109 protein-coding genes, 1 tRNA gene and 1 riboswitch (2 of these 111 only partly in view) are annotated in these 113,720 nt (G+C 60.5%); of the genes, 72 read left to right on the top strand and 38 right to left on the bottom strand.

Translation table 11 applies throughout. The features are described from left to right. From FHU41_RS05400 to FHU41_RS05365, 8 genes are all read right to left on the bottom strand, one after another. Positions 1-553, bottom strand: partial view of an iron dependent repressor, metal binding and dimerization domain protein gene (locus FHU41_RS05400; RefSeq protein WP_179388573.1) — the 5' portion only. The gene continues 161 nt to the left of window position 1, outside the view; the window shows 553 of its 714 coding nt (coding positions 1-553); its start codon is at positions 551-553; its stop codon lies off the left edge, out of view. Positions 554-592: 39 nt separating this feature from the next. After that, positions 593-1,855: an Nramp family divalent metal transporter gene (locus FHU41_RS05395; protein ID WP_179388572.1), complete on the bottom strand. Its 1,263-nt coding sequence runs from the start codon at positions 1,853-1,855 to the stop codon at positions 593-595. A gap of 111 nt (positions 1,856-1,966) precedes the next feature. Further along, positions 1,967-2,743, bottom strand: a complete 777-nt coding sequence (locus FHU41_RS05390; RefSeq protein ID WP_179388571.1) for a class I SAM-dependent methyltransferase — start codon at positions 2,741-2,743, stop codon at positions 1,967-1,969. Positions 2,744-2,788: 45 nt separating this feature from the next. Beyond that, positions 2,789-4,162, bottom strand: coding sequence for an aminotransferase class V-fold PLP-dependent enzyme (locus FHU41_RS05385; protein WP_179388570.1), 1,374 nt, complete (start codon positions 4,160-4,162; stop codon positions 2,789-2,791). 39 nt (positions 4,163-4,201) lie between these two features. Beyond that, a riboswitch (SAM riboswitch) is annotated at positions 4,202-4,313 on the bottom strand. Between the two features lie 100 nt (positions 4,314-4,413). Continuing rightward, entirely contained in the window at positions 4,414-5,226 is an 813-nt protein-coding gene (hisN, locus tag FHU41_RS05380) for a histidinol-phosphatase (RefSeq protein WP_179388569.1), read from the bottom strand. A gap of 63 nt (positions 5,227-5,289) precedes the next feature. Further along, entirely contained in the window at positions 5,290-6,342 is a 1,053-nt protein-coding gene (gene rsgA / locus FHU41_RS05375) for a ribosome small subunit-dependent GTPase A (protein WP_179388568.1), read from the bottom strand. Beyond that, the gene (gene aroA / locus FHU41_RS05370; RefSeq protein WP_179388567.1) at positions 6,342-7,649 is read right to left on the bottom strand and encodes a 3-phosphoshikimate 1-carboxyvinyltransferase; all 1,308 of its coding nucleotides are present in this window, start codon (positions 7,647-7,649) and stop codon (positions 6,342-6,344) included. The genes rsgA and aroA overlap by 1 nt, the downstream gene beginning before the upstream one ends. Continuing rightward, positions 7,646-8,182, bottom strand: a complete 537-nt coding sequence (locus FHU41_RS05365; RefSeq protein WP_179388566.1) for a DoxX family protein — start codon at positions 8,180-8,182, stop codon at positions 7,646-7,648. Before FHU41_RS05365 ends, aroA begins: the two co-directional genes overlap by 4 nt. Positions 8,183-8,323: 141 nt before the next feature. On the opposite strand from FHU41_RS05365, the gene FHU41_RS05360 reads away from it, so the two are divergent. Then, entirely contained in the window at positions 8,324-9,103 is a 780-nt protein-coding gene (locus tag FHU41_RS05360; protein ID WP_179388565.1) for a sigma-70 family RNA polymerase sigma factor, read from the top strand. Beyond that, positions 9,100-9,360 carry a mycothiol system anti-sigma-R factor gene (rsrA, locus tag FHU41_RS05355; protein WP_179388564.1) on the top strand — a complete coding sequence of 87 codons (261 nt, stop codon included), beginning with the start codon at positions 9,100-9,102 and terminating at the stop codon, positions 9,358-9,360. Before FHU41_RS05360 ends, rsrA begins: the two co-directional genes overlap by 4 nt. Positions 9,361-9,427: 67 nt before the next feature. Here the strand turns inward: rsrA and FHU41_RS15480 are convergent, their stop codons facing one another. The 6 genes from FHU41_RS15480 to FHU41_RS05330 all read right to left on the bottom strand — a co-directional run bounded on the left by FHU41_RS15480 (position 9,428) and on the right by FHU41_RS05330 (position 16,583). Then, positions 9,428-9,502 carry a 50S ribosomal protein bL37 gene (locus tag FHU41_RS15480; protein ID WP_369299106.1) on the bottom strand — a complete coding sequence of 25 codons (75 nt, stop codon included), beginning with the start codon at positions 9,500-9,502 and terminating at the stop codon, positions 9,428-9,430. A gap of 95 nt (positions 9,503-9,597) precedes the next feature. Next, on the bottom strand, positions 9,598-10,218 hold the full coding sequence (locus tag FHU41_RS05350) for a PadR family transcriptional regulator (RefSeq protein WP_179388563.1): 621 nt from the start codon (positions 10,216-10,218) through the stop codon (positions 9,598-9,600). Beyond that, a complete protein-coding gene (locus FHU41_RS05345; RefSeq protein ID WP_179388562.1) occupies positions 10,218-11,027 on the bottom strand; it encodes a DUF4097 family beta strand repeat-containing protein in 810 nt (269 codons plus the stop codon). The genes FHU41_RS05350 and FHU41_RS05345 overlap by 1 nt, the downstream gene beginning before the upstream one ends. A gap of 10 nt (positions 11,028-11,037) precedes the next feature. Further along, positions 11,038-11,847: a DUF4097 family beta strand repeat-containing protein gene (locus FHU41_RS05340; RefSeq protein WP_179388561.1), complete on the bottom strand. Its 810-nt coding sequence runs from the start codon at positions 11,845-11,847 to the stop codon at positions 11,038-11,040. A 225-nt stretch (positions 11,848-12,072) separates the two neighbouring features. Next, positions 12,073-12,672 carry a GDSL-type esterase/lipase family protein gene (locus tag FHU41_RS05335; protein WP_179388560.1) on the bottom strand — a complete coding sequence of 200 codons (600 nt, stop codon included), beginning with the start codon at positions 12,670-12,672 and terminating at the stop codon, positions 12,073-12,075. A 110-nt stretch (positions 12,673-12,782) separates the two neighbouring features. Beyond that, positions 12,783-16,583: a multifunctional oxoglutarate decarboxylase/oxoglutarate dehydrogenase thiamine pyrophosphate-binding subunit/dihydrolipoyllysine-residue succinyltransferase subunit gene (locus FHU41_RS05330; RefSeq protein WP_179388559.1), complete on the bottom strand. Its 3,801-nt coding sequence runs from the start codon at positions 16,581-16,583 to the stop codon at positions 12,783-12,785. 284 nt (positions 16,584-16,867) lie between these two features. Between FHU41_RS05330 and guaB1 the strand changes: the two genes are divergently transcribed. The 6 genes from guaB1 to FHU41_RS05300 all read left to right on the top strand — a co-directional run bounded on the left by guaB1 (position 16,868) and on the right by FHU41_RS05300 (position 23,748). Continuing rightward, on the top strand, positions 16,868-18,349 hold the full coding sequence (guaB1, locus tag FHU41_RS05325; RefSeq protein ID WP_179388558.1) for a GMP reductase: 1,482 nt from the start codon (positions 16,868-16,870) through the stop codon (positions 18,347-18,349). 220 nt (positions 18,350-18,569) lie between these two features. Further along, complete coding sequence (locus tag FHU41_RS05320) at positions 18,570-19,895, top strand: hemolysin family protein (protein WP_179388557.1); 1,326 nt, start codon at positions 18,570-18,572, stop codon at positions 19,893-19,895. Then, entirely contained in the window at positions 19,892-20,935 is a 1,044-nt protein-coding gene (locus FHU41_RS05315) for a hemolysin family protein (protein WP_179388556.1), read from the top strand. Before FHU41_RS05320 ends, FHU41_RS05315 begins: the two co-directional genes overlap by 4 nt. Positions 20,936-21,062: 127 nt before the next feature. After that, positions 21,063-22,001 carry a metal ABC transporter solute-binding protein, Zn/Mn family gene (locus tag FHU41_RS05310; protein ID WP_179388555.1) on the top strand — a complete coding sequence of 313 codons (939 nt, stop codon included), beginning with the start codon at positions 21,063-21,065 and terminating at the stop codon, positions 21,999-22,001. Between the two features lie 64 nt (positions 22,002-22,065). Next, positions 22,066-22,866: a metal ABC transporter ATP-binding protein gene (locus FHU41_RS05305; RefSeq protein ID WP_343046247.1), complete on the top strand. Its 801-nt coding sequence runs from the start codon at positions 22,066-22,068 to the stop codon at positions 22,864-22,866. A gap of 6 nt (positions 22,867-22,872) precedes the next feature. Beyond that, positions 22,873-23,748, top strand: coding sequence for a metal ABC transporter permease (locus tag FHU41_RS05300; protein ID WP_179388553.1), 876 nt, complete (start codon positions 22,873-22,875; stop codon positions 23,746-23,748). Here FHU41_RS05300 and FHU41_RS05295 read toward each other — a convergent pair. Beyond that, entirely contained in the window at positions 23,745-24,197 is a 453-nt protein-coding gene (locus FHU41_RS05295; protein ID WP_179388552.1) for a Fur family transcriptional regulator, read from the bottom strand. The two genes, FHU41_RS05300 and FHU41_RS05295, sit on opposite strands and share 4 nt — an antisense overlap. Before the next feature lie 136 nt (positions 24,198-24,333). On the opposite strand from FHU41_RS05295, the gene FHU41_RS05290 reads away from it, so the two are divergent. After that, on the top strand, positions 24,334-24,990 hold the full coding sequence (locus FHU41_RS05290; protein ID WP_179388551.1) for an MBL fold metallo-hydrolase: 657 nt from the start codon (positions 24,334-24,336) through the stop codon (positions 24,988-24,990). A gap of 3 nt (positions 24,991-24,993) precedes the next feature. Here the strand turns inward: FHU41_RS05290 and cds1 are convergent, their stop codons facing one another. Continuing rightward, entirely contained in the window at positions 24,994-26,076 is a 1,083-nt protein-coding gene (cds1, locus tag FHU41_RS05285; RefSeq protein WP_179388550.1) for an L-cysteine desulfhydrase Cds1, read from the bottom strand. A gap of 38 nt (positions 26,077-26,114) precedes the next feature. Between cds1 and FHU41_RS05280 the strand changes: the two genes are divergently transcribed. The 3 genes from FHU41_RS05280 (at position 26,115) to FHU41_RS05270 (ending at position 28,571) form a co-directional block, all read left to right on the top strand. Further along, a complete protein-coding gene (locus FHU41_RS05280) occupies positions 26,115-26,945 on the top strand; it encodes a sulfurtransferase (protein WP_179388549.1) in 831 nt (276 codons plus the stop codon). A 132-nt stretch (positions 26,946-27,077) separates the two neighbouring features. Further along, positions 27,078-28,127 (top strand): NAD(P)-dependent alcohol dehydrogenase, encoded by a 1,050-nt coding sequence (locus FHU41_RS05275; protein ID WP_179388548.1) that lies wholly within the window; start codon positions 27,078-27,080, stop codon positions 28,125-28,127. 15 nt (positions 28,128-28,142) lie between these two features. Further along, positions 28,143-28,571: an HIT family protein gene (locus FHU41_RS05270; RefSeq protein ID WP_179388547.1), complete on the top strand. Its 429-nt coding sequence runs from the start codon at positions 28,143-28,145 to the stop codon at positions 28,569-28,571. A 111-nt stretch (positions 28,572-28,682) separates the two neighbouring features. On the opposite strand, the gene FHU41_RS05265 is transcribed toward FHU41_RS05270, so the two are convergent. Beyond that, positions 28,683-30,305 carry a glucoamylase family protein gene (locus FHU41_RS05265; protein WP_179388546.1) on the bottom strand — a complete coding sequence of 541 codons (1,623 nt, stop codon included), beginning with the start codon at positions 30,303-30,305 and terminating at the stop codon, positions 28,683-28,685. A 110-nt stretch (positions 30,306-30,415) separates the two neighbouring features. Here FHU41_RS05265 and FHU41_RS15375 point away from each other — a divergent pair, with 110 nt between their 5' ends. Continuing rightward, the gene (locus FHU41_RS15375) at positions 30,416-31,015 is read left to right on the top strand and encodes a TetR family transcriptional regulator (RefSeq protein WP_179388545.1); all 600 of its coding nucleotides are present in this window, start codon (positions 30,416-30,418) and stop codon (positions 31,013-31,015) included. A 42-nt stretch (positions 31,016-31,057) separates the two neighbouring features. Here the strand turns inward: FHU41_RS15375 and hrpA are convergent, their stop codons facing one another. Together hrpA and FHU41_RS05250 are read right to left on the bottom strand one after the other, a co-directional pair. Beyond that, entirely contained in the window at positions 31,058-35,014 is a 3,957-nt protein-coding gene (gene hrpA / locus FHU41_RS05255; protein WP_179388544.1) for an ATP-dependent RNA helicase HrpA, read from the bottom strand. A gap of 192 nt (positions 35,015-35,206) precedes the next feature. After that, positions 35,207-36,169 (bottom strand): helix-turn-helix transcriptional regulator, encoded by a 963-nt coding sequence (locus FHU41_RS05250; RefSeq protein ID WP_179388543.1) that lies wholly within the window; start codon positions 36,167-36,169, stop codon positions 35,207-35,209. A 103-nt stretch (positions 36,170-36,272) separates the two neighbouring features. Here FHU41_RS05250 and FHU41_RS05245 point away from each other — a divergent pair, with 103 nt between their 5' ends. Genes FHU41_RS05245 through FHU41_RS05235 form a run of 3 tightly spaced genes read left to right on the top strand, consistent with a single transcriptional unit; the run spans position 36,273 to position 37,699 of the window. Continuing rightward, the gene (locus FHU41_RS05245; RefSeq protein ID WP_179388542.1) at positions 36,273-36,914 is read left to right on the top strand and encodes a DJ-1/PfpI family protein; all 642 of its coding nucleotides are present in this window, start codon (positions 36,273-36,275) and stop codon (positions 36,912-36,914) included. Then, positions 36,911-37,477, top strand: a complete 567-nt coding sequence (locus tag FHU41_RS05240) for a DinB family protein (RefSeq protein WP_179388541.1) — start codon at positions 36,911-36,913, stop codon at positions 37,475-37,477. Before FHU41_RS05245 ends, FHU41_RS05240 begins: the two co-directional genes overlap by 4 nt. Positions 37,478-37,486: 9 nt before the next feature. Next, positions 37,487-37,699 (top strand): helix-hairpin-helix domain-containing protein, encoded by a 213-nt coding sequence (locus FHU41_RS05235; RefSeq protein WP_179388540.1) that lies wholly within the window; start codon positions 37,487-37,489, stop codon positions 37,697-37,699. Here FHU41_RS05235 and FHU41_RS05230 read toward each other — a convergent pair. The 5 genes from FHU41_RS05230 to FHU41_RS05210 form a co-directional block, all read right to left on the bottom strand. Next, a complete protein-coding gene (locus FHU41_RS05230; RefSeq protein ID WP_179388539.1) occupies positions 37,689-38,684 on the bottom strand; it encodes a MerR family transcriptional regulator in 996 nt (331 codons plus the stop codon). The two genes, FHU41_RS05235 and FHU41_RS05230, sit on opposite strands and share 11 nt — an antisense overlap. 96 nt (positions 38,685-38,780) lie before the next feature. After that, positions 38,781-38,853, bottom strand: a tRNA-Arg gene (locus FHU41_RS05225). Positions 38,854-38,909: 56 nt separating this feature from the next. Beyond that, the gene (locus FHU41_RS05220; protein ID WP_179388538.1) at positions 38,910-40,424 is read right to left on the bottom strand and encodes an FAD-dependent oxidoreductase; all 1,515 of its coding nucleotides are present in this window, start codon (positions 40,422-40,424) and stop codon (positions 38,910-38,912) included. A gap of 14 nt (positions 40,425-40,438) precedes the next feature. Beyond that, positions 40,439-41,272, bottom strand: coding sequence for an FAD:protein FMN transferase (locus tag FHU41_RS05215; protein WP_343046286.1), 834 nt, complete (start codon positions 41,270-41,272; stop codon positions 40,439-40,441). A 44-nt stretch (positions 41,273-41,316) separates the two neighbouring features. Then, entirely contained in the window at positions 41,317-41,817 is a 501-nt protein-coding gene (locus FHU41_RS05210) for an FMN-binding protein (protein WP_179388537.1), read from the bottom strand. 183 nt (positions 41,818-42,000) lie between these two features. Between FHU41_RS05210 and FHU41_RS05205 the strand changes: the two genes are divergently transcribed. The 24 genes from FHU41_RS05205 to FHU41_RS05090 all read left to right on the top strand — a co-directional run bounded on the left by FHU41_RS05205 (position 42,001) and on the right by FHU41_RS05090 (position 68,071). Continuing rightward, positions 42,001-43,203, top strand: a complete 1,203-nt coding sequence (locus FHU41_RS05205; RefSeq protein ID WP_179388536.1) for an MFS transporter — start codon at positions 42,001-42,003, stop codon at positions 43,201-43,203. Positions 43,204-43,312: 109 nt separating this feature from the next. After that, on the top strand, positions 43,313-44,605 hold the full coding sequence (locus tag FHU41_RS05200) for an HNH endonuclease family protein (RefSeq protein ID WP_179388535.1): 1,293 nt from the start codon (positions 43,313-43,315) through the stop codon (positions 44,603-44,605). Positions 44,606-44,673: 68 nt separating this feature from the next. Beyond that, positions 44,674-46,335, top strand: a complete 1,662-nt coding sequence (gene argS, locus FHU41_RS05195) for an arginine--tRNA ligase (protein ID WP_179388534.1) — start codon at positions 44,674-44,676, stop codon at positions 46,333-46,335. Positions 46,336-46,337: 2 nt separating this feature from the next. Next, entirely contained in the window at positions 46,338-47,792 is a 1,455-nt protein-coding gene (lysA, locus tag FHU41_RS05190) for a diaminopimelate decarboxylase (RefSeq protein ID WP_179388533.1), read from the top strand. After that, a complete protein-coding gene (locus FHU41_RS05185) occupies positions 47,792-49,132 on the top strand; it encodes a homoserine dehydrogenase (protein ID WP_179388532.1) in 1,341 nt (446 codons plus the stop codon). The genes lysA and FHU41_RS05185 overlap by 1 nt, the downstream gene beginning before the upstream one ends. A gap of 5 nt (positions 49,133-49,137) precedes the next feature. Further along, on the top strand, positions 49,138-50,253 hold the full coding sequence (thrC, locus tag FHU41_RS05180; RefSeq protein ID WP_179388531.1) for a threonine synthase: 1,116 nt from the start codon (positions 49,138-49,140) through the stop codon (positions 50,251-50,253). Beyond that, the gene (gene thrB, locus FHU41_RS05175) at positions 50,254-51,261 is read left to right on the top strand and encodes a homoserine kinase (protein WP_179388530.1); all 1,008 of its coding nucleotides are present in this window, start codon (positions 50,254-50,256) and stop codon (positions 51,259-51,261) included. Between the two features lie 256 nt (positions 51,262-51,517). Next, positions 51,518-53,572: a transcription termination factor Rho gene (gene rho / locus FHU41_RS05170; RefSeq protein WP_179388529.1), complete on the top strand. Its 2,055-nt coding sequence runs from the start codon at positions 51,518-51,520 to the stop codon at positions 53,570-53,572. Between the two features lie 140 nt (positions 53,573-53,712). Next, a complete protein-coding gene (gene prfA, locus FHU41_RS05165) occupies positions 53,713-54,786 on the top strand; it encodes a peptide chain release factor 1 (RefSeq protein ID WP_179388528.1) in 1,074 nt (357 codons plus the stop codon). Further along, positions 54,770-55,690 carry a peptide chain release factor N(5)-glutamine methyltransferase gene (prmC, locus tag FHU41_RS05160; RefSeq protein WP_246279433.1) on the top strand — a complete coding sequence of 307 codons (921 nt, stop codon included), beginning with the start codon at positions 54,770-54,772 and terminating at the stop codon, positions 55,688-55,690. Before prfA ends, prmC begins: the two co-directional genes overlap by 17 nt. A 4-nt stretch (positions 55,691-55,694) precedes the next feature. Next, positions 55,695-56,474, top strand: a complete 780-nt coding sequence (locus FHU41_RS05155) for an L-threonylcarbamoyladenylate synthase (RefSeq protein ID WP_179388527.1) — start codon at positions 55,695-55,697, stop codon at positions 56,472-56,474. After that, entirely contained in the window at positions 56,471-58,288 is a 1,818-nt protein-coding gene (locus FHU41_RS05150) for a glycosyltransferase (RefSeq protein ID WP_179388526.1), read from the top strand. The genes FHU41_RS05155 and FHU41_RS05150 overlap by 4 nt, the downstream gene beginning before the upstream one ends. A 123-nt stretch (positions 58,289-58,411) precedes the next feature. Next, positions 58,412-59,572, top strand: coding sequence for an MraY family glycosyltransferase (locus FHU41_RS05145; protein WP_179388525.1), 1,161 nt, complete (start codon positions 58,412-58,414; stop codon positions 59,570-59,572). 120 nt (positions 59,573-59,692) lie between these two features. Next, complete coding sequence (locus tag FHU41_RS05140; RefSeq protein WP_179388524.1) at positions 59,693-60,178, top strand: Cg1360 family ATP-synthase-associated protein; 486 nt, start codon at positions 59,693-59,695, stop codon at positions 60,176-60,178. After that, complete coding sequence (locus tag FHU41_RS05135) at positions 60,171-60,470, top strand: AtpZ/AtpI family protein (RefSeq protein WP_179388523.1); 300 nt, start codon at positions 60,171-60,173, stop codon at positions 60,468-60,470. Before FHU41_RS05140 ends, FHU41_RS05135 begins: the two co-directional genes overlap by 8 nt. A 103-nt stretch (positions 60,471-60,573) precedes the next feature. Beyond that, positions 60,574-61,374: a F0F1 ATP synthase subunit A gene (gene atpB, locus FHU41_RS05130; RefSeq protein ID WP_179388522.1), complete on the top strand. Its 801-nt coding sequence runs from the start codon at positions 60,574-60,576 to the stop codon at positions 61,372-61,374. Between the two features lie 81 nt (positions 61,375-61,455). Beyond that, positions 61,456-61,662 (top strand): ATP synthase subunit c family protein, encoded by a 207-nt coding sequence (locus FHU41_RS05125; RefSeq protein WP_179388521.1) that lies wholly within the window; start codon positions 61,456-61,458, stop codon positions 61,660-61,662. Positions 61,663-61,716: 54 nt separating this feature from the next. Continuing rightward, entirely contained in the window at positions 61,717-62,280 is a 564-nt protein-coding gene (locus tag FHU41_RS05120; RefSeq protein ID WP_179388520.1) for a F0F1 ATP synthase subunit B, read from the top strand. Next, complete coding sequence (locus FHU41_RS05115; RefSeq protein ID WP_179388519.1) at positions 62,280-63,092, top strand: F0F1 ATP synthase subunit delta; 813 nt, start codon at positions 62,280-62,282, stop codon at positions 63,090-63,092. The genes FHU41_RS05120 and FHU41_RS05115 overlap by 1 nt, the downstream gene beginning before the upstream one ends. 72 nt (positions 63,093-63,164) lie before the next feature. Further along, positions 63,165-64,802: a F0F1 ATP synthase subunit alpha gene (gene atpA / locus FHU41_RS05110; RefSeq protein ID WP_179388518.1), complete on the top strand. Its 1,638-nt coding sequence runs from the start codon at positions 63,165-63,167 to the stop codon at positions 64,800-64,802. Positions 64,803-64,889: 87 nt separating this feature from the next. After that, on the top strand, positions 64,890-65,783 hold the full coding sequence (locus FHU41_RS05105) for a F0F1 ATP synthase subunit gamma (protein WP_179388517.1): 894 nt from the start codon (positions 64,890-64,892) through the stop codon (positions 65,781-65,783). 59 nt (positions 65,784-65,842) lie between these two features. Next, on the top strand, positions 65,843-67,309 hold the full coding sequence (atpD, locus tag FHU41_RS05100) for a F0F1 ATP synthase subunit beta (RefSeq protein WP_179388516.1): 1,467 nt from the start codon (positions 65,843-65,845) through the stop codon (positions 67,307-67,309). A gap of 1 nt (position 67,310) precedes the next feature. Continuing rightward, the gene (locus FHU41_RS05095) at positions 67,311-67,613 is read left to right on the top strand and encodes a F0F1 ATP synthase subunit epsilon (RefSeq protein WP_179388515.1); all 303 of its coding nucleotides are present in this window, start codon (positions 67,311-67,313) and stop codon (positions 67,611-67,613) included. 26 nt (positions 67,614-67,639) lie between these two features. Further along, positions 67,640-68,071: a DUF2550 domain-containing protein gene (locus FHU41_RS05090; protein WP_179388514.1), complete on the top strand. Its 432-nt coding sequence runs from the start codon at positions 67,640-67,642 to the stop codon at positions 68,069-68,071. Between the two features lie 348 nt (positions 68,072-68,419). Here the strand turns inward: FHU41_RS05090 and FHU41_RS05085 are convergent, their stop codons facing one another. From FHU41_RS05085 to nucS, 3 genes are all read right to left on the bottom strand, one after another. Beyond that, entirely contained in the window at positions 68,420-68,623 is a 204-nt protein-coding gene (locus FHU41_RS05085; RefSeq protein WP_045074651.1) for a cold-shock protein, read from the bottom strand. A gap of 303 nt (positions 68,624-68,926) precedes the next feature. Then, positions 68,927-70,147 (bottom strand): N-acetylglucosamine-6-phosphate deacetylase, encoded by a 1,221-nt coding sequence (locus tag FHU41_RS05080; RefSeq protein WP_179388513.1) that lies wholly within the window; start codon positions 70,145-70,147, stop codon positions 68,927-68,929. A 4-nt stretch (positions 70,148-70,151) separates the two neighbouring features. After that, on the bottom strand, positions 70,152-70,838 hold the full coding sequence (gene nucS / locus FHU41_RS05075) for an endonuclease NucS (RefSeq protein ID WP_179388512.1): 687 nt from the start codon (positions 70,836-70,838) through the stop codon (positions 70,152-70,154). A 32-nt stretch (positions 70,839-70,870) separates the two neighbouring features. Here nucS and FHU41_RS05070 point away from each other — a divergent pair, with 32 nt between their 5' ends. After that, positions 70,871-71,206 carry an ATP/GTP-binding protein gene (locus FHU41_RS05070; protein ID WP_179388511.1) on the top strand — a complete coding sequence of 112 codons (336 nt, stop codon included), beginning with the start codon at positions 70,871-70,873 and terminating at the stop codon, positions 71,204-71,206. A 159-nt stretch (positions 71,207-71,365) separates the two neighbouring features. Then, positions 71,366-72,151 carry an alpha/beta hydrolase gene (locus FHU41_RS05065; RefSeq protein WP_179388510.1) on the top strand — a complete coding sequence of 262 codons (786 nt, stop codon included), beginning with the start codon at positions 71,366-71,368 and terminating at the stop codon, positions 72,149-72,151. A 3-nt stretch (positions 72,152-72,154) separates the two neighbouring features. Here FHU41_RS05065 and FHU41_RS05060 read toward each other — a convergent pair whose 3' ends face one another. Next, on the bottom strand, positions 72,155-73,243 hold the full coding sequence (locus FHU41_RS05060) for an AI-2E family transporter (protein ID WP_246279533.1): 1,089 nt from the start codon (positions 73,241-73,243) through the stop codon (positions 72,155-72,157). Between the two features lie 366 nt (positions 73,244-73,609). On the opposite strand from FHU41_RS05060, the gene FHU41_RS05055 reads away from it, so the two are divergent. From FHU41_RS05055 to FHU41_RS05020, 8 genes are all read left to right on the top strand, one after another. Next, the gene (locus FHU41_RS05055; RefSeq protein WP_179388509.1) at positions 73,610-75,346 is read left to right on the top strand and encodes a DUF8094 domain-containing protein; all 1,737 of its coding nucleotides are present in this window, start codon (positions 73,610-73,612) and stop codon (positions 75,344-75,346) included. 32 nt (positions 75,347-75,378) lie between these two features. Then, positions 75,379-76,335, top strand: coding sequence for a tetratricopeptide repeat protein (locus tag FHU41_RS05050; RefSeq protein WP_179388508.1), 957 nt, complete (start codon positions 75,379-75,381; stop codon positions 76,333-76,335). 61 nt (positions 76,336-76,396) lie between these two features. Next, positions 76,397-77,515 carry an oxidoreductase gene (locus tag FHU41_RS05045; protein WP_179388507.1) on the top strand — a complete coding sequence of 373 codons (1,119 nt, stop codon included), beginning with the start codon at positions 76,397-76,399 and terminating at the stop codon, positions 77,513-77,515. Between the two features lie 80 nt (positions 77,516-77,595). Then, complete coding sequence (locus FHU41_RS05040) at positions 77,596-78,369, top strand: ABC transporter ATP-binding protein (RefSeq protein WP_179388506.1); 774 nt, start codon at positions 77,596-77,598, stop codon at positions 78,367-78,369. Then, on the top strand, positions 78,354-79,928 hold the full coding sequence (locus FHU41_RS05035; protein WP_179388505.1) for a transporter: 1,575 nt from the start codon (positions 78,354-78,356) through the stop codon (positions 79,926-79,928). The genes FHU41_RS05040 and FHU41_RS05035 overlap by 16 nt, the downstream gene beginning before the upstream one ends. A gap of 94 nt (positions 79,929-80,022) precedes the next feature. After that, positions 80,023-80,805, top strand: a complete 783-nt coding sequence (nagB, locus tag FHU41_RS05030) for a glucosamine-6-phosphate deaminase (protein ID WP_179388504.1) — start codon at positions 80,023-80,025, stop codon at positions 80,803-80,805. A gap of 93 nt (positions 80,806-80,898) precedes the next feature. After that, complete coding sequence (locus FHU41_RS05025; protein ID WP_425503246.1) at positions 80,899-81,213, top strand: DUF3039 domain-containing protein; 315 nt, start codon at positions 80,899-80,901, stop codon at positions 81,211-81,213. A 45-nt stretch (positions 81,214-81,258) separates the two neighbouring features. Then, positions 81,259-83,055, top strand: coding sequence for a DEAD/DEAH box helicase (locus tag FHU41_RS05020; protein WP_179388502.1), 1,797 nt, complete (start codon positions 81,259-81,261; stop codon positions 83,053-83,055). Between the two features lie 57 nt (positions 83,056-83,112). On the opposite strand, the gene thrS is transcribed toward FHU41_RS05020, so the two are convergent. From thrS to FHU41_RS05005, 3 genes are all read right to left on the bottom strand, one after another. Next, positions 83,113-84,348, bottom strand: coding sequence for a threonine--tRNA ligase (gene thrS / locus FHU41_RS05015; protein WP_179388501.1), 1,236 nt, complete (start codon positions 84,346-84,348; stop codon positions 83,113-83,115). A 171-nt stretch (positions 84,349-84,519) separates the two neighbouring features. After that, positions 84,520-85,146, bottom strand: coding sequence for a nicotinamidase (locus FHU41_RS05010; RefSeq protein ID WP_179388500.1), 627 nt, complete (start codon positions 85,144-85,146; stop codon positions 84,520-84,522). A gap of 8 nt (positions 85,147-85,154) precedes the next feature. Beyond that, positions 85,155-86,477: a nicotinate phosphoribosyltransferase gene (locus FHU41_RS05005; protein ID WP_343046246.1), complete on the bottom strand. Its 1,323-nt coding sequence runs from the start codon at positions 86,475-86,477 to the stop codon at positions 85,155-85,157. 36 nt (positions 86,478-86,513) lie between these two features. On the opposite strand from FHU41_RS05005, the gene clpS reads away from it, so the two are divergent. The 6 genes from clpS to rdgB all read left to right on the top strand — a co-directional run bounded on the left by clpS (position 86,514) and on the right by rdgB (position 90,688). Continuing rightward, positions 86,514-86,816, top strand: a complete 303-nt coding sequence (gene clpS / locus FHU41_RS05000) for an ATP-dependent Clp protease adapter ClpS (protein ID WP_179388499.1) — start codon at positions 86,514-86,516, stop codon at positions 86,814-86,816. Then, positions 86,809-87,408 (top strand): DUF2017 domain-containing protein, encoded by a 600-nt coding sequence (locus FHU41_RS04995; protein WP_179388498.1) that lies wholly within the window; start codon positions 86,809-86,811, stop codon positions 87,406-87,408. Before clpS ends, FHU41_RS04995 begins: the two co-directional genes overlap by 8 nt. Next, complete coding sequence (murI, locus tag FHU41_RS04990) at positions 87,405-88,328, top strand: glutamate racemase (RefSeq protein ID WP_179388497.1); 924 nt, start codon at positions 87,405-87,407, stop codon at positions 88,326-88,328. Before FHU41_RS04995 ends, murI begins: the two co-directional genes overlap by 4 nt. Then, positions 88,325-89,122 (top strand): MBL fold metallo-hydrolase, encoded by a 798-nt coding sequence (locus tag FHU41_RS04985; RefSeq protein ID WP_179388496.1) that lies wholly within the window; start codon positions 88,325-88,327, stop codon positions 89,120-89,122. Before murI ends, FHU41_RS04985 begins: the two co-directional genes overlap by 4 nt. 181 nt (positions 89,123-89,303) lie before the next feature. Then, positions 89,304-90,056 carry a ribonuclease PH gene (rph, locus tag FHU41_RS04980; protein ID WP_179388495.1) on the top strand — a complete coding sequence of 251 codons (753 nt, stop codon included), beginning with the start codon at positions 89,304-89,306 and terminating at the stop codon, positions 90,054-90,056. Between the two features lie 2 nt (positions 90,057-90,058). Then, positions 90,059-90,688 carry an RdgB/HAM1 family non-canonical purine NTP pyrophosphatase gene (gene rdgB, locus FHU41_RS04975; protein ID WP_179388494.1) on the top strand — a complete coding sequence of 210 codons (630 nt, stop codon included), beginning with the start codon at positions 90,059-90,061 and terminating at the stop codon, positions 90,686-90,688. Between the two features lie 105 nt (positions 90,689-90,793). Here rdgB and FHU41_RS04970 read toward each other — a convergent pair whose 3' ends face one another. Further along, the gene (locus FHU41_RS04970) at positions 90,794-91,525 is read right to left on the bottom strand and encodes a VTT domain-containing protein (RefSeq protein WP_179388493.1); all 732 of its coding nucleotides are present in this window, start codon (positions 91,523-91,525) and stop codon (positions 90,794-90,796) included. A 60-nt stretch (positions 91,526-91,585) separates the two neighbouring features. Beyond that, positions 91,586-93,463, bottom strand: a complete 1,878-nt coding sequence (locus tag FHU41_RS04965) for a Na+/H+ antiporter (RefSeq protein ID WP_179388492.1) — start codon at positions 93,461-93,463, stop codon at positions 91,586-91,588. A 107-nt stretch (positions 93,464-93,570) separates the two neighbouring features. Between FHU41_RS04965 and FHU41_RS04960 the strand changes: the two genes are divergently transcribed. Beyond that, positions 93,571-94,380 carry a hypothetical protein gene (locus tag FHU41_RS04960; protein ID WP_179388491.1) on the top strand — a complete coding sequence of 270 codons (810 nt, stop codon included), beginning with the start codon at positions 93,571-93,573 and terminating at the stop codon, positions 94,378-94,380. Here FHU41_RS04960 and FHU41_RS04955 read toward each other — a convergent pair. Next, positions 94,322-94,738 (bottom strand): NUDIX domain-containing protein, encoded by a 417-nt coding sequence (locus tag FHU41_RS04955; RefSeq protein WP_179388490.1) that lies wholly within the window; start codon positions 94,736-94,738, stop codon positions 94,322-94,324. The genes FHU41_RS04960 and FHU41_RS04955 overlap by 59 nt on opposite strands. A gap of 149 nt (positions 94,739-94,887) precedes the next feature. On the opposite strand from FHU41_RS04955, the gene FHU41_RS04950 reads away from it, so the two are divergent. Genes FHU41_RS04950 through FHU41_RS04940 form a run of 3 tightly spaced genes read left to right on the top strand, consistent with a single transcriptional unit; the run spans position 94,888 to position 96,925 of the window. Beyond that, positions 94,888-95,286 carry a GntR family transcriptional regulator gene (locus FHU41_RS04950; protein WP_179388489.1) on the top strand — a complete coding sequence of 133 codons (399 nt, stop codon included), beginning with the start codon at positions 94,888-94,890 and terminating at the stop codon, positions 95,284-95,286. Beyond that, positions 95,286-96,239 (top strand): ABC transporter ATP-binding protein, encoded by a 954-nt coding sequence (locus FHU41_RS04945; RefSeq protein ID WP_179388488.1) that lies wholly within the window; start codon positions 95,286-95,288, stop codon positions 96,237-96,239. The genes FHU41_RS04950 and FHU41_RS04945 overlap by 1 nt, the downstream gene beginning before the upstream one ends. Further along, positions 96,236-96,925: a hypothetical protein gene (locus tag FHU41_RS04940; RefSeq protein WP_179388487.1), complete on the top strand. Its 690-nt coding sequence runs from the start codon at positions 96,236-96,238 to the stop codon at positions 96,923-96,925. The genes FHU41_RS04945 and FHU41_RS04940 overlap by 4 nt, the downstream gene beginning before the upstream one ends. Positions 96,926-96,971: 46 nt before the next feature. Here the strand turns inward: FHU41_RS04940 and FHU41_RS04935 are convergent, their stop codons facing one another. Beyond that, positions 96,972-97,553, bottom strand: a complete 582-nt coding sequence (locus tag FHU41_RS04935) for an HAD family hydrolase (RefSeq protein ID WP_343046245.1) — start codon at positions 97,551-97,553, stop codon at positions 96,972-96,974. A 63-nt stretch (positions 97,554-97,616) separates the two neighbouring features. On the opposite strand from FHU41_RS04935, the gene FHU41_RS04930 reads away from it, so the two are divergent. The 3 genes from FHU41_RS04930 to FHU41_RS04920 all read left to right on the top strand — a co-directional run bounded on the left by FHU41_RS04930 (position 97,617) and on the right by FHU41_RS04920 (position 99,711). Beyond that, entirely contained in the window at positions 97,617-98,618 is a 1,002-nt protein-coding gene (locus tag FHU41_RS04930) for an exonuclease domain-containing protein (protein ID WP_179388486.1), read from the top strand. Between the two features lie 2 nt (positions 98,619-98,620). Then, a complete protein-coding gene (locus FHU41_RS04925; protein WP_218846943.1) occupies positions 98,621-99,034 on the top strand; it encodes an MmcQ/YjbR family DNA-binding protein in 414 nt (137 codons plus the stop codon). 170 nt (positions 99,035-99,204) lie between these two features. Continuing rightward, a complete protein-coding gene (locus tag FHU41_RS04920; RefSeq protein ID WP_343046283.1) occupies positions 99,205-99,711 on the top strand; it encodes a DUF4395 domain-containing protein in 507 nt (168 codons plus the stop codon). Here FHU41_RS04920 and FHU41_RS04915 read toward each other — a convergent pair. Continuing rightward, complete coding sequence (locus FHU41_RS04915) at positions 99,686-100,747, bottom strand: ADP-ribosylglycohydrolase family protein (RefSeq protein ID WP_179388484.1); 1,062 nt, start codon at positions 100,745-100,747, stop codon at positions 99,686-99,688. The genes FHU41_RS04920 and FHU41_RS04915 overlap by 26 nt on opposite strands. 109 nt (positions 100,748-100,856) lie before the next feature. Between FHU41_RS04915 and FHU41_RS04910 the strand changes: the two genes are divergently transcribed. From FHU41_RS04910 to FHU41_RS04895, 4 genes are all read left to right on the top strand, one after another. Then, the gene (locus FHU41_RS04910) at positions 100,857-101,882 is read left to right on the top strand and encodes an aquaporin (RefSeq protein WP_179388483.1); all 1,026 of its coding nucleotides are present in this window, start codon (positions 100,857-100,859) and stop codon (positions 101,880-101,882) included. Between the two features lie 80 nt (positions 101,883-101,962). Beyond that, on the top strand, positions 101,963-103,135 hold the full coding sequence (locus FHU41_RS04905; RefSeq protein ID WP_179388482.1) for an exonuclease SbcCD subunit D: 1,173 nt from the start codon (positions 101,963-101,965) through the stop codon (positions 103,133-103,135). Then, positions 103,132-106,158, top strand: a complete 3,027-nt coding sequence (locus FHU41_RS04900) for an AAA family ATPase (protein ID WP_179388481.1) — start codon at positions 103,132-103,134, stop codon at positions 106,156-106,158. The genes FHU41_RS04905 and FHU41_RS04900 overlap by 4 nt, the downstream gene beginning before the upstream one ends. A 71-nt stretch (positions 106,159-106,229) precedes the next feature. Next, on the top strand, positions 106,230-107,678 hold the full coding sequence (locus FHU41_RS04895; RefSeq protein ID WP_218846941.1) for an MFS transporter: 1,449 nt from the start codon (positions 106,230-106,232) through the stop codon (positions 107,676-107,678). Between the two features lie 18 nt (positions 107,679-107,696). Here the strand turns inward: FHU41_RS04895 and FHU41_RS04890 are convergent, their stop codons facing one another. Next, complete coding sequence (locus tag FHU41_RS04890) at positions 107,697-108,410, bottom strand: IclR family transcriptional regulator (RefSeq protein WP_179388480.1); 714 nt, start codon at positions 108,408-108,410, stop codon at positions 107,697-107,699. Positions 108,411-108,531: 121 nt separating this feature from the next. Between FHU41_RS04890 and FHU41_RS04885 the strand changes: the two genes are divergently transcribed. From FHU41_RS04885 to FHU41_RS04865, 5 genes are all read left to right on the top strand, one after another. Then, entirely contained in the window at positions 108,532-109,053 is a 522-nt protein-coding gene (locus FHU41_RS04885; protein ID WP_179388479.1) for a flavin reductase family protein, read from the top strand. Between the two features lie 85 nt (positions 109,054-109,138). Continuing rightward, positions 109,139-110,593, top strand: a complete 1,455-nt coding sequence (gene hpaB, locus FHU41_RS04880) for a 4-hydroxyphenylacetate 3-monooxygenase, oxygenase component (RefSeq protein WP_179388478.1) — start codon at positions 109,139-109,141, stop codon at positions 110,591-110,593. Between the two features lie 195 nt (positions 110,594-110,788). Continuing rightward, the gene (locus FHU41_RS04875; RefSeq protein ID WP_179388477.1) at positions 110,789-111,343 is read left to right on the top strand and encodes a GNAT family N-acetyltransferase; all 555 of its coding nucleotides are present in this window, start codon (positions 110,789-110,791) and stop codon (positions 111,341-111,343) included. Positions 111,344-111,569: 226 nt separating this feature from the next. Further along, positions 111,570-112,685 carry a Gfo/Idh/MocA family protein gene (locus tag FHU41_RS04870; protein WP_179388476.1) on the top strand — a complete coding sequence of 372 codons (1,116 nt, stop codon included), beginning with the start codon at positions 111,570-111,572 and terminating at the stop codon, positions 112,683-112,685. Further along, positions 112,682-113,419: a ThuA domain-containing protein gene (locus tag FHU41_RS04865; protein ID WP_179388475.1), complete on the top strand. Its 738-nt coding sequence runs from the start codon at positions 112,682-112,684 to the stop codon at positions 113,417-113,419. Before FHU41_RS04870 ends, FHU41_RS04865 begins: the two co-directional genes overlap by 4 nt. A gap of 28 nt (positions 113,420-113,447) precedes the next feature. Here FHU41_RS04865 and FHU41_RS04860 read toward each other — a convergent pair whose 3' ends face one another. Beyond that, on the bottom strand, positions 113,448-113,720 hold the end of the coding sequence (locus FHU41_RS04860; protein WP_179388474.1) for a primary-amine oxidase. The gene runs 1,716 nt beyond the window's last position; 273 of the gene's 1,989 nt are visible here — the last part of the coding sequence; its start codon lies beyond the right edge, outside the window; its stop codon occupies positions 113,448-113,450.

Raw genomic sequence — 113,720 nt, 5'->3', positions numbered from 1 at the left:
CCGCATCCAGCTCAATTCGTTCCTCATCGAGGTAACGCAAGAGCTCGGGGTTTTCATCGCTGATCCTGGTGATTTCACCGCGGTGCCCCGGATCGAGCTCCACCAGGCGGTGGGCCACGGGTAAATCGATCTGACCGTCAGGGCCCGGAATCGGGTCGCCGTGTGGATCGCGAGAAGGATTGCCTAGCTTGGCCGAGAGTCGCTCGATAAAAGTATCGGAGACAGCATGTTCAAGCAGCTCAGCCTCATCGTGCACCTCGTCCCAGCGATAACCGAGCTCCTGAGCCAGGTAGGTTTCGAGTAACCGATGCCTGCGGACCATGGACAGCGCCAAGGTCAAGCCCTGCTCGGTTAATTCGATGCTGCTATAGGGCTGGTGGTTCACCAGGCCCAGGTCCTTTAGTTTGCGGACCATCTCGGAAACCGAGGAGTTGGCCACCCCGAGCCGAGTAGCCAATTGCGAGGAGTTGATCGGTTTATCCTGCCACTCCGTATAGGCGTAGATGACCTTGACGTAGTCTTCGACGCTTGAGGAAGTGGGGATGGCCTTCACCCTTCAACAATACCTGTCGAGCTGCCGCCATTGATCTGATCAACCAGCAATGGTCAGCCAGACTAATGCCAGATTGAGGACGATGATGAGGATGGCGCTACAGATTGAAGCGAGGCGCAGCGCCAAGCCGTCACGGTATTCGCCCATCAGCTTCCTATTTGAGGTCAGCCGAAGCAGCGGGAAAAGCGCGAAGGGGATGCCGAAGCTCAGCGCCATCTGGCTGATGACCAGTGCCCAGGTGGGATCTACCCCCGCAATAAGCAATAACAGGGCCGGAATCAAGCTGATCACTCGGCGCAACAGGAGGGGGACCCTGAAGGTCAGTAGCCCCGACATGACGGTAGCCCCGGCGTAACAGCCGACCGAGGTAGATGCGAGCCCAGAAGCCAGCAAGCCGATGCCAAAAACCACGCCTACCGCCGGGCCCAGCGAGAATGAAATGGCTTGATGTGCGCCTTCTATGGTGTCGGTACCGTCCACGCCGCGTAGCGTCGAGGCGGCAAGAAGCAACATGCCGATATTGACCGTTCCCGCCAATAGGAGCGCAATCACCACATCAAACCGAGTTGCCTTCACTAACTGGCGAAGCCCGCTCGCAGTCGGTTCCTCGGTGCCTGCAGGGCGATGCCGATCCCGAGCCAGCGCAGAGTGCAGATAGATGGCGTGCGGCATTACGGTGGCTCCGAGCATACTGGCTGCCAGCAATACAGACTCAGATCCATCGAAGCGGGGCAGCAAGCCGGCGCTGGCTTCCCCCGCATCGGGCGGATTGACCACGAGCCCGAAAAGGAATCCGATGGTGATCACCAGGAGTAGGAAGACGATAACGGATTCGAAGCGGCGCTGACCGTAGCGATTCTGCACCGCCAGCATAGCCATTGAAATCAATCCAACAATCAGACCACCGAGCGGAAGAGGGAGCTGGAAAAGCAGGTTGAGCGCAATGGCGCCGCCGATTACTTCTGCTAAATCCGTGGCCATTGCGGTCAACTCGGCTTGCAGCCAGAATGCCCTTCGGGCGGCCGGGCGCAGACGTTCGCCAAGTAATTCAGGAAGCGATTTACCGGTGACCAGGCCCAGTTTGGCAGATTGGTATTGGATCATCATGGCCATCAGGTTGGCGGTGACCAGCACCCAAACCAAGAGATAACCGAATTTGGCTCCGCTGGTCAGATTGGCGGCTACATTGCCAGGGTCAACATAAGCGATAGCGGCGACGAAGGCAGGACCAAGCAAGAACAGCAAGCGGGCGGAGCCAAGCTTCGGCGCTTGGGGCGGCGCCTGCGGCAATGCCTTCGTCATATCGGCGTCCCTACTTTTAAAGTTTCGGTACGCCTAATAATAGAAGTCAATCGTTCATCTCGCAATGCCGCGAAAGCTAAGCCGGGTGGACGTCCGCTAGCAATAGCGCGGTCACGACGGCGAGGATGCGGTGAGTTTAGCGGCTCGCCAAGCCAAAGTGAGGTAAGGCAATTCCAAGCGTTCTCCCGGCGAAAAGCCGAGATGTTCAAAGAGGTACCAATCAAGGTTCCCTAGCAGCCGGCTTCGGTTCTGTTCAGACGCACGTAGGTAGTAGCTCCGGGACTTGACGAGCTCGATCAGCTCGGAGGTGTCCAGGGACTGGGACCAATGCGATAAATGCGACTCGGGCGGACTGAATTGCGGCCCCAGAGCGGGAACCACCTCGGGACGATGCACATCTCCAGCGTGCATAATTCGAGACAGCCGGTGAACCCAGGGGACCCGGACATCGAGTTGGTTCCAGATCAGTCCCAGCCAACCACCCGGACGAAGCACCCGAGCGATTTCGGCGCTCGCGGAAACCGGTTCAAACCAATGCCAGGCCTGGGCCACCAGAACAGCGTCGACACTGGCATCGGGAACCGCGAAGTCTTCAGCGCTGCCCAGCATGGTGTGCACTTGGGGAAAGCGTTCGCTCAACTGGCTGAGCATATCCGCGGAAGGATCGACCGCGATTACCTCCAGACCGCGCTCCACTAGACGTTCGGTGAACTTTCCCGTGCCAGCGCCCAGATCGATGACCCGACGGGCCTCCGGCGGCACGAGCCACCGCGAGGCAGCCTCGGGGTAACCAGGACGGACTCGCTGATAGAGCTCACCTCCGCTGAGAAAGGCAGCGCCCAGTTCCTCACGCCTGCTCTGCTTCGGATCATCGCTTGTTTTGTTCATGCATACCTCCGGGATCTTCCCCCAGAATATCCTTCGGGTACGCAGTTACTCGGACACGCTGCAGGGCGCCGCTCCGGCGGTTCCCGGGGTATTTGGGGCCCACTGTGGGAAGGCCCGAAAATCGTTCACCGGAACCCAACGCCCGGACTCCACCACATAGTCTCCGGTGGGCCCCTCAGCGATCAATTTATTCACTCCGGCGATCAGCCGTTCCACATCGGCAAACCGGGATCCAAGGCCGAAACTGGCTCGTAGCGAACCGGTGGGAAGGCCTAGCCGACGCAGCAGGGGATGAGCGCAAAAACGTCCGTCCCGTACTCCCACCGCGAATTCTGCGGACAGATACGCCGCCACCAACCCGGAATCGTAGCCAGAAACCGAGAAGTTGACCACCCCGATGCTGCCGCTGTCCGAGTAACTCTCCGAGTCGTTGAAGAGTCGATGCACCGTGACCCCGGGAATGCCTTGCAGACCTTCGATCAGTGCGTCACGCAACTGTTGCTCATGCTGCTGCCATTCGTCCTGGTCAAGGGAGGCAATCACCTCCGTGGCCTTGGCCAAGGTAGCGGCGCCCAACACATTGGGGCTGCCGCCCTCATGCCGCGCGGGACCCTCCGCCCAACTCACCGAGTCCAAACGGACTTCCTTCACCGCGCCACCACCAAAAAGCAGGGGCACCCCGGCGTCGAGCCAATCCGGTCGGCCAACCAGCACCCCGGAACCGAAAGGTGCATAGAGTTTATGGCCGGAGAAAGCCAAGTAGTCGATGTCAGCGGCAGCAATATCGACTCTGCGATGCGGCACCAGCTGGGCGGCATCGACCACGATTCGAGCTCCGTAACGGTGTGCCAAGGCAGCCAGCTCTGCGACCGGCAGCACCTCACCGGTGACATTGGAGGCTCCTGTGACCGCAAGCAAGGATACAGATCCGAGTTGCAGCTCCTTTTCCAGGATTTCAAGGGTGCTGGCAATCGACTCTCCCGCCAGCACGCTGCGGTGCGGTAGTTGCTGCCAGGGCAGTAGATTCGCATGATGCTCAATGTCTAGGTAGAGCACATCGCCCTGGGCGGGCAGGCAACGGGCGAGCAAGTTGAGTGCGTCCGTGGTGTTTCGGGTGAAGATCACCGTGTCATCGGGGCGCCCGCCGACAAAACTGCGTACAACGTTGCGGGAATTCTCATAAACCGAAGTGCTGATTTGGGAGGCATATCCCGCACCGCGGTGCACGCTCGCGTAGAAGGGCAGGATTTCGTTCAGATAGTCGGCCACCGAGGCGAGAGCCGGGCTGGAGGCAGCGTAGTCCAGATTCACATAGCGAAGCTCACCGCCCTGCACCAGAGGGGCTTGAAGTTCGGCACCCAGCACCGGCAATAGAGCCTGTGGTTGGGTAGGGGTCTTTTCGACGGCGATGGTAGTCATTGATTCCTCCACTCAGAGGACCCCGGCGAGACGACCAGGAATCCGCGCTTGCCACACCTTTTGATGTGGCCAGGTCGTCACCCGGGGCACCCCACCGCGAAAGGAGGGTTGCCGGCCAGCAAACCGGGGTTTAGCGCTGGCACTCGTGACCTGTTATCAGCCTAGGGGAGTTGGTAGTAGCTGCGCACTCTGTTACGTCATATCCCGACCCAAGCCGCAATACGCCGGTCGAACGGTTTGACCCGATGCGCTCAGAGCAGGTCGTCAAGATCTGGATTGAGCAACTTCAGGGCCTCTGAATGCAAAATGCCATTGCTGGCCAGCGCATTCCCACCGAAGGGGCCGTCCACACCTTCTAGGGAGGTGAAACGCCCACCTGCCTCGGTAATGATTGGCACCAGGGCCGCCATATCGTAGAGATTGAGCGAAGGCTCGCAAGCAATGTCCACGGCTCCTTCGGCGACCAGGCAGTAGGACCAGAAATCACCGTAAGCCCGGCTCCGCCAGGTGGTGTCCAGCAATTCCATGAACTGATCAAGATTGCCACGCTCCCGCCAACCGGAAAGCGAGGAGTAGGAGACCGAGGCATCGGAGAGCTGCGAAACATTGGAAACCTTGAGCCTGCTGGCCGCAGCGAGGGACTTCCCGGTGAAAGCGCCGGTGCCCTTGGAAGCCCACCAGCGTTTGCCCAGGGCAGGCGCACTTACTACTCCAAGCACCGGAACGCCCTCATCCACCAGGGAGATCAGGGTTGCCCAGACCGGAACACCCCGGACGAAGTTCTTGGTGCCGTCGATCGGGTCAATAATCCAGCGCCGGGCACCATGTCCGGAACTACCGAACTCCTCGCCCAACACCGCGTCTCGCGGACGCACTCGAGCCAGTTGGCTACGAATGGCTTCCTCGGCTCCTTTATCGGCATCCGTCACCGGGGTGAGGTCCGGCTTGGTTTCAACGGTCAGATCAAGGGCTTTGAACCGATCCATGGTCTGTGCGTCAACGGAGTCGGCCAGCACATGGGCCAAACGCAGATCGTCGTTATAACCCTGAAGGTGCATAGTCATGGCAACACGCTATCCCGATCTGGCCGGTATTTGGCGCAAGCAAGGGCTCTTCGCGCGCTTGGCTCACCAGGCGGAGGCTCGAATCGCGTTCAAAAGGCGACGATAGGAGGCCAATCGCTCCGCACCGCCGTCGCCCGCTTGACCGCTTTCCACCCAACTGTCCAAGCCACATTCGGGAGCCTCATCGTCATGCTTACAGCCGCGAGGGCAGTCCTCGATGCCGGGCTCTAGGTCGTCGAAGGCGCGGAGGATTCGATTCGGGTCAACATGGGCCAAGCCGAAGGAACGAATGCCCGGGGTGTCGATGATCCAGCTTCCCGGCTGGGCATCTTCTAAGCGGAGCGCGAGCGCCGAGGAGGAGGTGTGTCGACCTCGACCAGTCACCGCATTGACTCCTCCGGTGGCGCGTTGGGAGCCGGTCAGCGCGTTGACCATGGTGGATTTTCCGACGCCGGAGTGCCCCACTAGCACGGAAACCTTACCGTCTAGCCGATCACGAAGTTGCTCGACGGCGTCACCGAGCAGATCTGCCGAGCCAGCTGAACTCTGTGTGCCGGTGGTCTTGCTCAGTAGCACCGCCAAGTCGAGCTGCGCATAATGAGCGAGCAGCTCGGTGGGTTCCTTCACATCGGTTTTGGTGATCAGCAGCAGGGGCTCCAGCCCGGCGTCATAAGCGGCAACCAGTGCCCGGTCAATGAAGCCGGTTCGGGGTTCGGGATTGGCCGAAGCCACCACGATCACCAGTTGGTCCGCATTGGCCACCAAAACCCGCTCCACCGGATCGGAATCATCCGCAGAACGGCGCAGCAGGGTACGGCGCTCTTCGATCCGGACTAGCCGGGCTAAGGTATCGGGTTCGCCGGAGGTATCTCCGACTAGGGCGACGAAATCGCCGACCACCACGGGGGAGCGGCGCAGTTCCCGGGCCCGGGCAGCAATCAGGACCCGCTCCTGAGCGGTTGCTTCATCCACTACCGCGGTATAGCGCCCACGATCCACCGTGATAATCCGGCCGATCACCGCATCCTGATGGGCGGGACGGTCCTTGGTGCGTGGTCGACTGCCTTTTTTGTTCGGCCTGATCCGCACATCGGACTCGTCCCATTCGCGGCCCATTAGCTGGCTGGTCCTGAGCTTTGTTCCAGCATTCGTTGCCAGAGCTGGGGGAATTCGGGCATGGTCTTCGAGGTGCTGCCAATGTCATCCACTTGAACACCGGTGACTGCGAGGCCAATAATCGCGCCCGCCGTAGCCATCCGATGGTCGGCGTAGCTGCGGAACAGTCCTTGATGGAGCTGCCTGGGCCGGATGAGTAAGCCATCGGCGGTTTCCTCGGCATCCCCACCCAGGGATTTGATCTCGGCCACCAGGGCAGCCAGCCGGTCCGTTTCATGGCCACGTAGGTGAGCGATCCCGCTCAAGCGGCTGGGAGTCTCAGCCAGGGCACAGAGCGCGGCCACCGTGGGCGCCAGCTCTGAGGTGTCGGCTAGCTCAACACCAAGGATCTGCTCGCCGCCGGTGACCACGAGAGTGTCGCCTTCGAGGTGCACTTTCGCGCCGAAATCAGTCAGAATTTTTCGCCAGGAATCGCCGACCTGAGTGGTCTGAGCCGGCCAGTGCGGCACCCGCACGGTGCCCCGGGTCACCAGGGCTGCGGCGAGGAACGGTCCGGCATTGGAGAGGTCCTGTTCAATCTGGACGTCGAAACCGGGGATGGGGCCCGGCGAGACAATCCAATGGTTCGGCACCGAGTCATCAACCTGCACACCAGCTTCGCGCAGCAGCTTGACCGTCATCGCGATATGTTCCAGGCTCGGCACCGGTTTGCCAATGTGTTCAAGGTGCAAACCGTTGGTGAAGCGCGGGGCAGCCAGCAGCAGCGCGGAAACGAACTGGGAGGATCCGGAGGCATCGATGGCGAGATAGCCTCCCTCAACCGAACCCTCGGCGCTTACCGTGAAAGGCAGCGCACCGGACTCGCCTTCTTCTTGGATCTGCACACCCAGCACTCGCAGGGATTTCAGCACCGGGCCCATAGGTCGGATCCGGGCTTGAGGGTCGCCGTCGAACCGCACCGTGCCCCGCACTAGCGCGGCCAGCGGGGGGACAAAGCGCATCACGGTACCAGCCAGGCCGCAATCGATCCGGGCCTCCGCTGGTAGTTCGTAGTCTTTCGGGATGGGGGTGACGCGCAAATCAGGCCCATAATCGCCGTCGCCCGGTAGTTCTTCTATTACGGCACCCAGCTCACGGAGCGCGGCGACCATCAGAGCCGAATCCCTGGAATGTAGCGGAGCCCGCAAAAGACTGGGCGATTCGGCCAGTGCGGCCAAGATCAAGTAGCGATTGGTCAACGATTTAGAGCCGGGAACCGTGATGGTCGCATCAATAGGTCCGGAAGCGGTGGGGGCGAGCCAGCTCACTGAGCGTGCACCGCACCTGCGATTTCATGGGCGGTCCGCTTGACGGTCTTCCCGGCGGCTTTAAGTTGTTTCTTGCTAGCCTTCTTGCCCGCCTTGAGGGCCGAGTCGGTGAGGTGTTCGGCACGCCAGGCCAGGCCGGGCTTTCCCGCGGTATCCACGGAGGCGAGTAGCACTCCACCCAGCAGCGAGACATTTTTCAGTAACTGCGCCCGCTGCCAGCGGCGTCCTTCGCCACTTGTGGTATCCGCCGCGCTGAATTCGGCCACCGTGTTGAGGGTGGAGGTTACGGTGAGTAACAGGCCGGCGAAGCGCGGGAGCTTGCCGATAGCCAGGAGTACACCGGCACCCACCTGAACACCACCGACAGCTCTGGCGAGCAGCTTTTCATCCGCATTGGGTAATGCGTTTGCCAGCGGTCGTAGTACCGGTCCAAGGCTCTGCGCCGTTTCATCCGCATTCCGGATCCGCTCAACACCGGCAACGATAAAGGTTGATGCCAGCAGAGGGCGAGCGATGGTGCGGATGAATGACATGGTTGACTCCTCAAATGGGCTGCTACCGGACTGCCTGGTTCTAAACCGGTTGCTCCTAGTCTGGCACTTTTGCGGAATAATTTCCCTTTTCGCGCGGTTTCGATGGTGTTAGCAAAGACAGAACGAGACGGTAAGGACCTTATGGCTGCGCTGTTACTTGAAGCTGGGCAGGAGATAGCGAAGCCCGCCCAAGCTGATCTGCGACTGAGACTAGACTTGAAGACAATGAGTAACGCAGACAGCACCAAGGTGGCCGCCGAGAATTCTGCTCTTGCGGAAGAGCCGGTTGACCCGCAGACAGAGACGATCGAGCAGCGGAGAGTTCGCTTCGAGCGGGACGCTATGCAGTACGTCGATCAGTTGTACTCTGCCGCGATGCGGATGGCCCGAAATCCCTCCGATGCTGAGGACCTGGTTCAAGAGGCCTACACGAAGGCGTTTTCTGCCTTCCACCAGTACCGGCCGGGGACCAACCTGAAGGCTTGGCTATACCGGATTCTGACCAATACCTACATCAATCTGTACCGCAAACGGCAACGCGAGCCCTTGCAGTCCGGATCGGATCAGATCGAGGATTGGCAATTGGCTCGGGCCGAGTCGCATACCTCATCCGGATTGCGCAGTGCCGAGTCGGAAGCCTTGGATCATCTACCCGATTCCGATGTGAAGAGTGCTCTGCAGTCGATTCCCGAGGAGTTCCGGCTCGCGGTCTACTTTGCCGACGTCGAAGGCTATGCCTACAAGGAAATTTCAGACATTATGAACACCCCCATCGGGACGGTGATGTCTCGCTTACACCGTGGGCGGAAGATGCTGCGGGATCTGTTGGCCGAATATGCCGCGGACCGGGGATTTAGCGCCGCCAGCAGTGAATTGCCGGCCGAGGAAGACACTAAGGAAGATACGAGGAATTTCAAATGAGCGACTGCCAGAGCTTGGGCGATTGCGACGATACTCGGGTCCAAAAGATCTATGAATACTTAGATCAGGCCCTTTCGACCCAGGATCTTGACGAGATCAAGCAGCACCTGGATAGCTGCCCGGATTGCGCCGGTGAGTATGACCTGGAGTGCGTAATCCGTTCTGCCGTGAAGCGTTCCTGCACGGAGTTGGCTCCGGAGAACCTCAAGACCTCGATCTTGGAACGGATTCACGCGATGAAGGCAGCCGACGCCTAAGCGGTTTTGCTGAACAGCTCAGAACTGAAAAGACCCCCTCAGCCATTGGCCGAGGGGGTCTTTCGTCTCAGGTGTTGGGACGCTTACCGTGGTTCGCGCCGCCACGCTTCCGGTCACGACGCTTGCGTGCACGCTTGGACATAGCAGCCTCCATTCTTCAAAAAGATTCCGGTTAAGTCTGTCATACCTTAGGCCCCTGGCCTAACCGGGTGGAACCGACTTCCAGTGGATCGCGGCTCAATTCCCCTGGCCGGGCTCACGTAGCGTGCTTCGGATCGCAATCATCGCCTGATCAAGCACGGTGCGAACCGTTTCCAGGGTCATCTCGCTGAGCACATCCTGCCGCGCGTACTGACGCAACTCCACTCGCATTTCATCCCGAAAGGACTGGACTAGCATCTCGGCTTCTTTGAGCAGACGCTGATTGCTGGCCGAGTACCGTCCGGCATCAGGCATTTTCCTGGCGGCAGTGCGCGCGGCCGCGGCGGTGGCTGCCAGATCTGCCCGCAAACCTTTCATATTGCTCCGGATGTCCTGACGCAGTTCGTCGGCGAGCCTGCGGACCGAGGCAGAGATGTCCTGTTCTACCTCGTTGAGCTCTTCACGGCGATTCTCAACCTCGGCACGGCCGTCCTCGGTGATGGTGTACACGGTTCGTCGGCCATCGCTCGCGGTGGCCACCATGCCCTCCTCTTCCAGCTTGGCTAGCCGAGGGTAGACGGTTCCGGCGCTAGGGGAGTAGGTGCCGCCGAAACGGTCGCTGAGGGCACGGATCACTTCGTAACCGTGTTTCGGCCCTTCTTCGAGCAGCGCCAGTAGGTAGAGCCGGAGCGCGCCGTGGGCGAAGACGGGGGGCATTAGTTTTTCTCCTCGATAATCATCCGGTTGACTACCGTAACGGAACCCGAAACCGAAGTGCAATTGACGTGGACCACCCCGTTATCCCGATTACCGAAGCTGCGCTTGGTGTTCCCCAGGACTCTAACGGTCTCGTCGTTGACATCGATCTGGCCAGCAACGGAGGAGGCCGAGAGATCTACCGCTAACTCCTCAGGCAAGCGAATCAGGATGGATCCGGAGACCGTGTTGGTGGAGATCTTCTTTACCGCGCTCCAGCAGTCGAAGCTCAGATCGCCGGTGGCGGAATTGGCCTTGATGCTCTCAAGATCGCCAGAGGCCGTGGCCTCGCCCGAGGCGGAGTTGAGCGATAGTTCCCCGCTGTGGCTGCGGACGATTGCTTCTCCCGAGATTGTTTTGACACTTAGTGAGCCCCTGGTCGAGTCACTCATGAGCGAGCCGGAAACCGAGGATACCTTGATCTGTGAGTCGATTCCGGAGACTAAGCCGTCTCCGCTAATGGTGCCAACGTCGACGGCGGTGGTCGCCGGTGCAGAGATTGTCACCACAAGCCGGTTCGGCAGTTCGACCGGATTTTTGGAGCCAAGCCAGCGGCTGACGTCGTGATTGCCGTGCCGGAGCTCCAGAAGGCCTTCGCTGAAGTGAATCTCCAGGGAATCACCCTCGAGTTCGCTGATAGTCACTCGAGTAACCGGTTCGTCATGAGCCACGACGTCGAAACGTCCACCGATGGCACCGAGTTTGAGACTGAGTACCCCATCAACTTCGAGGGTTTGGGGAGCTGCCACACTCCAATGCTGGTCATTCATCGGGGTTCCTTTAGCGAGCCGGGACTTGGTGGATGATGGAGATATTGCCGGAGACGGAGTTTCCGTTGAGTCGGAGCTGGCGGTCTTCCGCTCCCGTGATGGTCTCCACCCGCTGGTTGGTGCCGGAGTATTTTTGATCATCAACGATGATTCGGCCGGAAACGCTTTTCACGTTGAGGGCAACGCCCACCTCGGCTGGCAGCCGAACGGTCACATCACCGGACACACTGCTCATCGCCAGATCGTTGGGGCTGCCCTGGAAATCGAAGCTAAGATCACCGCTGATGGTCTTGGCGCGCACATTCAAAAGTTCTCCGGAGGCAGTGATCTCACCGCCCACACTCTTGGCCACAAACGGTCCCCGATGATCACGGACAATGATCTCGCCGCTGACCGTATCGGTGGTCAGCAACCCGGAGGTGCCGTCTGCCATTACCGAGCCGGAGACGGTCTTCAGCTCGCTATTGCCGCTGGTTCCGCTGATCAGGCCCTCACCGCTGACTGTTGAGGCACGAACGGGGGTTCCGGCGGGTACCGCGATGCTTAGCACGATGTGCTGATGGCCAAAGGAGCCAATCCGCTTAAGCCAGCTCATCGGGTTCTGATCGTGATGTTCCACGGTGAGAGTGCCGCCGTGGAAGGAGACATTCAGAGGGGTGCCGGTGATATCGGCAACCTCGATTCGGGTGGTGGGCTCTTCGTGAGTGATCACGTCGAGGCGGCCACCGACAATGGACACCCGCAGGGCTCGGACATCGTCGATGTCAATAATCTGGGGTGAATCAATGGTCCAGTAGCTGGGTGCTTGTTCTTCGGTCACAATGACTCCTAAGTCAAGATATATCGTGTTGTTGAGAACACGTTATATCGCGTTTCCGGGTAAGTCAAGATATATCGCGTTTTGTTTGCGTCTGAGGTCGCCGGCCAGCAGGGCCCACCGAGTCGCAGGAGTCGCTGGGAAGAAACAGCAGAGCCCACCGAGTTTGGGAACTCGGTGGGCCCTGAATAAGTCAAGCGGGAGATCGGGGGGGGGGTAAGTTCCGGGCTAGATAACCTCGGGCATGCCCATCCATTGATACCAGCCGCGGTGCAGTACCAGCCACGCCATTAAGCCATAGCCTGCCTGTCCGGGCTTGCCACCATTTGCAGCCAAATCGGTGCGCCACTGTTCGTGGTTCAGCAGCGGCGAAAACGTATCGACATAGACATGACGACGGCGGGTAGTCACATCGGCGAAGGCCGTGTTCAGCTCGCTGAGCTTCTGATTCGCACCGGCATCCAGACCGGGTGGGGGACCCACCACGAAGACCGGCACGCTCAACTGAGCCGCCCCGTCAAGGATATTGGCCAGATTAAGCCGACTGCGCGCCGTCGAAAGCTCAAGTTCTAAATCTCTACCGGAGAGCCCAATGACCAGGCGATTTTCGTGGAAATCATCGAAACGCCGCCCGGATTCAGCCAACCACCGCCCGGCAAGAGCTTCGGTCCCCTCCTGCGGGCAAGCCAGGCTGAAGGCCTCCAAACTGAGTTCCTCCTGCGGCGTGCGCGCCAGTACTCGGCCTAGCCAGCCCAATGCTCTGGGATCGCCGACACCGGCTAATAATTCGTCGCCGACAGCAGTCAGTCGAATTTTCCTCTGCTCCACTGTCTAGCCTCTCAGTGCTCAATTCAAAAAATCTCGGTGTTCGACACAGTACTCGTCTGAATGCATCGATGCCCAGCCTCCCGAAAGCAGGCTGGGCATCGATGGCCTTCTTAGCGGGCGAAGACCTTGGAAATCAAAGCTTCCTGCTCCACCGCGTGCCGCTTAGATGAACCAGTTGCGGTCGAGGCCGAAGCCGGTCGCGAGACCGGGCGCAGGGTACGTCCCAGGGCGGGCGGCAGGATCAGACCCATAATCGGCCACGGGCCCTGGTTGGCGGGCTCGTCCTGAGCCCAGACAACTTCGGCGTTCGGGTACTTGGCCAATTCTGCCGCAATCTCTTCCACCGGGAAGGGATAGAGCTGCTCCACCCGAACCAGCGCCGTGTTGGTATCGCCAGCCTTGGTGCGAGCGGCCAGCAGATCGTAGTAGAGCCGACCCGAGACCAGAACCACTCGGTCCACAGTGCCGGTAGCGCCCTCATCACCAATCACCGGACGGAAACTTCCTGTGGTGAAGTCCTCCAGCGAAGAAGCCGCGGCCTTCAAGCGGAGCAACTGCTTCGGAGTGAAGACGATCAGCGGCTTCCGCGGACGGCTATAAGCCTGGCGACGCAGCAAGTGGAAGTGCGAGGCCGGGGTGGTGGGCTGGGCCAAGATCATATTGTCCTCAGCACACATTTGCAGGTAACGCTCGATATGAGCCGAGGTATGCTCCGGACCCTGGCCTTCGTAGCCGTGCGGCAACAACATCGCCAGCGAGGAACGTTGCCCCCACTTTTGTTCAGCCGAAGAGATGAAAACATCAATCATGGACTGTGCACCATTGGCGAAGTCGCCGTACTGGGCCTCCCAGAGCACCATGGCATCGGTGCGTTCCACCGAGTAGCCGTACTCGAAGCCGAGCGCCGCGTACTCACTCAGCGAGGAGTTGTAGACCATGAAGCGGGCCTGAGTCTCCGAAAGTTCCTGGTAGGGAGCCCACTCCGAGCCGTTCTTCCGATCATGCAACACGGAGTGCCGCTGAGCGAAGGTACCGCGCTGGGTGTCCTGACCGGTGAACCGGATCGGCACGCCTTCCATCGCGAGCGAGCCCAGGGCGAGCAACTCGCCGAAGCCCCAATCGATATTGCCCTCGCGGGACATCGCCTCGCGCTTGCGCAGGAGCGGCTCGATCTTCGGATGCAGGGTGAACCCTTCGGGGGCAGTGGTCTGCGAGGCGCCGATATGCGCGATCATCTCGCTGCTTACCGTCGGGACGGAGACATCTTCCTCCTCCATCCCACGTTGTGCGACCGGACGCTCCAGATCGGAAACGGCCTTTTTATCAGCCGTCACGATCGGAATGGGCGAGGTCTGCGCGGCATGGGTTTCAGCGAAGGCGCGCTCCAGACGTTCCTGGTAGTCACGGAGCAATTGCTCTGCCTCGTCACCGGTGATATCGCCACGGCCGATCAGGGCCTCGGTGTAGAGCCTCCGAACCGAGCGCTTGGCCTCGATCAGGTTATACATCAGCGGCTGGGTCATCGAGGGATCGTCACCCTCGTTGTGGCCGCGGCGACGGTAGCAAACCAGGTCGATCACGATATCGCCAGCAAACTTCTGCCGGTACTTGAAGGCCAGTTGCGCCACCCGAACCACGGCCTCGGGGTCGTCCCCGTTGACGTGGAAGATCGGAGCCTGGATCATCTTCGCCACATCGGTCGAGTAGACCGAGGAGCGAGAGGACGACGGCGAGGTGGTGAAGCCGACCTGATTGTTCACCACGATATGGATGGTGCCGCCGGTGCGGTAGCCACGCAGTTGGGACAGATTGAGCGTCTCAGCCACCACGCCCTGACCGGCAAAGGCTGCGTCACCGTGGATCAGCAAGGGCAAAACGTCAAAGCTGACGCCATTGGTGTCCAGCACGTCCTGCTTGGCCCGTACGATGCCTTCCAGCACCGGGTCGGCCGCTTCCAGGTGGGAGGGGTTGGCGGCTAAGTAAACATTGGTCTGGTTGCCATTTACAGAGGTGAAGGTGCCTTCGGTACCGAGGTGGTACTTCACATCGCCGGAACCTTGGACGCTACGCGGATCGTCGTTGCCTTCGAACTCGCGGAAGACCTGGGCATAGGTCTTACCTGCAATATTGGTCAGCACATTGAGTCGGCCGCGGTGTGCCATTCCAATGGCAACCTCGTTCAGGCCCTCGTCGGCAGCATCGGAGAGTACCGAATCGAGCAGCGGAATCAGAGACTCGCCGCCCTCCAAGGAGAAGCGCTTCTGGCCGACGTACTTGGTCTGCAGGAAGGTCTCAAAAGCCTCGGCCGAGTTCAGCTTGGCTACAATGCGCAATTGCTCTTCGCGGCTGGGCTTGGAGTAAGGGTGTTCCAACTCGTCCTGGAACCACTTGCGCTGCTCGGGATCCTGCAAGTGCATGTACTCGACGCCCGTGGTGCGGCAATAGGCATCCCGTAGCACGCCGAGGATATCGCGGAACTTCAGGCTCTGCTTGCCACCGAAGCCGCCGGTGGGCCACTCACGATCCAAGTCCCAGAGGGTCAGGCCATGATTGAGCACATCCAAATCGGGGTGCTTGCGCTGCACGTATTCCAGCGGATCGATATCCGCCATCAGGTGCCCGCGCACCCGGTAGGCGTGGATGAGCTGCTGAATCCGGGCGACCTTATTGATCTGGTCGAAGGGATCCACCTGAACATCCGGGCTCCAACGCACCGGCTCATAGGGGATCCGGAGAGCTTCGAAGATCTCGTCGTAGAAGTTGTCAGCACCGAGCAGGAGCTGGTGTACCAGCTTGAGGAATTCGCCGCTGCCAGCGCCCTGGATCACTCGGTGATCGTAGGTTGAGGTCAAGGTGATGACCTTGCTGATCGCGTTCTTGGCGATGATCCGCTCGCTAGCGCCTTGGAACTCGGCGGGGTACTCCAGGGCACCGACGCCAATAATGCTGGCCTGCCCCTTGGAGAGCCTGGGCACCGAGTGTACGGTTCCGATGCCGCCGGGGTTAGTCAGCGAGACCGTGGTACCGGCGTAATCGTCGGCAGTCAGCTTGCCAGCGCGGGCGCGCTTGATCAGGTCTTCATAGGTGTGCCAGAACTCGGCGAAGCTGAGCGTCTCAGCCTTTTTGATGTTCGGGACCACCAGCGAGCGGGTGCCGTCGGGCTTGGGCATGTCGATAGCGATGCCGAAGTTAATGTGTGCGGGCTGCACGGCAACAGGCTTGCCGCCCTGCTCGTCGTAGTGCACGTTCATCGAGGGGAATTGCTTGAGTGCCCGGATTACGGCGTAGCCGATCAGGTGGGTGAAGGAGACCTTGCCGCCACGAGCCCTAGCCAGATTGGAGTTGATCACCAGGCGGTTGTCGATCAGCAGCTTGGCCGGGATGGCGCGAACACTGGTTGCGGTTGGCACCTCGAGGCTGCTGACCATATTGGCCGCGATGGCCTTGGCCGGTCCGCGCAGTACGCTGACCGCGTCCTCTTCCGGAGCCGAGTTGTTCTTCGCTGTTGGTGGCAACTGGGCAGGGATCGGGGCGGTCGCGGCTTTCGGCGCGGGAGCCTTGGCTGCCGGCGGAGTAGCGGCCGACGGCGTGGCGGCAGCAACCGGGGCAGCAGTCGGTGCCGGGGTAGCCGGTGCGGCGGCAGGCTTTGCCGGTGCGGCTGCGGTCGGCGTTGCCGGGGGCGTTGCCGCCTGCGGTACCACCGGCAAAGGCTGGGTTACCGGGCGGGTGGTGGCGCCGTCGTTCGCTGTATGTTTGCCGTTTGAAGCATCGGCATCAAGGGATCCGAACAGTGGCCACCACTTTGGGTCCACCGAGTTCTTATCCTGTCGGTACTTTTCATACAGTTCATCGACGAGCCACTCGTTGCCACCAAATTCTTCGGTTAAACGGTGGAGGGATTCATCTGGCACCTGAAATACGCCTCTTCCATGAGTCTCAAGACATTGCCGTCCGCATGCCAGTCTAGTAATGCCGGGGCCGCGCAGGCCAATCTCAGCGGCATGTTTCCAAGATCTGTGTCCTAAGCCACACCCCGCCCCCACCAAACCCGAAGAAAACCCGAACCCAGCTGTCCCATTCGGTGTTACTGCTGTGGCAGGAGTTCACCCAAATCGGTCACACCTGCCACTCTGGCATCATTCGGTGGGACAACTGGGTAGAGCTGGAGGGGATTTGGCGGAACTAGACTGAAATCATGCGATTCATCAACGGTGAAACCCAGCACGGTACAGACCTGACCTATTCCGATGTTTTCCTGGTCCCTTCCCGTTCCGAGGTGATTTCGAGGCTGGATGTGGACCTCTCCAGCGATGACGGCACCGGGACCACGATCCCCCTGGTGGTAGCCAATATGACGGCGGTAACCGGGAAGCGGATGGTGGAGACGATGGCTCGCCGCGGCGGCTTGGCCGTGCTTCCACAAGACATTCCACTGCCGGTTCTCCGTGAGGTGACGGACTGGGTGAAATCCCGTGATGTCCTCTTCGAGACCCCGCTAACGCTTGGACTCGGGGCTACCGTAATCGATGCGCTGCACCTGATGGACAAAAGAGCCCACGGGGCCCTGCTTGTAGTGAGTGAGGACGGCGACTGTCTTGGCGTGGTGAGCGCGGCCGACTGCGAGGGGGTGGATCGCTTCACCTCGCTGGCTGCGGTGATGAAACAGGTACCCGCTATTGATGCCGCTTTATTCGACCAATTCGACCAAGAAAAGCAGCAGGCCGATCGGGATGCGGCGCTACGAGCCGCCTTTGAGGTCTTGAACACCACAAGTGGGGGATTCTCCCCGGTGCTCCGAGACGGCAAGGTCGTTGGCGCGATGACCAGAACTGGCGCACTGCGCTCCACCATCTATCGACCAGCGGTGGACGGGGCTGGCCGGCTAAGGGTGGCAGCCGCGGTGGGAATTAACGGCGATGTGCGTGCTAAAGCGGCTGAACTGCTCGAAGGCGGGGTGGACTGCCTGGTGGTGGATACCGCGCACGGTCACCAACGCAAGATGTTCGAGGCGCTCGCGGCGGTGCGTTCGCTCGATCCGCTGGTGCCCATTGTGGCCGGGAACGTGGTCAGCGCCGAGGGCGTCCGAGACCTGGTGGAGGCCGGGGCAGATATCGTCAAGGTCGGGGTGGGGCCCGGCGCCATGTGCACCACCCGGATGATGACCGCGGTCGGCCGCCCGCAGTTCTCCGCGGTACAGGAATGTGCTGCCGCGGCTAGAGAGCTGGGCAAAACGATCTGGGCCGACGGCGGTGTGCGCTATCCGCGCGATGTCGCCTTGGCGCTCGCGGCCGGTGCCAGTCAGGTGATGATCGGCTCTTGGTTCGCAGGCACTTATGAGAGCCCAGGAGATCTCATGGTGGACTCCGCAGGTCGGAAATACAAGGAAAGTTTCGGAATGGCGAGCGCACGGGCCGTGCAGAACCGCACCCAGCGGGAGGGGGCTTTCGACCGAGCGCGCAAGGCCCTCTTCGAGGAGGGGATATCTTCCTCCAAAATGTATCTGGACCCCGCTCGTCCAGGAGTGGAGGACCTCATCGATCTGATCACCTCGGGCCTGCGTAGCTCGATGACTTACGCTGGGGCCGCCAATCTGGCGGAATTCCGCGAGCAGGCTCTGGTCGGAGTGCAGTCCGCCGCTGGGTATGAAGAGGGGAGGCCGCTGCAGCAGAGCTGGTGAGTTTTATAGGCAGCCACGGGTAATCAGCTAAAGTTAAGGAGTTATGGACTACCACTCTCCTGGCCGGCAGCCAGTCCGCAGCGCGGATTCGGCACTTGCCGGCCCTTCCAGTCCCGAGGCTCAGCCTGCCACCGTTCTTGAATCTTCCTCGGAAGACCAACCCCCATCAGCCGCAGCGCATTGCGCGCCTCTCACCGTCACTGGGACGGTGAACCTGTAGATGGAATGGCTACTGCTCATTCTGGGCCTCTTGCTGATCGTTGGCACCGGCTTCTTCGTCGCCGTCGAATTCTCCATGGTTGCCCTCGACCAAAGCACTGTGCAACGCGCAGTGGATGACGGCGATAGAGCTGCGGTTCCGCTGCTGCGCTGCCTTAAAACGCTCTCCACTCAACTTTCCAGCTGCCAGTTGGGAATCACGCTGACAACCCTCCTGACCGGTTTCGTGATGGAGCCCTCGCTGGGTGCGTTGCTGGCCGAACCACTTGGTGCTCTCGGGCTGAACAGCGGGCTGAGCCACACCATTTCCTTAGTGCTCGCCATGGCCCTGGCCACCTTGCTGTCCATGCTCCTAGGCGAACTAGTGCCGAAGAACATGGCCATCTCCAGGGCTTTTGAAATTGGCAAGTTTGTTGCCCGGCCACAATTGATCTTCACCGCGATCTTCAAACCGGCCATTATTGTGCTGAACGGCTTTGCCAATCGGGTACTGGGAGTCTTCGGCCTGGAGGCTAAGGAGGAGCTTTCCGGAGCTCGTACCCCCTCCGAGCTTGCTTCTCTGGTTCGCAGATCAGCGGAAATGGGAACCCTGGACGCCGGGACCGCAAACTTCCTGGCCCGCTCCCTGAGCTTCTCCGATCGCACTGCCGCCGATGTTATGACGCCGCGAATCCGGTTGGAAACCATCGATATCGATGCCCCGCTGACCGATGTGATTGATGCCGCCCGACGTACCGGTTTCTCCCGGTTCCCGGTGATCGGTGAATCAACCGACGATGTGCTCGGCGTGGTGCACGTGAAGCGCGCCATTGCGGTACCCACCGAGCGTCGAGTGGGCTTGCAGGCGGGCACCATCAAGGAAGATGTGCTGCGGGTTCCGGAGACCATCCATCTAGACGCCCTGCTGCGGGAGCTACGGGCCGGAAACCTGCAACTCGCCGTTGTAGTGGATGAATATGGTGGAACCGCCGGGGTGGCAACCCTGGAGGATTTGGTCGAGGAGATCGTGGGCGAAGTAGAAGACGAGCATGATGCCACCAAGCCCGGTGTGCTGCAGAGTGCCGATGGCGACTGGCATTTCCCTGGACTGATGCGTCCCGACGAGATCACTGATCAGATTCCCGGCCTGCGGGTGCCGGACGAGGCCAGCTATGAAACCGTTGGCGGTTTTCTGATGGCTGAGCTGGGCCGGATTCCTGAGGTGGCTGACGCCGTTCAGGTTTACGGCGGAAAACTCGAAGTGGAACGGATGGACGGCCGACGGATCGACCGGATCAGATTCGTGCCCGAGGCGACTTCGGAGATCGAAGGGGCTGAGGGTCGATGAACGACTGGGCTGGAATTCTCTGGTTGGTGCTGCTCCTGTTATTCAATGCCTTTTTCGTGGGTGCTGAGTTCGCCATTATGAGCGCTCGGCGAAGCCAGATTGAGCCTCTTGCCGAGGCTGGATCTGCGCGTGCCAGGACCACTCTTTATGCCATGGAGCATGTGTCCCTCATGCTGGCCTGTGCCCAGCTGGGAATTACCGTAGCCTCGCTGCTGATCCTGAACGTGGCCGAACCGTCGATCCATCACTTGCTCGAAGTACCCCTGCACGCCCTGGGCCTCCCGGAAGCGGCGACCGGTACGGCGTCGTTCATCATTGCCTTGCTGGTGGTCACCTTCCTGCATGTGACCTTCGGTGAGATGGTGCCGAAGAACATCTCGGTCTCTGTTGCGGATAAAGCGGCCCTGTTCCTGGCGCCGCCGCTGGTCTGGATTTCGCAACTGGTGCGGCCCATCATCGTCAGTCTGAACTGGCTGGCAAACCATATTGTCCGGTTGTTCGGAATCGAGCCCAAGGACGAGGTGACCTCAAGCTTCACGCTGGAGGAGGTGCAGTCCATTGTGGCGGAGTCGACTCGACATGGCTTGGTGGATGACGGTACCGGACTGCTCAGCGGCGCCCTCGAGTTTTCGGATCGCACCGCGCGTCAGGTGATGGTGCCGTTGGAGTCCTTGCATACCCTCAGCACTCAAGCCACCCCCTTGGACGTCGAGGCGGCCGTGCGGCAGACCGGTTTCTCTCGCTTTGTGCTCAAGGACGACGGCGGCCGGCTCACCAGCTATGTGCACATTAAGGACGTGCTGACGGTACCGGAGGATGAGTATGAGATGCCGATGGCCGAGTCGCGGGTGCGGACATTGATCAATGTGCCAGAGGTGGAGGAAATCGAGGATGCGCTGCGGATCATGCAACGCACCGGATCGCACCTTGCTCGGGTGATCAGTCCGGACGGCGTGACTTCCGGGGTGCTTTATCTGGAGGACGTGATCGAGGAGTTGGTCGGCGAGATCCGGGACAGCGAGCGGCGGGACGTCCGCTGAGGGTGATTCAGGCAAGGCTTGTTTGCCATTCGCAAAGTTTTTGCGAATGGTTCTAATTAGCCTATGCTTGGTGTTGCACATCATTCTCAATAACTGACGCAGCTCGCTGCTTAGATCCGAGGCTTCTATGCGGTTTCCTTCCGCTTCCTCTTCCCGCTCCAGTAAAGCACTCCCTTCAGTTGTCCTGACCGGCGTTGCTCTGAGCCTGTTACTCACGGCTTGCGGAGGCAACGCCAACTCGGCGTCCACCGCGGCCGGTGACACCATCGACGTCGTCGCGGTGACCAATGTCTACGGCAATGTTGTCTCCGAGATCGGCGGCAATCGAGTGAACGTCAAATCGATTATCGAAAACACCAGCCAGGACCCGCACTCCTACGAAACCACCGCTCAGGACAAACTCGCGGTCAGCAAGGCTTCTCTGCTGGTCGAAAACGGCGGTGGTTACGACGATTTCTTCAGCAAGCTGGTGCCGGATGCGGATCAGTCGAAACTGATTGATGTGGTTGACCTCTCCGGCTTGAAGACCGCGCAGAACGCCGATGACTTCAACGAACACGTCTGGTATTCGCTGCCCACGATGAGCAAATTAGCGGATACCTTGGCCAGCAAACTTGGCGCTCTGGATTCCGCTCACGCCGCTGAATTCACCGCTAACGCCAACAAATTCAAGGCCTCGATCAGTGGCATCGAGGGCAAGCTGGCTAAGGTCAAAACCTCCTCCAACGGTCAGCCAGTGGCTATCACTGAGCCGGTACCGCTGTGGATGCTGGAATCCGCCGGGCTGGTAAATAAGACCCCGGAAGCCTATAGCCACGCCATCGAGGAGGGCTCCGACGTCCCACCCTCGGTGCTCAAGGCGGCCACCGATCTGATCAGTTCTAAGGGCGTGAAGTTCCTGGCCTATAACGACCAAACGGAAGGTCCGCAGACCGAGAGCCTGAAGAATGCCGCCAGTGCGGCAGGTGTCCCGGTGGTTAATTTCACCGAAACCCTGCCGGAGGGCCAAGATTATCTTGGCTGGATGCAGCAAAATGCCGAGAATATCGCCAAGGCCCTGGCCTGAGAACAGCCCCAACAACACGTATTCATTAATCAAAGCCAAACAAAGCCAAACAGAGAGGGTCCCGGTGTCTTCCACTGTGCTTGAGTTGCGCAAGGCGAGTCTGAGTTATGGCTTGCGCACGCTCTGGAGCGGCCTTGATCTGCAGGTTCAAGCCGGTGAGTTCTTCGCCGTGCTTGGCCCCAATGGCAGCGGCAAAACTAGCTTCTTGAAGGTGTTGCTCGGCCTGCAAAAGCTCAGCAGCGGCAGCGTCGAGATCGGCGGGGAAGCGGCTACCCAAGGTCATCGCGGAATCGGCTACGTTCCGCAACAGAAGGGTTTCGATCCGCAGACCCCGTTGCGCGCTCGTGATCTGGTTGGCCTGGGAGTGGATGGTGATCGCTGGGGTGTGCGGCTCGGTTCGGCGGAGTACCGGGCCCGGGTGGATACGCTGCTGGACCAGGTTGGTGCTAGCGAATACGGAAATGTGCCGGTCGGCATGCTCTCCGGTGGTGAACAACAGCGGTTGCGGATAGCTCAGGCGCTGGCCACCCGGCCGGAGCTACTGCTCTGCGATGAGCCCTTGCTCTCCCTGGACCTGCAGCATCAGAAGGCGGTAAGCGCCCTGGTAGGCGAACAGGCTCATGGTGCGGGCACCGCCGTCGTCTTTGTTACCCACGAGATCAATCCGATTATCGATTACGTTGACCGAGTGCTCTATCTAGCCGGTGGTAGCTTCCGGGTTGGCCGAGTCGAGGAAGTGATGACCTCCGAGGTACTCAGTGAGCTCTACGGAACCAGGGTTGAGGTGTTTCGTAGCAACGGCAGAATCGTTGTGGTGGGGCAGCCGGATGCCACCACCCACAGTCATCATTCAGAGGAGGGGTAGCGCCGAATGAATTGGTCCGAGATGATCAACGCGATATTCAATTTCGCCAATTACGGTGAGTTGCTGCCACTTTTCTGGGACTCCATCCTGGCCGGGGCCGTGCTCGGGGTTGTCGGCGGGCTGATCGGCACCTTCGTGATGATGCGTGATCTAGCCTTCGCGGTGCACGGCATTGCCGAGCTCTCCTTTGCGGGTGCAGCCTTTGCGCTGCTGATAGGCGCGGACGTGGTGACCGGGTCACTCGTTGGTTCGGTGCTGGCAGCGCTGCTGCTGGGCTTAATGGGGGTTCGGGCGAGGGACCGGAACTCCATTATTGGTGTGCTGATGCCGTTTGGACTGGGCCTGGGCATCCTCTTCCTTTCCCTCTATCAAGGCCGGGCAGCGAATAAATTCGGCCTACTGACCGGGCAGATCGTCTCCGTGGACAGCACCCAGCTGACCGCCCTGCTGATTGCAGCCGTGCTGGTCATCGTGGTGCTCACCGCGATCTGGCGACCGCTGACCTTCGCGAGCCTGGACGCCGATATTGCCCAGGCAAGGGGAATTCCGGTGCGCACGCTTTCCCTGGTCTTTATGGTGCTGCTGGGCATCTCGGTGGCTCTCTCGATCCAGATTGTTGGCGCGCTGTTGGTGCTGGCGCTGCTGATCACACCGGCTGCCGCGGCCATGCAAGTGGCGAGTTCGCCTCGGCTGGTGGTGCTGCTCAGTGTGGTTTTCGCGGTCGGGGCCACCGTGGGCGGTATTCTGTTGGCCCTTGGCGGCAGCATCCCGATTAGCCCCTATGTGACCACCTTGTCCTTTGTGATCTACCTGGTCTGCCGATTAATTGGCTGGCGACGGCGGGTGGCTGGCCGTAATGGGCGGCTGAACCTGGCCAGCTAGTTACTTTTCGGTTTTTCTGCGGCGGCCGAGGCCGTGCATTCGGGGCATAACCCGATAATCTCCACGGTGTGACTCGGTTCGGTGTAACCGTGCTCCGCGGCGATTTTCGCGGCCCAGGATTCCACCGCAGGAGCCTCGATTTCCACGGCCTTACCGCAGTTACGGCAGAGCAGGTGATGGTGGTGCTCCACGGCTGCGCAACGTCGGTAAACGGCCTCGCCGTCGGGGTTTCGCAGCACATCAACGGCACCGTCTTCGGCCAGCGATTGCAAGATTCGGTAGGAAGTGGCCAGCGAGACCGAGACCCCACGCTCATGCAGGATCCGGTGCAATTCCTGGGTACTGACAAAGTCGTTCAGGTCATCCAGGGCGGCACTGACCGCCAGTCGCTGCTTGGTGACTCGTTGTTCTTTGACTTGTTCTTTGACCGGTGCACTCGATTCGGGCATTTCGCCTCCTTACCACCGCTTTCAAGGCTATCAGCAGGCGGCTTATTCCAACGCCGAGCAGAGCGGAAAACCCGAACAAAGAGAGGTGCCTGGCCCCATTTCTCCGATCACCGGCGGCGAGGTTTAGGCTGGCAATATGCAACTAACGAAATTTACCCATGCTTGCGTTCGTCTGGAAAAGCAGGGCTCCGTCCTAGCCATTGATCCGGGCACTTTCTCCGAAGCTTCAGAGGCCTTGGCCGGTGCGAAGCTTGTACTGATCACCCATGAGCATGGCGATCATCTCGATCCGGCTGCGCTCGCCACCGCGCTGGCAGCCTCCCCAGATTTGCTGATTTATGCCCCCGCGGGTGTTGCCCAGACGCTACGCGAAGCCAATCCCGAAGCTGCCGAGAGGATTCACTCGGCTGCACCCGGAGAGAACTTCGAAGCCGCCGGGTTTAGCATCCGCACCTTCGGCGGGCAGCACGCGCTGGTTAACCCGCAGCTCCCGGTGGCCGCCAATATCGGCTACCTGGTGGACGGTAACCTCTACCATCCGGGAGACTCTCTGATCGTGCCGGCAGGAGTCAGCGTGCAGACGCTTCTGGTGCCGATCCATGCTCCCTGGTCGAAGACCTCCGAGATTGTAGACTTTGTTTCCTCGGTGCGCGCGCCGAAGGCTTATCAGATTCACGATGCGCTGCTCTCCGAACTGGGTTTGCAGTTCACCGAAGCTCATGTCAACAATCTGGCCGGTCCGTATGGGGTGGAATTCAGGCACCTGGCGGTCCGCGAAAGCGTGGAGATCTAGGCTTTAGGCCCAGCGCCCGGTGTCGAAGAACTTCTCGATCACCGGGGTGTAAGCATCCGGCTGTAGCCCACGTTCAGCCAGCCAGCCGTCGTCATAATAGCTGGCCTGGTAGCGATCCGCACCGTCGCAAAGCAGCGAGACAATGCTGCCCTTTTCACCGGCCGCGATCATCTGTGCCATCAGCTGCCAAACTCCCCAAAGATTGGTCCCGGTGGACGGCCCGGCGTGCAGCCTCGCGTGCCGGGCCAGGTGCCGCATAGCGGCGATCGAGGCGGCATCGGGAACCTGGATCATGGCATCAATCACACTCGGCACAAAGCTCGGCTCCATCCTTGGCCTGCCGATGCCCTCGATCCGGGAGGGCCGGCCGTTTTCAAAGTTGGGATTATTGTTTGCCCAGCCGGGATAGAAAGCAGAATTCTCCGGATCGACGACGGCCAGTTGAGTGGGGTGCGAGTGGTACCTGAGGTAGCGGCCAATGGTCGCACTGGTACCACCGGTACCCGCGCCAACCACGATCCAGCGGGGGATCGGGTGCTTTTCCAGAGCGAGTTGCTGGAAGATGGATTCGGCGATGTTGTTATTGCCCCGCCAATCGGTGGCTCGTTCCGCATAGGTGAACTGGTCCATATAGTGCCCACCGGTTTCCGCTGCTAGTGCGGCCGCAGCGGCATAGACCTCGGAGGAACTCTGCACGAAGTGGCAGCGGCCACCGTATTGCTCGATCAGCGTGATCTTCTCCTGGCTGGTGCTGCGCGGCATCACGGCGATGAAGGGCAGCCCGAGCAACTGAGCAAAGTAGGCCTCGGAGACCGCGGTGCTTCCGGAGGAGGCTTCGACAATCGTGGTGCCCTCGGTGATCCAGCCGTTGACCAGGCCAAACAGGAACAGTGAACGCGCCAGCCGGTGTTTTAAACTGCCGGAACGATGCGTCGATTCGTCCTTGAGGTAGAGCTGTACTCCCCATTCGGCGGGCAGCGGCACAGCATAGAGGTGGGTATCTGCTGAGCGATTGTTCTCGGCCTCGATGCGCCGAAGCGCCTCATCGGCCCAGCGGCGAGCGGGGGTACATGCTGTGAAGTCCACCCTTCGAGCTTATCTCCAGTAGCGCTTAGCATGGGGGCATGACCAATACCGTGATCGATCCGCAGAGTCTGGCCGCACGCTTGCAGACGGGGCAGCGTACCGTGCTTCTGGATGTGCGTTGGGCTTTGGGTGATCCACACGGGCATGAGCATTATTTAGAAGGGCATTTGCCGGGTGCGCTCTACGTCGATCTAGATGCCGAGTTGGCCGGGCACGGAATACCCCAGGACGGGCGGCACCCGCTACCTTCGGAGCAGGATTTCCAAGCGGCGGCACGGCGCTGGGGGATTAGCGCTGGGGACCTTGTGGTGGCTTACGACGACAGCGGCAATATGGCCTCTGCCCGGCTTTGGTGGCTTTTGCGGCACGCCGGGTTCCCGTCGGTCTCCCTGCTCGACGGCGGTCTGGCGGGGTGGCGGGAGGCCGGGCTACCGCTGGAGAGCGGTTCGGTTTCGGCTGTTGCGGGTGAGATTGGCATCGTCTTCGGTTCGATGCCGGTGATTTCGCTTCCGGAGGCGGGGGACTGGTCCGAACACGGAGTCCTGCTCGATGCGCGTGCCGATGAGCGCTACCGGGGTGAGGTGGAGCCGGTGGACCCGAGGGCCGGTCATATTCCGGGTGCGGTGAGTGCACCGACCTCGGAGAATTTAGCAGCGGATAAGAAGTTCCTGAGCGTTTCAGAACTGGCGGCTCGATTTGCGGCTCTCGGGGTGTCTGGTGATACCGAGGTGGCGGTGTATTGCGGTTCCGGAGTGACCGCGGCGCACCAGGTTGCGGCGTTGGAAATTGCCGGAGTTCGGGCGGCATTGTTCCCCGGCTCCTTTTCCGCTTGGTCCCAACACCCCGAGCTACCCGTAGAAGTCAGCTAAGCCTCGGCCCCGTTCTTCACGCTTCTTCACGCGCGAGTTCGCGGGTTGATCTCGGATTCGCCTGTTTTTACGGGCGAATCCGAGAGGCACAAGCGAACTCGCGCTAAAGAGAACGGCGATAGGCTTAGAACTATGACTGTTGCTAAAGCTTATGCCGCCTTGTCCGCCACTACTGGGCTGGAACCTATTACTATTGATCGCCGCGAACCCGGCGCGAACGACGTCGAAATCGACATTGAATTCTGTGGCTTGTGCCATTCGGATGTGCACTCCGTGCGCGGCGAATGGGGCAATCAGCACTGGCCGCTCTCCCCGGGCCATGAGATCGTTGGCACGGTTAGCCGGGTGGGGGATCAGGTCAGCAAATTCAAGGTTGGCGATTCGGTAGGCGTGGGCTGCATGGTCGATTCCTGTCGCGAGTGCGATTCCTGTCGTGACGGTTTCGAACAGTACTGCGAGGTCGGCATGGTGGGTACCTACGGTGCCCCGGACCCCCGCAATGGCAATGTTGTAACCCAGGGTGGTTACTCCAGCTCGGTTGTGGTTGATGAGAACTACGTCCTGAGCATCCCCGAAGGCCTGGATAAGGCCGCCGCCGCGCCGCTCCTCTGCGCGGGCATCACCACTTACTCTCCGCTGCGTTACTTCGACGTCGAAGCGGGCGACGCTGTCGGCGTCGTGGGCCTGGGCGGGCTGGGACATATGGCGGTCAAGCTGGCCAAGGCGATGGGTGCCGAGGTTACGGTCTTCACCACCAGCCCGGCGAAGGCCGAAGCGGCTCAGGCCCTCGGCGCTGACAAGGTCGTGGTTTCCAAGGACGCCGAGCAGATGAAGGCCGCTCGTACCTCGCTCAACTTGATCGTTGATACGGTCGCTGCCGAGCACAACATCAATGACTATCTCAAGACTCTCAAGCGCGACGGCGCAATTGTGCAGCTTGGCTTGCCCGAGCACGCTATGCCGCCGGTTGATCCCGGTCAGCTGATCCGTCGTCGCCTGGCCTATGGTGGCTCGATGATTGGCGGCATCGAGGAGACCCAGGAAATGCTGGACTTCTGTGCCGAGCACGGCATCGTTTCCGATATCGAAATGGTTGACGGCGAAGGCCTCAACGCCGCCTATGACCGGATGGTTGCCGGCGATGTGAAATACCGGTTCGTGCTGGATACCGCAACCCTCTAAGACCCAGGAGCAATCATGCCTACCTTGTTCAGCAGAATCATCGATGGCGAGCTACCCGGCCGCTTTGTCTGGAAGGACGAGGATGTGGTGGTTTTCTTGACCATCGCGCCGCTCGCGGATGGCCACGTCCTGGTGGTTCCGCGCCAAGTAGTTAACCGCTGGACCGATGCTTCCCCGGAGCTGATGCACAAGCTCAGCTCGGTGGCGCAGACTATTGGGCAGGCTCAGATTGAAGCCTTCTCTTCGGCGCGGGCGGGGCTGATTATCGCGGGCTTCGAGGTGGAGCATCTGCACCTGCATGTTTGGCCCTCGAATTCGATGGCCGAGTACAACTTCGCCTCGGTGGACAATAACCCCGATTCGGAAAAGCTCGATGCCAGTGCGGAGAAACTTCGGAAGGCACTGCGGGCGGCAGGCCACGGTGAGTTCGTTCCCGCGTCCTAAGCTCGCACAGTCCTCTTAACGCCCTTGGTCCTCGCAGTCGTCTAGAACGACGGCGAGGACCAAGGAGCTTAAATCAGCGACCTAGACCCCCTAGACCTGGACCCCCTAGGCCTAGACCCCGGCGCCAAAAACCTCCGGACCGATCACCGTGGGGATGATTCTGCTCACCTCACCGCGAATGAAGGACCGCTTAATCAGATTCCCGGCTAGCACATTGCCCAGCGAGCCCATCACCATCGCCTGATCTAGCGAGAGATAACGGGTAGCGATGGTGCCCGATTTGACCGCCACGGCATCGTAAAAACCGCCCTTGCCATAAGCCTTTAGCACGGTCTGAATCTTCTGCAGATTCTCGAAGGCTTCCTGCGGCTCGTGTGCCATCGCCAGGAACGCGGCATGCGGAGTCACCACGCCGTCGCCAAAAGCCGGATGCGGGTTGGTCGCCTCCCGTGAACCCGGGTAGCCGAGATCGACATTGCTGCGCTCCAGATCGGAGAAGTAACCCTCAGAATTGAGTCCGACGGCGTCCACGCCCCATTCGCTGTAACCTCCGGTGGGATTGCTGGCGGGGGAGAAGCCCCAGTAACCGTACTTAGCCTCCTCTAGGCCGTGTTCCCGGTGCGCGCGAACGGTGAGTGGATGGTTGACGCCCCAGGACTTGGGTGCCCATTCCGCCTCGGGCACGAACATATCCGGCATTAGCGCTTCGAACATCGAACCGCCCCAGCCCGGTACTACCCGGAAGCCGCGATAGTTATAGGCGCCCTCGTAGACGTCAATGCCCCGGTAACGCCTGCTCTGACCCACCGGCTTTTGCTCCTGCCAGGACCAGTCAGCACCATCGGGGAAGGTGCGCCAGGTGGCGAAGTAGCTTTCCGCCGGGATCTGGCCGCGGGAGATGCCGATATAGCTGACAATCCGGGTCTCTGAGACCGTCGTATCGTAGTGATTTGCGGTGTAATACACCGGTGTTCCGGTACCCAGGTAATCGCCTTCTACGCTCACGCCGCTGGGCTTATCCACCCAGAAACCACCCCGGATCAGGCCGGTATGTTGTTCGGGGCGGGCGTCCGGATTGTAGAAGGAAGCAAAGTTCATCTTGTTCAGTAGACGGTTCGCCTGCGCGGACACCGAGGGATCTGCGGTCCGCACCACCATCAGTGCGGCGGCCAGCCAGCCATTGTCCACACTGGAGAGGAAGGGCTGCACCGGATCGCCGCTGCCCGGCCAGCCGGTCAGTTTCGTCGCGGTCGCTTCGTCATACCAGTTGTAGTACATGCCGCTCGGTTCATGCTTTTCCATTCGACCCAGAGTGCCCAAGGTCTGCTTGAGCCGTTGGCGGGATTCTGCGGCGGTGATAATGCCTAATTCACGGGCAACCACGGTGCTCCAGAGATAACCGCCAATATTGGTGGGGGAGGTGTAACCGGATCGTTCGGCAGCGCTCAGCCCCTGGCTGATGTTATCGGCGGGCAAGCCGGTGTGTTCGTCGGTCATCGCCACCAGGCTGGTCCAGGTGTCTCGGGCCCATTGCACGGCGAGTTTCCGACGTTGCGGCTGGCTGAAGAAACGATCTGCGGCGAGAGGGCGCGGGCAAGCCGTCTGTGCTGGTTTCTGCGCCTGTTCTTGTGCCAACGCCGGGGCGGCGGTGACTCCTGCTGCGATTCCAGCTGTGACTGTCCCGGCCAGGGCCGCCGTTCCGGTGAGCAGTGTTCTTCGCGAAAAATTCTGCATGCTGGTCTCTCCTTTGAGGCATGAAGATGTGATGCGCCTCACTATACACAAAAACCAATCGCATGAATGGTTTTTAAGTCGAGAGGGTGGCTTCCGGATATGCTGCTGAGGTGAGTTCAGCAGGCCAAAGAGGCCCCTACGCGAAGTCGGCCAAACGCCGAGAAGAGATCATTAGCACTGCGCTTCAGGTTTTTTCGGAGCAGGGCTTTCAAGGCGGCTCGATGCGAGAGATCGCCAGCCGGGTCGGTTTGAGCCAGGCCGGGTTGCTGCACCATTTCAAATCCAAAGACGAATTGCTGCTCGCCGTTCTCGAACTGCGGGATCAGATGGATTGGGCCCCCTATCGAGCCCAGGCGCACGGACTCAACTACCTCACCCTGATGCGTAAGGTGGTTGAACACAATGCCACGGTGCCCTCACTCGTGCAGCTCTATTCGAGGCTGAGCGCCGAAGCCGCCGCTCCGGATCACCCCGCACACCAGTTCTTCAAAGAACGCTATCGTTCCACCCGAGCGGAGGCCGTCGGCGCGATTCAAGAATCGATCCAGGCCGGCGAGCTCCGCCCGGATACCGATCCGGAGGCTATTGCCGAGCTCTTCACCGCCGTGATGGATGGCTTGCAATTGCAATGGCTTTACCAGCCCGCACTGAATATGCCCCAGGCCGTTGATCTGATGATCGAATCCCTGCTGGCCAAGCACAAGGCCTGAGCACAAGGCCTGAGCACAAGGCCCAAGGACTAGGCCCAGAATCTAAGCCAGCGCCTGCGCCATAGCGGTACGAATCCGCTTTTCGGAAACCGTATAGGCCGTGCCCAGTTCCACCGCAAAGAGTGAAACTCGCAGTTCCTCGAGCATCCACCGCACTCGAAGTAAGCTCGCTGGGACGCCGCGCCCGGCAGCCAAGGCCGCTACGGCGTCGTCGTACTCATCTTCCAGCCTTTGCACGGTAGCCATGCTCAGCCCGTCACGTTGCACATTGCTCGGCAGCTTTTCCAGCCTGCGCTCCATTGCGGTCAGGTAGCGCGGCAGCTGACTCAGTTGCGCGTAGCCGGTGCTGGCCACGAATCCCGGATAGACCAGGCCCTCCAATTGGGCGCGGATATCGTTCAGCGCGCTGATCAGGGCCAAGCTGCTGGCGGACTTGAGTTCCCGCTGCACCCGCCGAGTGGAGGCCAAGATCTTTTCGACGACGGCGACCACGGCGAAGACGGTATCGATCAGTTCCGCTCGGCTTCGTTCGTACTGGGCCTCAAATTCGGCCTCGGTGAAGGGCAATTCCTCGGGCAGCAGCTTGTCGATGGCCGCCAAGGTGCAATCCGCGATGAGCTCTGCAACCGAGCCATGCGGATTCTGGCTGAAGGTCAGTTTCTCCGCATTGCTCAAATGCTCCAGCACATAGCGGTCCGGGGAGGGGATGCGCAGCGCCAGCAGCCTAATTACCCCACCGCGCATGGCGGAGAGCGCCTCGTCCTCGGTCTGGAAAACTCGCAAAGCTACCGTGCTGCCCTGATCCACCAAAGCCGGGTAGCCGGTGACGGTGTGGCCACGGACCTCGCGCTGCACAGAACGTTCGATCGTTCCTACGCTCCAGCTAGACAGCCCGGTCTGCTCACGAATCAGCGGCTCCTGGGGGGCCGGGCTCTCAGACCGGGGACCCTTCGTCGCTACGCTTTTCGGGGTAGCCCCCAAGGATTCGGCGATGGCGCGGCGGATTGCTCCGGCTAAGGACTCCTGCAGCGCAGGCAGGTCTTTACTCTCGTCGAGCACCTTTCCGGCGGGATCGACTACTTGGAAACTCATGCGCAGATGCACCGGCACGGCGTCCCAATTCCAAGAGCCGGGCGGAATGACGTGTCCCTTGAGGCGGCGTAACACCAGTTCCAGTGAGGCTTCCAGCTCATCGGTGCCGGGATCGAAATCCTCCGCGAGGGCAGCCGCAGCTTGCCTAGCCACATCGGGGGCGGGCACGAAGTTCTTCCGGATCGCCTTCGGCAGGGACTTGATCAGTGCTGTGACTAGCTCGGCGCGCAGGCCGGGGATCAGCCAGCGGAAGGGGCCGTCGTCGAGCTGATTGAGGAACAGCACGGGCACCTGGACCGTGACACCGTCGGACTCATTGACCGAGGTTCCTGGGGAGTTGGGTTGGAACTCGTAACTGAGCGGCAGCGTGAATTCACCCTGCTGCCAACTCTTCGGGAAGGCCGACTCATCAAGTTCTTCAACCTCGGCCATCACCACGCCGGGATCGAAATCCAGCAAGCTGGGGTTCTCATGCCGGGCGTGCTTCCACCACTGATCGAAGTGCCGTTCGGAGACGACCTCTGCGCCCACCCGCGCGTCGTAGAACTCGAAGAGCGCCTCGTCATCCACCCGCAGATCACGGCGGCGCATCCTGGTCTCTAATTCTTCGACCTCGGCGAGCAGAGCGCGGTTTCGATGGAAGAATTTGTGATGGGTACGCCAATCGCCTTCCACCAGGGCGTGCCGGATGAAGAGCTCTCGGGAGAGCGGAGCGTCGATTCGGCCGTAGTTGATCCGTCGTTGCGGCACGATGGGCACCCCGAACAGGGTGACCTTCTCGTAGGCCATCACCGAGCCATTGCGCTTGGACCAGTGTGGCTCCGAGTAGCTGCGCTTGACCAGTTCGCCCGCAACTTCTTCAGCCCAGAGCGGGTCGATCTTGGCGTTCACCCGCGCCCAGAGCCTGGAGGTTTCTATCAGTTCGGCACTCATCACCCAGTCAGGGGATTTCTTGAACAAGGCCGAGCCCGGGAAGATGGCGAAGCGGGCATTTCGGGCGCCCGCATATTCCCGCTTGCGCTCGTCATAGAGGCCGATGTGGCTCAGCAGCCCGGCCAGTAAGCTCTGGTGCACCTGGGCGTGCATGCCCACCTGATCCACCTCGCCCGCTGTCAAGGTGATATTCAGTGGCTTGGCCAGTTGCCGTAGCTGGGCAAAGAGATCCTGCCATTCCCGCACGCGCAGGTAATTGATAAATTCCGCCTTGCAGAGCCTGCGGAAGGCGGTGCCGGAGAGTTCCTTCTGCTTTTCCTGCAGGTAACGCCACAGGTTCAGATAGCCGGTGAAATCCGAATTCTCATCGCTGAAGCGCTTGTGTTTCTCATCGGCCTGCTGACGCTTTTCAGTCGGTCTTTCCCTAGGATCCTGGATGGTCAAGGCGGCAGCCAGCACCATCACCTCGCGGGCGCAGCCGCGCTTACCGGATTCAACGATCATTCGGCCCAGTCGCGGGTCAACCGGCAGTAAGGCCAGCTGGCGTCCGACGGCGGAGATGGAGGTCTGTCGCGTGCCACCCTGGGTGCCGCTTGCGGCCGCAACCCCGCTTGAAGCCCGGCCACCGCTTGAAGCCCGGCCACCGCTGGACTTGAGGGCGCCCAGCTCACGGAGCAGCGCCACGCCGTCGGCCACTGCTTTTTCATCCGGAGGCTCAACAAAGGGGAAGTCGGAGACATCCTGCGGACCCTTGGCCACGCCGATGGAGATCATTTGCAAGATCACGGCAGCCAGATTGGTGCGCAGGATTTCCGGGTCGGTGAATTCGCGACGGGAGCCGAAATCTTCCTCGGAATAGAGCCTGATGCAGATGCCGTCCGAGACTCGACCGCACCGACCGGCGCGCTGATTGGCGCTGGCTTGGGAGATCCGCTCGATCGGCAAACGCTGGACTTTGGTGCGGTGAGAGTAACGGGAGATTCTGGCTGTCCCGGTGTCGATCACGTATTTGATGCCGGGCACGGTGAGCGAGGTCTCGGCAACGTTGGTGGCCAGCACGATCCTGCGGCGAGAGCCTGGGCTGAAGACGGCGTGCTGCTCGGCGAGTGAAAGCCGGGCAAAAAGCGGCAGGATTTCCGCCTCGCGAAGCCTGGGATGCTGGGCGAAACGGCTGCGCAGAGCTTCGGCGGCATCGCGGATTTCGCGTTCTCCGGAGAAGAAGATCAGCACATCGCCGGGGGCTTCCTTCGAGAGTTCCTCTACCGCGTCGCAGACCGCATCGAGCGGATCGCGGTCTTCCGAGGCTGGGTCACCGGAGTCCGCATCGGCGTCTTCATCACCGGGATCTGCGACCAGCGGACGGTAGCGGAGTTCCACCGGATAGGTACGGCCGGAAACCTCCAGAATAGGAGCCTGCTCAGCCTCGGTGCCGAAGTGCTGGGCAAAGCGTTCCGGGTCGATGGTGGCCGAGGTGATGATGATCTTCAGATCGGGTCGCTGCGGCAAGATCTGACGCAGGTAGCCGAGGATGAAATCGATGTTCAGGCTGCGTTCGTGGGCCTCATCGATGATCAGCGTGGAGTAACGGCGGAGTAGTTTGTCCCGCTGGATTTCCGCTAGCAGAATGCCATCGGTCATCACCTTGACCTTGGTCTGCTTGCTCACTTCTCCGGTAAAACGAACCTGGAAGCCGACTTCCTCACCGATTTTTACATCGAGTTCGGAGGCGATTCGCTCGGCTACGGTGCGCGCGGCCAAGCGGCGTGGCTGGGTATGGCCGATCAGCCGTGGTTTCCCGTCTTTACCGGGCTCGGCCAGCCCGAGTTCCAAGCACATCTTGGGGATCTGGGTGGTCTTGCCGGAGCCGGTCTCTCCGGCGATGATCACCACCTGGTGATCCCGGATAGCCGCCATCAACTCGTCTCGTCGCGCCGATACCGGTAGCTCAGGCGGGTAAGTGATGGTCAGGCTCATAACCCCTCCAGTCTATTTGATATCCCGCCCGCCCCAATCCCCACCCGCTTCCCCCAATCCCGCCCGTTTCTACTCCCAGCTATCCCACTGGGTGTGAACAGAGTGGCGGAAGCGCCGTCGAAAGATGCACACCAGCAACACCTGCAACATTCAGTGGGACAGATGGGTTCGGATGGGTGGGGGTAGGCGGGCTCAGGTGGGTGGGGCGGTGGCTTTGAGTAGTCTTTGGGCCATTAGCTCGGCTCGTTCGCGCAGTTCTGCGGGCTCCAGAATCTCGAAATCTAGACCGCTGGCTGCCAGACGTCCCAGTGGGGAGTCAAGCGAATCCCAACCCAACCGCATCAGGGTGATACCGGCAGCTTCCGTTTCCAGCACCGCCGTGGATACCGAGAAATGCTCCGAGACCAGGGAAGCTGGGGCTTGAACTCGTACCACCAGATCGTAGCGATACGGCGAGCGGGTAATGGCTCGATGAACATAAGCGGCTAGATCCTTGGCCGGTAAGGCACGCGGCAGAAAGCGCTGCCGTTCGGTGGGCTTAGCCTGCACCCGGTCCACCCTGAAGGTCCGCCAATCTTCGCGCTGTAGATCCCAAGCCAGCAGGTACCAGCGTGGCCCTGAATCCACCAGTCGATAAGGTTCGATCAGCCGCGAGGAGGCCTCGCCGTCGTGCTTCTGATAGCGCAGGCTCAGCACCCGCCGTTCCGAGATGGCTGCGGAAATCTGGGTTAGCAATTGCGGTTCCACCGCGTCCGTGGGCGCCGCGATCCGGCTCACGGCCCCCTGTAGGGAGGCGAAACGAGGCCGCAACCTTGGTGGTAGCACCTGCTCTAGCTTCCTCAGTGCACGGATGGAGGCCTCACCAATTCCGGCCACCGGGCCAACAGCCACCGTGCTGAGACCGAGCGCTACAGCAAGAGCTTCGTCGTCATCGAGCAGCAGGGGAGGTAAATCAGCCCCGGCTCCCAGCTGGTAACCACCCGCCACTCCAGGGGAAGCATGGATAGGATAGCCCAGGCTGCGTAGCTTATCTACGTCGCGGCGTACCGTCCGTTCGGTCACGCTCATTCGCTCGGCCAGTGCAGATCCGGTCCACTCTCGGCGCACTTGCAGCAGCGAAAGCAATTGCAAGAGCCGGGCGGAAGTCTCGATCATGCTGCCAGTCTAAAAGTAATAGAGGACAAATTCTGTCCTTATTTGCTCCTAGACTGACAATATTGAAGGAACGCACAAGGGGAGCTGTAAAGGGGAACGACAAATGAATAGGCCATTAAGCGTTGTGGTGTATCTTCCGGAGAAGATGGCGGATTGGGAGGTGGGCTACCTGATGGCGGAGCTCAAAACCGGCCGTTTTCTGCGGGCAGGGGTGAAGTTGAACTTGACTACTGCGGCTAAATCCAGGGAGGCAGTGCCAACCATGGGGGGATTGAGCCTAGTGCCCGAACAAACGCTCGCGGAGCTCGATGAGCAGAATATTGACGCGCTTATCCTGCCGGGTGGGGAATCCTGGGCAGATATTGCGGCAGAACAAGAAGTACTGGGATTGGCGACTCGGCTGAAGGCTCGGGGGGTGCCGATTGCGGCAATTTGTGGTGCCACCGAGGCGTTGGCTGCCGTTGGGCTGCTCAACGATGTGGCACATACCAGCAATAGCCCGGACTTCTTGAAGAGCTTCAAGGAATATCGGGGTGCCGAACTGTACCGGAATGAATTCGCTGTTCGCGATAATCACGTGATCACCGCGGGTAGCTGGGCGCCGGTCGAACTAGCCGCCCAAGTGTTCGCTGAATTAGAAGTGATGACCGAGTCAGCTTTGGCGAACTGGCTACTGTTCTGGGCTGATCGTGAGGTGTCCGGCATCTATGGCCTGGCCGCTGAGCAGGGGAGGAGGTCCGCATGAGCCGGACCTTGGCCACTCAACTGGCGGAGCAACTGAGCTGGCATTGGGAGAACCAATTACGACCCAGACTCAATAACTTGAGTGATGAGGAATACTTCTGGGAGCCAGTTCCGCGCGCCTGGAATGTTCGACGTCGGGGCGAGACTTTGAAGAATGTGGGACAGCGAGGCTCCGGCGAATTCTTGATCGATTTCGAGCATCCACCGCCCTATCCCGCACCGGTGACCACGATTGCTTGGCGGCTGGGCCATGTGATCACCGGGGTGCTGGGAGAACGCAATGCCTCGCACTTCAACGGACCAGCTGTGGATCAGCGAGATTACCCTTATCCGGGCACCGCGGCCGATGCCTTGGAGCAGCTCGACGAAGCCTATCAACGGTGGATCTCAGCGGTTTCGGCTCTCGATGAGCAGGCTTTGGCAGCTCCTTGCGGGGACGCTGAAGGCGAGCATTTCGGGCAGTTTCCGCTGAGTGATCTGATCCTGCACATTAATCGCGAGGTGATTCACCATGGTGCCGAGGTCTCGCTCTTGCGGGATCTGTACCGGCACGGGCTCCGCTAAACTGCCTGCATGAATGAGTCGAGGACAAACCAGGACGGAACGCCTCTTCCAAAGATCGGAGCCCCAGCCACCCGAGCGCTGGCTGGGGCCGGTTACTTCACCATAGAGTCCCTGGATGGGGCTTCGGCGAGTGACCTGCTCAGACTTCACGGAATGGGGCCAAAGGCGATGTCAATCCTCAAGGTTGCACTCGCAGAGCGGGCACTTAGCTTCACGGACTGACCGGACTGACTGGATTTGCCAGCAGCCAATCGCGGACTTGAGCGGCGTGTTCATCCGGTGGAAAAATCGGATAGAACACGTGCTCAATCCGCTGACCGGAAAGCACCATGGTGAGTCGTTTGTAATATGGTCGGCCCTCCGCTTGGAAGGTCGGCAGCGAGAGTTCGTGGCCAAGCCGCAGCTGCGGATCGCTTAGAAGCTCGTAGGGCAAGTGCAAGCGGGTTACCAACTCGCTCTGATAGTCCTTGCCCTGGCCGGAGAGCCCGTAAATGGCGCTGGCTCCGGCAGCACGCAGCTCCTCGAGATTGTCCCGGAAACCGCAAGCCTCCGGGGTGCAACCCCGGGCACCGGGAATCTCATTCCAGCCCAGCGGCATATCGGTTCCGGGCACTCCGGTGGTTGGGTAAATGAAAAGCACCCAGCGTTGCTCACCCATCCCGGACAGGCTCACCGGGGTGAGCCCTGTCGATTCCAGGGTCAATCCGGGCAAGGCGAGACCCGGCAGGTGGGCCGCTTGGCCATCGTCCTGAGGCGCCGGGAGATTTGGCGGTAACTTCTCATAGTCGTGGCCGCTGGACATTTCGTTATCCTCTTCCTGCTGACTTGAATGGTCATGCTGATCGAGCGGAAAGCCTCGGGCTGCCGCCGTAAACAGTCGTTCGCGTAGCAGCTCTCGGTTCTGCCTGAGCTGGGCGATGGTTTCATCGATTCGGTCAATTTCGCGTTGATAGGCCGCGAGCGAGTCAAGGCAGTCATCGCCTTGCTGATGCCCCAGCCGTAGGCAATCGATAAACGGCCTGGTTCCCTCCACCGAAAATCCGAGTGCCCGTAGCTCAAGGATGTGTTGGATGGCGGCTTGATCCTGTTCGGAGTAATCGCGATAACCATTGTCCAGACGCGGTGGATCGATCAGCCCGCGGTCTTCAAAATAGCGCAGCGCCTTGACGCTAATGGCGAGCTTCCGCGCCAGTTCTTGTGCCAACATTTTCATCACCTCTGGGAAAACCGTAAACCCGTCCCCATGGGGACGGGTCAAATCGGTGAGGTGATGCGCGAAAAATACGCGAGAAACGAAGAAAAGTGCCCTCGATAGGATTCGAACCTACGGCCTGTTGCTCCGGAGGCAACCGCTCTATCCCCTGAGCTACGAGGGCAAGGGACTTATCGAGTTTAGCAGCTAAGCCTCCCCGAAGAGCAAACCGACGGCAGACTAGTAACCCAGGAAGCTATCGGTATGTACCTTTCGAGCTCCGGCGCGGTGTCCCGAAGCCCTGGCGTGAGCCACGAACGCGGGGGATCCCGAAGCATAGACCCGTCGAATGCCGATATCGGGAACGGCAGCAGCCAACTGCTCGGCGGAGGGGTAGCCGGAAGCTAGGTGTTCGGCTCCGGTGATTTCAGGATCCACCGGGCAACAGACCACCAGCCGTACCCCGTCGGCGGCACACAATTCGGTGAGTTCCTGGCGGTAACCGAACTCTTCCAGCGAAGTCACGGTATAGACCAGTACCACATCGCGGTGCTCAGCAGGGGTGTGTAGCACCGATCGCAATTGGCTCATGAACGGCGTGATACCCACTCCGGCAGCCAACAGCAGCAAGGGGGAGTGCCCACGTGGCAGTACAAAATCTCCCCACACCCCGGTGGCCGAGATCACCTCACCGGCCCGCAGGGTGTTGAGGGTTTTCTTGAAGCTACTGGAAGGCTCGGCGAGCCGCAAAGCGAAGGCGAGCTGGCCGCCGTCGTGCGGGTCCGTGGTGAGGCTGAAGACGCGTCGCATACCGCGCAGATCGGCCTTGCGGTGAGGCAGCGATAGCTCCATATACTGCCCGGCGGCGAAGCGGGCCGGCCGGTCCGAGCTGAAGAGGTACTCCCGGCTGCTCGGGGTGAGCTCCCTGGAACCGTTGAATTTCAGCCGCAGCCCGCGGCGCTGCCCGAGCAGGAAGCTCAGGAGGTTGCCGATCAGCAGGGCTAGCTCAGGGCTGGAGAAGATCGGGCCAAGCTGGAATGGGACTGAGAAGAGCAGTCCTACGACGCCGGCTAGCAGCCATTGCTGATAGCGACGGGGTGGCAGGGTGAGCGGTTCAGAGAGCATGAATCCGACGAAGAACAGCACCGGAAGCGAGCCGAACGGCTGGCTCAGCGCGGTGGCCGGGTCAAGGCCACTACCGATCAGACGAAGAGAAATAACACCCGCCGCGACCACCACAAAAATACCGGCAAAGATGAGCTTAGAACTGCGGTAGAGCACGAGCAAGGCCGCCGGGATCAGCAGCCAGAGCATGGCAGGAGTAGCAGTCCACCAGGTGGCCAGGTTGAGGCCTGTCAAGGAGACCAGGAAGGCTCCGATGGCTGCCGGATTGAAGATATGACGACGGCGATAGGCGAGCAGGAATTTTGAGGCACCGGCTAAGGCGGCGGCTAGTGCTATTCCGCCGAGCGCGGTGGGATCCAAAGTGGGCCAGAACAGGAAATAGACTAACAATCCGGTGATCAGGCTGGATTCTAGATGAGCCTTGACTCGGAAGATTTTGGCCAGCACCCAGCTCACCAGGGTGCAGATCGCGACGCTCAGCAGCGCGCTGAGCAGCATCGCACCAATGCCGAAGGTCAACCAGCCCAGCAGGTCCAACACTAAGGAATAGACCAGCAGAATCGTCAGCACCGACAGCACCAAGCGATACATGGTGAAGCGGCCTAGAAAGCCGTCGAGTTGTGCTCTCATTGGCTGAATTCTCCTCAAAAGATCTCTCCATCAAAATTGTCCGAGATTTCGGCGCGCCCGGTGGAGAACATTCGGACGCTGGCAAAGTCGAATTCTTTGGCCAGCGTTGCGTGGTCGGTGAAGAACAGAGCGGTGGCCAGCGCATCGGCCTGCATGGCGTCCTGGGCGAGCGCCCAACTGGCTAGCACGGTCTGCACCGGCTTTCCGGTGCTGCCATCAAGCACATGATGTAGGCCAGCTCCCCAGCTACGCCGATTCGATGCGGAGGCGCAGATGGCTGGATAGCCGTGGTCAAGTTCCACCACTCCGATGGCTGTGCTCGGATCGAGCGGATGTTCTAGGCCCACCCGCAGCGTCAGGCCCTGCGCGAATAGGTCGCCACTGGCGTCGATCACGTAGTTCCCCACACCGTGCCGCTCTAACTCTGCGGCCAATAGATCGACGAGCTGGCCTTTGCCCGCAGCACCAACGTCGAGCACCACCGGCTGCTTGGTCTGCAAGCGGGTTCCGTGCCAGTCGATTGCCTCAGCCCAGTCCGGGGACGGCAAAAAACCCGGTTGCGCGCGCAGGGTGTAGTCAGCGTCGTAGCCTAGGTGCTCAAGGGATCCGGTGATAAGCGGCGTCATAGCACCCTCGGTCAGTCGATAAAGAGAGCGGTAGAGCGGTTCCAGGCTGGCTGCTGCCTGGGGCAGGCGGTAATACCCCGGAACCGCCCCGGCCTGAGAGACCACGGAATCTTGCCGGAATCGGGAGAAACCTTGATCGTAATCCGCTATTACGGTGCGCAGAGCCCCACGGATTTCGATATCTAGCTCCTCAAGAGTGTCGATCTGCCAGTGCGTCCCGATTGCCTCGAAGCGGTATTCAGCCCTGGAACCGGGCTGGCTGCCAGTTATTTGCTGGCCTCTTTCTCAATTTCTGTAATGGCCTGATTGAAGCCGCCACTGGTCAACGAGGATCCGGCTACCTTGGAAACATTCAACTCGTCGATCTTCTTACCCACCACAATGGCGTTGATGCCGGAAATGAATTCGCCCTGGAACTGCTGCGTGTTAGGGCTGGTGGGGTGCGGAGTGAGTTGCAGATCGGTGATCACCCCCGAGGCCAGGGTGAGTTTGACGCCAATAGTCTCCTCGCCATTGGGGGAGACGTAATGACCATCCGCGCTGTAGCTGCCGTCCTGATAGCTGCTTGTCCCAGATGTCCCCGAAGTTCCCGAACTGGAGCTGCTGGCATTGCTTGAGCTCTGCTGGCTTGAGGTGCTTTGACTTGAGGCATCCTGGTTGGCCGCGTTACTGGGCTGGCTGGCCGTGGGCGCGCAGGCCGTCACGCCGCCGACCAGGGCGATGCCCGCCGCGGAAAGGAACATCGTCTTGCGGGTGGTAGTTCGCATTCATCCTCCTGAAGTGATTCGTTGTCAGTCTAGGAGACGATGGCGGTGGTGGAAGGGTTCAGCTTGCAACCTTCAAGTTCGCTGTGAGGAGTTGTGAGGAAGCGAACATACTTATAAAGACATTTTCCATAGGCCGCGGTAGGAGCCACTGATAACGTGGGGCAAGTGGTAAAAACAGCGTCTATGAAGGGCCGAGTTATAGCTCTGGTCGGCATCCTGATCGTCGCTACCACTTTACGTTCAGCGGTCACGGTAGTGCCTCCCGTAGTTTCGGAGATCGGCAAAGATCTGCCGATTGACTCGTTGACTATTGGCTTGCTCGGCATGCTCCCCACCCTGGCTTTCGCCTTTTTCGGTTTCTTCACCCCGATGATGATGCGCTGGACAAGCCTAGAGAAGCTGCTGATCGGGGCGATGGCAGTAGCCATTATTGGCCAAGTTGCCCGAGTATTCGCACCCAATACGCCCCTGTTCCTGATTTTTACCGTGCTCGGGCTGGCCGGTCTAGGTGCCGGGAATGTCTTGCTGCCACCGCTGGTGAAACACTATTTTCCGGATCGCCTGGGCTTGGTCACCGCGCTCTATGTCACCATGATCAGCGTGGGTACCGCGCTACCCGCGCAGCTCTCTGTCCCGGTGGCCTCCGCCGCTGGATGGCAGTTCTCCCTGGCCAGTTGGGCCGTGCTTAACTTCGTTGCGGTGGTGCCCTGGATAGTCCTGTTACTGGGCCGGAAACAGCGGGAGGCAGCGGCAACTCAGTCTGCGATGGCTGCTGCGGCGGCGCCTGAGCGGAAAATCAGTGTCTGGCGCTCGACGATGGGTTTGGGACTGACCCTGATGTTCGGCTGCACTTCGCTGAATACCTATGCCATGTTCGCTTGGTTGCCGCAGATACTGACGGAGGCCGGGCTAAGTCATGAAGCCGCCGGCTCAATGCTTGCCCTCTTTGCGGGCTTAGGCTTGCCACTGAGCCTGGTGATTCCCTTATTTGCCAGCCGGATGCGGAATCCCTTACCCGTAGTGGTCTTTTTGTTGATCTGCTTTGTCTCCGGTTACCTAGGGATCCTGCTCAGCCCAGGGAATCTCACCTGGCTGTGGGTGGTTTTGGCAGGCATCGGCCCGGGTACCTTCCCGCTCTCCTTACTGCTGATCAACCTGAGAACTCGTTCCCGGCAGGGGGCTGGCGCTCTTTCCGGCTTCAGTCAAGGTGTCGGCTATGCCCTGGCTTGCATTGGTCCGGTGCTCTTCGGGGTGCTGCATCAGGCGACCGGCAATTGGACCACCGGCTTCATCTTTCTCTTCGTGTCACTGGGAGTCCTGGGCCTCGGCGCGTTCTTCGCCTGCCGTCCCATTTTTCTGGAAGATCAGCAGGGCGATCCGTCATAAATCCCCATTTCGGCTAAACGTCGGGAAACATCCGGGAAATTTTCAGGAAACCTGATTAGTCTCACTTCAAGGCCGAGGCTCTTCGGCCCGGAAGCGGACGAGGATGAGCGTGGATTCGAAAGCGGCGGAAGCGGTGGCAGCGGACTTCCCGGAGGAATCCATGCTGCCCAGCCGAGCACGCCGTCTCCGGTTCTGGGCGATGATCTCCGCCTGGGTAGTTGCTCTCGTCTTGATCGCCGTGGTTGGCGGTGCCCTGCGTGAAGCCTTAGTTGACGTTTCGCCCGCGGTGGAGCAGGAGTCCTTCAGTACGCCGACCATTTACCTGACCAGCCCGCCGAGCCCTGCGGCGGCAACCGACCAGCCGCCGATTGATCCCGCCCCGGCTTCTGCCAGTGTCCCTGCCGGGGCAGTGGCTCCACACCCGCAACCGGCCTACCGGACGCTTGCCATCAAATTGCTTGCCTTGATGCCGATTAAGGCCGTCCAATCCGCCGCCGGATATCAGCGATCGAAGTTCGGCGCGGCTTGGCTGGATGTGAACAACAATGGTTGCGATACCCGCAATGACATCCTGCGTCGCGATCTGAGCAATGTGAAACCGACCCTCGATGGGCATGACTGCCTGGTGCAGAGTGGACAGCTCTCCGACCCCTATAGCGGGGATACCGTGGTCTTCGACCGGAAGAACCCGGCCACCGTGCAGATTGACCAAGCGGTTTCGCTTAGCGATGCCTGGCGAAAAGGTGGCCAGGGACTGAGCCTGGCTCAGCGGATAGCCTTTGCCAATGATCCACTCAATCTGAATGCGGTGGCAGCTAAAACCGCCCTAAGCAAGCACAATGCCGACGCCTCGGCCTGGCTGCCAACGGAAATGGATGACCGCTGCTCCTATGTTGCTCGCCAACTCAGCGTCAAGGTCAGTTATGGGCTGTGGCTCAGTCAGGATGAACACGATGTGATGGCCGCCGTGCTGGCCAATTGCCCGCAGACCTTGGCGCCGAGCAACCGGACAGCATCGTCTAAGCAGCTAGGGGGTCCGATGGCTGATGACGCGCAGCAGCCACTTATCGCTCCGGAGTCATCCAGCGCCCTACCGAGCGGCGGTCAGTCTGGACTTTCGACAAGCAGCGCCCCGCCGAGCCCGGAAAACGGTAGTGAGCAGGCTGAGCCAGCATCCGCCCAAGCAACCGCTCAGCAGTCCAGCAGCGCTCAGCAGTCAACGCCGGTGCAGATCTCGCCGATGTCTACGACCACTCCGTTCCTGCCGACCGCACTGCCAACTCTGCCGGAGTGTTCAACGCCGCCCAGTCCCTCGGCATCACCACAGCCGGAACCGTCGTCGCCGGAGTCAATCCAGCCAGGCCCGAGTCCCAGCACGCCAAATCCAGGCCCCACTTCCTGAACGAGCCGACTTGCCGCGCAGAGTAAGTCATATTGGGGGCACCCGGCGGTTCCAACTATGCTGGAGCGGTGACTCCTGACGAACTTTCCGTAGCTCTTACCGCATCCCTGCAGGCCGCCGTCGCCGCCGGTGAAATCACCGCGCCGGCGGAATCGATTCCCGCGGAGTTGAGAGTGGAGCGACCGAAGAACCGGGATCATGGGGACTGGGCCAGCAATATTGCCCTGCAGCTATCCAAGGCTGCTGGTGTTCCCCCGCGGGTAATTGCGGAGACGTTGAAGGCTCGTTTTGAAGCGCTCGACGGCGTTGCCTCGGTTGAGGTGGCCGGCCCGGGTTTCTTGAATATCACCCTCGAGGCGGCTGCGGCCGGGGCCTTGGCCAAGAACATTGTTGAAGCCGGTGCACACTACGGCGAGAACAGCAGCCTGGCCGGGCAGGTGATCAACGTGGAATTTATCTCCGCCAATCCCACCGGGCCTCTGCACTTGGCACATACCCGTTGGGCCGCCGTCGGCGATTCGCTCGCTCGGGTACTCAAAGCCAGCGGAGCCACCGTCAGCCGAGAGTATTACATCAATGACGCCGGTTCGCAGATGAATAATTTCGCCGCCTCGGTCTTTGCCTCGATCAAGGGCGAGCCGACTCCGGAGGGTGGCTACCCGGGTGCATATATCGACGAGTTGGCACATACCGTGCTGGCCGATCATCCGGCGATTCGGGAACTTACCGACGAGGCTGCGCTGCCGGTCGTTCGGCATGCCGCCTATCAGGCGCAACTGGCTGATATTAAGGAAACCCTGGACGACTTCGGGGTGGAGTTCGACGTTTTCTTTTCAGAGCAGCAATTGCACAGCAGTGGAGCCATTGAGAAGGCCGTTGAGCGGCTGCGCGAACAGGGACACGTCTTCGACCAGGACGGTGCCGTCTGGTTGCGTACCACGGACTTCACCGATGATAAAGACCGGGTGTTGATCCGAGCCAATAGTGAGCCAACGTACTTTGCCGCGGATGCCGCCTATTACCTGTCGAAGAAGGATCGAGGCTTCGAGCAGAAGATTTACCTGCTCGGCGCCGATCACCACGGTTATATTGGCAGGCTGAAGGCGATTGCCGCCTGCGCGGGGGACGATCCGGAACACAATATCGAGGTGATGATCGGCCAGATGGTCTCGGTCAACGGTGCCCGGTTGTCCAAGCGTGCCGGGAACATTGTTGAACTGCGGGATTTGCTCGATTGGTTGGGAGCCGATGCGCTGCGCTATTCGCTAGGACGTTCACCGGCGAACTCACCGCTTTCGCTGGAACCTGAGCAGTTGAAGAAAGCCACCAACGATAACCCGGTGTTCTATGTGCAATATGCGCATGCCCGCACTAAGGCTGTGGACCGCAACGCGGCCGCCGCCGGGGTGGGCGAAGTCTCAGCCGAATTCCCCTTCGACGCCAGCCTGTTGGAGCACCCCACCGAGTCCGAGTTGCTGGCCGCTCTCGGCAGTTTCCCCTCGGTGGTGTCCGAAGCGGCTAAATTCCGCGAACCACATCGGGTGGCTCGCCACCTGGAAGTGATCGCCGGGGCATACCACCGCTGGTACGACGCTTGCCGGGTGACCCCGCAAGGCGAGGAACCGATCACCGACCTCAACCGCAGCAGGCTGTGGCTCAATGACGCCACCGGTCAGGTGCTGGCTAACGGTCTGGAACTGCTCGGCGTTTCGGCTCCGGAGAGGATGTAAGGATGGCGATTTCGCCTCTGGCGCCCGGGTGGTTGAGCTACCCGGAGGATGTCAATGAGCTGCGCACGCAGGAGTGGGCGCACGATGTGGTCCGGCACCCGGCCGGTGAGTTGGCTATCGATGGGGTGAGCGTGCGTCGGTTGGCCGAAGATTATGGCACCCCGCTGTTCGTGCTTTCGGAGGCAGACTTTCGGCAGCGCGCCCGGGAATTCCGCGACGCCTTCAACGCCGCCTTCGACGATATTTGCGGGGGAGTGGACGTCTACTACGCGGGCAAATCCTTCCTCTGCACCGAGGTAGCGCGCTGGGTGATCGAGGAGGGAATGTTCCTGGATACCTGCTCCGGCGGGGAATTACTGGTGGCCGAACGGGCCGGAGTGCCCGCGGAGAAACTTGGCTTGCATGGGAACAATAAATCGAATGCCGAGTTGCGCCGCGCCTTGCAACGCGGCGTAGGCAGGATCGTCGCGGATTCGCTCGACGAAATTTCCCGGATCGAAGTGCTGGCCGCCGAGCTCGGGGTCCGGGCCAAGGTGATGCTCAGGTTGACCCCCGGCGTGCATGCGCATACCCACGAGTTCATCGCCACCGCGCATGAGGATCAGAAGTTCGGACTCTCACTTGCCCTGGGCGGCGCCGCCGGAAGTCCGGAAGGCGCCAAGCAAAGCCCGGCCGAACAAGCCGTTTTGGCCGCCCGCGACGCCGAGCACATCGAATTACTCGGTATCCATTGCCATATTGGCTCGCAGATCTTTGATGCGGAGGGCTTTGCCGAGGCTGCCCGGCGTTTGCTTGGATTCAGTGCTCAAATGCGTGATCGGCACGGCGTTGAACTAGCCGAGGTTGATTTGGGTGGGGGTTACGGCATTGCCTATACCGAAACCGATTCCCCCCGGCCTGCCGCCGAGATCGCGCAGGCGATGGCCGCCGTCGTCCGTCAGGAGTGTGCCAGGCTGGGGCTGCAGCCACCGCGGATCTCCATTGAGCCCGGCCGCGCCATTGTCGGTCCAAGCACTTTCACCCTGTACGAGGTAGGCACCGTAAAGACGGTCGCCGTGGATGCCCCCGATGCATCGGCAAGCGCCGAAGCGGCCGAACGCCGGTACCTCGCGGTGGATGGCGGGATGAGCGATAACCCACGCCCGGTACTTTACGATGCGGATTACACTGCGGTGCTGGCCAATCGAGCTAGTCGGGCCGAGCCAGTGCTGAGCCGGGTGGTCGGTAAGCACTGCGAAAGCGGCGACATTGTGGTGCGAGATGCCTACCTGCCCGGTGATGTCGCGGCCGGAGACTTACTCGCGGTGCCCGGTACCGGTGCCTATTGCTGGTCACTTTCCAGTAATTACAATTACCTGCCCCGTCCGGCCGTGGTCGCCGTGCGGGATGGCGCCACACGGGTGATCGTGCGGGCGGAGACCGAAGAAGATTTGCTCGCCCGCGATCCAGGAGCCTGATGACTGCCCCCACAAACCACGTCCTCGCGCATAAGCCGCTCAAAGTCGCCCTGCTCGGCGGCGGTAATGTCGGCGCGCAGGTGGCCAGAATACTGCTCGACGACGCCGATTCCCTGGCCGCTAGAACCGGCGCCAGGTTTGAGCTGCTAGGCATCGCGGTGCGGAACCTGGATGCACCCCGCACCGCTCCATTACCTCGCGAGCTTCTTACCACCGACGCTGAGGCTTTGGTAAAAGAAGCCGATCTAGTGATCGAACTGCTCGGTGGTCTGGAACCAGCGCGCAGCCTAATTCAGACCGCGATTGCGCACGGCGCCAGCGTGGTCAGTGGCAATAAGGCCCTGCTGGCCGCCGATGGGGCGACGCTGTATCAGCAGGCAGACGCCGCCGGGGTGCAACTGTCCTATGAGGCAGCCGTGGCCGGAGCGATCCCGATCCTGCGTCCCATTCGGGACTCGCTCGCCGGGGACCAGATCACCCGGGTGCTGGGCATCGTTAACGGCACCACCAACTACATCCTGGATCAGATGGACTCCACGGGCGCCGATTTCGCCACTGCGCTCGCCGAAGCACAGCGGCTTGGCTATGCCGAAGCAGATCCGACCGCCGACGTCGAGGGGCACGATGCGGCGGCCAAGGCAGCGATTCTGGCTTCGCTTTCCTTCCATACCCGTTTTGCCCTAGAGAACGTGCACTGCGAGGGCATCTCCTCGATCACCGCGGCGGATATTGCGGCAGCCAAAGAAGCCGGCTTGGTAATCAAGCTGCTGGCCATTGCCGAGAAATTCCCCGCTAAGGATGGCGAGGAGGGCGGCGTCAGCGTGCGCGTGCACCCGACGCTGCTGCCTCGCGAGCATCCATTGGCTGCCGTGCATGGTGCCTTCAACGCCGTTTTTGTGGAGGCTGAATACGCCGGTGAGCTGATGTTTTACGGTCAGGGCGCCGGCGGTACACCAACCGCTTCCGCCGTGCTCGGAGACCTGGTTTCGGCGGCTCGAAGGATCGTCTTGGGCGGCCCGGGACGGACCGAAACCACCACCGGGGAAGTCGCCGCGCTCGGCATCGAAGCGGTGCAAACCAGCTACTGCATTGGCCTCACCGTGGCCGATCAGCCCGGGGTGCTGGCGCAGATCGCGCAGCTCTTCGCCGGCCAGGGCGTCTCGATCGAGACCATCCGGCAGACCATTCACCGCGACTCGGTAGACCAAGAGGACTATGCGGAGTTGCGGATTGTCACCCACCGAGCGCTTGAATCTGCGCTCGCCGGAACGGTGGAACAAATCCGCCAGTTGCCGGTGACCAGAGAAATAACCTCCGTTCTGCGAGTAGAAGGAATCTGAACGCAATGGCTCAGCAATGGCGCGGCGTAATCCGTGAGTACGCGGACCGCTTGCCGGTCACCGAGAAGACCAAGATCATCACCCTAGGGGAGGGCGGCACTCCCTTGGTGCCGGCGCGCGCCCTTTCGGAGCTAACCGGGTGCACGGTGTACCTCAAGGTCGAGGGTATGAACCCGACCGGTAGTTTCAAGGACCGCGGCATGACAATGGCGATCACCGCTGCCGTTGAAGCCGGGGCCAAGGCTGTGGTGTGCGCCTCCACCGGCAATACCTCTGCATCGGCGGCGGCCTACGCTACTGCAGCGGGGCTGAACTGCGCGGTGCTGGTCCCGGAGGGCAAGATTTCGATGGGAAAATTGAGCCAGGCGATAGCCCATGGCGCCACCTTGTTACAGGTGGATGGCAATTTTGATAACTGCCTCGAGGTAGCCCGTAAACTCGCAGAGGCCTATCCGGTGTTCTTGGTTAACTCGGTCAACCCGGCCCGCATCGAAGGCCAGAAAACTGGTTCCTTCGAGGTGGTCGATGTACTCGGCGACGCCCCGGACATTCACGCCCTTCCGGTGGGGAATGCCGGGAACATCACCGCTTATTGGAAGGGCTATCAGGAATACGCGGCGCCCTACAGCAACCCCACTCCGGGAGCCGACGGCGGTGAGTTGCCCGCTGTCTCCAGCAAGACTCCCGCAATGTGGGGCTTCCAAGCCGCTGGTGCTGCTCCGATTGTGGCCGGACATCCGATCGACGAACCGGATACTATCGCCACCGCGATCAGAATCGGCAACCCGGCTTCCTGGGAGCAGGCTATTGCGGCCCGGGACGAATCAGGTGGTGTGATCGAGGCGGTCACCGACGAGCAGATTCTAGAAGCACATCGCTGGCTCTCCTCTCAGGAGGGTGTTTTTGTGGAACCCGCATCGGCGGCCGGGGTAGCCGGAATCCTGAAGAAACACCGTTCCGGTGAGCTAGCATCAGGCCAGAGCATCGTGATCACGGTCACCGGGCATGGTTTGAAGGACCCGGATTGGGCACTCAAACTGCCCGATGGCAGCCCGGTGCAGCCGGAGAAGGTGGAGTTCGACGTGGTGAGCGTGGCTCGGGCACTCGGGCTGGAAGCCTAGATGGGTGCTGCTGAGCTGCCTCAAAGGGCTGAGCTGGCCCAAAAGGCTGAGCTGCCTCGGATCGAGGCTGGGCAGTCGGTCATTGTGCGAGTTCCAGCGACCAGCGCTAATCTCGGTCCTGGCTTCGATTCGCTTGGTTTGGCTCTGAGCTTGTACGACACTTTGACCGTGGAGACCCTGCCCGGTGACGAGCTGCTCTTCGAACTCAGCGGGGAAGGAGCGGAATCCCTGCCCCGGGATGCTTCGCACCTGACCGTGCGCAGCATCGACCATGCCTTGAGCCGCCTGGGTTATCAGCGCTCCGGACTGCGCATCGTGGCGGAAAACGTGATTCCGCATGGTCGGGGCCTGGGCTCCTCGGCCGCGGCTATTGTGGCGGCAATCAGCGCCGCCCACGCCCTGGTTCCGGCCGAGGCACAGAATGGTGAGCAGTGGATTTTCCAACAGGCCTCCGAATTGGAGGGACATCCGGATAATGTTGCCCCGGCGCTCTTTGGTGGCTTGGCGATCTCCTGGCAGGAGGGCGATAACTATCGCAGTGCCAGGGTGCAGGTACGCCCCGAGGTGCACCCGGTGGTGGCCGTGCCCGCCGTCGAGCTCTCCACCGAGACCGCTCGGGCCATGCTGCCCTCCTCGGTCTCGCATCAGAATGCTGCCGCCAACTCGGGCAGGGCAGCGTTGCTGATCCATGCACTTTCAACCGCCCCCGAACTGCTATTGGCAGCCACCGAGGATTATCTGCACCAGGGCTATCGCGCTCAGGCCATGCAGGGGAGTGCTGAGCTGATGGGGGTCTGGCGGAAGCAGGGCCTGGCTGCGGTGATCTCCGGCGCTGGCCCCACCGTGCTGGCGCTCGCTTACGGTGCCGAACAAGCGCAGTTGGCGCAGTCCTTGGCAGCTGCTCAGAACAGTTCCGAGAACGATGAATTTGCCTCGAAATTGGCCTGGCGTGTTCAACAGCTCGAAATCGACACCAATGGTGCTAAAATGGAGTTGCATCGGCGGTAATTGCTGCCTGTCCCATTGCCAGGAGATACATTCATCGGCAATATTCACAGATGCAGACTTCCCGGAACGTCGAAGTGTCCACGGAAGTTGTTTCACCGATCAGCTTATGAGCAGCCCAGTGCGGCTCTGCTGAAAATCAGAGCGCCGGAATCGGCTCGCCAGCTTCATGCTGACTAGCTCGGGAACCTGCGACTGACATCAATCAAAGCGGTCCCATGGACACCGTGGGACCGGTACCGAGGGGGAAGGATCCTTCGTGACAGAAACCACCAGCCTGGCAACAGGCGTGGAAAATGCCGAGATTAATAATGCCGCAGGCGGTGCCGCGGCTCCGGCGAAAAGCAATGGACTTGCCGCTTTGAAATTGGCACAATTGCAGGCGCTTGCAGGCCAGCTCGGGATTACCGGCGGCTCCAGGATGCGCAAGGGCGATCTGGTGACGGCGATTACCGCCCATCAACGTGGATCGTCGGTTGCGGACCGTGATAGCAAGGCCAGCACCAGCCGATCGGCCAAAACCAGCTTGCGTGCCGTTGCTAGCGAGGAAACCCCTGCGGTAGCTCCTGAGGCAGCACCGAGCGAAGGCGCGGCTCCGGCTAAGACCGGACGAGGGCGTGGACGTAGCCGCCGGGCAGCCAGCGACGGCGTGGTCAGCACCGAAGCGGCCGCTCCGGCTGCCGAGGCGAGCACCGAGGTTACCGAGGCCAGCGCCGAAGCCAACGGAGCTAGCTCCGAAAACGCCGAAAGCGGGCAGCGCAGGCAGCGCGGACGTGGCCGTCGGTCCGAGGGTAACGGTCGCAATAACGCCGCCGAAGCCGCTCAGCCGGCCACCGAGCAGCAGGGCGAAAAAGAGCCCACGCAGGATAACCAGGGCCGCGAAAACCAAAACCGGGATAACCAGGGTCGCGACAATAACCGCCAGGGCCGGGATAACCAGAACCGCGCCGAGCGCACCGATGGTGAGGATCGCGGCAACCGCAATGACCGTCGTCGTCAGCGCAACGGCCGCGAGAACACCAATGAGCGCAGCGATCGTAATGACCGCGGCAACCGCAATGACCGTAATGACCGGTTCCGTGACCGCAATGATCGCCGCCGTGGCCGCAATCAAGGCCCAGAGGTCGACGACGTAGAGGTCACCGAAGACGATGTCTTGCTGCCGGTAGCAGGCATCCTGGATGTGCTGGAGAACTACGCCTTTGTGCGCACCTCCGGATACCTGCCCGGACCGAACGACGTGTACGTGTCCTTGGCCCAGGTCAAGAAGCACAATATGCGCAAGGGCGACGCCGTGGTTGGCGCCATTCGGGCACCCCGCGAGGGCGAAGATCGCAGCAATCAGAGCCAGCGGCAGAAATTCAACGCCCTGGTCCGGGTGACCAGTGTTAACGGCAAGAACCCGGAAGAGCTCAAGGATCGTGTTGAGTTCTCCAAGTTGGTGCCGTTGTACCCCACCGAGCGTTTGCGCCTGGAGACCGATCCGAAAAAGATCGGCCCCCGCGTTATCGACCTGATTGCGCCGATTGGTAAGGGCCAGCGTGGTCTGATCGTCTCGCCGCCGAAGGCCGGTAAGACGCTCATCTTGCAGTCGATCGCCGAGGCGATTACGACCAATAACCCCGAAGTGCATTTGATGATGGTGCTCGTGGACGAACGTCCCGAGGAAGTCACCGATATGCAGCGCACGGTGCGTGGCGAGGTTATTGCCTCCACCTTCGATCGTCCCGCGGACGATCACACCCAGGTTGCCGAGCTATCCATTGAGCGCGCCAAGCGCTTGGTGGAAATGGGGATGGACGTCGTCGTATTGCTCGACTCGATGACTCGTCTGGGCCGGGCTTACAACAACTCGGCGCCGTCCTCTGGACGTATCCTCTCCGGTGGTGTGGATGCGGCTGCGCTCTACCCGCCGAAGCGTTTCTTTGGTGCCGCTCGCAATATCGAAAATGGTGGCTCGCTGACCATTATTGCCAGCGCTCTGGTGGAGACCGGTTCCAAGGCCGACGAGGTGATCTTCGAGGAGTTCAAGGGTACCGGTAACTCTGAGTTGCGCCTCTCCCGTTCCTTGGCGGATAAGCGGATCTTCCCGGCTGTGGATGTGAATGCTTCGAGCACTCGTCGCGAGGAGAACCTGCTGTCGAAGGACGAGATCAAGATCATGTGGCGTTTGCGTCGGGTGCTCTCCGGTCTGGATCAGCAGCAAGCACTTGAGCTGCTCACCTCCAAGCTTCGCGATACGCAGAGCAATGTGGAGTTCCTGATGCAGATTCAGAAAACCACCCTAGGCGCTAAATCCGACGACGATAAATAGCCCATTTTTACCCAGCTGTCCCACTCAATGTGACTAATGTTGCTGGTGTGAAGGAATTTTCTTCACACCAGCAACACCAGTAACACCCAGTGGGACAGCTGGTTTTTGTTCGGTTAGTCGGACGGTTGGAAGGTTGATAGATGTTCGAGTCCATTCATGGGCTTCTGGAGGAGCACGCCGAGCTGCAGCTTAAGCTGAGCGACCCGGCGGTGCATACCGATCAGGCTCTTGCACGCAAATTAGGCCGTCGCTATGCCGAGCTGAGCAGCATCGTCGAAGGCAATAGCCGAGTCCAGCAGCTTTCCGATGATCTGGAGGCTGCCCGTGAAATGGCGTCCGAGGATCCGGAGTTTGCCGCTGAGGTTCCGGAGCTGGAAGTACAACTTGCCACCGCTCAGGAGAAACTACGCCGTTTGCTGATCCCGCGCGATCCGGATGATGCTCGTGATGTGATCCTTGAGGTTAAGGCGGGGGAGGGCGGCGACGAGTCTGCGCTGTTTGCCGCGGACCTGGTGCGGATGTACACCCGCTACGCGGAATCCAAGGGCTGGAAAACCGAAGTCATCTCCTCAACCGAATCAGATCTGGGCGGTTATAAAGACATCTCGATCGCGGTCAAGGGCCGTTCCAATGATCCGGCCGAGGGTGTTTATGCCTCGCTCAAATTTGAAGGCGGAGTGCATCGGGTACAGCGCGTTCCGGTGACCGAATCACAGGGCCGCATTCACACCTCGGCGGCAGGCGTACTGGTGCTGCCCGAAGTGGACGAGCCCGAAGAAGTTGAGATCAACCAGAACGATTTGAAGATTGATGTCTATCGATCCTCTGGTCCCGGCGGACAATCCGTGAACACCACCGACTCGGCGGTGCGGATCACTCACTTACCCACCGGCATTGTGGTGGCCATGCAGAATGAGAAGTCGCAACTGCAAAACCGGGAAGCCGGTATGCGGGTGCTGCGGGCACGTATTTTGGCTCATCAGCAAGCCGAAATCGACGCCGCCAACTCGGCACAGCGCAAATCTCAGATTCGCACCATGGACCGTTCAGAGCGAATCCGGACCTACAATTTCCCGGAAAATCGGATCGCTGATCACCGCACTGGCTACAAGGCTTACAACCTGGACGCCGTGATGAACGGCGATCTGGAACCGGTCATTCACTCTGCCATCGAAATGGACGAGCAGTCTCGACTGGATGCGTTGGGCGACTGAGTCAGCGTTAGAAATGGATCAGCTTGAACTAGCCGAGGCGTTACGTGTTGCGACTGCCGCACTTACCGCCGCCGGAGTACCTTCACCCCGGGTGGACGCGGAGTTGCTCGCCGCCCACCTGCTTAGTCTGAACCTAGGTGAATTGCGGGCGGCCGCGCTTCGGGGTGTTCCGGCGCCAGAGGGATTGGCGGATTTAGTTGCCGAACGTGCCCAGCGGATACCGCTTCAGCACCTCACCGGCAAGGCTTATTTCCGCCATCTGGAACTCGCCGTCGGCCCCGGAGTCTTCGTACCACGGCCGGAGACCGAGACCGTGGCGCAACTAGCGATTGATTGGGTAACCGCTGCCTCGGTCAATCGGCCGGTATTGGTCGATTTGGGCACCGGCTCCGGCGCGCTGGCCGCCGCACTCGCCACGGAAATCCCGCAAGCTTCGGTATACGCCGTCGAACTCTCCGAACTGGCGCACGCCTGGGCAGCCCGTAATCTTGCTCCCCACGGGGTGGAACTCCGGCTGGGCGACCTGCGCACGGCCTTCCCGGAACTGGATGGCCTGGCTGACGTGGTGGTCAGTAACCCACCCTATATTCCGGCCGCAGCCGTCCCCCGGGAACCCGAGGTGGCCGAGCACGATCCGCAAATTGCGCTTTACGGCGGCGGCGCTGATGGCCTGGAATTGCCGACGGCGGCCCTCGCCAGCGCGGCTCGCTTGCTAAAGCCCGGCGGTTACTTCGTGATGGAGCACGCCGAGGTGCAGGCAGAGGCCATCCAGCGGCTATTCAGCCGGGCGGGCTTCCACCAGGTACAGGGCCATCTCGATCTTGCGGACAAGGATCGAGCCACCAGCGGCGTGCTCGGTGAATCCGGCGGAGGAGATGAAAGAGCCGGGGAGATGACAGAATAACCGAGTGAGTACCATCGTCTACGACTGCACAATAGAGTCCCAGCGCGCTGAAGGCTTGGCGCATGCCAAAAAAGCGATCGAGCAGAAGCAGACCATCGTGATGCCGACGGATACCGTCTATGGCATTGCTGCGGATGCTTTCTCTCCGGTCGCGGTGGCTACCTTGCTTGCCGCCAAGGGCCGTGGGCGTTCAATGCCGCCGCCCGTGCTGATTCAGCGAATCCAGACCCTGGACGGATTGGCCACCGAAGTCAGCGATGATGCCCGCAAACTTGCGGAAGCCTTCTGGCCCGGCGGGCTGACTATGATCTTTCACGCTCAGCCCTCCTTGGAATGGGATCTGGGTGATGCACTGGGAACCGTGGCCCTGCGGATGCCAGACGATGCCCTGGCCCTGGACCTGCTGACTCTGACCGGCCCTCTTGCGGTGTCCTCGGCGAATCGGACCGGTCAGCCGACCGCCCGTAATGCCGCCGAAGCCAGGGAGCAGCTGGGTGAGGTGGTTGAGGTCTACCTGGGTGAGGGTGAGCGACCCCGCGCCGGCGCGGAAGAGATTCTGCCTTCCACCATTGTCGATGCCACCGGGGAACGGCTTCGAGTGGTCCGGGCAGGAGCGATCACGCTAGAACAACTGCGCGCCGTGGTGCCCGGGGTACTCGATATTGGGGAAGAAGTAACGGCTCAGGAGATGCCAGCGGAGGTTCCGAGCGAGAGCTCCGCTGAGCACACCGCCGGGAGTTCGGCCGAGGCGCAGGACACCGCGCAGGCTCAGGACGCCGAATGAAGATGACCCGCGTCGTTGCGGTTCTGGTCAGTTTCAATCGAGAAGAACTGCTCCGCAATGCGATTGCCGCTATTGTCGCCGCAGATCAGCTTCCCGCAGCCCTAGTCGTGGTGGATAACGGATCTAGCGACGGTTCCGTGGCGTATTTGCGCAGTCTGGACTTGCCCTTCGACTATGAGCTCGTCGAGCTGAATCGCAATACCGGTGGAGCCGGTGGTTTCACGGTGGGCATGGCACACGCCCTAGCCGGGCACCGACCGGACCTGCTCTGGATTATGGATGACGATACCGAGCCACATCGGAATACCCTAAGCGAGGCGGTGGCGCTGTGGGAGCGGTATCCATCCGCTCAGCCCCCGGTCTTCGTGGCCAGCCGGGTGTTATGGACGGACGGCCGGGACCATCCGATGAATTCTCCGCGAACTCGCTTCGGAGCAGCTGGCGCAGAGCGCGCCAAGGCGGCCAAGCTGTCCGCCCGGGTGGTCCGTTCGGCTTCCTTTGTTTCCCTTTTTGTCTCGGCTGAGGCAGTCCGACGCGATGGTTTGCCGGTGGTTGACTATTTCCTCTGGAACGATGATTTCGAATTCACCGCCCGGCTAGCCAAGGACGGCCTGGCCCTGGCCAGCGAGAAGTCCACGGTGAGCCACCACACCAAGGTTTTTGATTCCAACACCGTCGATGTGGGGGAGCGGTTCTACTTCGAGGTGCGCAATAAGCTCTGGATGTTCACCAGATCCTCCGCGCTGACTGCGGGTGAGAAGCTGCTCTATGGCGGCGCTACTTTGCGGCGCTGGCTTTCCATGGTGAGTCGCAGTTCCTCTCGCTCGGTGGTGTTACGCGCGGGCTTGCGGGGTGCTCGGGAGGGTTTGCTAAAACGACCGCGAGCAAACGATCAGGCGCTCGAAGGTGTTCATCGACTGCCGGCGTGGAAACTCGAGGCAACGGCTTCTGCGGTGGCTCCGGCGGAGTTTTCGGTTTTGTTACCGGTCTATGCGGGCGACGACGTAGCAAAGTTCCGGCGTGCCCTGGACTCGGTCACGGTGCAGCAGAGCCGGCCGCCTGCCGAGGTCGTGATTGTTCGCGATGGCCCGGTCTCTCCGGAGATCGAAACTTTGCTGCGGGAAGTAGAAAGCTCCCTTCCGGGCGCCAAGGTACTGCGCCTGGAGCAGGCAACGGGGCTGGCTCAAGCTCTGGATGCAGGCTTAGCCGCCTGCAGCAATGAACTGGTGGCCAGGATGGACGCCGACGATATTTCCTTAGCCGAACGATTCGAACGGCAACTGCCCTATTTAGAGGCTGGCTACGACATTGTCGGTTCAGCTATCGAGGAGATCGGTGAGGATGAGTCCCGGGTGCTTGCCTATCGCCCGGTGCCCTTGGATGAGCGGGAGATCTTGGACAGCTCCGGATTCCGCAGCCCCTTCCACCACCCTTCGGTGGTGTATCGGAAGAGCGCCGTGCTACGCGCCGGGGGATACGGGGAAACCCCGGGCGTGGAAGATTACTGGCTCTGGCTGAGGCTCTTGCATCAGGGCGCCAGGCCGGTGAACTTAGCCGAGCCACTGCTGCGCTACCGAGTCTCCGCGGGCGCCTATCACCGCCGTGGCGGGCTAAAAATGCTTTCCTCGGAGTTTGGCCTACAGAATCGGATGCTCGCAGCCAGGTATATCAGCCCGTTCGGATGGTTGCGTAATGTGCTGATTCGTGGCGGCTATCGCTTGATTCCGACGGCGGTTCGCAAGGCGGGCTATCGAGGTGCCTTTACCCAGTCCCCGGCTGAGCCCACACCGAACTCCGACTCACCGGAGCGCTGAGGAGGCCGTGCCAGCCGCGATCGATGGCAGAATTAGCTGCATGACTCCAGTCGTGCGGTCCTGTGCTGTGCACCTGGGGCGGAGCACCGATGCCCCTGTTTCCTACCGCGAGGTCGCCAAAGCATGACGATCTACCTCCTCATGATGGCGCTGGCCGCCGTGCTTTCTTATGCGGCGACCTGGGGTGCGCGCGGACTGGCTCGAAAGTTTCAGGTTTATACCCCCATCCGAGAACGTGACGTGCATTCCGACCGGGTGGCCCGCCTGGGTGGGGTGGGACTCTTTGTCGGGTTCGCCGTCGTGCTGGTTGTAGCCTCCAATACTTACTTTGTGAAGGGCATTTTCAAGGACACCTTTGGCCCCTGGGGCATTTTGATCGGTGCCGCTATTGTGGTGGCCGTGGGCATTGTGGACGATGTTATCGATCTGCGCTGGTGGATCAAACTATTGGGCCAGATCGCTGGGGCGTTGGTAGTGGCGACTTGGGGGGTGCGTATGCTCGTCTTTCCCTGGCCGGGCGGGCCGCTGCCCATTGACTCGAAGCCCTTACAGTTCATACTTACCGTGTTCTTCATCGTGCTGGTGATGAATGCTTTCAACTTCATCGATGGCCTGGACGGTTTGGCCGTGGGCGTGGCTGCGATCAGCGGACTGGCCTTCTTTCTTGGTTCCTACTGGGTCCGCCGTAGCTCGGGAGTCACCGACTGGTCGGACCTCTCTACCTTGCTGATGGCGCTACTGGTTGGCATTTGTGTGGGATTCCTCGTGCATAATTGGCACCCGGCCAAGATCTTCATGGGTGATTCCGGCTCCATGCTGATTGGTCTGATTGTGGCTTCTGGCAGTATCGCCGCGCTAGGGCAGAAGGTCGTCGGGAATGGCTTCTATGACCGAATTGGTGGAGTCTCGGCCATCGTTCCCATCGTGTTGCCGGTAGCGATTCTGCTGGTCCCCCTGCTCGACCTCTCGCTCGCGGTGGTCCGCCGTACGATGGCCGGGCGCTCACCCTTTGCCGCAGATCGAGGGCACCTACATCACCGACTGCTGGATTTGGGTTACTCGCATCGTGGGGCCGTGCTGTTGATGTATGCCTGGACTTTCGTGATGGCCTTCGGTGGGATTGCCTTCGCCTTCTTCCGCTGGCAGCTGGTGATCATAGTTGATCTCATCGTGGTGTCCCTGATGGTGCTGATCACGGTGCTGCGGGCTAAACAACTGAGTAGGAACCATGAATTGGGGACCGAGCGGAACCCGGTGCAGGGCGAGTCTACGGCTGGTTCATAGCCCTGACACAAGCACTGTTCTATCTCGTGTAGAATTCATAGTGCGTTGCTGCTCCGATCGCAGTATCGTCTTCCTGTTTCGCTGGCTTCCAGACCAAAGCCTGAACTAGATTGGGTTCCCATGGACGACTCCCACCCCGCAGCTGCTCCGCAGCCTGCGCTGGTTGAGGCGTCCGGTGCCACGGAATCTCCTTGGCTCCGCATTCTGCTTCGTTGCCTTTTTTTCACCGTTCCGGCCATCGTGCTGATCGCTATCATCTCGGTTTTTTCCGCCGGGTTCTCCGGTGTTTTCAGCGCCCTCTTCGGCGGCGGCCTGGTGGTGCTTTTCTTCGCCATTTCTTTGCTTATAGGCCATTTTGTGGGCCGTAAGAACCCGACCGCCGCCCTGAGCGCGTTTGCGGTGGCTTATGTGATCAAATTTGTTGGCTTCGCGGCGCTATTGCTTATTATCGGATCACCCAGCTGGCTGGATGGGCTGTGGTTCTTTGTCGCTGCTCTTGCCTCGGTATTGGTGTGGCAAACCGTGGAGATTGTGGTTTTCGCTCGGACTCGGCAGCAGGTTTTTAACGACCCAGTCGAGCCGGAGGTGAAACCGCAAAATGGCTAAGAAATCACGGACCCCGGAAGCTACTTTGATCTCCGCGGCAGCAGGCGGTACTGACGCCCCCGCAGGGACTAATACCTACAACGCCGGAATGACTGTGTTCAGCTACATTATTGGCGGAATCGTGGTCTGGAGTTTGATAGGGTGGGGTTTGGACACTTTGTTCAAAACTCATTGGATAGTGCTTGTCGGTGCCCTGTCAGGGCTTGCCGGAGGGCTGTACCTTTCCTTTGCTCCGAGATTTCGTAGCCAGCAAGTCAAAGAAGATGTGGCTCGCGAGGATGATCGGTCGTGACGGGACAATCTTATCTAGCACGTTTTGAAAAATTCATAACTGAATGTTGGTCTACGACACTCAGAATCATGCCCAATGAAGGACACTGCAGAGAGGAAACGCGTTGATCGCGCTTGTGCTCCCCGCCGAAGGCTCGTCTAATGGCGACTTCAACCCCCCGGGAATCGACGATGCTGGCCTGCCTGGTGCCTGGTTCGCTTGGGATGGCATCGGTAAATACCATGTCCTGATCGTGCTCTCGGTTATTTTGATCGCAGCTTTCTTCTTGCTGGCTGGCCGCAAGGGGAAACTGGTACCGGGACGGCTACAGTTTGCTGGTGAATTAGCCTACGGCTTCGTCCGTAACTCCATCGCCAAGGACATTATTGGCGGCCGGGACTTCATCAAGTACGTACCGATGTTGTTCACTTTGTTCTTCTTCATCGTGGTGAACAATATGTTCGGGGCCATCCCGATCCTAGAGATCCCGACCTTCTCCCACGTCGGCGGCGCCTATGTGCTGGCGGGAGTGGTGTATCTAACCTGGATCATACTGGGAATCAAGAAGAACGGTTTCCGCTACTTCAAGCTTTCGGTGGTCCCCTCGGGAGTGCCCGGGTATTTGCTGGTCATGGTGGTGCCGATCGAGATCATCTCGAACTATCTGGTCCGACCCATGACGCACTCATTGCGTCTTTTCGCCACCATGCTCGCCGGGCACATGATCGTGCTGATGGCCGGTTATGGCACCGAGTTCCTGCTTGAGCAAGAGAACGTATTGCTCAAAGGAACCTCAATCTTGGTGATTGCGGGATTCTTAGGCATGTACTTCCTGGAACTGTTAATCATGTTCCTGCAGGCTTACGTTTTTACACTTTTGACCGCAACCTATATTGAAGGTGCCATCCACGCGGATGCGCACTAGCGTTCTTACCAAAGAAGGATTCCCGACTGGGATATCTCCAACAACCTACCGTCACCGTGGCGGTATCTTGAAAGGAAAATCATGACTGGCTCTCTCAACATGATCGGTTACGGCCTCTCCGCTATCGGTGGTGGTATCGGCGTGGGTCTGGTATTCGCTGCCTACGTCAGCGGCGTTGCTCGTCAGCCGGAAGCACAGCGTGTGCTGCAGCCCATCGCCTTCCTGGGGCTGGCCTTCACCGAAGCGCTCGCGATCCTCGGTTTGGTTTTCGCGTTCATCATCAAATAAGTCCAAGGTCAAAGCCGTTGGACTTATGTCCATGCAGATAAGGAGAGGTAGCCGGTGAGTAACCTCAATATCGTCGCTGCCGCTGAAGAAACCAACCCGATTATTCCAAACATCTGGGATATGGCTTTGGTACTTCTCGGTTTCGTGATCTTGCTCTTCATCGTGGTCAAGTTCGTCGTCCCGATGTTCGAGAAGACTTTCGCTGAGCGCACCGAGGCCATCGAAGGCGGCATTGCCAAGGCTGAGCAGGCACAGGCTGAGGCTACTGCAGCACTCGAAGAGTACAAGCAACAGCTCACCGATGCCCGCACCGAAGCGAACCGCATCCGTGAGGAAGCCCGCGAAGAAGGCGCGCAGATCCTTGCCGACCTGAAAGCTAAGGCTGCTTCGGAGTCCGCCCGGATCACCGAGCAAGCTCACACTGCCATCGCCGCAGAACGGCAGGCTGCCGTGGTTTCGCTGCGTACCGAGGTGGGTAGCCTGGCTACTACTTTGGCTGGTCGGATTGTGGGGGAGTCGCTTGAAGATGACGCCCGTTCGGCTCGTGTGGTGGATCGCTTCCTGGCGGATCTTGAGGATCACAGCGCAGTGAGCAATACCGAAGGCGCAGCTAAATAATGGCCGGAGTATCGAGTGCAGCCCAAGCCAAGGTTCTAGAAGAGCTGGAGCCACGGCTTGCCAGCGCTTCGCTGTCCTTAGCTGGGGAATTGTTCTCCGTGCTCGGCACCCTCGATAGCTCGGCTGGCTTGCGTCGAGCGCTGACTGATCCAGCTCGTGAATCAGCGGCTAAATCAGCGCTGCTGGCTTCGCTAGTGGGTGGCAAAGTCTCTGCGGAAGCGGAGCAAGTTGCCGACTCACTGGCTGCCGAGCGCTGGTCAGCTTCGCGAGACTTCGGTGATGCACTGGAAACAGTTGCAGCAACTGTAGCCATTGCGGTGGCCGAAAACACGGCTGGGGGCGCTGGCCTTGAAAAGTTGGAGAACGATTTGTTCTCCTTCAACCAGGTCGTTGAGTCCAGCCATCAGGTGCAGCGTGCTCTGGGCGAACCGCAGGCGAGCCCCGAAGCTAAGGCGAAACTTGCCCTAGCGTTGGTGCCCGAAGCCGGGGAACCGGCACAGCTTTTGATCAGCCAGGCAGTGCGGAGTCCTCGCGGTGTGCAGGCTTCCAAGCTGGTTGAGCGTTTTGCGACTCTGGCGGCGCAACGTCAGCAGCGCTGGATCGCAACGGTCACGGTGAGCCGCCCGCTCAGCGAGGACCAAGCCGGTCGTTTGCACGCTGGTTTGAATAAGCTTTACGGCCGTGAACTCAAGGTCAATATCAGCGTCGATCCGACGCTCATTGGCGGGGTTCGGGTCAAAGTGGGCGATGAAGTGGTTGACGCTACGGTAATCGCTCGTCTAGGAGAGCTTCGCCGGCAACTTGCTGGCTAAGCAGAAGTACCACAGTACATAGAGGTTGTCGCAGCAAGCGGCAGCCATGATTGAGGAGAGCAGGGACTGCAGATGGCCGAATTGACCATCAACGCCGACGACGTGCGTAATGCGTTGAACGAGTTCGCGGCGTCCTACGAGCCTGGCAACGCAGAACGTGTCGAAGTTGGCCGGGTTACCACCGCCAGCGACGGCATCGCCCGGGTCGAGGGACTTCCCTCGGTCATGGCGAACGAACTGTTGCGCTTCGAAGACGGCACCCTGGGCCTGGCCCAGAACCTCGACGTGCGTGAAATCGGCGTCATCATCCTCGGTGACTTCACCGGCATTGAAGAAGGCCAGGAAGTTCACCGCACCGGTGAGATCCTCTCGGTTCCGGTGGGCGATGCCTTCCTGGGTCGTGTTGTTGATCCGCTGGGTATGCCGATTGACGGACTTGGCGAAATCGAAGCCGAGACCACACGGGCACTGGAACTTCAGGCTCCCGGCGTGACTGAGCGTAAGTCGGTGCACGAGCCGCTACAGACCGGGTTGAAGGCTATTGACGCCATGATCCCGATCGGTCGGGGCCAGCGTCAGTTGATCATCGGTGACCGTAAGACCGGTAAGACCGCGATCGCCGTCGACACCATCCTCAACCAGCGCGCAAACTGGGCTTCCGGAGACGTTGAGAAGCAGGTTCGCTGCATCTACGTCGCTATCGGCCAGAAAGCCTCCACCATTGCGGAGGTTCGCCAGACCCTTGAGGATAACGGCGCCCTGGAGTACACCACCATTGTGGCTTCTCCGGCTTCCGATCCGGCAGGCTTCAAGTACCTGGCTCCGTATGCGGGCTCGGCAATCGGCCAGCACTGGATGTACGCCGGCAAGCACGTTTTGATCATCTTTGATGATCTCTCCAAGCAGGCTGAAGCCTACCGTGCGGTGTCCTTGCTGCTGCGCCGCCCGCCGGGACGTGAAGCCTACCCCGGTGACGTGTTCTACTTACACTCTCGCTTGCTGGAGCGTTGTGCCAAGCTCTCCGATGAGCTCGGTGCGGGTTCGATGACCGGTCTGCCGATCATCGAGACCAAGGCTAACGACGTCGGTGCCTTTATTCCGACCAACGTCATCTCGATCACCGACGGACAGATCTTCTTGCAATCCGATCTGTTCAACGCCAACCAGCGTCCCGCGGTGGACGTCGGCATCTCGGTGTCCCGCGTTGGCGGTGCCGCTCAGGTGAAGTCGATGAAGACGGTTTCCGGTACCTTGAAGCTCGATCTAGCTCAGTACCGGGATATGCAGGCTTTCGCGATGTTTGCCTCCGATCTGGATGCGGCTTCCCGTCAGCAGTTGACCCGTGGTGCCCGGTTGATGGAACTGCTCAAGCAGCCCCAGTACACCCCGTTCCCGGTGGAGGAGCAGGTCGTTTCGATCTGGGCCGGCACCAACGGTCATTTAGACGACGTTCCCGTTGAGGACATCAATCGCTTCGAAACCGAGTTCCTGGAGCACCTGCGCCACACCTCGGGAGTCTTGACCACCTTGGCGGAAACCAAAAAGCTCGAGAACGACACGGTCGAAGCCTTGAAGACTTCTATTGCGGACTTCAAGAAGGGCTTCTTCGGCGACGGCGACAATCACTTGGTTGGTGCCGGGCATGAAGAGTTCGATTCGCTTTCCGAAGCGGACGTCGACCAAGAGAAAATCGTCAAGCAGAAGCGCTAGCAAGCGGTTTCCGAGCCCCGGCTCTGCGGATCTCTTCGCGGAGCCGGGTTCCTCGCAAAAACCTTAGGCTGTTAGGAAAGGATAAGAATGGGAGCCCAGCTTCGGGTCTACCGCCAGAGGATCAAATCGACTCAGTCGATGGGAAAGCTCTTCAAGGCGATGGAACTGATCGCCACCTCGCGCATCGGCAAGGCGCGCGCGCGAGTTGTGGCTTCGCTGCCTTACGCCAATGCGATCACCCGCGCCGTCTCGGCGGTAGCTTCTCAATCGGAAATCGATCATCCGCTGACCACCGAGCCGGAGCAGATCCGGCGCGCGGCAGTGCTTGTACTGACTTCCAACCGAGGTCTGGCCGGTTCGTATTCCGCGAGCGTGCTCAAGCAAGTGGAGCAGCTCAACGGGCTTCTGCAGGCCGAGGGCAAGGAAGTCAAGACCTATTTGGTCGGTAACAAGGCTCAAGCCTATTTCCAGTTCCGTAATCGTCGATTCACCAAGTCGTGGCTTGACGCCACGGACGCTCCGGAATTTGCTACGGCTAAGGAGATCAGCAAGGTTCTGTTGGCTGAATTCGCTAAGGACTTTGAAGACGATGGCGTGGACGAGATTCACGTTGTTTACACTCGGTTCGTCTCCATGGTGACCCAGGTTCCTACCGTGATCCGCCTGTTGCCCTTGGAAGTAGCTGAAGAACAGGTCACCGAATCCTCCGAGCTGCTGCCGCTGTACGAGTACGAGCCAGAACCGGAAAAGGTCCTGGATGCACTCTTGCCCCGCTACATTGAGGCACGAATCTTCAACGCCATGTTGCAAGCTGCGGCCAGTGAACTCGCTGCCCGCCAGCGGGCAATGAAGTCCGCTAGCGACAACGCTCGCGATCTGGTTAAGAAGTTCACCCGGCTTGCTAATACGGCTCGCCAGGCTGAAATCACCCAAGAGCTATCCGAAATTGTGGCCGGCGCCGATTCGCTGAGCGCATCCTAAGCCGGTAGAAGAAGTAAAAAATGAGCACCACGCCATCTACACCAAGTGAAGTGAGAGAGATGACTGCCACAGCAACCGAACAGGGAACTAGTTCTGACAACGCTGGCGCTACGGGCCGCATTGCCCGCGTTATCGGGCCGGTTGTCGACGTCGAGTTCCCGGCTGACGCCATCCCCGGTATTTACCATGCCCTGACCGCCGAAATCACCTTGAACGGCGCAACGCACACCGTGACCTTCGAGGTCTCCCAGCACCTGGGCGACAATCTGGTCCGCGCTATTTCGCTTCAGGCCACTGACGGCTTGGTGCGTGGCGCCACGGTCACCGATACCGGGGCTCCTATCTCGGTTCCGGTGGGAGACGTGGTCAAGGGCCATATCTTCAACGTGCTGGGTCAGCCGCTCGATGTCAAAGAGTCCGAGCTGGAGATCACGGAGCGTTGGCCGATTCACCGCAAGCCCCCGAGCTTCGACCAGCTCGAAGGTTCCACCGAGATGCTGGAGACCGGCATTAAGTCGATCGACCTGCTCACCCCGTACATCAAGGGTGGCAAGATCGGACTCTTTGGTGGTGCCGGTGTCGGTAAGACCGTGCTGATCCAGGAAATGATCACTCGTGTGGCTCGTAACTTCGGTGGCACCTCGGTGTTCGCTGGCGTGGGGGAGCGCACCCGTGAAGGTAACGACCTCTGGGTCGAAATGGAAGAAGCCAATGTGCTCAAGGACACCGCACTTGTCTTCGGCCAGATGGATGAGCCGCCGGGAACGCGTTTGCGTGTGGCGCTGTCCGCGCTGACCATGGCGGAGTATTTCCGCGATGTACAGAACCAGGACGTGCTGCTCTTCATCGATAACATCTTCCGCTTCACTCAGGCCGGTTCTGAGGTTTCCACCCTGCTGGGTCGGATGCCTTCTGCAGTGGGCTACCAGCCCAACCTGGCCGATGAGATGGGCTTGCTTCAGGAGCGCATCACCTCGACCCGTGGTCACTCCATCACCTCGATGCAGGCGGTTTACGTACCGGCTGATGACTACACCGACCCGGCTCCGGCGGCGACCTTCGCTCACTTGGACGCGACCACTGAACTTTCTCGTGAAATCGCTTCCCGTGGTCTCTACCCGGCTATCGATCCGCTGACCTCCACCTCCCGTATCCTCGACCCGCAGTACGTGGGCAAGGAGCACTACACTACGGCCACCCGGGTGAAGCAGATCCTGCAGAAGAACAAGGAACTTCAGGACATCATCGCCATCCTTGGCGTTGACGAACTCTCCGAAGAGGACAAGATCGTCGTCTCCAGGGCGCGTCGCATCCAGCAGTTCCTTTCCCAGAACACCTACACGGCCAAGCAGTTCACCGGCGTCGAGGGCTCCACGGTCTCCATCAAGGACACCATCGAGGGCTTCAATGCGATCTGCAACGGCGATGTTGATCACATTGCTGAGCAGGCGTTCTTCAACATTGGCGGCTTGGACGATGTAGAGCGTCAGTGGGCGAAGATTCAGGATTCCACGGGGTCCAACTAAGATGGCCGAACTCGAAGTTGAAATCGTCGCGGCGGACCACTTCGTGTGGTCCGGCGCGGCGAGCCTGGTCAAAGCGAAGACCTCCGACGGCGAAATCGGCATCTTGCCGGGGCACGCCCCGGTTTTGGCGATCTTGGCTGCCGGCGAACTGGAGATTGTCCCGGTCGATGGTGAACGCCTTCACGTGACCGTTGACGGTGGTTTCTTCTCGGTAGACAGCAACCGCGTGGTCATCGTTGCCGATAATGCCAAACTCACGACTGGTGGCTCCTCCGCTGAGGCCTCCTCCGCAGGGATTCGATAACCACTGACGATGAACGAGCTGCTTGGATGAACGATTTGGGGGGTCCGTTCTTCATTATTGGCTTGCTCTTCCTTCTAGTCATACTTTCCTTGTGTCTTTTTGGGATTAGGCGCTTTCAATTGCGCCGAGCCTTGGGCACAGTAGACGCCTCCATCTGCCTAGCGGACAACCGCTGGCGGATGGGGGTTTGTCGTTACCAGGACAAGGACTTGGAATGGTTTCGGCTGCTTTCTCTCAGCCCGCGGCCGCGCTATACCTTCCGCCGCAGCGGCCTGGAGGTACTGGGACGCCGGGCGCCCAGCGAACTGGAGCGGCCTCTCGTGCAACCCGAGTCCGTGATTGTCATGTTGCGCTGCCAGGAGCAGGAATTCAAGATGGCGATGAAATTTGATGCCTATGCCGGGCTAAGTTCCTGGCTTGAGGCTGGCCCCGTAGTGGGCGTGGGAACCTGGCGCTGAGCCAACAGTAACCGGACGACGGCGTTGGGCCGCGTGTTAGCGCTGCTCAGCTGTGGCGCTCAACTAGTGCACAACGGTTGGGGATAGCCCACCGACTTCGGGATAGTCCATTGTCGCGTCGGTAGGCTATCGCGAAGCTATTGAGCTATCGCGAGTAAAGACGCCGCAACGGGAACCTGTTTACCTTGGAAGACGCCGCGACGGGATCCTACAGCGACGGAACCTACCCACGGTTTGTCCCATAGCTGAGGGAACTCATAAGCCAAGAGCCTCGGGGCCAATCAAACTCCGGGCACAAAAATGGCCCCCGGCCGAAGCCAGGAGCCATTCTCTCGAAGCGAAGCTCGATTAGAGGACGATAACGCCAGTGGCCTGAGGGCCCTTTGCGCCTTGTCCGATTTCGAATTCTACGCGCTGATTCTCATCCAGGGTCCGGAAACCCTTGGTCTGAATCTCGGAGTAGTGAACGAAAACGTCACTGTCCGAATCATCAGGGGTGATGAAGCCGAAGCCCTTTTCAGCGTTGAACCATTTGACGGTTCCCTGAGCCATTTACTGTTCTCCTCGTGGTGAAACGTTGTGAAATTGCACCCAAATGTGCAACTCCCCAGTTACTGCGCGAGAAGAATCCTGATCGACGATTATCGTCTGCCCGGGCGCTTCACGCTCGCAACTTGTCTTGCGAGCATGAAAAACACGTACACAAAGACTGCTCTAAGCATTCCATGTGCATCAGCTCAGGTCAATGTCGGCGCGTCGAATGAAGCCGAAAGTTAATCTAAACTTTGCTTTTTCGCTTAATTATTTGCTTTATGCAACAGAATTTAGCCCCGCAGGCTCTGTTGGAGGGAAAAATTAATTCCTGAGCCAGTTGCCGCCGCGTAGTACCGATTTGAGTTCACCTGCGGCATCAATAATCACGCCATCGGCTCGCAGCCCGCGGCGCAGCCCACCCACTTCATCGGAAAGCCCCAACACGGTGGCTGGTACCGCCGTCGCACTGAGAACCGCATCTTCCAGAGGAACTCCGGCGGCGGCTGTGCGCAAAACTACCTGAAGCAGGGTTGCGGTGCCGCCGGCGATCGAACCAGTGCTGTCCAGGGTGGCGACGCCTTGACTCACGCTGACCTGAGCCGGACCCAGCCGGTAGCCGCCGTCGCTCAGGCCGGTAGCAGCCATTGAATCGGTGACCAGCAGGATGTTCTTGGCTCCCACCAGCTCGAAGACGGTGAGTACCGTCTGCGGGTCCAGGTGAGTGTTGTCGGCGACCAGCTCGACGGCGGCTTGCCCGGCTTTCGCGGCACGTAAACAGGCTGCGACCGGGCCGGGGGCACGATGGTGCATGGGGGGCATGCCGTTGAAGAGATGAGTTACGGTGGGCCGACCGGTATTACCGTCGAAGCCAGCGGCTGCTAGACCCTCGCGAGCCTGTGCCAAGGAACCCGCTGCGGTTGGCGCATCCGAATCGGTGTGTCCCAGCGAGGGGGTCACGCCGTGGCTGGTGAGTAGATCAATCAGCGCGGCGGCGCCTTCCAGCTCCGGAGCATAGGTCATGGTGACGATCTTTCCTTCGCCTGCTTCGATCAGTCGCCGAGCCAATTCCAGATCGGGGGCACGCAGGAAGGCCGGATCTTGAGCGCCGCAGCGAGCCTCGGAGAGGAAGGGGCCCTCCAGGTGGATGCCCGCCAGTAGGCCCTCTTTGCTCAGTCGCACGTAGAGCTCGATGCCGCGAAGTAGGTCCTCCTCCGAAGCGGTCACCATCGAGGCGAGCAGGGTGGTGGTGCCGCTGCTGTGCAGGAAGTCGATGGCTTTACGAGCGCCAGCTTCCTCCCCGCCAGGGAAATCTCCGCCTACGGCACCATGATTGTGGATGTCAATCAGGCCGGGCAGGATCAGCGAACCTGCGTCGAGCCTGGTCTCCACGGCTCCCGTGGGGGGAACGAAGCCGGCGGCTGGGCCCGCATAGCTGATCCGGTCGCCCTCGGTGGCCAGCACGCCGTCGTTGATCCGCTGACCATCGCTTAGCAGGGTGCCATAGATGAGCTTTTGCTGGGCGGCGGCGCTGGGAGTGATCATGTACTCAGAATAAACGCGATGCGCTGTCGTCCACGCCTCGCATGGCGTCATAATCTAGGGTGATGCAGTCGATGCCTCGGTCGGTAGCCAGCACCCTGGCCTGCGGCTTGATCTGCTGGGCGGCGAAAATACCGCGGACCGGCGCCAGCAGTGGATCTCGGTTGAGCAGTTCGAGGTAGCGAGTGAGTTGTTCGACGCCGTCAATATCGCCGCGGCGTTTGAGCTCGATGGCCACGGTGGCGCCCTTGGCATCCCTGGCCAGAATGTCTACCGGACCAATCGCGGTGAAGTATTCGCGCCGGATCAAGGAGAAGCCGGTGCCTAGGGTCTCGATCTGCGCGGCGAGTAGGCGCTGCAGATCCGCCTCCACGCCGTCCTTGATCAGTCCCGGATCAGTCCCGAGTTCGTGTGCCGATTCATGGATTTTTTCCAAAATGCTGATCACCAGGCGGTCATCGCTTTTCACTGCCTGCACGGTCCACTGCTCCACCACGCCGTCCTCCAAGGAGTCCTGTTGGACATGCAGGGTAGCCGGTGGGCTCATCCAGTTCAGCGGTTTATAAGAACCACCGTCGGAATGGATCAGTACCGAACCGTCCGCCTTCACCATCAGCAAACGAGTCGCCTCGGGGAGGTGGGCCTTGAGCCGGCCTTCATAGTCAACTGAGCAACGAGCAATCACCAAACGCACAGCAAAACTCTACCCTGCGGCAGAATGGATGTATGCCTCGTTCCAACCGACCGCGTCGGCCGCGCCCACCCGCAGGAGGCAAGTCTCGTCCGCAGGAGGTTGAGCCGCTTGATCCGGATCGGATTCTGGGTGGCATGGCACGGGTGGAAAGCGCGGGCGATGGCGAGTGGATGGTCCGCTCGGTCAGTCCAGCTCAAGCGCGCAAGGAGTACACCTGCCCCGGCTGCGGAGCCACCGTCGCACCGGGGACCGCGCATCTGGTGATCTGGCGTGAAGATTGGATCTTCGGCGAGGCTGATGCCATTGAGGGTCGGCGGCACTGGCATACCGCCTGCTGGCGGGGACGTAGTTTCCGTCGCTCGCGTTGAGCCGTCCCTCCTCGAACCCCCAACCTCCGACCCCCAACCTCCGACCGAGTTCGCTTGTCGATCGCGAGTTCGCTTGTTTTTACCCGCGAATACGAGAGGCACACGCGAACTCGCGCGGAAACGGGCACGCGGAACCATGCGCGGGGATAGGATGACTAGGTGAATTTTGATCCTGCCAGCTATCACTTCGTCAATAGCGGTGAGGCTGAAGAAATTCGAGCCTCCTCGGTACTTCCCGCGCATCGGGAGAACATCGAATTACGCACCGAGGACGGACTGACCCTGGTGGGGGAGCTTGCGCTCCCGGAGAGCGGAGAGATCAAGGCAACCTTGGTCACCCTGCACCCGCTTCCCACCCACGGTGGCTTCATGGATTCCCACCTTTACCGCAAAGCATCCTTCCGCTTGCCCGCGCTGACAGGAATCGCGGTACTGCGCTTCAACACCCGGGGCACCAGCTCGCCCCGGGGCACCAGCCAGGGGAACTTCGAAGAGGGCATTGGAGAGCGCGCGGATGTGCTCGCGGCCAGCCAATTCGCGGTAGATCGAGGCCTGCCCAACCGTTGGTTGCTGGGCTGGTCCTTCGGTACCGAACTGGCGCTGAAATACGGTGCCCTACCCCCAGCGGCGGCGCAGGTGGAGGGCGCGATTCTGCTCTCTCCGCCGCTCAAGCGCGCCGAAGATCAAGATCTAGATCGCTGGGCGGAAAGCGCTAAGCCGTTGATTGCCCTAGTCCCCGAGTTTGACGATTACCTGCGTCCCGAGGAAGCCCGGCAGCGGTTCGCCCGGGTTCCGCAGGCCGAGGTGAAGGGAATCGAGGGCGGAAAGCATCTCTGGGTGGGGGAGAAGTACGTCCGGCAAGCACTGGACGAGATCAGCAGCACGCTGCTTGGCGCTCCTATCACCTTGCCTAGCCAGTGGCTGGGCCCGATGGCTAGCGCCTGAGGCTCAGCGCCGGTCCTGTCGGACAATAAAGATCTCCCGAATCAGCAGCATAATCGCGGCTGCGGTGGGGATTGCGATCAAAGCTCCCAACACCCCGAGCAGGCTGCCACCGGCGATTACCGCGATCACTACCACGGCGCCCGGTACCGAAACCGCTCGCTGCATAATGCGTGGAGAGACGAAATAGGCTTCAAACTGCAGGTAGATCACGTAGAGGATCAGGTAGATGACTGCGGTCTGCCAGCTGGCGGTCAGCGCCACCAAGGACACCAGTACCAAGGCGATCACGCCACCAACCAGCGGAATAAAGGCAAGTAGGGCCACCAAGAAAGCCAGCAGAATGCTGAACGGCACGCCCAGAATCGACATCACAATAAAGGCGAAGATCGCATTTAGCACCGCTACTGCGGCTTGGCCGATCACGTAATTGCCCACCGAGCGAGTGATTTCCTCGGTGAGGCCCTCGACCCGGGGCCGGCGAGAGCGCGGTGCCAGCTTATAACCCCAGCGTTTCATGGCAGGCAGTGAGGCCAGGAAGTAGAGGCTGAGCACCACCACGATCAGGGTGCCAAACAAGCCATTGGCCACCGTGGTGCCAACATTGACCACACCACCAAAAACTCCACCGACAGCCGAGGAATTTGAGAAGAACTTCTGTACTTCCTCATTGAGGCGGTCACGGATATTGAACTGACTATCCACCTGCTTGAAGAAATCCGAGTTCAGGAAGTCCTGAATCCAGCCCGGCGCGCTGTCGATCAACTGAGTGGTCTGGGTGACGATGGTCGGGATCAGGGTGGCGAAAAAACCACCAACCGCGGCCACCAGCACCGTGAGAGTAATCACAATGCCAGCGGGTCTTGGAATCTTGCGTGCCTGCAGGAAGCGCACCACCGGATCCAAGCCTAGCGAGATGAACAACGCGGTCAACATCCAGGTCAGCAACTGGGTCAGGCTGGTCGCCATGAAGTAGAGACCCAAGGCAATGCCAACGCCGAGCGTGAGCATAAATCCGAAGTAGATGGGGCGCTGGACAACGCTGTACTGGGCTGCACCGGAACTCGCGAGTTCCTCGGGCTCCGGGACGTTCAGAGCGGACTTGGCTTCCGCTGCGATGGGCTTGGCTAGCTTATGTATTAACTTGCCCAGCGGGTTGCTACTTTGCCGCTCTTTGGGTTCCTCGACGCCCGGACTCTCTTCGGAGCTCTCGGGGTGTTCTTCGGTGCTCACGGCCGCCCGCTTTCAGCGTAGTTCGAGTCTGTATATTTCAGCCAAACCTTATCAGCCTGAGTCCGAAAAACGGCCGATGAGCAGCCTTGGATGGTCCTCGAATGGCCCCGAAAAACCCAAAACCGGTACCCTGGAAGGAGTAGAAACAGTGAAGAGACCTCTTGCTCCGGCTCAGCTGGCAAGCTGAGCGGGGTGAAGCGGCCGGAATGAAACCTGAGGATTAACCACGTGCAACGACGAATTCCCTGGCTAGCCCCCCTCATAGTGGTAGCGATTGGTGTGCTAGTTCTGGCCCTCGGCATTGCGCAGCGCACGGTATGGCAGCCACCTTCGGAAGTCACCGCGCAGCTGGACACCACCACATTGAGCCAGAGTGCTCCGCTAACGGTGATTGATTCCAAGGCTTTGACTCAGCGTTCCGGCCCGGTGCAGATCAAGGTTGAAGGTAGCGGCCAGCTCCTGCTTGCCCAAGGGCGGGCCGACGACGTCGCAGACTGGGTTGGCAAGACCCCTCACCTTGAGGTGGAGAGCGCTAAAGACGATTTCAGCGCTTTGAACGCTAACTTCGTCGATGGACAGGAAGCCGGTGCCAATCCAGCCGGATCGGACCTGTGGGTTAACGAACAGAGCGGTAACGGCCAGCTCTCCTACGACTGGCAGTCTCCGGGAGACGGTGACTGGTCCCTCCTGCTAGCCAGCGATGGCAAGGCCGCAGGACCACAGAAGGTATCGATCACAGTCTCCAATGACACCTCGACCCCCTGGGCCGTTCCGACCATGGTGCTCGGCGGCGTACTGATTCTGCTCGGTGCCTTGCTCTGGTTCTTCCTCAATCGCTTCGGAAAGTCCGGAAAAAACGGAAAGTCCGGCAAGCGAGCCGCCGGTGCCGCAGGCGCAGCCGCGATCTTGGCGCTGGCCTTGACCGCACTCGGTCAAGGCCATGCCCCGCAGGCAGTCGCAGACGAGAGTTCCTCACCGTCCTCCAGCAGCACTGCCTCCTCCAGCAGCACTGCGAGTTCTACCTCGTCTTCCAGTTCATCCGCTTCGAGTATCGAGAGCAGCACCGCTACAGCTCCGGAATCAGCTAGCACCTTCCCGGTGCTGAACGATGAACAATTTTCCCGGGTGCTGGGCGTCGTGGTGAAGACCGTGGCGAGCGGTGACGCGGCTAAGAATGCCAAACTGCTCACTCCGCGCGTGGACGGGACAGCGCTTAAGGAGCGGACCGCAAACTATAAGATCAGGGCTGCAGCTCCGGACTATCAGGCCTTCGAAGCCGTTGCCGAATCGGCGTTAAAGGGGAAAATCATTTCCTCCGGTCGGGATTGGCCGCGCACCGTGATCGCGATAACCCAGGGCTCAGCGAATAAGGTTCCTCAGTTCCTCACCCTGGTTCAGCAGAGCCCGCGGGATAATTACAAGCTCACCGCGACCGCTCGGATGCTGCCGGGCCAGAGCCTGCGCCCGGCAGAAGGCCCCAGCGCGCCACTGGGACTGGACTCGAAGGACAACCAAGGCGACTCCGCCAACGGGGCAATGAGCGCCTTCGCGGACCTGATCAGCAGCCCCACCGGGAAGTCAAAGAGCAAGTTCGCTAGCTCCACCTTCACCACCGCCAATCAGCAATTCCAAAGCGAGTTGGCCAGCAGCAATAAGGACGCTGCCACCTTCACCTTCAAATCCTCGGTGCTACCGGATTCTGTGGTTGCTTTCCGTACCGCGGACGGTGGCACGGTGGTGTTTGGGAACACCGAGCTCAAGATCGATGCCACCGCGAAATCCGGGGCAACCCTGAACCTGGTGGATAACGGCACCAAGGCGCTCGCGGGGGGTGACTCCACTCAGAAGGGCTACAGCCTCTCGATCACTGATCAGGTGGTGCTCTATATTCCCGCGGGCAGTACAGCCCAGCCGATGACGGTGCTGGCAGCCGAGCGTGGGCTGGTAGCTGCCTCCCTCAAGTAGTTCCTCGGCTGCTAGCTCGATAAGCTAAAGACATGACCGAACCTGCTTCGCCCTCTGCCCGTCCCGCTGCCGGGGATCAACTTAGCGGCAATCTGCGTGGTGCGATAGATCTTTCCGCCCTGCAGCGATCCTCCCCGGCCGGTGACGGCGCACCGGGCGCCGCCGGTGGGCAGCAAAGCTTCGCGGTGGATGCCACCGAGGCCACCTTCCCGGAGCTGGTGCAGCTTTCCTCTGAGGTCCCGGTGGTGGTCTCGATGTTCGCTAGCTGGTCGCCGCAGTCTCAGTCGGTGACAGGGACCCTTGAGCGATTGGTAGCGGCCTACGTTGGCCGGCTGCTGTTGGCGCGTGCCAATATCGAGACCTTCCCCCAACTGGCCCAAGCTTTCGGCGCGCAGGGGGTACCCGCCGTCGTCGCCCTGGTGAAGGGGCAGCCGGTGCCACTTTTCAACGGGGAGCTCTCCGAAGCGGATACTCGCAACTACCTAGAGGAATTGCTCAAGGTAGCGGCCGCTAATGGTGTGAACGGCACTCTGGGCGACGCCGAAGCGCAGCCCCAGGAAGCTCCACTGCCACCCCTGCATCAAGAAGCACTGGAGGCGATTGACCGCGGCGATTTGGCTGCCGCGGCTACCGCCTACCGGCAGGCGCTCGCCGAGCGACCGGCCGATGCCGAAGCCAAGGCCGGACTGGCTCAGGTGCAGCTAATGCAGCGGACCGACGGCTTAGATGCGACGGCCGTAGAGGCGGCACGTAGCGCCGCGGCCGAGCAGCCCGACGACGTCGAGGCCCAGCTTTTGGTGGCAGACCTGGACTTGCTGGGAGGTCATGTTGAGGACGGCCTGAACCGAGTTGTCGGCTTCATCGCCGGGCACTTTGGCCCGGAGCGTGAGGTGGCGAGGCTTCGACTATTGGAGCTATTCGAGATAGTCGGGATCAGTGATCCTCGGGTGGCCAAGGCTCGACAGGCACTGGCCCGAGCCTTGTTCTAAGCGCGGACGGTGGAATGGCGTCGGTGGGAATGATCAGAGCGGTCGCTCGGTTGCGCTAATCGTGAGTAGACTCTTCGACCCCCTTGCCCTGCGTGGACTGGAACTGAGCCATCGTGGCTGGGTTTCAGCCATGTGCCAGTACTCCACCGATACCGATGCTGAACCCGCTCCCGGTGTGCCCAATGATTGGCATCTAATGCACTTGGGCCAATTCGCGGCCGGTGGTGCGGCACTCATTATCACCGAGGCCACCGCGGTCGTGCCGGAGGGGAGAATTTCACCCCGCGATACCGGCTTATACAACGATGAGCAGGCCGAGGCCTGGCGGCGGATCATTGACTTCGTGCACCGCTATGGCGCCGTCGATACCAAAATCGGAGTTCAGCTGGCGCATGCTGGCCGGAAAGCGAGCACTTGGTGGCCCTTTGTTGGCCAGCACGGTTCGGTGCCGCTGGCGGAAGGTGGCTGGCCAACGCTTGGCCCCACCGATGAGGCTTTCCCCGGCTATGCGGCTCCACGGGCAATGACTGAGCAGGACATTCAGGCGGTGATCGATGCCTTCGCTCAGGCGGCTCGCCGTGCCGTCGAGGTGGGGTTCGACACCATCGAGCTGCATGCGGCTCACGGCTACCTGCTCCACCAGTTCCTCAGCCCCGTGGTGAATACTCGCTCCGATGCCTGGGGCGGCGAGGAGAACAAGCGATTCCGACTGGTCCTTGAGGTGATTGACGCCGTGCGGCGGGAGATTCCCGATTCCATGCCGCTGCTGCTACGCGTTTCGGCTAGCGACTGGACCGAACCCGATGCGCCGATACCCGGACTGCAACCTGAGGCTCTGGCCCGGCTCGGCGTGCTGGCCAAGGACAGGGGAGTGGACCTGATCGACGTTTCCAGTGGTGGGGCGATCGGTGGAGTGAAGATTCCGCTCGGCCCCGGATACCAGACCGGCTTCGCCGAGCAGATCAAAGCGCAGGCGGATATCCCGGTGGCCAGCGTGGGTTTGATCACCGCGGCCCAGCAGGCCGATCATGTGATTGGCACGGCTCAGGCGGACGCAATTTTCATTGCGCGGGCTGCCCTGCGCAACCCGCATTGGTGGCAGCAGGCCGCACATGAACTAGGCGTACCCCTGCCTTGGGCACCGCAATACGAGCGGGCTGCGACTTCCGGCAAGTACTGAGCCAAAGTACTGAGCCAAATCTGACAAAGTTCGTCCGCAAGGATGATTCATCCAAGCGCTGGATATTATAGCGTTGCTGAATGAGTGAAAACCTTCAGACCGCCCCGGCGGCCTTGAGTATCCGTGGTTTGTTCAAGCGCTTCGGCGACAAAGTGGCCGTCAATCAAGTGAGTCTGGAAGTTCCCTCGGGATCTTTCTATGGTTTGGTGGGGCCTAACGGCGCCGGCAAAACCACCACTCTGTCGATGTCCACCGGGCTGTTGCGACCCGACGGCGGCGAGGTCTGGGTACATGGCGTAAACGTCTGGCAGGACACCTTGCAAGCTAAAAAGCTGCTCGGTGTGCTGCCAGACGGGGTACGGCTTTTCGACCGTCTTAGCGGCGAGCAATTGGTCACCTACTCCGGTCTGCTACGTGGCATGGACCGGGAAACTGTGACCAGCCGGGTCAAAGACTTATTAGACGCGCTCGATCTGAGCAAGGACGCTGGAACCTTGGTGGTGGACTATTCGGCCGGGATGACCAAGAAAATAGCGCTGGCCTCGGCGCTGATTCATGCCCCGCGAGTTTTGGTGCTGGACGAGCCCTTCGAGTCCGTGGATCCGATCTCGGCCGCTAATATTCGTGACATTCTGAGCGATTACGTCCGTTCCGGGGGCACGGTGATTGTCTCCAGCCATGTGATGGACTTGGTGCAGCGGATGTGCGACCACGTCGCCGTAATCGCCGGGGGCAATGTGCTGGCCGCAGGCACGGTTGATCAGGTCAGGGCTGGGATGAGCCTGGAGGATCGGTTCGTCGACCTGGTTGGTGGACGCAACCACGGAGAGGGACTGTCATGGTTGCGCACCTAATCGGACTCAAACTCGCCATTCTCCGAAACTCGGTGCGCCGAAGCACGGCGCAACTCATTGGAATGATCTTCGGCGCACTCTACGGGCTAGCTATTCTGGCCTTAATGATCGTTGGCTTAATCGGACTGGCCTTTGTGCCCCTGGAGATTTCCCGCACCGTGATCGTGCTGGCCGGAGCCGCGCTGATCCTGGCTTGGTTGATTGTGCCGCTTTTCACCTCGGGCTTGGATATGACCCTTGACCCCGAGCGCTTTGTTACCTTTGCGGTGCCGATGCGGCAGTTACTCACCGGTCTGGCCTGCGCTGCAGTGCTCGGTATCCCGGGAATCGTCACCCTCTTGGCCTCACTGGGCACCGTGGCGACCTGGCTGCGTAACCCCTTGGCCGCCGTCGTCGCGCTGTTCTGCGCCGTGCTGGGAGTGGCCACCTGCGTGCTCGGCTCGCGGGCCCTGACCTCGCTGAGCAGCAATCTGGCGGCCTCCCGCAAATTCCGAGATCTGAGCTTCCTGGTCTTACTGATTCCGCTAATGTTCCTGGGCCCGATGATCGCCGGCATCAGTCAAGGAATTCGCAATTTCGGCCAATTCCTGCCAGGTTTCGCGGAAACCATCTCCTTTACCCCGCTCGGCGCCGTTTGGTCCGTTCCGGCGGATATCGTCGCCGGTCAGTGGTGGCAAGCAGGGGTCAAATTTCTGATCGCCCTGGCCACCGCAGGCCTGCTCGCCTGGCTCTGGAGAGTGAGCCTGGCCCGAGCCTTGGTAACCCCGGTGCATACCACGGGACCACGCCGGGCAGCCGGAAAATTGGGATTCTTCCGCCGCTTCCCCGCGACGCCCTGGGGTGCCGTGGCGGCGAGGAGCCTGAGCTACTTCTTCCGGGACCCGCGCTACGCTGCGGGGTTCATTATTGCGCCGATCCTGCCGCTGGTTTTTGCCATTCCAGCCGGTCTACGCGGTGGGAATCTGGGCATCCTGGCCTTTGCCGGAGCCATCTCGGCCTTCCTGCTGATTTGGTCGCTCGCTTCCGACACCTCCTACGACAACACGGCCTTTGCCTTGCATGTGAGCACCGGGGTCTCCGGGCTGGCAGATCGCTGGGGCCGTGCCTTTGCCTATTTGGCGATCACTCTGACCCTGGGCTTGCTCTACGCCGTGCTGGCCGCGGCCCTCACCGGCAGTTGGGCAATGCTGCCGGGACAGCTGGGATTGGTTCTGGGGATCGCCTTTAGCGGGGTGGGACTGGGCTCGGTAACCTCGGCTTTCTTCATCTTCAACGTGCCCGCCCCGGGTGATAGCCCCTTCAAATCACGGCCGGGAAACAACTTCATCTTTGCGCTGATCCAGATGGGCGGCTTGGTGGGGCTGATGGTATTAGTACTGCCGGAACTGATCCTGACGACTATCGCGGTGACCACGGGCCAGGCTCTGCTGGGCTGGATCTCACTGCTGGTCGGTGTGCTGCTGGGTGGACTACTGATGGTGCTGGGGTTGCGGATGGGCGGCCGCGTCTACGAGCGTCGAGCCCCGGAACTGCTGGCCCTGCTGATGGCGCAAAAATAAACATCCGGCGAACTGACTGGAGTATTCCGCTTGTAGTGCGGAGAATGAGAACTGGTCTAAGGCGTGAATCGGATTCCCAGGAAGGCAGTGCTGCGTGGAAGTTGTTATCCTCTCGGGCAAGGAAGAGGCCGGTGCGCTCGCCGCTGACGCCATCGAGGCGCTGTTCCGGGCCAAGCCGGACGGCGTTCTCGGCCTAGCCACCGGCTCCTCGCCGCTGCCTATTTACGATGAGTTGGCTCGTCGCCACCAAGAACAAGGGCTTAGCTTTACCCGGGCTCAAGGTTTCGCGCTCGATGAGTACGTGGGCTTAGTTTCCGGGCATCCTCAGTCCTATCGGGAGGTGTTGCGCCGGGAATTCACCGAGCGCGTCGATATCGATCCGGATCGAGTGCACGCCCCGGACGGTACCGCGACAGATATTGGGCAAGCCTGTGCGGCCTACGAGGCCGCCATTAAGGCAGCCGGTGGCGTTGACGTGCAGATTTTGGGGATCGGCACCGATGGCCATATCGGTTTTAACGAGCCGGTCTCCTCGCTGGCTTCGAGGACTCGGATTAAGACCTTGACCGAGCAGACTCGGCAGGATAATGCCCGCTTCTTCGATGCTGCTGAGGAAGTGCCCCATCATGTGGTGACCCAGGGCTTAGGAACCATTATGGAAGCCCGACATATTCTGCTGATTGCCACCGGCGCGCAGAAGGCCGGGGCGGTTCAGGCCCTGGTCGAAGGGCCGGTGAGCGCGCTCTGTCCAGCTTCGGTTCTGCAACTCCACCCGCATGTCACGGTGTTAATTGATTCGGCCTCGGCCGGGCAATTAAAACTCACCGAATACTACCGACACACCTGGGCAAATAAGCCGCATTGGCAAGGGCTCTGAGCCCACAGACTGGGCGGTCAAGGTGCTTTGGGAGCACGCTGAAGGTGGACGACGGCGAGAAACTGTCGGTGCGGAGAGGCTAGAATGGTGTCCATGAGTTTGCCTCCTGATCCCTTCGAAAACGATCCCGGCATCGGCTCACCGGGCCCTGGCGGCTCGACCGCGACGATTGAGCGCACCGAGTTGCGCGAGGAACTGGAACCGGGAGATAGCGAGCGGTTCGCCCACTATGTCCGCAAGGAGAAGATTCTGGAATCCGCGCTCAGCGGGGAACCTGTAATTGCCCTTTGCGGCAAGGTTTGGGTGCCGGGGCGGGATCCGAATAAGTTTCCGGTCTGCCCGGATTGCAAGGCCATTTACGAGGGTTTGCGGCCGGGGAAGTCCGATAAGGACAAAGACAAGAAGTAAGCTCCCTCCGCCATCACTGGATGGCTGCCAGTTTGAAAGCAACAAGTGACTGAAACTCTCTTTGGCTCCGAGCCTGCTGGTTCGGGCTCAAATTCTCCGCACCCTGTGCTGCCTCCGGCGTACCCGGATCGGGCAGCCTGGGGCACCGCTCAGAAACTGCGCGCCTGGCAATCCGAAGCTCTAGAGAAATACTTCACCGAGGCACCGCAGGACTTTCTGGCGGTGGCTACACCGGGTGCCGGAAAGACCACCTTTGCGCTGACTGCCGCCCGGACCTTGATCGATGGTGGACAGATCAACCGGATCACCATCGTGACCCCCACCGACCACCTGAAGCGGCAGTGGGCGGATGCTGCTGCGCGAGTCGGTGTGGCCATCGATCCCAATTTCAAGAACGCCGATGGCAGGCACGGTAAGGACTTCATTGGCGTCGCGGTCACCTATGCCCAAGTAGCCTCCAAACCGGCGCTGCACCGGGCCAAAACCGAGGCAGGCAAGACCCTGGTGATTCTGGACGAGGTGCATCACGCGGGCGATGCACTCTCCTGGGGCGACGGCATCCGGGAAGCCTTCGAGCCGGCGCACCGTCGGCTCGCGCTGACCGGTACCCCCTTCCGTTCGGACACCTCACCCATTCCCTTCGTGGAATACGTCGAGGACCGGGATGGAATCCGCCGCTCGCGCTCCGACTACAGCTATGGCTACGGCGAAGCGCTCAAGGACCACGTGGTGCGTCCGGTGATCTTCATGGCTTATTCGGGGCAGATGCGCTGGCGGACCAGCGCCGGAGAAGAGATGGCGGCCACCCTGGGCGCCGCGGTGACCAAGGACATTACCGCTCAGGCCTGGCGAACCGCCCTCAACCCGGGTGGCGAATGGATTCCGGCGGTGCTATCGGCGGCGGATCAGCGGCTTTCGGAGGTACGCCGCACGGTGCCCGATGCGGGAGCCCTGGTGATTGCCACCGACCATGAAGACGCTCGGGCCTATGCCGGGCAGCTAAAGAAACTTACCGGCGAATCGCCCACCGTGATTCTCTCCGACGATACTCGTGCCTCACACAAAATTGAGGAGTTCTCCGCCGGTTCGCAGCGCTGGATGGTTGCCGTTCGGATGGTTTCCGAAGGCGTGGACGTGCCTCGTCTCGCGGTGGGTGTGTATGCCACTTCCACCTCGACCCCGCTGTTCTTCGCCCAAGCGGTGGGACGTTTCGTGCGGGCTCGTAAGCGTGGGGAGACCGCCTCGATTTTCCTGCCCTCGGTGCCTCAGCTCATGGGTCTTGCCAATGAGCTGGAACTGGAACGCGATCATGCCCTGGACCGACCGGAAGCGGAGTCCGATGGTTTCCTAAGCGAAGATGCCGAGATGGAAGCGGCCAACCGTGAGGAGAAGGCTTCCGACGGGCAGCAGAAGACCGCTTTCGAGGCGTTGGAATCACAAGCCTCCTTCGACCGAGTGCTTTTCGACGGCGGCGAATTCGGCCACGCAGGAGAGATCGGCAGCGAAGAGGAACAGGACTTCCTGGGCATCCCTGGCTTACTGGACGCGGACCAGGTAGCCACCCTGCTACGCCAGCGTCAAGCCGAGCAGCTCAGCCGCCGTCGGCAGCGTGCCCCGGAGGCATCCGCCCCCACGGTGCCGGACCATCGCCAATTGCTTGACCTGCGCGGCGAGCTAGCCAAAAGCGTCTCGGCCTGGTCGGCGCGCACCGGCACCCCGCATGGCGTGGTGCACGCCGAGCTACGTCGCCTGGGCGGCGGCCCAGCGGTGGCGCAGGCCAATGAGGCACAGCTAAAGGAACGACTGAAGCGCCTACAGGGCTGGTTCATCGGCCGTAAATAGCCCCCAATCCCGCAACTCAGGAATCCCGCACTACAGGAATCTCACAGCTCAGGAATCTCACAGCGCAGCCGAGCTGCTCCGGGACCGGAGATCTCGCTCCGCAGCCTCGATGAATTCGAGAAGACCTAGCTCTCGCTGCTCGCCCAGCCGAGGCACCGAAAGGCTAAGGGTCCCGGCCTGTGCCTCCCGTTCACCCACGACGGCGATCCACGGCACCCGCTGTTGCCGTGCCTTCCGCACCCGGCTGCCCAGGCTCCCTTGGGACTCCAGCTGCACCCGGAGTCCCCGGGCTCGCAATTCATCGACCAAGGACTCGGCAGCTGCCTCTTGCCCTTCACCAATGGGCAGCACCGATAGTTGTAGCGGGGCCAGCCAGGGTGGCAATTGACCTTGATACTTTTCAATCAGCAAGGCCACCATCCGTTCCATCGCCCCGAAGAGCCCGCGGTGGATCATCAGCGGTCGGTGTGCTGCGCCGTCGTCGGCAATGTACTCCAGCCCAAAGCGTTCCGGCTGGTTGAAGTCGAATTGCACGGTGGAGATGGTCTCCTCCCTGCCCGCCGCATCGAAGAGCTGCACATCGATTTTCGGTCCATAGAAGGCCGCCTCGCCGGACACCTTTCGATAAGGCAGACCGAGCTCCTGGAGTGCCGCCTCAAGGACATCCTCGGCATCCGCCCATTGCTGATCGGAACCGATGAAACCGGCCCCGGAACCGCGGGCGGAGAGCCGGTAATAATCGACCTCCAGGCCGAGCACCGCGTAGCCGCGCTGGATGGCTCGCAGCGCACGGAGCACCTCGCCATGGGCCTGATCCGGGGTGGCGAAAACGTGGCAGTCATCCAGATTGATCTGCCGAACTCGGCTCAGCCCGGAGAGCACCCCGGAGAGTTCACTCCGGAACATTGAGCCCAGCTCCGCATAGCGTAGCGGAAGTTCCCGCCAAGAATGCGGCCTAGAGGCATAGATCATCGCGTGATGCGGGCAATTGGCCGGGCGCAGCACCAGCTCTTCGGTTCCGATCCGCATTGCCGGAAACATGTCCTCGGAGAATTTCTGCCAGTGTCCGCTGCGTTCGTAGAGTTCGCGTTTGGCTAGTACGGGGGAGTACACCCGCTGGCAGCCGCTGCGCAGCGACTCCTCAAAAGCCAGCTTTTCCAACTCGGCGCGGATTACCGCTCCATCCGGGAGCCACAGGGGCAACCCGGGGCCAACCAGGGGGTGGGAGGCAAATAGATCGAGTTCGCGGCCAAGTTCTCTGTGGTCAACTTTTACGGATTGGTCGATATTCATTGGTTTCCTTCGTTTGTATTCCTCGAAAGGGAACACCCGAAACCGAAATGAAAAAGGCCCCGGGATTCACTCCCAGGGCCTGTGGTTTAGCTAATGCTCACACCGAATGACGCCGGGGATAACCCAGCGTGGTCGTGTTGAACAAAAACTTCATGCCGATATCGTACAACATCAGCTTTCAATCACGACTCCCGCTTCGCTCAATTCATCCAGTGCGGCCTGGCTTCCGGTCGCATCGATGCCAGCGCAGAACCCGCTCAACAGGGTCACTTCATAGCCCGCGGCTACCGCGTCCAAGGCGGTGGCTCGGACGCAGTAATCGGTGGCTAGCCCCACGATGCTGAGTGAATCAACGTCGTTCTCGCGCAGCCATTCATCGAGGCTCGGGCCCGTCTGAGGTTCCTCGGCGTCGGTCTCAGGCTGGCCGGTTGGCACCTCATCTTCTGGTGCCAACACTCCCTCGAAGCCGGAATATGCTGCCTCAAACATGCCCTTATGGAAATAAGCGTCAATGTACTCGGTATCCAGATTTGGATGCAGCCGGGCACCGTTGCTTCCGGCTACGCAGTGTACCGGCCAGGAATTCACGAAATCTGGCTGCTCCGAGAAATGTGAACCTGGGTCGATATGCCAGTCTTGGGTAGCCACTACAAGATCGAAGGCACCACCTTCGACATTGAAGGCGGAGTCGAGTAACTCAGAGATTCCGGTGGCTATTTCGGCTCCGCCGGGCACCGCGAGCGAACCACCCTCACAGAAATCGTTCTGCACATCCACGATGATCAAGGCATTCGTCATCAGGGCTCCTAGGATTCGTGAGATTCGTATTCGGTGGGTATTACCGGCTCGCCCTTTTGCAGACGTCGCCAGGAGCTGGGCAATTCCGCAATAGATTCCTGATATTGGCTGGCGGCGCGGGATACTCCGGCTGCTCCCGTCCAGCCTTCTTGGAGTACGCCATCGATCATGAACTCGTGCATAAGTGCCCGATCATCCCCGTCATCCTGCGGGCGGTGGCCAATACCGACCACTTCGGCGACCGCCACGCCTTGGGGGGAGCGGCGTCGTAAGGCGTATTTCCGGCCACCCACACTGGTCTTGTTTTTCGCCGCCTTAGCCACCGAGACGAATTGGCCATCGGCTCCGGCCCGGCTGACCAGCTTGTAGACCATCCCGGCGGTGGGGGCACCGGAACCGGTGACCAGGGAGGTGCCCACGCCATAGGAGTCCACCGGCGCGGCTGCCAGCGCGGCGATAGCGTATTCGTCCAGGTCCGAGGTGACCACGATTCGCGTGTTCTCATTGCCCAGCGAGTCCAGCAGCGCCCGAACTTCGTGAGCCTGGGCGATCAGGTCGCCGGAATCGAGCCGCACCGCACCCAATTCGGGACCAGCCAACTCCACGGCGGTGCGTACCGCCGAGACCACATCGTAGGTGTCTACTAACAAGGTGGTGCCGCGCCCCTGAGATTCCAGTTGAGCGCGAAAGGCATCGCGTTCCGAGTCGTGCAGCAAGGTGAAAGAATGTGCCGCGGTGCCAACTGTTTTCACGCCGTAGCGGAGCCCCGCTTCCAAGTTTGAGGTGGCGGTAAAGCCCACGATCACTGCGGCGCGGGCCGCTGCCACGGCGGCTTCCTCATGGGTTCGTCGCGAACCCATCTCAATGCATGGGCGCCCGCTGGCTGCCGAGGTCATCCTGGAGGCAGCCGAGGCGATGGCACTGTCATGGTTGAGCACAGAAAGAATGTAGGTCTCCAGAATGCAGGCCTCGGCGAAGCTCGATTCCACGATCAAAATCGGTGAATTTGGGAAGTAAGCTTCGCCTTCCGCATAACCGTAGATGCTGCCGCTGAAGCGGAAGTTCGCCAGGAAATCTAGAGTCTGCCGGTTGACCACCTGGTTCTGCTCCAAGAATCCCAGTTCAAGCTCGCTAAACCGGAAGTTAGCAATTCCCTCTAGCAGCCGCCCGGTACCGCCAACAATGCCGTATCTGCGGCCATCGGGGAGTCGCCTAGCGAAGGCTTCGAAGACGCTGGGCCGGGAGGCTGCGCCCGAGTGCAGGGCTGCCTGCAACATGGTCAGCTCATAATGATCGGTCAGCAATGATGTGCGGGAGTTGATGGAGATCACAGCAGTACTCTAACCGGCCTCGCCTAGAATAGTCAGATGAGTATCAGTGCTATGCCCGTTCTGGTGGAGGAGACCGCCCCGGATCAGGCAGCTTCACCGGAGCTGCCCTGGTCCGTTGTGGTCTGGGATGATCCGGTGAACACGATGGACTATGTCGAGTATGTTTTCCAGAGCTACTTCAACTACCCACAGTCGCGCGCGCACGCTCTGATGATGCAGGTGCACCGCTCCGGTCAGGCCGTGGTCTCTCATGGTTCCAGGGAGAAAGCCGAGACCGATCTGATGGCCATGCACTCCTTCGGCTTGCAGGCCACCGTGCGCAAGGGCTCGGATGACTAAGACCTTTATTGCGGGCCCGGACGGTTTAGTTGGGGTGATTGGGGAGTCCGAGCGAACCCTGTTGCAAGGCATTATGTCCTCGGTGATTAGCCTGCTCGAACCCGAAACCGATACCCCGGCAGACCCTCTTGAGGCTTTGGTGGGCTGGGACGATGAAGTCAGTGTTCCCACCGATCCGGCTCTGCGTCGGCTACTGCCGGATGGAGTTAAGGACGACGACGGCGAGGCACTGGAACTGCGTCGGCTCACCGAACGCTCGGTGCGGCAGAGCAAGGTGGGGGCGCTCCGCGCGGCCAGCTTAATGCTTGATGCCGATGAATTACGGCTCAGCCTGCCGCAAGCAGAGTTGTTTGCCCGAGCCTTGAATGATGTGCGCTTGGTGCTGGCCGAGCGGCTCGGGCTGAATGATCCCGAAGCCGTCGAAGCGGTGCACGAGGTCTTAGATTCGGAAGACCCCGAGTCTGAGGATCCAGGATCCGAGAATTCCGGCTCCGAGGACCTGCTGGCGGTGATTTACGGGTTCACCTCCGCTCTTCAGCAGGCACTCGTGGTGGCGATGCTGGAGCAACGGCAGGTTCAGGAGGAATCATGAGCTCGGAAGCCAAGCTGCAGGATGATGATGCCCAAGCTCCATTGGGCATCTTCGATTCGGGAGTGGGTGGGCTGACGGTGGCTCGGGCGGTGATTGACCAATTGCCCAATGAGGCCATTCTCTACGTAGGGGACACCGCGAATGCCCCCTACGGGCCGCTACCGATTGCCGAAGTCCGGGCGAACGCTTTGGGTGTGATGGACGAACTGGTGGATTCCGGCGTCAAACTTCTCGTGATCGCCTGTAACTCGGCTACTGCCGCGGTACTTCCCGATGCACGGGAGCGTTACACGGCGAAGTACGGAATTCCGGTGGTCGAGGTCATCCAGCCGGCAGTGCGCCGCGCGGTCGCAGCTACCAGGAATGGCAAAATCGGAGTGATCGGGACGGCAGCGACGATTACCTCGCGGGCTTACCAGGACAATTTCGCCGCCGCTCCACACCTGGAGATCACCTCGGTGGCCTGCCCGGAGTTCGTTCGCTTCGTCGAATCTGGTATCACCGCGGGGCCGGAGCTGCTCAGCACGGCGGAGGAATACTTGGCTCCGCTCAAGGCTGCCGGGGTGGATACCCTGGTGCTTGGCTGCACCCACTATCCCTTGCTGACCGGGATCATCTCCTACGTTATGGGGGATGGGGTCACCCTGGTCTCCAGTGCCGAGGAGACAGCAAAAGACGTCTATAAGGCTCTGCTCAGCCATGATCTGGAGCGCACCGAGACGATGGCTCCGGCGCATCGTTTTGTCTCCACCGGGGATGCGCAGAGCTTCGAGTCGCTGGCCCGGCGCTTCCTGGGGCCTGAGGTGATCGGCGTCGAGCACGCCGCGCACGTTTCCGCGCACTATCCCACCGGCTCGCTGGCTCGGGTCACCCCAGAGATGCTGCACGCCGCACGCCTAGCCGCGGCGGGTGAGCGGTGAAACTGACCATTGTGGGCTGCAGCGGTTCCTTCCCTGGACCACAATCGCCGGCTTCCTGCTATCTGCTCACCGCGCACGATGGCGAGCGGTCCTGGCGGATTCTGCTCGATCTGGGCAGCGGTGCCCTCGGCGCCGCACAGAAGTATCTGGATTTGCATGATATTGACGGCATCTTCCTGAGCCACCTGCACCCGGATCATTGCATGGACCTGTGCGGATTGCACGTTGCGGTGCGCTGGGACCCGGCAGGCTGGGACACCGGCAGGATACCTGTCTGGGGACCTGCGGCCACGGCCGAAAGGCTCGCCACTGCTTATGGCCTGGACCCCGATCCGGGAATGAGTGAGGAATTCGACTTCAAGCTCTGGTCTGATCGAGCTTCGGTTGAACTGGGACCGTTCACCATCACTCCCTATTTGGTGGATCACCTGGACGAGGAAGCCTATGCGCTGCGGGTCGAAGTCACCGAATACGACGGCACCGGGGTGGATCGTCGGGTGGTATTGAGCTATTCGGGGGATACCGATTCCTGCCCGGCGTTGGTCGAGGCTGCCCGGGATGCGCACTTCTTCCTCTGTGAGGCGGCGTTCCAAGAGGGCCGCGATGATGCGATTAAGCATGTGCATCTGACCGGTAAACGGGCGGCGCAAGCCGCCGTCGAGGCGGGGGTACGGAGGCTACTGCTGACCCATCTTCCGGTCTGGACCGATCCGAATGTGGTGGTGGCCGAGGCTAAGGAAGTTTACCCCGGGGACGTAGCGGTTGCCGTCGCCGGAGTGCACTACACCATCTAGCCCCAAGCCCACCAAACCCAACCCATCTGTCCCACTGGATGTGGCAGATGATGCTGCTGAACACGATTTTCGGTCACATTCTTCACTCTGGTAACACCCAGTGGGATAGCTGGGAGTTGAGATGGGATAGATGGGTTGGGTGGAGGGGGTTTTGGGTGGTGGGGTTCGATAGGCTGGAGGCATGTCACTGAATGCTGAGGCCGCCACGGCCGGAACCCGGGCCGATGGCCGCACCGTCGATCAACTCCGAGATATTTCCATCACCCGCGGCTGGTCCAGCCAAGCCGAGGGCTCGGCTTTGATCGAGTTCGGCAGCACCCGGGTGCTCTGCACCGCCTCGCTCACCGCAGGCGTGCCGCGCTGGCTGCGTGGCGAAGGTCGAGGCTGGGTTACCGCGGAATATGCCATGTTGCCGCGAGCCACTAACACTCGCTCCGACCGGGAATCGGTCAAGGGCAAAATTGGCGGACGCACCCATGAGATTTCTCGGCTGATCGGACGCTCACTGCGCTCCATTATCGACACTAAGGCCCTGGGAGAGAACACCATCGTGCTGGATTGCGATGTTTTGCAGGCCGACGGCGGCACCCGGACCGCAGCGATCACGGGAGCCTATGTGGCGCTCGCCGAATCAATCCGCTTCGCACGCGAGAACAAGCTGATCTCCGCCTCGGCGCAGCCCCTGCTGGATACCGTGGCAGCGGTCTCGGTGGGGATCATCGATGGTGCTCCCATGTTGGATCTGGCCTACGTTGAGGATGTCCGGGCGGAGACAGATATGAATGTGGTGGTCACCGGAAGCGGAAAATTCGTTGAAGTACAGGGCACCGCGGAAGGTGCACCTTTCGACCGTGACGAGCTCAACGCGCTGCTGGATCTGGCCCTACTTGGCACCTCACAGCTGGCTCAGATTCAGCGGGACACCCTGGGCTGATCATGACCGAGCTGATCATGACTGGGCCAAAACTGATCCTGGCCACTCATAACCAAGGCAAACTGCGCGAACTTAGGGAATTGCTTCGTGGCCAGATTCCGGGGCTCGACGTCGACACTCAGGTGATCGACGCGGCTGCCGCGGGTGCCCCAGATGTGGCGGAAACCGGGGTGACCTTCGCGGAGAATGCCCTGTTAAAAGCCCATGCGGTGAGTGCAGCGACCGGGTTACCAGCCATTGCGGATGATTCTGGCTTGGCGGTGGATGTGCTGGGCGGGGCTCCTGGCATCTTCTCTGCACGCTGGTCCGGCAGGCACGGGGATGACGCAGCCAATCTGGACCTTCTGCTGGCGCAATTGGGCGATATCGGCCCGGAGCACCGAGCCGCAGGTTTTATCTGTGCGGCTGCCCTGGTGGCTCCCGAGACCGAAGTGGTGGAACTCGGCGAATTGCGCGGCACCCTGTTGAGCGCTCCGCGGGGCGACGGTGGCTTCGGCTACGATCCGATCCTGCAACCGGAAGGCTTAGATCGATCCTGCGCCGAACTCGCACCGGAAGAAAAGAACGCGATCTCGCATCGGGGACAAGCCTTCCGGAAGCTGCTCCCCGCCGTCGTTAGAGCCCTTTCATAAACATCGAGTGTGGAGATCTGCACCGTATGAGTGCTTCATAAGGTGCAGATCTCCACACTCGGCGGAAGAGAAGGATGGACGACGGCGTGCGGCAGCTTTGGAGGCTTAGCTCAGCGGCTCTTCGGAGGGGTCGGAAGTCGCAACATCCCCGTCTTTGCGGCCACGGCGGCTGCGGATCAGCTCGATAGCGATCGGGACCACCGAAAGCACGACGATCAGGATGAAGATCAGATCCAGGTTGTCCCGGACCCACGGCACCGAATTACCGAGCCATCCGCCCAACAGGGTTACGCCGCCAGCCCAGAGTACGCCGCCGATTACGTTGAAGATCGTGAAATGCCGCCTGTTCATCTGGGCTACGCCGACGATGACCGGGACGAAGGTGCGCACAATCGGCACGAAGCGAGCCAGAATGAGCGCCTTGCCACCGTGTTTTTCGAAGAAATCGTGCGCCTTGACGATGTTCTCCTGCTTGAAGAAGCGTGAATCTGGGCGCTTGAAAATGGCCGGTCCAGCCTTCGCACCGATCATATAACCGACTTGGTTACCGGCAATCGCACAGACCACAAGAAGTAGGGTGAGCACCCAGAGATTGATCGGCAGCTTGCCTGCGGCGGTGAGTAAGCCTGCGGTAAAGAGCAGGGAATCGCCGGGCAGGAAGAAACCGAGCAGCAATCCGGTCTCGGCAAAGATGATTCCGCAAGCGATCACAATCACCCAGAACCCCAAGGCGGGATTGTCTAGGATATTGATCGGATTGAGCCAGTCCGGAAGCAGGCCTGTAGGGGCCGGGCCGCGTAAGAAGGCCGAGTGCAGGCCGATTGCTGAGAGAGTCACCCCTCAAGGGTACGGTAATTCGCTGTGCTGGACGCTCAGCAACCCACCGCCGTCGAGCAGCTAGCCGAGGAGTTCATCCGGATAGCACCAGCGCCAGCTCTCACCTTGCTCCACACTACGCATTACCGGGTGCCCACTTTCTCGGTAGTGCCGGTCTGCATGCCTGCCCACCGAGGAATCACAGCAAGCCACCTTTCCGCAGCTTAGGCACATCCGCAAGTGCACAGCCGTGGTGCCTTCTTCAACACAGTCTTGGCAGTAGGGGTTCTCCGGCGTCGGCAGGTCGTGAGCGGCTTGCAGATGTTCGCAGCCGCCCTCGCTGACTGCCATCTCGGTGGGGTCATCAAATTCCGGATCCTCCATTGCGCTCTCAAGCATGGATTCTTCGACGTCCAGGCGATCGAGCACCTCGGCCAGAACCTCGTGTGCGTATTCACCGCTGCTGCGAAGACTAAGCACTTCCTCACGTTCCGCGCCCAGCATCTCTTGCCGCAACTGTGCATAGCGCTGGGAAGGGGTTTGGCTCTCCGCTTCCGACCGACCCAATCGCTCCCAGGCGGCCAGGCCGCGTTCTTGGGTACGTCGCTTGAGCATCGCGAGCACTTCCGGTGGGTCGTCGTCGGTGCTGATTTCGCGCAGTCTGGTGATTCCCGCCGTCGTCGCTCTTTGCATGACCGCCGCCTCGGAAAGCAGATCCTCGCGTTTATCCGGGCCGCGCACGCCTAACATTCGGACCAGCGCTGGCAAGCTGAAGCCTTGTAGTGCCAGGGTCCCTGCCACTACGACCAGGGCAGCCAGAATAAGCACCGATCGATGTTCCAGCTCCTCCGGCAGGGTCAGGGCGGCGGCCAGGGTGACCACGCCGCGCATGCCCGCCCAGGAAATGATCGCCGGGGAGGTCCATGAGGGGGCGGGATCGGCGCGCCGCACGGAGGGGATTAGCCGGGGCAGGTAAGTGGCCGGGAAAACCCAGATGGGTCGTAGCACCAGGACCGCAACCAGTATCGCCAGGCAACCCCACCAGATCGCGGCAAGTCCAAGTGGATCCTCTTGGACTTGCTGGATGATGTCCTTGGCTTGTAGGCCAATGATCAGAAAGACCGAGTTTTCCAGCACGAACTGCACCGTGGTCCAGTTACTGCGTTGGCTGGTCCGGGAGGCACCGCCGGGCATCGCCGGGCTCTTGTAGCCCATGAGCAGTCCACAGACCACGACGGCGAGTACTCCCGAGGCGGAGATACCGAAGAGATGGAGTTCCTCGGCCGGAATATAGGCAATAAAAGGTGCGGCCAGGGACATTGAGGTATTGATCGCTACATTGCGCACTCGCTTGCGAATCTGGGTGAGAATAATGGCCACAATCAGGCCGATCACCACGCCGCCACCGGCTGCCCAGAGGAACTGTGCGCCAATCTGCCAAACCGAGATTCCGCCCGCTAGGGTGGCGATAGCAGCGCGCAGGGTGACCAGCGCGGTGGCGTCGTTGACCAGGGATTCGCCCTCTAGGATGCTGACCACTCGGCGGGGCATCCCAATCCGGCGGGCGACGGCGGTCGCTGCCACCGCGTCCGGCGGCGCCACCACGGCGCCCAGGGCGATGGCAGCAGCCAAGGAGATGCCGGGGAAGACCCAATAAGCCACCAGTCCGACGCCGATCGCCGTGAAGATGACATAGCCCACCGAGAGTAAGCCAATGGAACGAATATTGCTACGGAAATCAACCAGCGAGGTGCGGAAGGCCGCCGCGAAGAGCAGCGGAGGCAGGATCGCGATCAGAATGACTTCCGGGTTCAACTCGACGCGAACACCGGGGATATACGAGCCGAGGGCGCCGACTAGGACAAGCAGCAAAGGCGCTGAAAGGTTGATTCTCTTACCCAGGGCGCTGACCGCGCACACCACCAAGACAATAATCAGCACGCTCAGGATGAATTCCATTCGATCATTCTGTCAGGCGCGGCCTAATCGAACAGCTTGTCGCGGCCCGATGACGAAAGTCATTGAGCCGCTCTGTGGACAGTGACAGGATGAACGAGTGATGAGTTGTGAATGAGGCGATCAATAACATCTTGAATTTCGCAGGCCACTATTGGTGGCTGATTTTTGCTGCCCCGGTGGTGATCGGAATGTTCCGCTCGGCGCTGAGCGGTGATCGCAGGGGGCGGCGCTCTGGCAGCCGCGACCGTTTTGAGCGAGGTTCCGGCTCCGCGGAAGGGCTGGCTAACAACCAGGGCCAGAACAATCAGAACACCTACGGACCGGCCAGCTACCCGGCAACTCCAGCCTGGCGTCAGCAGAGCCAAGCCGCTGAAAGCCCTCGCGAACGCGAAGCCACCCGATTGATCGCCGACCATCGGGCGGTCAACGCTCGTTGGTTAGAGTATGAGCTCGATGTTGGCAAGCTGATCGACTATCCGATGATGTCCGATGTGCGCGAACCTCTTACCGTGGAGTTCATCCGGGCCAAGCGGCTGGCAGACGGGATGAAGCCAGAGTCCCCGCAAGAGCTAGATGACGACGCCCGACTGGCCGAATATCGGCAGGCGGTGCGTAACTTTGAGGTCTCCTTCGACGTGGCCGAGCGCGAGGCAAAACGGATCAAGGATCAGCATTTCAGTGCCCCGGAGCAACAACGACTCAAAACGGCCAGGAAGCTGCTGCCGATGGCGGTGGACGCCGCCTCAACTCAAGCCGAACGGCAACTTGCCTATAGCCGGGCCCGCAAGGAACTCGATGGGCTGATTGCGCTACCCGATGAGGCGCTGGCGGCCCTGGAAAAGCGAGTGCAAGCCGAGATTAGCGGGCCAAAGGCAGATCCATTGCCCGGAGGATCGGCAGCAGAAAAAGGGAAATGAGAGGAGCCAGATCCGGAGTCTCCTCCGCCGCTAGATCCAGCCAGCGCAATTCGGCGATTTCCGCCCGGGCTAGCGCCTGGTGAATACCCGCAGCGAGATACACCTGCGCACTGACGAGGTCGGCGTCGTCGTTGGCGGCCTCACCCTGCCAGTGCCCTAGCGCGCTGAGGGACGACGCCGGGAGCTCCAGCCCAACTTCCTCCTGCACCTCGCGCAGGGCTGCTTCGAGCGGTGTCTCCCCGGAATCCGGTTTGCCGCCCGGTAGCTGGAATCGTTGGGTCCCGGCCTTACGCACCGTGAGTAATTCGCCGTCGAGATTGAAGATGGCCACCGCGCTGACCTGGACGATTCTAGTCACCGCACCATCCTCTCCCGCTGCGGGCTAGATCGAAAATGCTGCATCGAAAATTCGGTTGACAGGAACTCGAACAGACCCTAGGTTAGTTACATGAGTAATGAACCGGCTAACCAAGTAACCGACATGGTTAGCCGTGGAGTGGGGGACGCATGATCGACAACGGTAAACCGATCTTCTTGCAGATCGCGGAACTGATCGAGAACGAAATCGTGGACGGCTCATTAGCCGAGGAGAGCCAAGTGCCCTCTACTAACGAATTCGCGGCCTTCCACCGAATCAACCCCGCCACAGCCGCCAAGGGCGTGAACCTGCTGGTTGACGACGGCATCTTGTACAAACGGCGGGGGATAGGAATGTTCGTGGCGAGCGGAGCGCGGGAAAGTTTGATGGTGCGCAGACGAGAAGAGTTCTACCAGCAATTCGTACAACCATTGCGCGCCGAGGCTCGCAAATTAGGCATCGACAATCGACAACTAGCCGAGATGATCACCCGGGATGGGACTGGGCTAGAACAGCCGCAAGAAACGGCAGAAAGGGCGACGAACTAATGAGAGATATTGGCAGCGAGCACCGGGACCCGGTGGTGAAGGTGCGCAATCTCAGCAAGCACTACCGTGATTTCAAGGCTTTGGATTCGGTAAGTTTCGAACTAGAAGCCAATAAGATCTACGGACTTCTTGGCCGCAATGGCGCGGGCAAGACCACTCTGATGTCGATCTTGACAGCCCAAGGCTTCAGCTCCAGTGGCGAGATCGAGGTTTTCGGCGGCCATCCCTATGAAAACGACAAGATCCTCAGCCGAATCTGCTTTATCCGTGAATCACAGAAGTACCCCGATGACTTCAAGCCGAGGCACGCTTTCGCCGCGGCGAAGATCTTCTTCGAGAATTGGGATCAAGAGCTCGCGGAGCGACTGGTGGAAGATTTCCAATTGCCGCTAAACCGCCGAATTAAGAAACTCTCCCGGGGGCAGCTCTCCGCCGTGGGCGTGATTATTGGACTGGCCTCGCGGGCTGAGCTGACCTTCTTCGACGAGCCCTACCTGGGTCTCGACGCGGTGGCCCGCCAGCTCTTCTACGACCGGCTAGTGCAGGACTATTCCGAGCATCCGCGCACCATTGTGCTTTCCTCGCACCTGATTGACGAGGTGTCGAATCTGCTGGAACACGTGATCGTGATCGATAAGGGCAGGATCATTATCGACGACGACGCCGAAAATATCCGCGGCAGCGCGGTCACCGTGGTGGGGGCAGCAGCTCGAATCGAGCACTTCGTTGCGGGCAAGGAGATCCTGCATCGGGAGAACTTCGCTTCTTTGGCTTCGGTCACCATCAACGGCCAACTGAGTACCGCGGAGCGGACCGAGGCGAACGAATTGGGGCTGGAGCTTGCCCCGGTCTCGCTACAGCAGCTAGTGGTGCGCAAGACCATTAACGCTGACGCGGACGATTTCAGCGAAAAAACCGCAGCAGAAGCTTTCACCAAGGAGGTAACCCGATGAACCGCGTAGTAAATGTCGTGCGGATGCAGCTGACCAATAAGTGGACTTTCCTAGGCATTCCAGCGGTTATTCTCTGTGGTTCCTTCCTGCTGAGCCTGGCGATCTTTGCGATGATCCCCAACACGGTAGCGTTCAAGTTTTCCGGGGCGGGCCAGGCCGTGATTTGGTATTTCTTGGGGCTTGGCATTCAGGCTCTGACCTTGACCTTCCCCTTTTCGCAGGGGCTGAGCATTAGCCGCCGGGCCTTTTATCTGGGCTCGATGTTGCTCTTCGGTACGGTAGCACTGGTGATGGCCGTGCTCTATTGGCTGATGGGACTTTTGGAGGACGCCACCGGAGGCTGGGGGATGAATGGGCACATGTTCCACCTGGCTTGGGTCTCCGATGGAGCCTGGTATGCCACCGTATTGTTCTTCTTCTCCACCATGTTCTTCCTTTATCTGGTGGGTTTCTGGGCCGCTACTCTCTATAAGCGCTGGCAGGTCAATGGCATGCTCGTGGCGGGCACCGCATTGACATTGATCCTGGTGGGCTTGGCTGCTCTGCTCACTTGGCAGGGCTGGTGGCCGAATCTCCTTGGCTGGTTCGGTGAACAGAGCAATCTCAGCATTGCAGGCCTCTTGTTGGCGCTCTGCGTGGTGCTGGCCGCCGGCTCCTATGTGACGCTGCGGAAGGCCACGCCCTAGCGGCACGCCGTCAGAGCTGTTTAGAGGCTTGACTTAGAGGCTCTGTTTAGAGGCCAAGCTCGGTGGCTAGGTCGATGCCGGGAACATGCAGCACGGTGGCAAAGCCCAGCGCGGCCGCAGCCTCGATGTTCTCGGCACGATCATCGATGAAAGTGATGTGGCTCGCGGGCACTCCGAGCTCGGCCAGCACATGCTGATAAATCTTGGGGTCGGGCTTCACCAGTTCCAGATGACCGCTGTAAAAGACCTTGCTGAAGTATTTCGGCCAGTTCTGCGACTCACCCAGGCTGTCGGCCAGCTCGGCAGGCATATTGGATAGCAGTGCCAACCGTGCGCCGGTTGAATCGATCGCCTCTAAAACGTCCAAGGTCTCCGGATTTAGATGGGACCAGGCTCGGAGATCAAGCGCGTGTAACTGAGCTAGCCGCCCCTCGGAGACTTCCTGGCCCAGTACGGCAGTCCAGTATTGAAGGGTACTTAGCTGACCGCCGTCGTACCCTACCCGGTGCTGCCAATAGGGGCCGGATTCGTCCATGGGCTGGCCGCTGGCTTCCTCCAGCGCAGCCCAGTCAGCCTCCGTTGGAGCCTCGGAAATCACCATGCCATAGTCAAAGAGATACCAATTCACGCTTCTCAGCTTATCCGGCACGCCGCGACAACGAAGACGATCCGGCGGGGCTAACCTTGAGGAGTGAGTCTGGATTTCACCGCTATCGATTTCGAAACGGCCAACGGTTTTCGGGGTTCTCCCTGCGCGGTGGGGCTGAGTAGGGTACGTGGCGGCCGAATTGTCGAGGAGGCTTTTTGGCTGATGCGCCCGCCTGCCGGGCATGATCACTTTGACCCTCGAAACATCGAGATCCACGGGGTGACTCCGCAGCAGGTGGCCAGCCAGCCGCGCTTTGGCGAGGTCTTCGGTGAGATCACGGATTTTCTGGGCGCGGACGTATTGGTGGCCCATAATGCGGCTTTCGATACCGGGGTGATTAAGGCGGCGCTGCAAGCCAGTGCCAGGCCTGGACCAGCTTTTGCCTATGCCTGCACCGTGATTCTGGCTCGCCGTAGCTACTCCCTGCCCTCCTACTCGCTACCCTTTGTGGCCGAGGCTGCCGGAGTTCCACTGATCCACCATCACGACGCCATCGAGGATGCACGCGCTTGTGCCGGAATCATGATCGATATCGCCGGGATACATGGCGCGGAAAGCATCGAACAGCTCTATCAGGCCATGTCACTCTCGCTGCCGGTCATGGAGGCCTTCCAGCCGGACCTGGCCCAGTTGGATTCTCAATTGGATTCCGCTCGACTTGATTCCGCTCGCACTGCACCACTGGTTCAGAATTCAAGCTGGCTCGGCTGGCCGGAGGAGGGAGCCAATCCGGAACCGAATATCAGCGCAGATCGCAACCATCCGCTCTACGGCCAGACGGTGGTGTTCACCGGCAATCTGCAGATCCCGCGTAGCACCGCCAAAGTCCGAGCCGCCGAGGTTGGTGCTCGACCGGCCAGTAGTGTGACCGCGAAGACCACGGTGCTGGTGGTGGGGGATGGATTCATTGCCGCGGATCTGCGCCGTGGCGATACCAGCGCGGGCCGGGTCACCACCAAGGCCCGCCGGGTTTTGGAACTGCACGGCAAGGGCCAGCAGATTGAGGTCCTCTCCGAGGGCGAGTTCATGCAGATGATTGGCTGAGCATGGCTCATCCCAGGATGTACGACGACGGCGACCTGGGCTTGGCCGAGTTGCGTCGCCTAGCGCTGGGCTTTCCAGCCGCTATCGAGAAGGAAGCCTTCGGCAGGCCAACCTTCCGGGCCGGGGAGAAGGGTAAGGTTTTCGCCTATTTCGGCTTTGGCCGGACCGGTCACCCGCGTCCCTTTTCCGTTTTGGTGCTGCCGGATGACTCCGAACGCGAAGCGCTCCTGCAGGATGATCGCTGTTACCTACCCTCTTATCTGGCTTCCGCAGGTTGGATCGGGCTGGACTTCGAAGCAGCGGAGGTGGACTGGCAGGAGGTGGCCGAGCTCCTGGACACCTCCTATCGGCGGATTGCCTCACGCTCCCTATTAGCCCGTTTGGATGCCGAGGGCGGTCCAGCCGATGATCACTGAACAGACTTAGTTCGACACATTGCTTCTCTGCGGCGATCCGGCGAATCTACGCTTGATCCATGTCCCAGCTCGGTGAACGACCAATAGATTCGGTACCGGTAGTTTCGGTGAACTCGGTAGCGGAGAACAGCAGCGATTTTCTTGCTGTCCGGTTACCGGCGGCACAGCAAATCGTGCTCCAACCGGGACCACTCAAGCGATTTTTCGCCTTTCCTAATCCGGTCAACGAGTATGCGGCGAGATTCACGGCAGGCCTGGTGGTGATCCTGGCCTTGCTCACCCTTCTCACCGGTTGGGGTTGGGGCCTGGTGGTTATTGCCGCCGGCTTCGTACTTCGAGTGCTTTTCGGGCCGAGAATTTCGCCCTTTGCGCTGCTCTCGGTCAAGCTACTAGCGCCGCGGCTGGGTGCCCCCAAATTGGTTCCGGGACCGCCCAAGCGTTTCGCCCAGGGCATCGGCGCGGTGCTCTCGCTGGCCGCCGTGGCGTTCTACTTCTCCGGAAACCCCACAGTGGCTTGGGGGCTCTTGCTGCTTCTCATTATTGCGGCAGCCCTCGAATCTTTTCTCGGCTTCTGCCTGGGCTGTACGATCTTCGGATTCCTACAGCGCTTCGGCATCATCCCTGATTCGATTTGTGAGGCTTGCAACAATGTCAGCCGACGGACGAGTCAGGCCTAGCAACCCTATCCCCGGTGACCGTCAGCAAGCTCTCCGCCATCGCGTAAATCAGCTCAGGGGCCTCGGACATTTGCAGCCAGGATTCGGGCAGACAGCTTTCGCCATAATGTGCCCCGAGGATATTCCCGACCAGCGAGGCTGATTTCCCCTGTAGCCTGCTTGCCGTCCGGATAGCGGCAAGATAGTGAGCCTTTGGGCTGGGACTGGTAGAGGCTGTGCTCAAAACCGAGGAAAGTGCTAGCGCCAAAATATCCGCTGCCGATTCGCCTCGGTTGGAGGCGGCTTCATCGCGTTCATCGCGAAATTGCTCGCCCGGTTCCTGTACCGCCTGTTCTAGCCGCGTCAGCAACTCCGGATCCGCTCTAAGGTCGGTCAAATAACTCTGCATCGATTCGGCTGCTTCGATCAAGCCAAGCTCCTGCACAGCCAATTGATGAATAAGCCAGCTGAAGGCTGCGGAGGCTTGGATCGCCGTCGGGTGCCCATGGGTAAGAGCCGCCCCTTCCATGCTCATCTTCGCCACCGTGCCAGCCTCCAGATAAGGAATCAACCCAAAGGGTGCCGAACGGGTCAGGCTCCCGCAACCGTTGGCCTCGGGGCTGACCGGCTTTGCCAGGGTCCCCATTTCGCCGCTCAGCAACGAACTCAAGCAGCTCCGATCCGGTTTACGGCGATGGCTGAGCACCTGCTGCCTGTCGATCCAACGCCCCGGAGGCTGCGGCGCGCCCTCCGGGATCGCTTCGCCCTGGCTGCGTAGCCAGCGCAGATAGGACAGCCAGAGGCAGGCAATGTGGTCGGCGGCCACGCCCTGGTTGGCCCAGTCAATGGCTTCCACCAGGGCATCCACAGTGAAAAGGCTCAGCTGAGTTTTTTCGGAGAAGTGCACCGGCTGCGGCAGCTGGGACAGATCGAGCAGGCCGATAGCCCCAAAATCTGGGCCGAAGGAGTGCCCAATTCCGGGTTCCACGGCGGAGCCAAAAGAGTCGCCCAGCGCGCCCGCCATAAGGCAGCCCCGGACCCGAGAGGAGAAGTTCATATCCACAATCTATCTGTTACCCCCGAAGGCTTCACAGCCTGCCGTCAGGATTGACCGGGTACAGTAATGTCCGGATAAACAGACGAGACGAAGGAAGATGATGTCCCAGGTGAGTACCATCACAAACGAAGAAACCGTGGAGCCCGAAATCGATACCGAAGAACCCAAGCAGCCCGCAATCTGGGCACGATTGGGGGCTGAAGTGATCGGCACTTTCATCCTGGTCTTCGCAGGGTTGGGTGCTGCGGTCTGGGGCGCTCTTCAGGTGGGTACCCCCATTTCTGCTGCGCTGGCCTTTGGCCTGGCACTGGTGGTGGCCGCGATTGCCTTCGGGCCGGTTTCCGGCGGGCACTTCAACCCTGCGGTCACCCTGGGTGCCGCTATCGCGGGTGGGATCAAGTGGTTGCACGCACTCTATTACGTGATCGCTCAGGTGATCGGCGCCTTCCTGGCTGCCCTGATCCTCTACGTTGTGTTGAACACGCTGCCTGCCTTCAAGAGCAGCAGCACAGGTGGCGGGCTGGCCCAAGTCTTCACCTCACTAGCCAATGGCTTTGACGATAATTCACCCGTGAAGCTGCCACTGATCGGCGCAGCCTTGATCGAGATCATTGCTACCGCTGTGTTCGTTTCGGTGATCCTGGCCGTTGGTCGGCTGCGCAACAAAGCTGCCGGACCTTTCGCGATCGGCCTGAGCCTGGCTGTGCTGCTCACCGTGGTGGCTCCTTTCACTGGCGGTAGCCTCAACCCGGCTCGCTCCACCGCAGTGGTGTTCTTCGGTCAGAGCGAGGCGATCGGTCAGCTCTGGATCTTCTGGGTAGCTCCTTTGGCGGGCGCCGCGTTGGCCGGATTGATCTACCGCGGGTTCATTGTGCCCAACGGCGATTCCCCCAAGGCTGCTGCCTTGGCCGCGCTTCAAGATGCCGAAGACGCCGAGACTTCTTCGGTGGCGACTTCTCCGGTGGCGACCGCCGTCGAGCAGGCTAACAGCCCCGCAAGCGAGGCTGTTGCCGCTGAGGCCAGCACCCAGAGTTTGGACGCTCAGGGGGTAGATCCGGAAGCGGAGGCCCGCGATTTCTTCGACGGTGCCGCAAAGCCGAAATCTGAGGAATCTGAAGCCTCTAAGGAGAACTAGAAGCAGGCTGGGAACTCTTAGAGACCCTTGACCACTAAGGGCTGGTGCTGATTGTCAGCGCCAGCCCTTAGGCTTTTCCCATGCGATTGCTGCACACTTCCGACTGGCACCTAGGCCGTTCCTTCCACGGCGTGGGATTACTTGGCGCGCAGCAGCGATTCATCGAGCAGCTATTAGCGACCGTGCGAGAATCAGCCGTTGAGGTGGTGCTGATCTCGGGAGATGTCTATGACCGGGCGATGCCCTCGGTTGATGCGGTGCGGCTTTTCAGCTCCACCTTGGCGCGAATCCGCGAGGCAGGGGCTCAGATTGTGCTGAGCAGCGGAAACCACGACTCTGCGGGGCGGCTCGGCTTTGCGGCGGAGGTCCTGGGGCACGGTGGAGTGCATATTCGCGCCGAGCCGAAGGAGCTGGCCCGCCCGGTGCTGTTCCCATTGGAAGCCGGAGCCGCGACGGCTCAGTTGGCGATCTACGGGGTTCCTTATCTGGAGCCTCGATTGGTGGCCGATGAGCTGGACTTGGCCGAACCGGACCACCAGAGCGCTATGGCTGCGGCTTTGGCACGGATTCGTGCCGATCTGGCCGAACGCCCGGGGACTCGTTCCCTGGTGCTGGCGCACACCTTCGCCAGTGGCGCGCTCAGCTCGGAGAGCGAACGTCAATTGAGCGGAATGCGCAGCGGCGGCATCGGCGCGGTGCCACTCGATCTTTTCGACGGATTCGACTATGTCGCATTGGGCCATCTCCATGGCAGGCAGCAGCTGAGTCCATCGGTACGTTATAGCGGCTCGCCACTGGCTTATTCCTTCTCCGAGGCTGGGCAGTATAAGGGTGGCTGGTTGCTGGAGATTGACCAGGACGGCGTGCAATCCGTTGAGGCAGTCAGCTGGCCGGCCGAACGGGGGTTGGCAATTTTGCGCGGAACTCTCACGGAGCTCCTCGAAGATCAGCGCTTTGCCTCCTTCGAGGACGCTTACTGCCAGGTGACCCTGACGGATTCGGAGCGTCCGCTCCGGGCGATGGATCGAATACGCGAACGCTTTGCGCAGACCTTGGTGCTGGAATTCGAACCCGAGAGCAGGGCCGCCAGCAGCCGGTCCAGCTACGCGGACCGGATTGCCGCCGCCGGTGACGATTTAGAGATCTGCACCGGTTTCTTGGAACACGTCCGGGCCGCGCCAGCGAATGAAGCCGAGCGGCAGGCGCTTCACGATGCGGTGGATGCGGTACGCGCGGAACAGGTTTCCGAATGAGGGTACACCGGCTGGAAATACAAGCTTTCGGACCTTTCTCCGAACGTCAACGGGTGGATTTTGACCGCTTGGGGGAACAGGGCTTGTTCCTGCTCAACGGCGCGACCGGCGCGGGAAAGACGAGCGTCCTCGATGCCATTTGCTTCGCGCTCTTTGGCTCCGTACCCGGTGCTCGGCAGGGCGGTAACCACCTGCGCAGCGACCACGCCCCGGCAGGGCTGGAGCCCTCCGTGCTATTGGAGTTTAGCGCCAATAAACGTTACTTCGAGGTGACTCGTAGCCCCTCCTGGCAGCGACCGAAGAAAACCGGTGGCAATGATTCGCTCGTTACCGAGCAAGCCCATACCCTGCTCCGGGAGAAGATCGGCGGCGAGTGGGTACCGCTTTCCTCCAGGAACGATGAGGCTTCTGAGCAAATTCGTCAGCTACTAGGCATGAACCGGGAGCAGTTCACCAAGGTGGTGATGCTGGCTCAGGGAGAATTCGCGGCTTTTTTGAGAGCCAAAGTGGAGGACCGGCAGACTCTGCTGCAGCAGCTATTCGGTACCGAACGGTTCAAAGCGGTTGAGTCGGAATTGCTCCGTTCTGCTACGGCGGTAAAACAGGAACTAGCGAACGATGAAGCCCGGCTGGCGGAACTGCTGCGCCAAGCGCGTGAAGCCGCGGCTAAATTCATCGCAGTCGACGGGCAGGCCACCGAAGAGCCTGGGGGCGAGGAAACCAGGGATGTCCCGGACTTCGAAGCAGCCATAGCCGCCGAAGAGGCTCAGCATCAGGAGCTAAAGGAAGCCCTGGAGCTAGCCGGTCGGCGTGCCGAGAAATCAGAATCTCGCTTCACTAAAGCGCAGGAACAGGCGCGCAAACATAACGCATTGGTGCTGGTTGAAGCCGCTCAAACCGAAGTGAATCTCGAAGCTGAGGACCAGGCGCTCAGGCTGAGACGCTTGGAACAGCATCGCCGAGCTGAGGCTTTTTCGGGTGAAATGAAACGAGTCCGGCTAGCGCTGCAATCCAAGCAGCAGAGCGAAACCGCAGTGACACCCGCTCGGACCACGTTACCTCTTCCACTACGCGCGATGTCCTTAGCGGAGCTGGAAGGCGAGGCAAGCCGGCTTTCCGCCGAGCGCGCCGTCGTGCAGACCTTACTGCCCGAGGAGGAACTACTCAATCGACAGTTGCTGGAACAAGAAACCAACCAAGCAGAACGGGCGAAGTCGCAAGATCGCCGCGATCAACTCCGGCTGCGGATCGTCGAGCTTCAAGAGGAACTGAACACCCTCGAGGCAGGGCTCCTGGAGCAGGCGGAAGCGGCTGGGCAAAGGGAGAGCCGGAAGGACCGGTTAGTGGCTGTGCAAGCCAGACAAGCAGCAGCCGATGCCTATCGACGTGCACAGGGCGAACTCGAGGAGTTGGAGGAACAGTTACGCGATGCCCGGGACGAGCAATTGTCTGCCAAACAGCACTGGCTGACTCTTATGCAATCCCGTTTAGACAGTGTTACCGGGGAACTGGCTGCCCAGCTGGAGGTAGGAGTACCTTGCCCGGTATGTGGCAGCCTGGATCATCCGCAGCCCTCGGCTCAGCTGGGGGAGAGCTTGTCGATCACCGCCCAAGAAAAGCAGGCCCGTGAACTCCAGGATGCGGGGGAGCATCAGGTAAATGCTCTAGCCGAAGCTCACGCCAAGCTACGTGCCGAGGTAGCAGGCCACGCGGCCCAGGGCGGGACCGAAGACGCCGAAGGTCTGCAAGGACAATATTTGGCGGCGAGACAAGAGCTGGAGCTGGCCGAGGAAGCGGTGCGAAAGTGCGCCGAGCTGGAACTGCGCAGCGAGGCTGCCGGAGAAGAACTGCGCAGTGTGCAGGCGGCGGAGCACAGCCTAGCCTCGCGAATTCTGCAACTCGACACCTTGATCGACTCCGCGGCCGTCACGATAGCCGAGCGTGAGTCGAAGCTACTTACGGAGCGTGTGGAGCATCCATCCATTGCGCTTCGCTTGGAAGCCATGAGTCAACAGCAGGCGGAACTTCGATCAACCATTGAAGTGCTGCAAACGCAGGTCCAGGCCGAACAGGAGTTCCACCGGGCCGAGCAGGCTTTTCAAGAGCGCCTCTCGGAGAGCGAGTTCGAGAATCTGAAGCAGGTCGAATCTGCTTGGCGCGATGCCACAGAGCTCGAAGAACTTGGGAAGAATATTTCTCGCTATCAGGAGGCTGCCATCCGAGCCGAACAGGCGATGGCTGCCGAAGAGGTACAAACCGCGCTCGCCGAGCGAACCGCCGGGGTCACGCCTCTCGGTGCCGAGGGTATGAGGGAGCTGGAGGCAGCGGCCGCGGAACATCGGGAAAGCCTGCACGAAACGGAGCTGGCTTACCGACTCGCCAGCACAAGCCAAGGCAGCGTCGCTTCCGCGGCCGAGCGATACCTTTCCTTTGCGGCAGAGATCGCGCCGGCTCGTGAGAGGGCTCAACTGCTGACCGCCTTAGCGGATACCGCACGCGGGCTAGGGCACAATGACTACAAAATGCCCCTGAGCGCCTATGTCCTAGCAGCCCGGCTGGAACAGGTGGCTATCGCGGCCACCGAACGCCTTCAGGTGATGAGCGATGGTCGCTACGCGCTGGAGCATAGTGATGCGCTGGCCGGCCGGAACCGTAAGTCTGGGCTGGGGCTGGAAGTGATTGACGGTTGGACCGGTCAACGCCGAGATACCTCCACGCTTTCCGGGGGAGAGTCATTCATGGCTTCCTTGGCTCTTGCCTTGGGTTTGGCCGACGTCGTTCACCAGGAGTCAGGCGGCCTGCCTATCGATACGCTTTTTGTGGATGAGGGCTTCGGCAGCCTGGACGAGGAATCCCTCGACCAGGTGATGACCTCCTTGGAGAGTCTGCGCGATGCTGGCCGGGTGGTCGGTCTGGTCAGCCACGTCGCGGAGCTGAAATTGCGGATTCCACTACAGCTCCAAGTGATCAAGGGGCGGCACGGCTCAACTCTGAGCATGAGGACGCTCAATCGGCTAGAATAGAGGGGTAAACGGGTCGGGTGCATCGGGCGGAGGGACGATGCACGTTATGACGCGTGCCGGAAAGAAATTCCATGCCTAAACCCTCAGGGGCGCCTCAGGAATTCCCAACTGTAGTTCCTGCAGACCCTCAATCAGATTCTCCTGCGGCTCAGTCCGCCTCCTCCGCCACAGATTCTCCTGCGGTTCTTCCCACGAGTTCAGCTCCCGGAAACCGCAGTATTGCGAGGAATAATTCTCCTTCCGAGGCTCCTTCTGGAGGTCGATTCTCCCGCATCCTTGCTCTTTCGGGCTGGGGTTTCGTCCCGCTGGGGCTTTTTGCCCGGCTGCCACTCGCTATGCTCAACGTCGGTGTCCTCACCCTAGTCACCGCCGTCAGTCACTCCTACGCCATTGGCGGATTTGCGGCCGGAGCTGCCGGTATTGGTTCCGCAATGGGCGCGCCCTTGCTCGGCTTTGCTGCGGATCGGATCGGGCAGAAGCCGGTATTGATCACCGCCGCTGTGGCTAATACCGTTTTGCTGGGCGCTGTTATTGTTCTGAGCTACCTGATCGCCGGCAGCGCAGAGGGTTTCACCCCTACAGCCACCGTCCTGCTTCTGGTTTCCGCCTGGCTGGCTGGTGCCAGTTCACCTCAGGTCGGACCGCTGGCCAGGGTGCGTTGGATGGCATTGGTTCGCAAGGTGCCGGAATCCCGTAGGGACGGCGCTTTGGATACCGCTCTGTCCTATGAGAGCACCGCGGATGAGCTAACCTTCGTGCTGGGACCGGCCCTGGTAGGCATAGTTGCCGCACTGATCGCACCCTGGCTACCGCTCGTGATTGCCGCGATCTTGACCCTCACGCTGGTCAGCGCCTTCGCCGTCCACCGCACTGTACTAGCCGTTTCGGCGCAGCGCGGCGGGAAGATCGCCCCTGGGCTGCAGGAAGCTCGGGATCGTTGGCTCTGGCTGAAGGTTTCAATTCCGGTGTTGGGTATGGTCTGCATGGGTACCTTCTTCGGCTCCACCTTGACCTCCTTGAGCGCTTTCACCGGAACGGTGGGTGCCGAAGCAGGCGGTTCCGAGCTGGCAGGTCTGCTTTACGCCGTGATGGGCTTGAGCTCCGCCGCCGCCGCGCTTTCGGTAGCCTTCTGGCCCAGGGCCTTTGTTCAGCGTTGGCGTTGGGTGGTGCTCGCAACCTTGATGACCGCTCTGGTAGGACTTTTGCTGCTGCCTTCCGATCTTCCGGGCATGATGCTTGCCTTGTTCCTCCTTGGCTTACCTGTTGGCCCAACCATGGTGACGATTTTTAGTATCGGTGGAATGGTGGCCCCGCGACGCTGGCTGGGTACCGTGATGACGGCGCTTGCTAGCGGCATTGTGGCGGGAACCGCCATCGGCTCATCGATCTCCGGCTCGCTGGCGCAGAGCCAGAGCTACCACCAAGCTTTTCTGGTACCTGTCGGGGCAGCGGTGGCTCTGCTGCTCCTGGGGCTGCTGACTGCGCTCAGCCTGCGGGTCAAGAACCGGGACGCGGTGTGAATCGCCAGTGCCGGGCGCTCAGCGCAACAGGGTGGAAATCTTGTCGGCGGACTCAGCAAGCCGGGCTCCGACCTTCGCTTCTGGCAACTCGCTGCGAATGTAAACCACAGCAAGTGCTGCGGGCTTGCCGCCGGGAATTCGGATCGGGGCCGCCATCGAATTCAAGCCGGGGATGACCTCATCGTGACTGAGTGCATATCCGGCCGCTCGGGCGGCCGTGACCTCGGTTCGATAAGGCTGTCCGGGAGCTAGTCGGTTCCACTGTGCCGGATCCATCGCGGACTGGATGGCTATTCCCGGTGCCCCGAGTGAGAGCGGGTGCCGGGTTCCCGGACGCTGTGCCACGGTTGCCCCGGTGTGTGGAGGTTCAACGGTGACCAAGGTGACACAATCCAGCCGATCCCAGACGCCGATAAACGCCGTCATCCCTAATTCCTCGGCCAGCCGATGAAGTTCGGGAAGAGCCACGGTTTGCAAATCTCGGGAGACCGAACGAGCCAGGATCGCCAGCCCAGCACCCGGTGTCACTCGCCCGGCGTCATCGCGTAATACGAGCGAGTGATCCTCTAAAGTACGGAGGATCCGGTAGGCAATAGAGCGGTGTACTCCCAGTTCAGTGGCGAGCTCCGCTATCGTCATAGGAGTACCGGCCTGCGCCAGGATTTCTAATAACCGGATTCCCCGGGAGAGAGTTTGCGAGTGAGCTGGGGCCTTCGACTCGGGGTCCACCATGATCGCTCCTAGCTCTTGTGATCCGACTCAGCCAATGGGTATATTCATTATTAGCACATAGTGTTCGATATTAGAACATTCTTTGGGGGTTTGCAGTGTTATTGATCAGAGAGCAAAGAGCATGACGGACGCAGCTGAATACCAGAGCAGGACGATACGTCCACGCGAACATCACTTCCGCGGCTCACTGGGCAGATTTGCAACCGGAGTTGCTATCGTCACCTTCGACGGTGTTTCGAAACGGCACGGCATCACCGTTAATTCCTTCACCTCGGTCTCGATGGAGCCCCCGCTCGTGCTTGCCTCGATTGCCCGGAGCACCAAGGCACACAATGAATTGGCTGAGCGGCCTTTTACGGTCAATATTCTCGGTGCCGAGCAGCAGGGTTTGGCTATGCATTTTGCAGGTCGCCCACAAGCCACCGAACCACGCTGGGTTGAAGGCCAAGTGGCTCCCCGGCTAGCCAATGTTCTGGCCTTCTTTGAGTGCACTCCCTGGGCGGCTTACGACGGCGGCGACCACACTCTCTATCTCGGCGAGGTGGTGGATTTCAGCTACCGTAACGGCGATGCCCTGGCCTTCGCGCATTCCCGGTTCACCACCATCCCGGAGAGCCAACTCGGTATGGAGGACTTGCTCTAACTCCGCACCGACACCGACACCGAACTTGCCTACCTAACGAGCGGTCGCCGTCGCGCGCTCTCAATGGCGCAGTAAGGTAGGAACCATGGGGATCCGTACCGGCCAGCAATATCTGGACAAGCTCAATTCAATGCGACCGCACGTGGTGATTGATGGCGAGGTGGTGAGCGAAAATATTGCCGAGCATCCGGCGTTTAGAAACGTGGCACGCAGTTACGCCAAGCTCTTCGATATGCAGCACGACCCGAAATACCAGGACGCCTTGACCTACATCTCGCCCAGCACCGGCGATAGGGTCAGCGCCTCCTTCCTGGTGCCACGTAGCCAGGAGGATCTGGCGCACCGCCGGGCCGCAATCTCTACCTGGGCCGAATACTCTCACGGTTTCCTGGGCCGCACCGGCGACTATATGAACTCTGCGTTGACCGCCCTGGCGTCGGCCGAGAAGTGGTTTGCTAAAGCTGATCCGCAATTCGGGGAGAACATCCGCAATTACTACGAGTTCTGCCGGGAAAACGATCTGCTGCCCACGCATACCCTGATCCCACCGCAGGTCAATCGTTCGGTCTCCGGTTCAGAGCAGCTTGGTGGCCAGCTAGCGGCTCGGGTCGTTGAGGAGCGCGAGGACGGCATTGTGGTGCACGGCGCCCGGATGCTGGCTAGCATCACCCCGATTGCCGATGAACTACTGGTCTTCCCCTCCACCGTGCTTCGCGGGACCCCCGAAGATGCGCCGTATTCCTACGCCTTTGCGCTGCCGAACGATGCTCCGGGATTGCGTTATCTATGCCGTTCCTCGCTTTACACCGGTAAGAGCCTGCACGATGAGCCCTTGGCCGGACGCTTCGAGGAGATGGACTCCGTCGTGGTCTTCGATAACGTCTTTGTGCCCAAGGAACGCATTTTCATGTTGGGCCATCCGGAACTCTGCAATGCTTTCTATTCGGAGACTGGCGCCGCTGCCTTAATGACTCATCAGGTGGTGACCCGGACGATTGCTAAGAGCGAGTTCTTCCTGGGCCTCGCCTCAGAGCTGGCGGCTTCGATTGGGATTGACGGCTTCCAGCACATCCAGGAGGACCTCTCCGAACTGATCCAGACCGTGGAGATCGGCAAGGCGCTGATGCGTGCCTCAGAAGCTGATGCCAGTCCGAGCGAGGACGGCGTGATGCTGCCGAAGTGGAGCACCTTGAACGCGGCTCGTAACTGGTACCCCAAAGTGGCACAGCGTTTCCCCCAGATCATCAGGAAGTTCTCCGCCTCCGGTCTAATGGCGCTGCCGGGCGAAGCCGATGTACACAGCGAGGCGCTGCCGGATATCGAGCTGTATCTGCAGGCTAAGACTCTGACCGGTCCCGAGCGAGTGCGACTGTTCAAACTGGCTTACGATGCCTCGATCTCCTCCTTCTCCGGACGGCAGGCGCTCTACGAATACTTTTTCTTCGGGGATCCGGTACGGATGGCCGGGGCGATGGTGAACTCTTACGACGCCGGTCCGGTGCGGGCTCGAGTGCGAGAGTTCCTGGAGCGCGAGGACTGAGTTAAAGGTTTTTGGTTCAGAATTTCCTCGGGGTCGGGGTCGGGGTCGGGGTCGGGTTCGGGTTCGGTTTCTGGGTCGGTTCCGACGCGGGTGTAGCCATCCCCACTCAGTTGGACTTCTCAAGGGGATGGGGCGGTGGAACCCACTGAGTGTTTTGACTCGGCGGGTTCTGCTTTTGAGAAGTACGCTAAACGGATGAGTTTTTTCGCTCCCTTCGATGCGGCGCCTTCGCTCCGCGAGCCAGCCCTCGACGTCGTGCTTCGCCGTGTCGGGGAGGGTGATGTGGAGGCCCTGGTAGAGATTGAGGGGCAAGTTCGCGGTACCGAGGCGCAATCCTTGCGGGACGGCTTTAGCCGGAAGCTCTCCAAGGGGAACTCGGCGATTTTTGTCGCGGAGTACGCTTCGATTCTGGGTTATTCCGAGGTAGCTTGGCTGTCCGACGACGGCGGCCAGGCACCTGAGGGCTACTACCTGGTGGGATGTACCGTGCCTTCGAAATGGCGGCGACGGGGGATCGGTCGACTGTTGACTCAGATCCGACTGGAGTGGATTGCTGAGCGAAGTCCTAAGGCTTTGTATTTCGCCAATGCCCAAAACCTGGCCTCGCTGGCCATGCACCAGGAATTCGGTTTTACCGAGGTCGCTCGTGGCCCCCGTTTTCAGCGCACCGAATTCACCGGCGGTGAAGGCATCCTCCTCCAAACTCCCCTCCCCAACCCCAATTTTTTACCCAGCTATCCCACTGAGTGATGCTGGAGTGGCAGGAGCACACCGTTTTAAGCAACATCTGCACCACTGTTAACACCCAGTGGGACAACTGGGTATAGAGACTGGGGTGTTGGTGGGGGATTTTTTGGGGGAGTGGGAAACTTTTGTCGATTTTTAGGCAGAAGTTGACCATTTTCTCCGATCTTATGATTGTCTATAACACGAGGCAGTCCAACGGTGGATGCTGGTCGGGCGAGAGGTTGAGGGCATGAAGAATTCTGCACGGGAGTTGGGCGCTCCTTTGCGCGCTGGAGTCATCGGAATCGGTTGGGCTGGCCAGGCACATATGGAGGCTTATCAGGCGATGGACGGCGTTGAGCTGGTCGCCATCGCCGGGATGGAAGAAGAGGTTCGTGCCAAGCTCGGCGAGAGCTTCGGATTGAAACGTCTTTATGGTCCCTGGCAAGAGATGATCGCCGATGGTGAGCTTGATGTGATCAGTGTTGCGGTACCTACCTTCTTGCACGCTCCGATTGCGGTTGCCGCTCTGGAGGCGGGCATTCATGTGCTGAGTGAGAAGCCGATGGCTCGCACCGCTGAGGAAGCACTGAGCATGGCCGAAGCCGCGCGACGAGCCGGCAGAGTGCTCGAAGTTGCCTTCAACCATCGACGTCGCGGCGATGTGACCGTGCTCAAGCAAGCGATTGACGCCGGTGAGCTTGGCCGTCCGTACCACGCTCGGGCATTCTGGATGCGCCGGGAAGGCATCCCCTCCTTGGGTAGTTGGTTCACCAATCAGGAGATGTCCGGAGGTGGGCCGCTGATCGACATAGGCGTTCACGTGCTGGACTACGCTCTGCATCTGCTCGGGGAGCCCGAGGTGCACTCGGTATCCGCGGTGACCCACTCCGAGCTCGGTGTCCGGGGGCTGGGAGGCTCGGATTGGGCAGCCCGTCAGAATGTGAATTCAGCCTATGAGGTAGAGGATCTGGCGAGTGCGTTGATCCGTTTCGACAACGGTGCCTCGCTGATCCTGGAGACCTCCTGGGCAGCATACCGAGCCAGCGGAGATGAATTTGGCATTACTCTCTACGGCACCGACGGCGGTGCCGAGATGCGAGTGGTGGACTACGAAACGGATGTTCCGGTGAAGATTTTCAGCGGCGAGGGCAAGGAGCTGGCAGACCACGAGCTGACCCCGGTGGCTAATGGAAATCACCAAGCCGTGGTGGAAACCTTTATCGCCCATGTTCGCGATCAGGGCAGTTGGGCAGAGCACGACGGCTCGATCGGACTGAAACGGGCGGTCATTATCGATGCCTGTTATGCCTCGGCCACTTCCGGCAGCGAAGTTCTGATGGATCAGCAAGGGAGCGTCAAATGAGTATCCGAGTCACCATTTGGAACGAGAACGTCCACGAGACCACCCAACCGGATATCGCTGCGATCTACCCGGAGGGCATCCACGGTGCCATTGCCGAAGGGCTGAGCGGCTTATTAGGTGACGAGGTGGAGCTGCGAACCGCTACCCTGGCCGAGCCGGAACACGGCTTGAGCGAAGAGGCTCTGCAGAACACCGATGTGCTGCTCTGGTGGGGACATCTGGCGCATGACCAGGTGAGCGACGCCGTCGTCGAGCGCGTGCATCAGCACGTACTCTCGGGGATGGGCATCCTGGTGCTGCATTCCGGGCATTTCTCCAAGATCTTCAAAAAACTGATGGGAACCACCTGCTCGCTGGCTTGGCGCAATGAGGCAGAACGGGAACTGGTTTGGACGGTGGCTCCCAGCCACCCGATTGCTCAAGGAATCGAGCAGCCGATCATCGTCGGCCAGCAGGAGATGTACGGTGAATTCTTCGACATCCCGGCTCCCGAGGAATTGGTCTTCATCAGTTCCTTCGCGGGCGGCGAGGTGTTCCGCTCAGGAGTGACCTATACCCGTGGTCGAGGCAAGGTCTTCTACTTCAGCCCGGGCGATCAAGAATATCCGGTTTATCAGCAGGAGCAGATTCGCAAGGTGCTGGCCAATGCGGTGCGCTGGGCAGCGCCAAGCAGCACGGAACGGCAAATCCCAGAGGTCAGCAATCCAGGGACGGGCTGGTTCGAGCGGCGCTGAGTAACAGCCGAGAGAGAAACTCAGAGAGTTAGTCCGCGCAGCAGCCGCCCTCGGCAGCACCGTGCTTGGCAGCACCATCCGGCAAATCCAGAGCTGGGTTCTGATCCAGGAAGCCATAGGGCTTGAACATGAATCCGGAGTAGTCCACCGGCATGATCGGCCAATCCTCGGTGCGCGGAATGTGGGTCGGCCCGAAGACATGCCAGAGCACTAGATCGGTGTTCTGCAAGTCCCGATCGGCTGCGGTCCAGCGTTTCAGCCCATCCCCGACGTGCTGATTGGGGTAGTCACCGGCCGGGAA

Source organism: Psychromicrobium silvestre (assembly GCF_013408295.1).
In the GTDB taxonomy this organism is placed as follows: domain Bacteria; phylum Actinomycetota; class Actinomycetes; order Actinomycetales; family Micrococcaceae; genus Renibacterium; species Renibacterium silvestre.
Note: the sequence above shows the minus strand (reverse complement) of the source record. Positions and strands in the feature narration are given on the sequence as shown.

Coding starts and splice junctions, on each gene's coding strand:
- FHU41_RS05360 (WP_179388565.1), top strand. CDS start 8,324: ATGGCTGCGCTGTTACTTGAAGCTGGGCAGGAGATAGCGAAGCCCGCC.
- FHU41_RS05300 (WP_179388553.1), top strand. CDS start 22,873: ATGAATTGGTCCGAGATGATCAACGCGATATTCAATTTCGCCAATTAC.
- FHU41_RS04890 (WP_179388480.1), bottom strand. CDS start 108,410: ATGGTGGACCCCGAGTCGAAGGCCCCAGCTCACTCGCAAACTCTCTCC.
- FHU41_RS05125 (WP_179388521.1), top strand. CDS start 61,456: ATGACTGGCTCTCTCAACATGATCGGTTACGGCCTCTCCGCTATCGGT.
- FHU41_RS04870 (WP_179388476.1), top strand. CDS start 111,570: ATGAAGAATTCTGCACGGGAGTTGGGCGCTCCTTTGCGCGCTGGAGTC.
- hpaB (WP_179388478.1), top strand. CDS start 109,139: ATGGGGATCCGTACCGGCCAGCAATATCTGGACAAGCTCAATTCAATG.
- FHU41_RS05140 (WP_179388524.1), top strand. CDS start 59,693: ATGGACGACTCCCACCCCGCAGCTGCTCCGCAGCCTGCGCTGGTTGAG.
- FHU41_RS04995 (WP_179388498.1), top strand. CDS start 86,809: ATGACTAAGACCTTTATTGCGGGCCCGGACGGTTTAGTTGGGGTGATT.
- FHU41_RS05290 (WP_179388551.1), top strand. CDS start 24,334: ATGCAACTAACGAAATTTACCCATGCTTGCGTTCGTCTGGAAAAGCAG.
- FHU41_RS04865 (WP_179388475.1), top strand. CDS start 112,682: ATGAGTATCCGAGTCACCATTTGGAACGAGAACGTCCACGAGACCACC.
- rph (WP_179388495.1), top strand. CDS start 89,304: ATGTCACTGAATGCTGAGGCCGCCACGGCCGGAACCCGGGCCGATGGC.
- FHU41_RS05010 (WP_179388500.1), bottom strand. CDS start 85,146: ATGACGAATGCCTTGATCATCGTGGATGTGCAGAACGATTTCTGTGAG.
- FHU41_RS05345 (WP_179388562.1), bottom strand. CDS start 11,027: ATGAATGACCAGCATTGGAGTGTGGCAGCTCCCCAAACCCTCGAAGTT.
- prmC (WP_246279433.1), top strand. CDS start 54,770: ATGCGTTGGGCGACTGAGTCAGCGTTAGAAATGGATCAGCTTGAACTA.
- FHU41_RS04900 (WP_179388481.1), top strand. CDS start 103,132: ATGAGGGTACACCGGCTGGAAATACAAGCTTTCGGACCTTTCTCCGAA.
- FHU41_RS05035 (WP_179388505.1), top strand. CDS start 78,354: ATGGTTGCGCACCTAATCGGACTCAAACTCGCCATTCTCCGAAACTCG.
- FHU41_RS05245 (WP_179388542.1), top strand. CDS start 36,273: ATGAATAGGCCATTAAGCGTTGTGGTGTATCTTCCGGAGAAGATGGCG.
- rsgA (WP_179388568.1), bottom strand. CDS start 6,342: ATGGGCCGCGAATGGGACGAGTCCGATGTGCGGATCAGGCCGAACAAA.
- FHU41_RS05150 (WP_179388526.1), top strand. CDS start 56,471: ATGAAGATGACCCGCGTCGTTGCGGTTCTGGTCAGTTTCAATCGAGAA.
- atpD (WP_179388516.1), top strand. CDS start 65,843: ATGACTGCCACAGCAACCGAACAGGGAACTAGTTCTGACAACGCTGGC.
- clpS (WP_179388499.1), top strand. CDS start 86,514: ATGAGTATCAGTGCTATGCCCGTTCTGGTGGAGGAGACCGCCCCGGAT.
- FHU41_RS05390 (WP_179388571.1), bottom strand. CDS start 2,743: ATGAACAAAACAAGCGATGATCCGAAGCAGAGCAGGCGTGAGGAACTG.
- FHU41_RS05350 (WP_179388563.1), bottom strand. CDS start 10,218: ATGCCCCCCGTCTTCGCCCACGGCGCGCTCCGGCTCTACCTACTGGCG.
- lysA (WP_179388533.1), top strand. CDS start 46,338: ATGGCGATTTCGCCTCTGGCGCCCGGGTGGTTGAGCTACCCGGAGGAT.
- atpA (WP_179388518.1), top strand. CDS start 63,165: ATGGCCGAATTGACCATCAACGCCGACGACGTGCGTAATGCGTTGAAC.
- FHU41_RS05135 (WP_179388523.1), top strand. CDS start 60,171: ATGGCTAAGAAATCACGGACCCCGGAAGCTACTTTGATCTCCGCGGCA.
- rsrA (WP_179388564.1), top strand. CDS start 9,100: ATGAGCGACTGCCAGAGCTTGGGCGATTGCGACGATACTCGGGTCCAA.
- FHU41_RS04885 (WP_179388479.1), top strand. CDS start 108,532: ATGACGGACGCAGCTGAATACCAGAGCAGGACGATACGTCCACGCGAA.
- FHU41_RS05320 (WP_179388557.1), top strand. CDS start 18,570: ATGGAATGGCTACTGCTCATTCTGGGCCTCTTGCTGATCGTTGGCACC.
- FHU41_RS05210 (WP_179388537.1), bottom strand. CDS start 41,817: ATGCGAACTACCACCCGCAAGACGATGTTCCTTTCCGCGGCGGGCATC.
- FHU41_RS04950 (WP_179388489.1), top strand. CDS start 94,888: ATGATCGACAACGGTAAACCGATCTTCTTGCAGATCGCGGAACTGATC.
- FHU41_RS05250 (WP_179388543.1), bottom strand. CDS start 36,169: ATGATCGAGACTTCCGCCCGGCTCTTGCAATTGCTTTCGCTGCTGCAA.
- FHU41_RS05220 (WP_179388538.1), bottom strand. CDS start 40,424: ATGAGAGCACAACTCGACGGCTTTCTAGGCCGCTTCACCATGTATCGC.
- FHU41_RS05235 (WP_179388540.1), top strand. CDS start 37,487: ATGAATGAGTCGAGGACAAACCAGGACGGAACGCCTCTTCCAAAGATC.
- FHU41_RS04945 (WP_179388488.1), top strand. CDS start 95,286: ATGAGAGATATTGGCAGCGAGCACCGGGACCCGGTGGTGAAGGTGCGC.
- FHU41_RS05095 (WP_179388515.1), top strand. CDS start 67,311: ATGGCCGAACTCGAAGTTGAAATCGTCGCGGCGGACCACTTCGTGTGG.
- hisN (WP_179388569.1), bottom strand. CDS start 5,226: ATGACTATGCACCTTCAGGGTTATAACGACGATCTGCGTTTGGCCCAT.
- rdgB (WP_179388494.1), top strand. CDS start 90,059: ATGACCGAGCTGATCATGACTGGGCCAAAACTGATCCTGGCCACTCAT.
- FHU41_RS05080 (WP_179388513.1), bottom strand. CDS start 70,147: ATGATCACTCCCAGCGCCGCCGCCCAGCAAAAGCTCATCTATGGCACC.
- murI (WP_179388497.1), top strand. CDS start 87,405: ATGAGCTCGGAAGCCAAGCTGCAGGATGATGATGCCCAAGCTCCATTG.
- FHU41_RS05105 (WP_179388517.1), top strand. CDS start 64,890: ATGGGAGCCCAGCTTCGGGTCTACCGCCAGAGGATCAAATCGACTCAG.
- FHU41_RS05040 (WP_179388506.1), top strand. CDS start 77,596: ATGAGTGAAAACCTTCAGACCGCCCCGGCGGCCTTGAGTATCCGTGGT.
- FHU41_RS04965 (WP_179388492.1), bottom strand. CDS start 93,463: ATGGAATTCATCCTGAGCGTGCTGATTATTGTCTTGGTGGTGTGCGCG.
- FHU41_RS04925 (WP_218846943.1), top strand. CDS start 98,621: ATGGCTCATCCCAGGATGTACGACGACGGCGACCTGGGCTTGGCCGAG.
- FHU41_RS05270 (WP_179388547.1), top strand. CDS start 28,143: ATGCCTACCTTGTTCAGCAGAATCATCGATGGCGAGCTACCCGGCCGC.
- hrpA (WP_179388544.1), bottom strand. CDS start 35,014: ATGAGCCTGACCATCACTTACCCGCCTGAGCTACCGGTATCGGCGCGA.
- FHU41_RS05185 (WP_179388532.1), top strand. CDS start 47,792: ATGACTGCCCCCACAAACCACGTCCTCGCGCATAAGCCGCTCAAAGTC.
- guaB1 (WP_179388558.1), top strand. CDS start 16,868: ATGCGATTCATCAACGGTGAAACCCAGCACGGTACAGACCTGACCTAT.
- FHU41_RS05310 (WP_179388555.1), top strand. CDS start 21,063: ATGCGGTTTCCTTCCGCTTCCTCTTCCCGCTCCAGTAAAGCACTCCCT.
- FHU41_RS04875 (WP_179388477.1), top strand. CDS start 110,789: ATGAGTTTTTTCGCTCCCTTCGATGCGGCGCCTTCGCTCCGCGAGCCA.
- FHU41_RS05365 (WP_179388566.1), bottom strand. CDS start 8,182: ATGTCATTCATCCGCACCATCGCTCGCCCTCTGCTGGCATCAACCTTT.
- FHU41_RS05295 (WP_179388552.1), bottom strand. CDS start 24,197: ATGCCCGAATCGAGTGCACCGGTCAAAGAACAAGTCAAAGAACAACGA.
- FHU41_RS04895 (WP_218846941.1), top strand. CDS start 106,230: ATGCCTAAACCCTCAGGGGCGCCTCAGGAATTCCCAACTGTAGTTCCT.
- FHU41_RS05265 (WP_179388546.1), bottom strand. CDS start 30,305: ATGCAGAATTTTTCGCGAAGAACACTGCTCACCGGAACGGCGGCCCTG.
- thrB (WP_179388530.1), top strand. CDS start 50,254: ATGGGTGCTGCTGAGCTGCCTCAAAGGGCTGAGCTGGCCCAAAAGGCT.
- FHU41_RS05395 (WP_179388572.1), bottom strand. CDS start 1,855: ATGACGAAGGCATTGCCGCAGGCGCCGCCCCAAGCGCCGAAGCTTGGC.
- FHU41_RS04905 (WP_179388482.1), top strand. CDS start 101,963: ATGCGATTGCTGCACACTTCCGACTGGCACCTAGGCCGTTCCTTCCAC.
- thrS (WP_179388501.1), bottom strand. CDS start 84,348: ATGAATATCGACCAATCCGTAAAAGTTGACCACAGAGAACTTGGCCGC.
- FHU41_RS05280 (WP_179388549.1), top strand. CDS start 26,115: ATGACCAATACCGTGATCGATCCGCAGAGTCTGGCCGCACGCTTGCAG.
- FHU41_RS05145 (WP_179388525.1), top strand. CDS start 58,412: ATGACGATCTACCTCCTCATGATGGCGCTGGCCGCCGTGCTTTCTTAT.
- FHU41_RS05205 (WP_179388536.1), top strand. CDS start 42,001: ATGAAGGGCCGAGTTATAGCTCTGGTCGGCATCCTGATCGTCGCTACC.
- FHU41_RS05275 (WP_179388548.1), top strand. CDS start 27,078: ATGACTGTTGCTAAAGCTTATGCCGCCTTGTCCGCCACTACTGGGCTG.
- FHU41_RS05025 (WP_425503246.1), top strand. CDS start 80,899: ATGAGTTTGCCTCCTGATCCCTTCGAAAACGATCCCGGCATCGGCTCA.
- FHU41_RS05315 (WP_179388556.1), top strand. CDS start 19,892: ATGAACGACTGGGCTGGAATTCTCTGGTTGGTGCTGCTCCTGTTATTC.
- FHU41_RS05240 (WP_179388541.1), top strand. CDS start 36,911: ATGAGCCGGACCTTGGCCACTCAACTGGCGGAGCAACTGAGCTGGCAT.
- thrC (WP_179388531.1), top strand. CDS start 49,138: ATGGCTCAGCAATGGCGCGGCGTAATCCGTGAGTACGCGGACCGCTTG.
- FHU41_RS05090 (WP_179388514.1), top strand. CDS start 67,640: ATGAACGATTTGGGGGGTCCGTTCTTCATTATTGGCTTGCTCTTCCTT.
- FHU41_RS05070 (WP_179388511.1), top strand. CDS start 70,871: ATGCCTCGTTCCAACCGACCGCGTCGGCCGCGCCCACCCGCAGGAGGC.
- FHU41_RS04940 (WP_179388487.1), top strand. CDS start 96,236: ATGAACCGCGTAGTAAATGTCGTGCGGATGCAGCTGACCAATAAGTGG.
- FHU41_RS05115 (WP_179388519.1), top strand. CDS start 62,280: ATGGCCGGAGTATCGAGTGCAGCCCAAGCCAAGGTTCTAGAAGAGCTG.
- FHU41_RS05085 (WP_045074651.1), bottom strand. CDS start 68,623: ATGGCTCAGGGAACCGTCAAATGGTTCAACGCTGAAAAGGGCTTCGGC.
- FHU41_RS05385 (WP_179388570.1), bottom strand. CDS start 4,162: ATGACTACCATCGCCGTCGAAAAGACCCCTACCCAACCACAGGCTCTA.
- FHU41_RS04915 (WP_179388484.1), bottom strand. CDS start 100,747: ATGAACTTCTCCTCTCGGGTCCGGGGCTGCCTTATGGCGGGCGCGCTG.
- FHU41_RS05230 (WP_179388539.1), bottom strand. CDS start 38,684: ATGTTGGCACAAGAACTGGCGCGGAAGCTCGCCATTAGCGTCAAGGCG.
- prfA (WP_179388528.1), top strand. CDS start 53,713: ATGTTCGAGTCCATTCATGGGCTTCTGGAGGAGCACGCCGAGCTGCAG.
- FHU41_RS05050 (WP_179388508.1), top strand. CDS start 75,379: ATGACCGAACCTGCTTCGCCCTCTGCCCGTCCCGCTGCCGGGGATCAA.